The sequence below is a fragment of the Cloacibacterium sp. genome (assembly GCF_047601505.1).
In the GTDB taxonomy this organism is placed as follows: domain Bacteria; phylum Bacteroidota; class Bacteroidia; order Flavobacteriales; family Weeksellaceae; genus Cloacibacterium.
Map to the genome: position 1 here is coordinate 1,555,324 of NZ_JASGJD010000001.1, position 115,343 is coordinate 1,670,666.

Sequence of the window (115,343 nt, forward strand, 5' to 3'; positions counted from 1 at the left end):
TCCACCACTTAGATAAAAATTGTCCTGGCCTGGAGTCCCGAATACAAAATTAGATCCCACATCTCCGTTTGTAAGGTCGTTCATATCGCCTGAAACTAAAGTTTGTGCTTTGGATAAGAGAATACATAATCCAAGGGCAAAGAAAAGAATTTTTTTCATCGAATTATTATTTGTTAAGTTAGTATATGGTTTTTAGTTAGATATAAGTTTTATTGTTAGTTTCCTGCTCTTTGTTTCAAGTCTTCTGCACCGCCTGTTTTTCTAAGTTGAGCAGATTTTCCAGAACCAAATTTGTACGTGTAAGAAAGAGTAATTACTCTAGAATCTCTTCTCACTACAAAGTTTTCTGCATAATTAGAATAGATATTTTTTGCTTCTGGATTATTGGTAAAGAAAATATCATTGAAAGAAAGTTTCAGGGTGCTATCATTTTTAAATTTCTTTTGTGCACCTATGTTTACAGACCAGATTGGTTTTAGATGCATATATGCATAGACTTGTTTTGCCTGATAGTTGGCAGATAATTCTAAAGAGAAATTGTTTTTAAGTTTAAATGAATGGATACTGTTAATGTTAAAAGTAAAGTTTCCTTCGTTTTTGATGTAAGTATCAGAAATGTTTCCGGTAAAAGTGGCGTAATAAAAATTAGCATTGTTATTTATTTCCCACCATTTGGTTACCTTAGCTGGCGCAATAATATTTAATCCAAAATTAGAAGCCGAAGCCAGGTTTTCTACTGCTTGTACCACTACAATGTTCCCATTATCCACAACAGGTTTCAGCACATCTGTAATGTTGTCTTTGGTTTTGCTATAGCTTAAGGTTGCAAAATACTTGTTGCTTAGACTATAGGTAAGCTCATAATTCATTGTAGTTTGTGGGTTTAGATACGGATTTCCTGTTTGATAAGTGGTAGGGTCAAGATAAAACTTGAAAGGATTCAACTGTCTGTAAGTGGGTCTGGTAATCCTTCTACTGAAATTGATTTCTATCGTATTTTTTTCATTCAAATTGTATGAAAAAACAGCACTAGGAAATAATTGGGTGTAATTTTTCTTGTCTACTTGATTGGTAGTGAGTTGGTTGCCAGTAACGTTGGTGTTTTCTACTCTTAAGCCAAAATTTACTTTAAATTTTTCCCAATTTTTGATGATATTTCCATACGCAGCATTGATGTTTTCTTCATAAATAAAATGATTGGTTTTAGAATTGTCTATGACAGGAGTTCCCGAACTAGAATTGAAATATTGTAAGTCGTTATCTGCCTTTACAAAACTTGTTTTGAAACCTATTTCTAGTTTTAAATTATTTTTAAAAACTTTGGTAAAGTCTGATTTTAGGGAATAAATGTTGAGGTTTCCTGCCAAATCACCATTTAAAATATAAGGATTGGGATTATCTGAAGTTGATGGAGAAAGGTTTCCATTAACATCAAAATTTCTTGTATTAAAGTTTTGGACTGATGTATTAGAATAATTTATAAAGTCTAAGTCTGTGCTCAATTCTGTTCCCAAAGAATCAATTTGATACTTGTGATTGATATTTACCGATAGGTTTTTCCAATGATCACTATTGTTACCTTTTGTATTAAAACTACCATCGGCTTGATAATTTTGGTTGAAAACTTCGGTAGTGTTATTGCTATTTGGACCAAAATTGTTGTTTACAAAACCTACAGATACCCCAAAAATATTTTTATCATTGGCATAATAATCCATACCAACTTTTGCAATATGGTTCCTAAAATTCATTTTGGTAAAATTGTCTTGTTCGTATGCTTTTTGGAAAATTCCATCGTCATAGAATTTTCTATCCAAGACAAGTTTGTTGTATAATTCTCTGTAAGAAAAACTGTAGTTGGCAAAAAGATTCACTTTTTTATTTCTGCGATTGATGCTGAAACTGTTGTTGTTCTTCACATATTTTCCTGTTCCCAGAGAGGTAGAGATATTTCCGTTGGTGCCTTTTCTCTGGTCTTTTTTTAGTTTTACATTAATAATTGCCGTTCCTGCAGCATCGTATTTTGAAGACGGATTGGTTATGAATTCTATTTTTTCAACCGTCGAAGACGGGATTCCTCTAAGGTAATTGGCAAGGTCGCTCCCTGTCATCGGTGTGTTTTTTCCATCGATTTGAACGAGCAGATTGGTTTTGCCACGCATACTGATATTGTCGTTACTGTCGATATTTATGCCGGGTGCTTTTTCCAAAACTTCGAAGGCCGAATTGCCTGTTGCGGCAATGCTGTTTTCTACATTCATAATCATTTTCCCGTCTTGTCGCTCAATGTAAGGTTTTGTTTTGGTAATGGTTACCTCTTCTATTGCTTTTTCATTGAGTGAAATAGAGGGAAGTGCGATGTTTTCATTCACGGAAACTTGTGATTGATAAACTTCTGTTCCACTTTTGTTGATTTTGAGATGGTAATTCCCCGACATCAAATCATTGAAACTGAATTTTCCATCTTGGTCGGCAACTTCGGTTTTTACCAATTTGTTTTCAGAATTGAATAAATTGATTTCTAATTGATTTGATTGGCTAGATTCAACCATTCCAGATATTGAAAAATTTTTTGCTTCTTGTGCAAATATTGGCGTAGATGATGCGATTATCCAAAATAAACAGATTAAAATTATTTTCGTCATTGTGTGTGTGTGTTAATGCAGTTTTTTGATATTCTTATTAATGTAGAATTCATTATTTCAAGTTGTATTTCTGAAATGCCTTCTAAGGCAATCTTTCTATTGTTTTCGATAAGATTTTGTACTTTTTCAATAATTTCTTTTCCAGATTTTGTTACTTCCAGATTTGTTTTTCTCCTGTCATCTGAATTAATTTCACGGTTTATATATTTTGATTTCACCAACAAATCAATAATTCTTGTAATTGAGGCATTGTCTTTGAAGGCTAAATCACCAATCTCATTTTGCGTAATTCCTGGGTTTTCTAGAATGGCTTTAATGATGAGCCATTGATCAATTGTAATTTTATAGCCGTTTGCTTTTAGTTGTCTTTGAGCATAATTCCTATACGTTTTAATTGCTTTTTCTATGTTGTAAAAAACAATAGAATCTAGTTTTTCCATATTTTTTAATTTAAAATGACTTGTCAATAATTGATATATCAACTAATTTGTTGCTAATGTTTTCTTTTTGTTACAAGAGATGTTTTTTTTTTTTGATTAATTACTCTTTGTGAGATTAAGAATAATGTGTAATTTTTAAGTATATCAATATGTTGTAATTATTTAATTTTCTTCTGTACTGTCTTAATCTTTCTATACATTTCCTCTTATTTCCAATGTTTTATGTCAAAATAATTGATGAAGTTGCTAATTATATCATTTACATCATCTCTGAGTTCTAAGAAATCAAAGTTTGAGCGTATGTTAAAAAATCTAAAAAGAATCTATCTAAAAATAGAATCATTCTCACGGGTATCAATTTTTTTATAGTATGTTATAGTGGTGTTTTTTTTATTCAATATTTTTTATTCAGCCTAAAATGATTATAAAGTTTGTCTAAAAGTGTTAATTTCATTCAATATTCATTTTCATATTTTCAGCATCAATGTAGAGCTGTTTTTTTTCAAAAATCTTATTTCCCAGCATTCCAGACATTCCAGAAAATTCCATCAGATAATATTGAGTTTTAGAATAACCTTCCACATAAGTAATTTCGTGAAGCATAATTTTAGTGTTGTTGAATTCAATCTTTTTATTTGTCTTAGCGGTGTAAGTGGTGAGAATATTATCCCAAGATTTTCCTTTTTCTGTATTTATTTTTGAGTTTTTCAGCTTTAATTTTGTCCAAATTTCTTTATTGGTAAGAAGTTCAAAACCACTCGCTCCAGAATCATATAAAAATTTTTCTTCCTTTGAATCTAATTCAGCAGGTATAATAATTTTTCGTTTTTTAAATTTGAAATCGAATGTTTTCCCTTTTAAATTTTCAGGTTCAGAGTTTAAATTGAAAACAACATAGTTTTCCTTAAAATTGATAATCGTTTTTCGGCTTTCAATAATGTCTGTTCCTATGGTTCCAATAATTTTGAGATTGTCTTTCTCTAAATTCTTACCAAAATCAATAATTTTAAACTGATTAGATTTCACTTCGCAATTTCCAATTTTGAAACTCGTTTTTGCAATGTTTTTGTTTACAGAAATTTGCCCGATTTTAGAAATTGACTTCTTGTAAAAAATGGTACTTGGACTTCCTGTGTCAAACTGCAAATAATAGGTTATGGTATCCGAACCAAAATGAATAGGCAAAAGCAATGCTTCTTTTTCCTTAGTTTCCCATTTCATTAGGACTTTTCCACTTTCATTATTTACTACCAGATAATTTTTTTCTGGAGAAAACTTTTTATCGAAATAAAAGTAACCGAAAACAACAGATAGCAAAACGACAATTGATAGCGCAAGTAGAATGTCCTTAAATAATTTCATGAGATTTTTTTTGCAATGTTCTGCTAAAACCTCGAAATATTCAGAAAAAATGATGCGACATTTTTACGACATTTTTGTGTTGTTATTTATAAAAAGGTGGTTTTTAGGTATATTAATAATCTGCGAGATTTATTCAAACTTCTACCATTCATTACAACGATAAGGAGTTTTGTAATGAAAAATAAAACCAATCCGTAGATGAAAAGTGGTTTTCGGATGTTGAATTCTTTTTGGAAAAATGGACAAGAAATTAAAAAAACAGATTGCAAAACAGCTAGGATAATTTGAATTTCTAATATTTTTTTTTCGAGTTTTTTGTTGTGAAAATCTTTTGTTTTTGAAGTTAAAATAAAAGGAAATATAACTCCACCAAACGGAATAATTAAACCTAAAAGTGCAGAAAGATTAATCAATTTTGCTCTTTCAATGTTTTCGGTTTTTTTTGCAAGTAGATTTTCAGGATTTGTTTCTAAAGCTTTTGCAATAGAATGAAGTGTAAAACCTTTTAGAGAGCTTCCTGCTTCAATTCTTTGGATTGTTCTAAGAGAAATTCCCGATTTTTCAGCAAGTTCATTTTGAGTAAAATTATTTTTTTCTCTCCAATATTTTACATTATTCATTATTATTTTGAACTTTTTTAAAATTAACAGGAATTGTTTAAATTGTTAAGAAAATTTTTTATAAATGTACATTAAAATAAAGATTTATCAATATTTATTTTGCAATTCGAACACAATATTCATATAATTTAAAATCAATAGCCTTTAAAATAAAAAAATAAGAAGATTTTCCTAGTCTTTTTTACGCAAAATCATACTTTCCATGAGCACGAATCGTAAACCTTAACAATTATTGAGCGATAAGTAATCTGACTAGTATTAAAAGCTACAACATTTGCCGAAGAATAGAACCCTGAACGAAGTAGAAGGGTTATCTTGTGTACTTCGGACAATACGAAAACTGAGCTATTAGCTATAGTCGCTTTATTTTCACAGTTTTAAATTCTGTTCATTGTTTCATTTATTTGCTTTTCTTTATATTCAGAATTGGAAACTTTTCCGAAATTATATTTTACTCCTACAGAAAAAACGGGAGTATTACCATAAAAAGTTCCTTTTGTAATAATTTTTTCATAACTAAATTGCTGAATAAAAACATTTTGCTTGAAGACATCGTTATAACGCAAAGTGAAATCAAAATTTGATACTGATTTTGTCAATCCCAAATTTACAAGAAGCATTTCATTGTATTCATAAAGTCCTTGTGTTCTTTTTGTTAGCCAAGAAGCATCTAACAGAAAATTGAATCCTTTCCCTAATTTTATTGTATTGTTTGTGTATAAATAAATATAAGGAGTTGATTTGTGTACAATTGCAAGGCTGTCCTCTGTCTTAGAGTAATTTAAAGACAAACTATTTTGAGAGGTTAATATTTTATATTCAAAAGGCACATCAACACCTAAACTTGCACCAATTTCTTTATCAAAGTTTTGAGTGGTAAATTTTGAAATATTTTTTGTTTCATCATAAAAAAGACCAAAACCAATAGGATTTTTGCTTTCATAAACAGAAGCGTTTAAAGACCATTTTTTAAGATTTGCACTTGCAGATATTGTATTTGTATAAGATGGCAAAAGATTGGGATTTCCTTCGTATTCAACATAAGGACTGCTGTATAAACCTCCCGAAGCCAAATCACCATAACTTGGTCGTGAAATACTGCGATTGAAGTTTAAAGTATATTCATAATCCTTATTTTGTTTGAAAGATATTTCAGCACTCGGAAACCAATCCACAGAATTTCTTTTGATATTGGTTTGATTTAAAACCTGGTTGAAACCATTTGCAGAAGCTGTTTCCATACGAAGTCCTGCTTTATAACTGAATTTTTCTTTTTCTCCTGATAATTCTGCATACGAAGCCCAATTTTCTTCTTTAAAAAGATATTTAAAGTATTCTGATGGATTTATAGCTCTATAATCTATAAAATTATTTGTTCTAGCGTCTGCTTTTGTAAAACTTACACCAATTCCTAATTGATAGTTTTCTTTTATTTTTTTCTCTATATCAATTCTACCCGAAAAAGCATTCACAGAATATTTTTGTTTTCTGAATTGGTTGAAAATATAGCCTGCGTTATCAATATTATTATAAAAGTCATAATCTACATTATTGCTTTCGCGAGTGAACTGCAATCCTGTAAAAATATTTGCATCAATAGATTTCAATTGCTTATTATAATTGAAAATAGAATTTATCGTGGCTCTTTTCCTATCTTGATGATTGAGCGTTAATATTTGAGATTTTAGACCATTTTCTTGATAATTGGTTATTGTATTGTTATCTCCTTTGTCTGGTCTTAAATTAGCATTAATGGCAAAAGTTAAATAATCTCCATCATTTAAATCTTGATATAAATTGGCTCCCAAAATTACTTGTGGACGATTGGTGATAGATTTTATTATATAATCCGAATTGATATTTTTGCTTGGCACAGAATACTCAAATCCGTTACTTTCCCAATGCTGAATTTGGTTGTAAGCGGTGTTAAATTTCCATTCCGTTTTATTTTTCTTTTGTTGAAAGTTCACTGAAAAATTATTGCTGAAACGCTTGTTGAATGTAGCGGTTTCATTAAGTGTAATTTTATATCCTTCTTTCTTGCTGTTTTTTAATATTACTTTTACAACAGCTTTTCCTTCTGCTTCATATTTTGCGGAAGGATTTCGGATAATTTCTACAGATTTTATTTCATTCACAGAAATAGAAGAAAAAGTATTGAAATCAACTTTCTGATTGTCTATGTATAAAAGCGGAGTTCCTTTTCCTATCATAGATAGGCCTTCTCCGTTTGCGTCAATCGTTATAAATGGCAATTTTGCTAATAAATCAGTAGAAGTTGCCACTTTGTTTAATGGAGAATTTGCTATGTCTATATTGATATTTCCATTTTGTACCTGAAAAGGTTTTCTTTTACCAGAAATTTTGATCTCTTCAATGTAAGAAACCTTTTCGGAAAGAACAATTTTAAAAGTTTTGTTTTCAGAAAGTTCAAAAATCGGCTCTTTTTGAGTAATGTTTTCAGATGTTATTAGCAGATAATATTGAGCGGGTTTTAGTTGTGAAAACTCAAAACTGCCATCTTGAGAAATTGTGGTTTTTATAAGCTCGTTTTGAGGATTGAAAAGATAAACTTCAGCCGTAGAAATTTTTTGTTTGTTGCTGTCGCTAATGTTTCCATTAATTTTTAAATTTCCTTGTTGACCAAAAATATTAATGCTAGAAAACAAAATGAATAGAAAAATTAATTGAATGTGTTTTGAGCTTATCGAATTGTCCATAATTATTTAATCTTTTAAATAAGACAATTCAATTTGCAAAATTGTTACATTTGATGGGCAGTTTTTTTGCAATTGTTAATAACGACTTTGCATAATTTTCACAGGAAGCATTACTTCCGTGGGAAAATTTTGCAAAAATACTTTTAAGTTAGCTCAGCGTTCGTTTTTTTGTTTTGTAAAGTTAATGGGAAACCAATCTGTCTTCGCAAAAAACTCTTCTCTCAGGCTCTTCTCTTTTTCTAAAATATTTTGTTGAAAAAAAAGCTACTGAAGCAACCTCGCCTAAGTAGTGAACCCTGAGCGAAGTCGAAGGGCTATCTCATGTCCTGCGGACAAGACGAAACTCTGGTTATTAGCAGAAGTAATTTCTTAAAGAATTAATCATAGTGAAATCGACACTTTGCAATCAAAATTTGACCTTCTTCATATTTGTAAATTAATCTGTGTTCATCGTCAATTCGACGAGACCAAAATCCAGAATATTTATGTTTTAACGGTTCCGGCTTTCCAATTCCGTCAAATGGACTTCTTGAAATGTCCTTCAGCAATTCATTGATTCTTTTCAATTTCTTTTTATCATTTTTTTGCCAATACAAATAATCTTCCCAAGATTCATCCACGAAAATATATCTCATCTTGATCTTCGATTAATTGTTTCTCAAAAGAATTTTCACTTTTTAATTTTTCGATTGCAGAATCAAGTCGCATTTCATTTTTTCGTGAAGAAAGTTCGTAATTTGTTGCCATTAGAGAATTGTATTCGTCGAGTGACATTATAACAATTCCATTTTCTTTTCCACGATTTATAATTAGAGTTTCAAAATTTTTTGCGACTCTATCCAAATATGATTTTATATCTTTTCTGAAATCAGAAACACTTGCAATTAACATAATTTTGTATTTTATTCTGTACAAATGTATGTACAAATTTTATACCATACAAATTTAACATTGTGTTTGTGAATTATTTCTGCATCGGAAAAAGTATTTACGAAGTGCAGGCAAAAAGTGAACTGAAACCTAACGAAGTGGTTCGACGGAGTCAAAGTTCAATTTCGAGCCAAACGAAGCCGATGCTTTTTCAATGAAGTAAACTTACAAAAAAAAACTACGGAATTGAAAAGCAGCGGCGACGAAAAGATGCAGAGAAGTCCAATCTAGACTTTAACCCCGCATTTTGCAAATACACTGTGCTTGTTGCACAACTCAAATATAGTTAAAAACTGTTATTTATGATATAAAATTTTCGTAAATTTAAATATGCAAGGACGAAAACACTTTACACCACAACTATTCTACGAACTCAGTCTAGATATGCTAGTTCCGGAGGATAATTATTATAGAAAATTGTTAACGGAACTCGATTTACATTTCATTTATAAATCTACTCAAAAATATTACGGTAATGGAAGTGTAAAAATTGACTTTGTTTTTTTATTACCAAAAAACCAAGTATTTTAGCTCAAGTTATAATAATTTTTTGCTAATTTCTTATGAATATAATTAACCTTAGTATTGGTGTTTTCTCTTATTAAGATAATATCATTGATTTTTATTTTAAAACTTCAAAAGTAGGTTTTACTAAATTTTTATGGCATTAAATCTGCTAGAATGTTATTTGTAAATAATTAAAAAAGGATAGTTTTATTTAATAATGAAATGTTTTTAATTGTAATGTAATCGTTTGCATTAATGAAAAAAATAACTAAATTTGTTTCTTGTTATCTATTTAGCAATTAAGAACATTAAGATTTTTATTTTTTTAAATTTAGTTTATTTAATATTCAAAACATGTTACAATGAAAAATTTATTTCTTGGGCTTTTTATTTTTTGTGCGTCTTTTATTAATGCTCAAAAGCATGATATTAATTATCACATTAAAAATGCTCCATTTAATTTTGGACAAATAATTTTGCCTACAATACCAGAAAAAACTTATAATATTAAAGATTTTGGAGGGGTAGGAGATGGTAAATTTATCAATACTGTGGCTTTTGAAAAAGCAATTTCTTCAATAAGTGAAAAAGGAGGAGGGAAACTCATTGTACCAACAGGAATTTGGTTAACAGGACCAATACAACTGAGAAGCAATATTGATTTTCATGTAGAAGAAGGCGCAATAGTTCAATTTAGTAATGATATTAATTTATTTCCATTAAGGGAAAGTCCATCAGGTAAAATAGATGTAACGCCGCCAATTTGGGGAGATAATCTTCATGATGTTTCTTTTACTGGTAAAGGAATTTTTGATGGAGCTGGTGAAGCTTGGAGACCTGTTAAGAAATCCAAAGTAAGCGATTTTGAGTGGAAAAAATTAATTGCTAAAGAGGGGAGCGTTTTAAGTGATGATGGCAAAATTTGGTGGCCAAGCTATGAAGCCAAAAATGGGGAGAGACTTTCTAAAACAATTACCAAAAATAAGAATGCTACAATAAAAGACTATGAAAAACTTCATCATTTTCTTAGACCAATGATGTTCACCCTTTCTAAAGTTACAAATCTTTTGATTGATGGTCCTACTTTTAGAAATTCTCCTAAGTTTATTTTGAATCCAAGGCAAATAACAAATTTGGTAATTCAAAATACCAATGTATATAATCCTAGTTGGGCGCAGAATGGTGATGGAATTGATATAAGTGCTTCTAAAAACGTAATTATTTACAATACTTTTGTAAATGCAGGAGATGATGGGATTTGCATGAAATCTAGTGGAGATTCTAAAGACGGAGAAGCTAAACTGCAAAATGTAATTATTGCAGACTGTACAGTTAATGATGCTCATGGAGGTTTTGTAATCGGAAGTAATACTGATGGAGGAATGAAAAATATTTATGTTACCAATTGTACTTTTGATGGTTCTGATAATGGCATTCGTGTGAAAAGTAATTCGGGTAGAGGAGGAGAAGTGAGTGATATTTATATTGATAATATTATTTTAAAAAATATAAAAGATAATGCATTTATTTTTGATACTTCTTATGCAGATGCTCCTGTAGGCAGTACAAAAGAAAGTGAAGATGCTCAAAAAACTGGTGATAAAATTCCCTATTTTCATCATTTTTACATAAGTAATGTGAATTGTAATGAAGTGGATAATGCATTTTTGTTTGTAGGAATGAAAGAAAAACCAATTCAAAATTTATTCTTCAAAAATATAATTGTTGAAAAAAGCAATTCTGAAGTTTCAGGAGAGTTTGCTGAAAAAATAAGCTTTGAAAATGTGAAAGTTAATGATAAGAAGGATCTGAAAATATCGAATAAACTAACTGGTGCGATATCTGTAAAATAGACATTTAGTTTTTTTATAAACTTATTTTAGGACTAGACAACTTAACAAAAAAAGCAACTTTTCAAATTTGAAAAGTTGCTTTTTTTATAGATTACAATTACAATTAGCGGATTTATTTTTCTTTGATGAATTTTGCTAATGGTAAATTTTGTTTCTTTATCTCAGCGATAAATATTTTAGCAATTTCTGTTGCGCCAAGAACCGAAAGATGCGTATCGTCTTTTTTACCATCAGGATAATAATCAATTTCTTTTGGTTCGTAGTGAAGATGAAGTTTTTTGGAACCTTCTTTGCCATATTTCATTTCTAAATTTTCAGTAAGATATTGCATGTCAATAAAAGGAACTTTCAATTCTTGAGCTACAAGCCTTGCAATAAGTGTATAATTTCCATGTGCGTCTAGTAAAGTGCTTTGTTCGTTAAATTTTCGTCTGGCGATAGAAGAAAGAATAATCGGGATTGCGCCTTTAGAGCGTGCCTCTTCTACGTATTGTATTAAATTATATCGATATGCTGTTTGTGGGTTGGTGTATCTGCTTGAGTCTGTTTCTTTAGCATCATTATGCCCGAATTGAATGAGAAGATAATCGCCTTTTTTTAAAGAATCTAAAACAGGTTTCCAAAGTCCGGTTTCTTTAAAGCTTTTGGTACTTCTACCATTTACAGCGTGATTTTTTATAATTACATCATCTTTGAAAAATCGACTTAAAACTTGCCCCCAACCTCTTTCTGGGTTTTTGTCTGGCTCTGGTTTATTTGCCATGGTAGAATCTCCAATAGTGTAAATGGTGGCGTGGTGATTTTTTTTAGAAATTTCTATACTGTTGCAACTCAATAATGCTAAAATGATGATGAGTGATGCTATTTTGTAATGATTAAAAAATTTCATACCAATTTATTTTTTTGTAATCTTTTAAAATATTGTTTTTGTTGTATTTTTTTACTTCTTTATTTGATAATTGATAACTCCATTTTACTCTTTTTTGATTTGAAGAACCTTTACCATAGTTTTTGAATTCGGCAAAGTAAGAATGCTTTTCTGCTACCTGTTTATCCCAATTGTGCCAACCTTCGGGCAGAATATTAGCTTCAAAATTACAATTGATGAAAGCTGTTTTGGCAAAAATTCTCCACGGTCTTCCTAGATAAATTTTAGATAATTTTTTTTCGGCTGTTATTTTACAATCTTTAAAAACAAATCCAAATTCCGCATTTTCTGGTGTGGAAGCTGCTGTAATGTAAGAATCTTTTTTGCTATGGATTTTGCAGTTTTCAAAATAAGAAGTTGCATTGCCGAAAATAAAATCTGTTGTACCTTCAATATAGCAATTTTTTAGAAATTGTTTTCCTTCTCCACTTAAGTATAAAGTGTCTTGATTACCCAAAATTTTACAATTTATTACAGACACACGAGTAGCTGTAATGCTTAGCGCAATTGCTTGTCCTATGTCTCCCGAAACATTTTCTATGGTTAAATTTTTCAAAACGGTATCATTGGCTTCAATAGATAAAGTGGAAGTGGAAAAAGTACTATTTCTTCCTTTGTTTATCTTGTCGAAATAATCATCAAACGTGATGATGGTTTTATCTTTTTCTTCACCAATTATAGACAGATTGGTATTCCATTCGTTAATTTTTACTTTCTCGTTGTAAATTCCATTTTTTATAAAAATGACCAATCTTTTGTAAGGAAAAGCTTTGGATTGATTAATTGCTTCTTGGATGCTTGTGAAATCTCCTTTGTCATTTTTAGAAACAATAATAGTGTCTTTTTCTTGAGAGAAAAAGTTGGCACAAATTAATAAATAAAATAATATTAAAATTCTTGAAATCATTATTTATTGAGTTCTAAAGCTGCTAAAATAAAAGGACCTGTCGCTTTTGGGTCGTTGTCTTTTTTTCTTTCGTTTACATAATATTCAAAAGAGCCATCTCTGTAAGGATTTCCTCCCAAACCTGCTACAGCACACGCTTGTGTAATGGTTATATAGCCTTCTGGCGAAATTTTTACTAAGTTTTTTATCAAACCATCAAATGCTTTATTTGCCAAATTTTTATAATTTCTTGGTAAATATCCTTTGTTAGCTCCTTTGGCAAAGGTATAAGCAAACATTGCAGAGCCTGAGGCTTCTAAATAATTACCGCCACGGTTTCCTTGGTCTGTAACCTGATACCAAAGTCCTGTAGAATCTTGATAATGAGCTAAAGAATTGCACAAATTATTAAGATAACCTATTAATTCTTGTCTCTTTGGGTGATTATTAGGAAACTCATCTAGAACATCTACCAAAGCCATGGCGTACCAACCAAGAGAACGAGACCAGAAATTAGGAGAAGTTCCGGTTTCTTTGTTTGCCCAATCCATTTTTTTGCTTTCGTCCCAGCCGTGGTATAGAAGTCCTGTTTTTTTATCTAATAAATGTTTTTGAATGAGTTCGAATTGCAAAGCAATATCGTTAAAATTTTTACCATTTTCGAAAGTAGAAGTATATTTAGCATAGAATGTTTCGCCCATGTATAAACCATCTAACCACATTTGATAAGGATAAGTTTTCTTATGCCAAAAACCACCTTCAGAAGTTCTTGGATGTGTGTCCAATTGGCTTCTCAATTTTTGTAAAGCTGCTAAATACCTTTTGTCATTTGTTTTTTGATAAAGATAAAACAAATGATTGCCTGCAATAAGCATGTCAATGTTATAATTTTCAAATTTATAAGAAGGGATATTTCCTAATGAGTCTATTGTTGCATCCGAGTAACTTTTTAGGTAATTGTAATACTCTTTTTTGTTAGTTTTTTTATATAATTCTTCAAAACCTGTCATTACCAGACCGTGAACATAATCCCATTTTGGCTGTTTGGCATCGTCTAATTGGTAGGCTTCAGGATATTTTTTCATTAAAGTAAGCGCCATTCTTTCAGACCATTTTAAATGGCTAGGAATTTCTTTTTTTGAATTTTCTTTTACTGATGTACAACTTGTAATATTTAGAAGTATTAAAGAAAACGCAAGATTTAAAATATATTTGACAAAATTTTGCATAGAGATTTTATTTAAAAAGGTAATGAATTTTAAGTTTTACAACTTATTGTTGCTGTTGAAAATATTCAATTTTTCATTAAGATAATTTACAAATTCTTCCTGAGTTTTTATGCCATTTGGTTCGTTTACCCATGCTGCAAGAAAGTAATATTGAATAGGTTTAGTAGTAGGTTTGAAAACAATAAGATGATCAAAAGGTCCATCGGCTAGATTTTCTACGGAAGAAATTTCATAAAAAACTGCCATTCCTAAATTGTCTTGAAACATAGATTGATCTCCGTAAGTGGCGATGTATGCCCACTTTTTGTTAGTACTTGTATTTTTTAAAAGTTCTAAAGGCTTCACTTTTACAATTCCTGTGCAAATGCCAGAGATGGCTTTAGAAGGGGTAACGGTAGCTTTTGTAAATCTTTCGTTAGGGAAAATTTCTAATTTTGTAGTCAAATCTATTTTGTCATTCAAAGTTTCCCAGCCTTTGTAGCTAATGTTTACCGTAGATTTTTTATTAGAGTTTTCTACTTTTACAGATGTATTTTCAACTTTATTGAAATAATACATCTGGTTATTAGTGTATCTAAGGATGGAGCCAATTCCTTGCCCTTTTCCTACCTTTAAGACGTCTGAGCCCCAATCTTGTTTTAAATGATAAGAATCAAAACCGTCTAATCCTACCAAAGGCAAAACCATTTTATCTGTAGTTTTACCGAAGATATCTATTGCGTTTCTCCAATCTAGATAAAGTCTGTAAGCAATTTTATTGCTTTCCCAACCTGGTCCTTCAAATCTTATATCAAAAGAATGGTCGGTATGACGAGGGTTTAAAGTTAATGTTTGTATATTTTTGAAAGTGCCACCTTCATATTTTCTATTGTTCCATTTTCCACCTTCTTTTACTGAAATTTCAGCATTTGTTTTTGGTTCTGATGAAGAAGATATGCCGTTTTGTTGTGAATTACAATTGATAAGTCCTAAGAATAAACTTATTACTATTGAGTTTTTTAAAATTTTCATATTTAATTATTTTTGTTTAAAGTTTGGTTTAAAAAGTCTGTAGTGTATTTTATTGTTGGTTGAAACCAAGGCTCAAAAAGCCAAAAAGTATGTGGGCTATTTTCTATTTTTTTAATTTCAGAATAAATACCAAATGTATTAAGTTTTGCAATCATGTCGTCTCTACCTGCATGAAATCTATCAAACTGACTGTTGATAAATAAGATTGGGGGTGAGTTTTTAGAAATATGATAAAGAGGTGATGCATCGTTCCATATTTTCGGGTTTTGGCTATAGCTACCTCCTAACCAAAGTTCAGCATATTTGCCTTCTTGTGATTCTGGGTGATGGAATGCTAAAATTCCGTCAATATTAATGATAGCTTTAATTTTTTTTGGATGCTTTTCTCCTACTAGTGTTGCCATTTGTGCTCCAGAAGAACAACCTAAAATTGCAATTTTAGAAGGATTTACTTCAAATTTTGATGCGTTTTTGATGATGAATTTCAGTGCGCTTTCTAAATCATTAATTCCTGCAGGATATTTAGCTTCGTCGGACAATCTATATTCTATCGTAAAAACTTGATATCCAAGATTAGAAATTTCTAGAGCCATAGATTTTTGCATTTCTTTATTTCCAGATTTCCAGCCGCCTCCGTGTATTATTATTAAAGCTGGTTTTGTTTTTTTAGTTATATTGATATAAGCGTCTAATTTTAGCGTTCTATCCTTAATTTTTTTATAAGTAATATTTGAGGTTTGTTTTACACTTCCTGAGTTTATAATGTTAGGTACTTTTATGAAAGGGTATTTTTTAATGTTTTTTTTGTATTCTGAATTTATTGTAAATGTGGTATCCTTTTGAATTTGGGTGAAATTCTTAATGTAAGTGAAACTGAAAAATAATAATAAAATAATTCTGAACATCTTATATTGTATTTTTAGACTCAGTTTTTGGTTTTTGAAACCGATTACACAAATCTACAATTTTTATTAAATTTGACAAAATATTTGTCATTTCTCTTCAAATATTTGTTTTTTAATTGATTTTAATTTTCGTTAAATGATTAATAATCAATATTTTAAATATTATTACGATTTTATGTATAGTAATTATTTTGAAAATATTTGCGTGGTTGCGATATTTAATTAAATTTGTGTAATCCATTGCATTAAACGTTACTCACTTTAAAATCAAACATAAATATGAGAAAATTTACCCTATTATTTACCCTTTTAGTATCATTTATTTTTATAAATGCACAGGTGATAAATATAACAAAAGAAGCAGGTTGGATAGAATCTGCTTATTTAACATGGACTCCAGAAGTAGGAGTTGATAGTTATAATGTCTATTACACAGGAATGGGCATTACTGATAGAAAAATTGATACACAGCTTATTAGGAGTTATGGAAGTTATTTCCGGGCAGATATTTTAGGCTTGGCAGCTGGTACTTACACAGTGAAAGTTGTCCCTGTGATTTCTGGTGTTGAAGGGACTCCATCGGTTTCAAATACGGTTAATGTTTTATCTCACGATAGAATGGGTTTTGCTTTTTATGGAGGGCGAGTTCCTGGCGCATATAAAGCTGATGGAACTTTAAAAGATAATGCTGTTGTATTGTATATTACACAAGATAATAAAAATACGGTATCCTTAAATGTTACTGGTGCTACAACAAATCCTTGTGTAGGTTTGCAAACTATTTTAGATGGTTTTAAAAAAGGAAAAGATTCTAGACCTTTGGCGGTAAGATTAATTGGTAACATTACAGACTTAAGTTATATGCTTGGAGGAGATATAGTTATTGAAAATAATAATAATGCAGCCAGTTTTATAACTTTTGAAGGAGTTGGTTCTGATGCTTATGCTAATGGCTGGGGATTAAGGATAAAAAATGCTTCAAATATAGAAGTTAGAAATCTTGGTTTTATGCTTACAGACGCTTCTGAAGGTGATAATGTAGGACTTCAGCAAAGTAATGACTATGTTTGGGTTCATCATAATGATTTATTTTATGGTTCTGCTGGTGGAGATGCAGATCAAGCAAAAGGTGATGGAGCTATGGATGCTAAGAAATCTAATTATGTTACCATGTCTTATAATCACTTTTGGGATACTGGGAAATCTAATCTTCTTGGTTTGAGCGAAGGTCCAAATCCGGGTTTTATAACTTATCATCACAATTGGTACGATCACTCAGACTCTAGGCATCCTAGGATAAGATACTTTACTGTTCATGTTTATAATAATTACTATGATGGTAATTCTAAATACGGAGTAGGTTCTACTTTAGGTTCTTCGGTTTTTGTAGAAGGTAATTATTTTAGAGCTTGTAAATATCCAATTTTAACTTCAATGCAAGGAAGTGATGTTTGGGATGATATTAAAAAAGTAAATGATTATAAAAATATGCCAATTTTCTCTGGTGAAGATGGCGGTAGTGTAAAAGCTTATAATAATTTTATGACTGGCGAAAAAAGATTTATTTCTTATGGGCAAGCAACTACTGAAGCATTTAATTCTACAATAGATTTTGATGCTTATGTTGCTTCTAGTAGATCAGAGCAGGTTCCTTCTTCTGTTGTTTCTTATAAAGGTACAAATGCTTATAATAATTTTGATACAAATGCAGCCTATTATGTTAATTCTTTAATCATTCAATCGCCAGAAGATGCTAAAAATACAGTAATGCAATATTCAGGAAGACTAGAAGGAGGAGATTTGAAGTGGACTTTTGATAATGCAGTTGATGACGCTTCTTATTCTGTAAATACAGGTTTGAAAAATATGCTCATAAATTATACATCGCCTTTGGTTTTTGTGCAAGGAGAAAGTTCTTCTGCAGCAAGTTCTCAGACTTTAAATGTAGCCTCTAATAATGATCAAACAGTAATGACGGGTGCTGCTATAGCACCGATGGTATTTACTTGGGGAGGAACAGCTACGGATGTAACGGTTGCCGGATTGCCAGCGTCGGGCATTGATTTCGTAAAGGATACTACAGCTAAAACAATTACAATCTCTGGGACTCCTTTAGCAGATGTAAGTTTTACGGTTACAACAGTGGGCGCATCAGGAACTCCGGTTTCTGGAAGTGGAAATATCACGGTTTCTTCTGATCCTGTGACGCCTGCGGGAGATCAAATTCATAATTTTACACTTTCAGAAAAATCCAGTACTTTTTATAATATAACAGGCAATATGAATAGTACTAATGGTTCGGTAACCTATGATGGCTTGTCTTTAACAAGAAGATTGAAAATAGAAACAGCTACAAGAATTGTTTATACTACAACATCGGAGTCTTCGCTTACTTTGGTTTTTGATAGTACTTTTAATGGTAGAATTAAATTAACAACGGGTACAGATATTACAGTTACGGCAAATACTCAAACTTATACAGCAGTAAATGGCGTTGTAACAATTCCAAATTTACCAGCAGCTACTTATACAATTAATAAAGGCGATACTGCAAATTTATTTTATATTAAAACAGAATTCGGAAGTCTAAGTACTACTAATTTTTCAAAAGAAAACTTAGTAATCTATCCAAATCCGGTGGTTAATAAACTTAATATATCTGTTCCAGATAGTTTGGTAGAAAAAGTGACAATATTTAATGTTTCAGGGCAAGTAGTAAAAGCTGTTAGCGGAAATGTAGATTCTGTGGATTTAAGTAGCTTAAATAGCGGATTATATCTTGTTCAGGTTAAAACTAAAAATGGAACTCTTAATAAAAAAGTCATTAAAAAATAAAGTAGTTTTTCAGGTTCATTAAGTTAAGTATTATTTGATACTTAATTATTCAACAAGGAAGCTGTCTCAATTTAGAGGCAGCTTTTTATTATGCTAAGAAGTAAATGATTACTCTTGAAGTTGATTTTTTTGTTGTAGAGTTAGTATGATTTCTTAATGATATGATAATTGAATATTATCCTTAGAATGTAGATTCACTTTTTTTAATAGGGTAGTATTGAAGTTCTCTATTGTAACTTTATTCTAGAAATGAGCCTTATAATCAACTCTTATGATTGTTAAATAAAAAAAGATTGTCCCTTTCGAGACAATCTTTTCATGAGAGTATAAAAATTATGATTGTTATTTGATGTAAACTTAATGCTCAGTCTTAATTTTCACTTTAATTAAACTTTTCATACTAAAAATTGAATTTTTTAAAATAATTTTCATGTATATGGAACTTAAGTTGCTGATATTTTAAATTTTGCATTTGTTTGTCTAAAAATACAAGAAATTATTTAATTAAAACTTTTACAGATTTTTCACCTGCTTCAGATTTAAGATTTACAAAATAAAGTCCTTTTGTATTTAACTCGAAGTTTGTATCTGTAGAGGTTTTAAGAGATTTTACTAATGCACCTGTTGAAGAATATACTTTTACTTCTGTGCTTTTTCCTGAAAGATTAGTAAGGTAAACTTTGTTTCCTGTAGAGTAGGCTTTAGCTGATAGTTTTTGTGAAAAATCTGATGTAGCCAATGTATTGGTTGGTGTGGTGCTAACGTTAGCACCTGCTACTTGTATTTGGTAAATATTAACAGCAGCGTCTCCGTAAAGATAAAATGTACCAGCTTTGGTAATGTTGGCTTTAAGAATACCACCATCTGTAGGCATTCCTGCATCTGTGGCAGTTGGAGTTGTGGCAGTAGTATAGTTTGAACTTTTTCCATATACCGTTGTACCGTCACTTGCAATCATATTTCTTATTATACCTCCAGAACCAGATTTAAACCAAACTTCTACAGTACAAGCTTTATCTACTTGTATATAAAAATATCTTTGGGTAGGAACCGCTTCATTAGCTCCCCCCGCATATCCGCCTCCATTAGTCTGTACACGTACTGTTCCGGAATATGCGTCTGCAGGAGATTTCCAAGTTGAAGCAGATTGTGTGTTCCAACCGGCAAAATTAGAATTGTCAATAATGCCAAATAAGCCTAGTCCTTTAGAGTCTATATATTTTCCTGGCTCAGTAGGAGCTGTTTTTGTACCTGTGCCAATTCCAGAAGATGTCCAAGTAGGATTGTTAGCTGTAAAATCCCATGTTGTAGTCTGAGCTTTTGTAGTGTTAAAAAACAAAAGTAAAGATGTGGTAATAAAAAGTACTGTTTTTTTCATAATGTAGTGGTTTATTAAGTTATTGATTTGTATTTGTTTGTGATTAGTTCAATCGATTACACAAATTTAAGTTTTTTTTAGGTAAGTTGTTGCTTTTTTTGAAAAATGATTTGATGAATTTTATTCCTTTATAAATTTACCAGAAGTATTATATTCATTATTCTTTAAACTGTACAGATAAATTCCTTTTTTAAGATTTTCTACATTTATCTTTATTGGATTGATGAAGTTGGATATTTTATTATAAGCAATAATTTTTTGACCACTTATAGCATAAATTTCTATGGAAGTATTACCTTCTGTTTTATTGTTAAAATCAAAGTTGATGTAATTTTTTGCTACAGTAGGGTAAACTCTAATATTTTTGTTACCATCAATTTCACTTATTGCTAAGTTGGAACAAGTTCCTTGTGTAATAATTCCAGTATTGGTAACTTGTAAGGTTGCACCTGCTCCGCAAGAAAAATCAGAAACTCTACCTGCAACTTCGGTTACTGGCATTATTGATGCAGAATACGATGGAGCAGCAACGGTGCCAGCATTCGATGGGATATTTCCTAGACAGTTGTCAAAATTAATACCTACTGTTCCTCCATCTGTAGAAACATAACTTCTGTATATGTTGCTAATTTGAGCAAAATGAGTATTTTGTACATAGCAAATAGAGTTATTAGTTCCACCTCCAAGACCAATAGCTAAAGAGCTAGAAACAGAAGTTTTATAGTAACAGTTTAAGATGTGTAATTGAGCATTTCTGGCTCTAGGCATTCTTTCTTTGCATCCTTCAGCCCAATAACAGTTTTGAAATGTTATACTAAAATTTCCATCTGCGGGATAATCTGTTGAGCTAGAACCTAGTAAATCTGAAAATCTATGGTCATTACTTCCTCCAGAACCACCTGCTAATGGAGGTTTTAAATAAGTGAATTTACACCAAGATACAGTTACATTATCAGATTGTCCTTTTATATCAAAATTTCCGTCTTGTCCGTCTTGAAATTCGCAATGATCTACCCAAAGATTAGTGCATCCATCTGAAGTTAGATTATCTTGCCCATCTATATCGTAAGCTCCTGGACCAACAAAGATTAAATTTCTTATAATTACATTATTAGAACCAGATTTTAGATAAATTATTCCAGCACCAGGATTAGATTGGTTTTCATTAATGAGTTTTGCACCAGGTAATCCAATGATAGATTTATTTTTAATAACAGCACTTATTGGTTGCCCAAAAGGAATTGTTATTTGTCCTGATACTAATATTACTCTGGCATCAGCCGCCGTAATGTTGTTTTTTAATTCTGTATAAGTAGATACAATAACAGGGCTTGCGTTGCTTCCTCCTGTAGTTGCTGCACCAAAGCCTTCGGGAGAGTTAAAAAAATAACTCTGCCCAAAGGTGGAGATGTTAAATAAAATTAAAAAAACTATATAAAAAAAATTTTTCATGAAATGTTATTTAATTAATATTTTAGAAGAAAATATACCTTCTGAAGATTGAGTATTTACAATCCAAACGCCCTTCGGTAAGTTGGTGCTAAATTCTTTATTAGTACTTACTGTTTTTAGTAAATTTCCTGCCATTGAGTAAATACTAACTTTTGTTTTGCTTTTTATATTAGAAATATAAATTTCATTACCAATTGCGTAAATTTTTACAGATGATTTCTGATTATTATTTTGAGTGCTCAATGTATCATTGTTGGCAAGTGCTGATATTGGGTCCCATCCATCATTTCCTTTTGTAAAATTGTAAGTTGTAATAGGTGTGCCATCATTTAAAATAGGATTAGTAAGGATAGTAGCCCAAGAAGCTCTGCTAGAAGAATTATTAATTCCAGAAATTTCCATAGTTCCAAATTCATACATTCCAGGAGAGGTGCCTCCAAGAGAGTTATTCCACCCTAAAGTTGTTATTAGAGACAAACCGCTATTTGACGGATTATTAGATGTTTCTATAGTTGTATTATAAAATACCACTTCGCTGGTATTAGCTTGCCAAGGTCTTCCGAAATATCCAGGGTTTGCTCTATAATTCGAATTGGTGCTGATACCAGAATTAGTAGAGGTAATGGTACATTCATACATAAGGAATCCTCGTCCTGAACTTTGTTGTGCAGCTGTGATATATGCCAAATCATTAGTAGCGTCTGAAACATTCATTACTAAATTTGTTTTGTAGAAAACAGCAGTCATGGCACCAAAAATGTAATCTACAGCTCCAAGTATATCTCCTTTGTAAATCACAACTCTGGAGTTAGTACCTCCGTAAAAAGTGTCTTGTCTGCCAATAACTTTGCATTTATTTAGAATAGCTTTATCTGTATTATTGGCAAATGCAATAGCAGCAGCTCTTTCTACAAGATTTCTTTGTTGCACGGTTACATCTCCAATTGCTGTAGGTCTTGCTCCTGGGCTTCCAGATGACCAAGGAACTACCACATCTTGAGATTCTTTAAGAGAAATATATTGATTAAATGAGTTTTCAAAAATAATGTTTTCTGCTTCAAAACCGTTTGCATTCACTACTACAGTTGCATTCCAGTAAGAGGCATTGGTAGTTCCTGCGCCAGTATTAACGTAAGAGTAATTTCCGTTTTGTTTGTTTACCTCTAATACTTCCTTATTCCATTTTTGGTTATTTGCCATGCTGTAATAATTGTAACCATGTCCGTAATATGAGGTAATTCTTACCGCATTTGGGTCTATATTTACTCCTTTGTTCGCTAAATTAGTATTAGGTGTAGATGAAGAATTTTTTAAAGTAACATTTGTTTGAGAGACTACTAACATTTCTTCATAATTGCCAGGGTCTATTTCTATAGTAACTCTTTCATTGTTAGGTCTTACCATGTTTGTAATTGCATCTAATGCAGCATTAATACTTTGGTGTTGTTTGTTATTACCTACAGTTATAGTAGGGGAGTAGGTTGCATTAGGAACCACCTTTATTTCGGTGAAATAACTGGTTCCTGAGCCACCTACAGTAATTGTTGCAAAACCATCTGTAGAACCATTGTAGATATATTGTGTACTTTCAATATTAGAAGTACTGCCAGAAGTTGTACTAATGGTAGCGCCTCCGTCAATTGAAAAATTTGCAGCGTAATAATAGTAAACTAACACTTTTTGCCCCACTGTAACAGGAACTAAAATTTTAGCTCCAGAATTTGCAGTTAAATCTCCTTGAGCTTGTCTCCCGGTAACAGTTCCATTTAACTGCATACCTTTGTAATAAGCTGTAGAAGTACTGCTAAATGCTTTATCATCAAAAGACCATTTGGTAACTGGTTGAAAAACAATTGTTTTAGAGGTTGATGAGCTGTTTATTATAAGATTAGAGGTAAGAGCCTGTTCTACAGAAAAATTATCTAACCCAAGAGCTTCTATTTTATAAGTGCCGCTTCTTAAATTGATATTGCTTACATCCGTAAAAGTATAACTGTAGCCAGTTTCATTAATATTGGTAAATTTTAACTGAAGACAGGCAAGCTGAGTGCTTGTTAAACCAGAGGTATTAATAGAAACTGGGTAAACAGGTTTTGCTATAAAAGATAAATCAGAAATTGTATTAGCAGATATATTTACAGTTGACGGCGAAATTTGATAATCATTAACACCACTTGCTGTGATGGTATATAGAACATTCTGGTCTAAATCTACAGAATATGTACTATTAGCTGTATTTATAACCGGAGTAGGAATATACACGCTACCACTTGCAGCATCTGGAGTAAACGTTAATCCTAGATTAGAAATAGAGGTTCCTAAATTTGAAATATTACCAGATAAATTTTGTAGAGTAACTTTTGTTATTGTAATGTCGTTCACAGATGTATTGCTTGCTCCAGTTGTATTTATAGAGCTTCCAGATGTTATAATATAGCCATTAGCATCTACTAAACTTAGATTGTAAGTGTAACCAATGGGAAGATTAATATTATAAGCGCCTGAATTTATGGGAGCAGACCAAGTTTTTCCTGCACTATTAGTAAAAACAATGGAGTAATTACTAGGTAAACCTATAGCATTTGTAGTATTAATATTACCAGAAAGTGAAGTGTAAACTGCGTGTTTTCTGTATATTCTGAAAAAACTAACTTTGGCAACACCATCATAAATCTTATAAGTTCCTGTTGTTTTAGCTACGAATTTTGCTGTAGTTACGGCTCCGGAAATTGATGTTGTAGTTATTGCATCTGATTGTAATGCGGGATTGCTTTCATTTATAAATTTCAAAGAACCATCTAAATCTCCTCTTGCAATTATGGTAACTTCATCATCTTCTTGCAATGTCATCTTCATATACCTAGAAGAACCATCACTTACAATGCCGTTTCCGTAAACCCTTCCTGTGTATGCGATTACACTGGCAATATTGTTGTCGTATCTTGTTAAATTAGTGTTAGTTGTTCTTAATCTGTCATTTGTAGTTCCAACCCAAGATAAAATACCAGACGTAAAATTAGGTAGTGTTTTACCTGTTGTTCCAGGTGTTACACCACTATACCAAGCATTAATAGCAGCTTCGTCCAGCATATTATTATAAGTGCTATTATCCAGTTGAGTTGCCCCAAAATCCCAGACATCAATTAACTGAGCTTGTTGTAAATTAAAAACTAAAAAGGAAAAAAGTAAAATTATTTTTTTCATAGTATCTAATATTTTGTGTTATTTTTTGGTGATGTTTTCTTACAGCTACTATATTTTTAAGCTGATTTCTTGAATTTTTCGGAAAAGAGATAAGGATTTCTATGGTTGTTCGAATCTTATCCAATCTATATTTGTATAGCCAGCATCATTTATAAAACCTTCTCTAAGTGCTAGAAATCCTATTTTTGCACCAATCCATTTTCCTTCTTTTATAGAGAATATTTCTCCTATTTTTCTATAGTTTTTTTGATCTTCACTATAAGAAAATATTGCACTTCCGTCTTCAGATATTTTTATTCTTAGGAAGAGGTCTTTATTTTTTATTTTGGTTCTGCTTAGTTCTTCTTCGTTAGTTTTTTTGTCTGCATTTAAGCAAACTATTTGAGATATATAAAATTTACCATCAATTCTTTTTATTCTGAGATAAGAATAATCTAATCCCATTATTACAAATCCAAATTCTTCGTTATTGTTTTTTAGAAAATTAGATGCCTTTACCGTAGCGGTAAAATTAGGAGCAGAGATTTTCTGTAAAAGTAGATTAGGAACATCAAAAAGGTTTTTGTAATTCTCTGGTTTGGGGATGCAGTTTAAAGTGAAGAATCCTAAGCTGCTAGGAAATCCCCATTGGATTTGAGGATTAGCATGCCACTGCCATTGTAAGCCAAGTTTTGGATTATTGAATTCATCAGAATCATTTGGAGATATTACAGGAAAGTCTTTGCCTACATCTGGTTTTTTATAAGTGGTTACAGGTTCTCCAATTCCATCATTGTCATCATCTACTCCTATTACAGGCCAATCGTTTTTCCATGTCATAGGTTGAAGATGTAGAATTCTACCAAAAGAGCCTTTGTCTTGAAAGTGAATGAACCAGTCTTCGCCATTTTTCGTGTTAATCCAAGCACCTTGATGAGGTCCGTTTATATTTGTTTTTCCTTGATGAAGAACTTTTTTCTTTTCGTAAGGTCCAAAAATGTTTTTAGAACGAAGAACGGTTTGCCATCCTGTAGAAACGCCACCAGCTGGAGCGAAAATATAATAATAGTCGTTTTTTTTATAGATTTTAGGCCCTTCAATTGTGGGTTCTTCTTGGTGTCCGTCTATAATTAATACATCATCATTATTTGCTTTGGTTCCCTCATTATTCATTGTGCAAGCTGCTAGAATACTTTTTATGCCAGCTCTGCTTCCCGCGAAAGCATAGAAGAGATAAGTCTTACCATCATCATCCCAAAGTGGGGTAGGGTCTATTAATCCTTTGCCTGATTTTATTAGAATTGGTTCGCTCCATAATCCTTTAGGATCGTTGGTTTTTATCATATAAATTCCATAATCTGGATCTGGATAAAAAATGTAGAAGGTATTGTTATGAAATCTTATGCAAGGTGCCCAAACACCGTTTCCATGTTGAGGGAGGTTGTATTTTTCTTCGGGAATATTTTTTGTTAATGCGTAGGATACGAGTTTCCAATTTACTAAATCGTAAGATTCTAAAATGGGTAATCCTGGGATGCAATTAAACGAAGATGCCGTCATGTAAAATTTATCATCAATTCTTATTACATCTGGATCTGAGTAATCGCTGTATAAAATTGGGTTAGTATAAGTGCCGTTTCTATTGTCTGCACTATATAGAAATTTGTTTTGTAATTTTATATTTTGACTTTTTAGAATTACAAAAAAAATTGTAAGCAGAAATAGTAGGTACTTTTTCATCTTATTAATTGAATTTGAGTAAAAAAACTTGCCAATTAATTTAAAAAGTATTGACTCAAAAAATTAATGGCAAGTTTAGTTTATAAATAATTAATCCTAGTATCCGTAATCGTTTACAAGTTGTCCGTTGCTAGCATCTATAATTGCTTGCCAAATTGGCCAGAATTGTCTGGTATCTGGGTCTCTTTTATAGAGTGCATTTATTTTAGAATCAGTAAGAGAAGTCCAAGAAACTGAAGTATATGGATTTGTTTGGGTAGAAGGGTCGTTAAATTCACCTCTATTCAAACCATAGATGATAAGTGATATGTTATCAGTATTGTATTTGTAATAAAGCGTAGAAGGTACATCAGCGTATAAACCAGAACGATTTTTCAGGTCTGTCATTCTTTGTTTTGCTTCTGCAAGTTTAGCCCCGAGTAAGTTCCATCTAATTAAGGCTTGTTTACGTTCCATTTCTCCGGTAAATTCAAATTTCTGTTCATCTACAATTGCATTAAACATGGCTTGTTTAGAAGTGAGAGCATTTACATAATTTTCTACTTTTACAGGTCTGTCTGCAGGTGCAAAAGCTCTGTTTCTTAGTTGTTTTAAATAAGGCGCCGCCGCAGCAGGACCTTCTAATTCGTTAGCCGTTTCAGCAGCCATCAATAAAATTTCTGCATATCTCATGTAGATTTTGTTTACACCATCATCATTTTTGGATGTTACTAATCTTTTCATCCATTCGAATCTGTATTTTCCGAAATACCATTTGTTTTGTGTGCCAAGTTGTTGTTTTGCAATACCATTTACTGCAGTTCCCCATAAATAAGGTACACAGGTTACATCTCTTCTGGTATCTTTGGTGTCATAATCGTAATAAATATAAGGTAATGGGCCCGCTTGTCCCCCTTTTTTATCCCCCATTTGTTGATATTGGTCTGCTGAGGTATGGTATACTCCAAAAGTAAACATAACACGTCCTCTGCCTTCTCCGAATGGGATTTCCCAAAGAGATTCGCTACCAGCAGTAGTAATTTCATTATTATAATTTCTCCATAATCCTTCAAAAGTAGCTTCTAATTTTGCACTTCCACTATTGATGACGTCTCTGCATTCTTTTAGAGCTAGTGCATACATTTTATCTACAGATAAATCTGGGTCCGTGCTTCTTCTTACAGCATCTGGGTATTGTTGGAAGCCACTGGCTGCAAGTGCTAATCTTGCTCTAAGTCCTTTTACAAAAGCTTTGTTCACGGTTTCTACAGAAGTGTTGTAAGATTGTCCGGGCCAAGGTACCAATTCTTCAGCTTCTCCTAAATCTGCAATAATTTGTTTGTAGATAATATCTCTGCTAGATTTTGGAATGTATGCAGTTTCGTTGGTTATTGGTTCGAAACGAGCTGGAACATCTCCCCAACCTTTAAGTAAATCTGCATAGTAAATAGCTCTATAAGTAAGTGCTTCGCCAAGATAGTATCCTAATTCTGAACCCGGGGTAGGATTTCCGTATTTTTTTATACCTCTTATGGCCATATTTGCTCTTTCAATACCTTGATACATCATTGCAAAGGCATTTGGTGGTGTGGTGGAATTCATCTGAGAATTGGTGGGTTTTGCATCGTACACACACAAGTCTGCATTATCACTAGAAGTAGATTCTGAAGAGTTATACCATTCTACATCTGTATTCATTCCGTACCAAGGAGTCCATCTTCCTCTGTAAGAGTTTGTTTCAAACATCGGGAGTAGTATGCCGTCTATAGCTCCTTTTGCTAAACCCGGAGTAGAGAATATTGTTTCTTCGTCTGCAGAAGAGCCCGCATCTGGAGATAGAACATCATCTGCTATCATATTACAGGAAATGGTAGTGACCAAAAGCATTAATAGTCCTGAAATTTTTATGAATATTTTCATTTTTTTTATTTTTAAATTTTAATTAAATAATAATTCTAACGTCTGTTTTCTAATTAAAAGTTTAAGTTAAATCCGAAAACAATTTGTCTGCTTCTAGGGTAAGGAGAGCTATCTACACCTGGTGTAAGAGGTGTTTTTCTTCGGGTAGAAACTTCTGGGTCTGAACCAGAATAGTTGGTAAGTACAAATAAATTGTACCCAGTCGCAAATAATCTGATTTTGGATAATTTTAATTTTTTAACCAAAGAATCTGGAAGGGAGTATCCTAATGTTAATGTATTAAGTCTAAGGAATGAGCCATCTTCTATTGCCCAGCTGCTTACAACATATCTTGACATATACGGAGACCACATGGTGGTATTAGCATTAAGAGCTGCTAAAGCAGTAGGGTCTGTAACCAATGCACCAGAATTAGGATCTATATTTGTCCATCTGGAACCGTCTGCCATTACAGCACTTAAATTTCTGTATTGCCCATCCGGAGAAGTAGTAGCAGAGGTAAATTCTATTTTGTCTGCATTATACACATCATTACCAATACTCCAGTTGAATGCTGCTGAGATGTCAAAATTTTTAACTACACCGTTTATGGTAAATCCTCCTGTACTTTTTGGGTTGGTGTTTCCAATAACTGTTCTGTCTTTGTCATTCACTACGCCATCTCCGTTTAGGTCTTTTAGTTTCATACTTCCAGGTGCTAAGTAGCCTACTGTTGGATTAGAATTTGCAATACCTGCTTTTAAAGTGTATTTATCATTGTTATAATCAAAGTCAGATACTTCATATCTTCCATCGCTTACGTATCCATAGATAAGACCTAGAGGATTTCCTACTGAAATTAGATAATCATTACCAATAGCAGGAGAAGAGGTCCATGTACTAGATGTGGTAAAGTCATTCATTATACCAAGAGAAAGGATTTTATTTTTGTTCCAAGCAGAGTTGATGGCAAAGCTCAATTTGTAATCTTGTTTTTTAATGGCATCATAGTTTAAAGTTATTTCTAAACCTTTGTTCTGGTTGTCTCCCATGTTTCTGTATTGGGCATCGTACCCTGTACCAATGGTAGGGAAGAGAAGAAGTAAATCTGAGGTTTTGTTTTTGTACAAATCTATAGTACCAGAAAGTTTACCTTTGAATAATTCAAAATCTAATCCTACGTTCTGTGTGGTAGTGGTTTCCCATTTCAAATCTGGGTTTGCCATTATTTTGTAAGGCGCCCAATAGTTAGCTACATTATTAATCCAAGCACTTAAAGTGTTTTGATAAGTTTGTACCAATTGCCCAACAGGAATGTTGTTATTACCTGCTTTACCATAACTTGCTCTAAGTTTTAAGAATTTAATCCAATCTACATTTTCTAAAAAGCTTTCTGAACTTAGTTTCCAGCCAAGGGCTGCAGAAGGGAAGTATCCCCATTTGTTATTGTCTAAAAATTTACTAGAACCATCAGCACGCATTGTAGCTGTTAAGAGGTACTTGTCTTTATAATCGTAATTTACGCGTCCGAAGAATGAGAATAATCGATCATCTTGATAATTGAAATTGTCTGCGTTAGCATATTGAGCAGAGCTAGAGAAATTAACGGCATCTTCGAACGTAAATGTTTTAAAATAACCTTGCATAGTATTGGTAAGTACATTAGAGGTGTAATTAATATACTCTTGTCCTAATAATAATTTTACAGAATGATCTTCTCCGAGATAACTTTTAAAATCGTAATTTAAGGTATTTGCAATACGGAATCTGTTGTTTTCTTCGTCAATCATTATTAATGCTGGCTTATTCTGGTTGGTGCCTAGTGGCATTGTTCTGGCGTAATAAGTAGAAACACCATAGAAACGATTGTCTTTGTTTCTGTAGAAGTCTGTACCTATTTCACTGTGAAATTCTAAGTTTTTAATAATTTTCCAGTTGATGCTTCCTTGCATGCTATAGTTTCTCTTATCTTGGCTTCTGGCATTATCTCTATTGGCGACATAAGGATTAATTAAGTAATCGTCTTCGGTAGAGCTGCCTATATCCTCTGAGACTAATCCTGGGATGTTGATAGGAGAGTAGCCTACCATATTTCTTAATCTGGAGTCTGCCGAAGAAGCTTCTTTTTGTTCGTTGGTGCCACTACCGTCTATGGTGGTTTTAGAATATCTAAATTTTAATCCTATTTCTAGGTTTTTACTGGCTTTGTTTTTCAAACCTAAAGTAATATTATCTCTTTTGAAACCTGAACCCATCAATATGCCGTCTTCTTTGTAATGAGTAAGACCAAGGTTATAGCTTATTTTATCGCTACCGCCTCTTACGCCTAAATCAGTATTTTGAAAAGTACCTGTATTTCCCATTAACTTATCTTGCCAATCTAGTGCTTCGTAGTCTTTGAATTTGTTCATTTCATTAAATTGACCAAAATATTTTTCGTATGTGGTAGCATTTGCATTGCTAGGAGTAGGAGAGCTGGAGTCTAGCATCGCATATTCGTATTGCCATTTAGCATAATCGTAAGGTGATAATACTTTTATTTTTTTAGCTAAAAATTTATATCCCATAAAACTATTGAGAGATACACTTAGTTTGCCTTCTCTACCGCTTTTGGTAGTTATCAATACTACACCGTTTGCTCCTCTTGAACCATAAATTGCTGTTGAAGAAGCGTCTTTTAGTACGGAGATGTTTTCAATATCTGATGAAGAAATATCATTTAAACTGTTTACCGGGAAGCCATCTACAATAATAAGTGGAGAAGAATCTTGGCTAATAGAAGTTCCGCCACGTACTTTTAGATTGATGGTAGCATCTGGAGAACCTTCGGTACTTGTTACTGATAAGCCGGCAACTCTTCCAGTTAGTGCTTCTGCTACACTTGCTACAGGGACATTTTTTAAGTCTGCACCTTTTATTACAGCTACAGAACCTGTAAGATCACTTTTTTTAGCAGTACCATAACCAATCATTACTACTTCTTGAATAGTTTTTTCTTTTACAGTATCTCTTTTGGGTTTAGACTGAGCATCTAAATCTGGAAATGCAAATAGCGCAAGAACAGCAACACTATATTTTAGATTTGGAGTAATCAAATTTTTGTATTTCATGATTTACAAATTTTAATTTTGTGGTGTTATAATTTTTTTGTCTTTAATATAAGACTCAGTGATTTTTAAATTTTTGATATTATTTATTTTAAATTCATCTTTCACTTTATCTATCTTTATGTTTTTAAGAGTAATATTTTCAATTTTTGAATTTTCTAATCCATCTGCGAATATTACATACTTGCCAGCGTCTTTTACGGTAATATTTTCCATATAGATGTTTTTAATTTTAGGAATGAAATCTCCAGTTTGATTGCCATAAACGCTATATTTCATTGTAATATGTAGAAGAGCTTCCTTTACTTGTCCTACGATGATGTTTTTTACATAAAGTCCATCTACAAAACCACCTCTTTTGGTGTTTGTTTTAAGTCTTATGGCACGGTCTAGATTAGGGCTGTCCATATAACAATTGTAGGCAAATACGTTTTTAACACCTGCAGACATTTCGCTACCGATTACCACACCTCCGTGTCCGTCTATCATTTTACAATCTCTTACAATAATATTTTCTGTGGTGATTCCTATTCTTCTTCCTTCTGAATCTCTTCCTGCTTTTATTGCAATACAATCGTCGCCAGTATTGAAAATAGAATTTTTTATCAAAACGTTTTTAGAATATTCGGGATCACATCCATCATTATTTGGACCATGACTAGCGATATGTACTCCATCCACAATTACATTTTTACTTTTCATAGGATGAATAATCCAAAATGGTGCGTTAATGATTTTTATATCTTTTATCAAAACATTCTCACATTCGAAAGGTTCTATAAAGTTTGGTCTTAGATAATGTCCATCTCCAAAAATTCTTTTTTCTACAGGAACATTTTTTTCGGACATATCCATTAGTCTAGGTAGATTTTCTAAATCTTGTTGAGAAGGATTTCCTTTAGTATAGCCATATTCGTTACCTTCTGAAGTACTTCCTTTCCATGGCCACCAATTTTCATTATTACCTTGTCCATTCAGAATTCCTTTTCCTGTGATAGCAATGTTTTTTTTGTGATATGCATAGATTAATGGTGAGTAATTCATAAGTTCTATTCCTTCAAAAGAAGTGTGTACGATTGGGTAATCTTTAGGATTTGTACTGAAAATTATTTCTGCACCATCTTCTAAATGCAAGTTTACGTTGTCTTCTAAATGAATAGCACCTGTTAAATATTTACCAAAAGGTACAATTACTTTTCCTCCTCCGTTTTTGTTGCATTCTTCAATTGCTTTTTTAAAACTATCTGTGCATAATGTTATTCCATCTGGTTTTGCACCATAGTTTACAATGTTGTAAGTAGCATTTTTAAATTTTGGCTCTTGTATAGTTTTTTCTATCTTCATCATTTCACTGAGAGGAAAACTACCATCAGTATTCTTGCTAGCTGTACAAGAAAATGTTACATAAGTCACTAGTGTACTTATAGCCAATTTTAAAGTGTTATTTAAAGTTAAATTTTTAAGCATTATTTTAAGTAATTTGTTGTTCTTAATGCAATCGATTACAAATATAAACATTTCGTTGACATGTCCAAATAATTTTAATTAATAAGTCTTATTTATTTTTAATGCATTGTTTTTCAGTATTTTAATTTATTGTTTATGTCGCCGCTGATTTAAAACTAGTTTAATTTTTTTAAATTTCTTGAAGTTATTTTTAACTGTTTTTTATAGTTAGCTGTTAACTTTCTGTTAATATTGAATTAATTAGGCTTTTTTTTGATATTTAGAGTTATCTATTTCGTCTAATATTTTGCTTGTATTTTGAATGTTGCAAATTTCGTACAGTTGTTTAATATTTTCAAATTTCATTAAGTATTTGAAAGTTAGATGTTTAAAAATAATATCAAGCATTGTATTTTGAGTGTTTGAAATAAAACTTAATTATTAGTATTATTATTTATTTTAATTAGTAGATTTGCAACTTGTTACATAACTGAATTTTAAAGATTATTAAAAATAATCAAATGGCAAAAAAAGTTACCATATATGACATTGCAGAAAAACTTAATATTGCTGCTGCAACTGTTTCAAGAGCATTAAATGATAACCCTAAAATTAGTGATGCTACTAAAAAGCTAGTGATGGAAACTGCTGAAAAGATGAATTATAGGCAGAATAGATTAGCTATTGCATTGAAAAGCGGCAAAACAAATAATGTTGGTGTTATTGTACCCAGAGTGAATACTAATTTTTTTGGTTCGGTAATTAGAGGAATTGAAGATGAGTTGAATGCTAGTGGTTATCAGGTAATTATATGCCAAACACATAATGATGAAGAAAAAGAAGCAGACAATGTTGAGTCTCTTTTAAATTCTCAAGTTGATGCAATTTTTATGTCAACATCAAGTAGAAATACAGATACATTTGATAAAATATTGAAGAAAAAAATTCCCTTAATATTTTTTGATAGAAAGAAAACAATGGATAATGTAAGCTCAGTAACGATTGATGATTTTGCAGGGGGCTACATTGCTACAAAACACCTAATAGACCAAGGTTGTAAAAAAATTGCACATGTTTCTACGGGCGATTTGAATATTGAAATATTTAGAGAAAGGTTTGCAGGATATAAACAAGCGTTATATGATAACAATATACCATATAGTGAAGACTATGTTTTAACTACAAAAAGTAATATAGAAGATGGAAGAGAGGCTGTGAAAAAGCTTTTTAGTTTAAAAAATAAACCAGATGCTATATTTTCAGCTAGTGATTTTGTTGCACTTGGTGCAATAAAAGAATTGCAAGAAATGAAGATTAAAGTTCCTAAAGATGTTGCTATTGTGGGCTTTAGTAATGAACCATTTACTAATTTTCTTGAATTGTCTATTAGTACTGTAGATCAATTTCCATTAGAAATGGGAAGAATGACAGCAAGGGTATTTCTTGCTCAAACCGATATGACAGATTTGGATAAAATTCAGAAAAAAGTGGTAATTGAACCGAAACTTATTGTTAGAAAATCTTCTGATAGAAGAAGTTAATTTTTTGTTTTATCATATATTAAAAAAGCATTGATGTGAAGTTTTTGGCATCAATGCTTTTTTATTTTGATCTGAAAATGCTATTATTTTACTCTTTTTTTTCTTTAATATTTTAGAATTCATAACTAATAATATAAATGATTTATTGTTTCAATTCGTTGTTTTTTAATTCTTTATGTTTTTTAATTGCTAATTTTTTCTTTAAATTTTAATAGAATTATAAAAAAAATGTAATTTTTATTTCGGATTAAAAAAATTGTGTTACTTTTGTGTAATCGATTACAATATTTTTAATCATGACAAATTATTCATTTAGATATGCATCTCATCCTAATGATGCTAAAAATTATACTACAGAAAGAATTAGAGAAGAATTTCTTCTAGAAAATTTATTTACTAAAGATGAAGTTAATCTAGTGTACTCTATGTATGATAGATTAATAGTGGGAGGAGCAATGCCCATAAATAAATCTTTAAAATTAGAAACCATTCCTTATCTGAAATCTGAAAATTTCTTAGATAGAAGAGAGTTAGGAATTGTGAATGTTGGTGGCAAAGGAAGTGTATCTGTAGATGGAGAAATTTTCGAACTCAACAAAAAAGAAGCTCTTTATTTAGGTAAAGACACTAAAGAAGTGGTGTTTGCAAGTTTGGAAGAAACTCCAGCTTTGTTTTATTTTAATTCTGCACCTGCTCACAAGAAATTTCCAAACAAAAAAATAACAAAAGAAAATGCTATAGTTATTGAATTAGGCGAAGAAAAATATGCCAACAAAAGAATTCTCAATAAACTCATCGTTAACGAATTGGTTGAAACTTGCCAATTGCAGATGGGTCTTACAGAACTTCTCCCAGGAAATGTCTGGAATACCATGCCGGCTCATACCCACGAAAGAAGAATGGAAGCTTATTTCTATTTCGATTTGGAAGAAGGGCAAGTCATTTCTCATTTTATGGGGCAACCACAAGAAACAAGACATTTATTTTTACAAAATAATCAAGCGATTTTGTCGCCAGAATGGTCAATCCATTCAGGAGCTGGAACTTCTAACTATTCCTTTATTTGGGGAATGGGAGGCGAAAATTTAGATTATGGCGATATGGACGTTTGTTCACCTAAAGATTTAAAATAATGATGGAATTATTCAACCTAACAGGAAAAAATGCAATGATAACCGGAGGAACTCACGGTTTAGGGATGGCAATGGCAGATGCTTTAGCTCAGGCTGGTGCTCAACTTATTATCACAGGAACTACACCTTCTAAAATGGAGGATGCTTTAGCGTATTATCATGCTAAAGGTTATCAAGCAAAAGGTTATCTTTTTGATGTAACCAATGAAACAGATGCTGCAAAATATGTAGAATTGATAACAAAAGAAGTAGGCGGTATTCATATTTTGGTAAACAATGCCGGAATTATTAAAAGAGTTCCCGCAATTTCTATGCAAGTTTTAGAATTCCGTCAAGTGATAGATGTGGATTTGGTAGGGCCTTTTATAATGTCTCAACTCGTTGCAAAACAAATGATTGAATGTAAAGAAGGTAAAATAATAAACATTTGTTCTATGATGAGCGAGCTTGGCAGAAATACTGTTTCGGCTTATGCTGCGGCAAAAGGCGGATTGAAAATGCTGACTCGAAATTTAGCAACAGAATGGGCAAAATATAATATTCAGGTAAACGGAATTGGACCAGGATATTTTGCTACTTCTCAAACAGCGCCAATCAGAGTAGATGGGCATCCTTTCAATGATTTTATTATCAGCAGAACACCTGCAGCAAGATGGGGAAATCCTGAAGATTTGGCAGGAGCTACCATATTTTTGGCATCTAAAGCCAGTGATTTTGTAAACGGGCAAATAATATATGTAGATGGCGGAATTTTAGCTACCATCGGTAAACCTAATAATGAAGAATAGAATATAATATGACAACAAAATTTATCCACGAGAATTTTCTATTAGAAAATAAATATTCAGAAGAATTATATCATAATTACTCAAAGAATCAACCGATTATCGATTATCATAATCACTTATCGCCACAATTAATTTGTGAAGATTATGTATTTAATAATATATCAGAGGTTTGGATAAAGGGCGATCATTACAAATGGCGCGCGATGCGAACATTAGGAGTAAGCGAAAAATTTATTACGGGAGTAGCATCGGATAAGGAAAAATTTTTGCAATGGGGCAAAACGGTACCATACACATTACGAAATCCACTATACCATTGGACGCACTTAGAATTGGCGAGGTATTTTGATATTTACGAATTGTTAAACGAAAAAACAGCAGAAGGGATTTATGAAGAAACGTCAGCTAGATTAAATTCATCAGAATATTCATGTCAGAATTTGTTGAGAAAAGTAAATGTAAAAGTAGTTTGTACGACAGAAGATCCTACAGATACATTAGAATATCATCAGAAAATGAGAGCTAATGGCTTAGATATAAAGGTAAGTACATCATTTCGACCAGATAAATCAATATTAATAGGATTAGAAGGTTATAACGAATACATAGATGCATTAGGACAGTCAGCAGGAATAGAAATTCAGAGTTATGACGACTTATGCAATGCATTGCAGAAAAGAATCTCTTATTTTAACGATAATGGTTGTAAAGTTTCAGACCATGGTTTAGAACAAATCTATTTTGAAGAATTTACAGCATCAGAAATTCAAAATATCTTTATAAAGAAAAGATCAAATCAAGAACTTTCACAAGAAGAAATTTTAAAATTCCAAAGTTCAGTATTGCTTTTCTTATCCGAAACATATCACCAGTTTGGTTGGGTACAGCAGTTTCACTTAGGAGCTCTCAGAAATAACAATGCACGCATGCACCGCATTTTAGGACCAGACACTGGTTGGGATTCCATTGGCGATTTTTCTCAAGCCAGAAAACTTTCACAGTTTTTAAATGCGCTAGATACAAAAGATAAATTAACGAAAACCATTCTATATAATTTGAATCCCGCAGACAACGAGGTATTGGCAACAATGATAGGTAACTTTAATGATGGTAGTGTAAAAGGCAAAGTACAGTTTGGTTCTGGATGGTGGTTTTTAGACCAAAAAGATGGGATGACCAAACAGATGAATGCGTTATCTAATATGGGATTATTAAGTTGTTTTATAGGCATGTTAACAGATTCGAGAAGCTTTTTATCGTTTCCACGTCACGAATATTTTCGAAGAGTCCTATGTAATTTATTAGGCAAAGAAATAGAAAGCGGAGAATTGCCAAACGATATGGAATTGATAGGCAAAATGGTTTCAGACATCAGCTATCATAATGCTGAAGAATATTTTAATTTTTAGTATTGAATTATGTTTTTAGAAAGCACAGATTTTGTTTGGGAAAAAATTGATGAAAACTTAGAAAGAGCACTGATAGGTTTTGATGATTCGCTGATGCAGACCATCGTTCGATTCAAAAAAGGAGGAATCGGTTATTTGCACCATCATTTTCATTCTCAATGTGCCTTTATAGCAAAAGGTTCATTTGAAGTACAAATAGAAAACGAGAAAAAAATCTTATCAGCAGGAGATTCTTTTTTTGTTCCTTCGGAATTAGTGCACGGTGTTGTTTGCCTAGAAGATGGGATTTTAGTAGAAAGTTTTAGCCCAGCACGAAAAGATTTTTTAAGTTAAATATATGAGTAGAATAGCAACATTTGGAGAGATTTTATTGCGATTATCGCCACCAAGTCATCTTAGGCTCACGCAAGCCACATCATTTGATTTGTACTACGGTTGCGCAGAGGCTAATGTTGCTGCATCATTGGCAAAATTTGGTTTTCCAGTAAAATTTATTACCGCAGTTCCTCCCAACGAATTAGGAGAGTCTTCACTTAGTATGTTGCGTTCATTTGGGGTAGAGCCTATCGCCAAAATACAAGGAAAGCGTTTAGGAATTTATTATTTTGAACAAGGAGCATCAGAAAGACCTGGGAAAGTAGTTTACGACAGAGAAGATTCATCTTTTTCGATGCTTAGAAAAGGAATGATAGATTGGGAAACAATATTTGAGGATGTAGATTGGTTTCATTGGTCTGGTATTACACCTTCTCTTTCTTTAGAATTGGCAGAATTATGTGAAGAAGCATTAGAAGTAGCTTCCAGAAAAGGATTAACCATATCAGCAGATATGAACTATCGCCCAACTCTTTGGAATTATGGGAAAAAAGCCAACGAAATAATGCCAAATTTAATACAGTATTGCGATTTACTTTTAGGAGGAATCCATGAATCAGAAATTGTCTTAGGAATTGAGGTAAACCATCAAGATACCGAAGAAGAAATATTTCAAAAATGGATGAAAGCATTTCCAAAACTCAAAACTATTGTTACCACCAAAAGATTGCACGCCAATGCATCGTCTAACGGAGTAAGTGCAGAATTTTATAATGGTAAAGATTTATTAAAATCAAAAGAATACAACGTCTCTCACATTATAGACAGGATAGGAGCAGGTGATGCATTTATGGCAGGAATTATTTATGGAATGATTACTTGGCCAGAAAATCATCAAAAAGCTTTAGAATTTGCCGTAGCTGCAACTTGTCTTAAACATTCAATCTCTGGAGATATTAACTTATCAAGTGCAGAAGAAATTAAAGCTCTGATGTCTGGCAAAGGAGGAGGAAGAGTCTCACGTTAATTGAGAAAGAAGAGTCAAAAATGGATTTATAAAGATATTTTGCTTAAAGCATTTTTTCTAAAGCAAAATAAAAATAATTAAAACAATAGCCTAAAGCCTAAAGCAAAATAAAAAAAGCAAAAAAGATATGAAAAAACGAGTAGTAACGTTTGGCGAGATAATGCTGAGATTAGCACCGCAGGGATTTTTAAGATTTTCGCAAGCAGATAATTTTGATGTAGTTTACGGAGGCGGAGAATCCAATGTAGCCGTATCATTAGCCAATTTTGGTATTTCTGTAGATTTTGTAACACGATTACCAAAAAATGATATCGGACAATGTGCGATGATGGAAATGCGCAAAAGAGGCGTAGGAGTAGAAAATATCGTTTGGGGAGGCGATCGTTTAGGGATTTATTTTTTAGAAACCGGAGCCGTGAGCAGAGGCAGTAAAGTAGTTTACGATAGAGCACATTCATCAATGTCAGAAATCCAACCAGGAATGGTAGATTGGGAAACAGTTTTCGAAGGCGTAGAATGGTTCCATTGGACAGGTATAACTCCTGCCATTTCACAAAGTTCAGCAGATGTGTGTTTAGAAGCCGTAAAAGTAGCGAGTAAATTAGGAATTACCATTTCTACAGATTTAAATTATCGAGCAAAACTTTGGAAATACGGAGGCGACAGAGAAGCCATCATGACAGAACTTACCTCATATTGTGATATTATTTTAGGAAACGAAGAAGATGCCGAAATGCACTTTGGGATAAAACCAGAAGGAGCCGCTGTTCAAACTCATGGACATGATGTAAAAGCAGAAGCATTCCTATCTGTTTGCCAACAAATGATGGCTAAATTTCCAAGAGCAAAAAAAGTAATTACCACACTTAGAGGTTCTATCTCAGCATCTCATAATACATGGGCAGGCGTTTTGTATGATGGAAAAGAAATGCTTCAAACTCGCCAATATCAAATCACCGATATTGTAGATAGAGTAGGAGGAGGCGATTCTTTTATGGGAGGACTTATCTACGGATTGTTAACCTATCCAGATGATAATCAAAGAGCTTTAGACTTTGCAGTAGCCGCTTCATGTTTAAAACATACGATAAAAGGCGATGCTAACTTGGTAACCGTGGACGAAGTAACCAAATTAATGGGTGGTGATGCTTCTGGTAGAGTAGTGAGATAGACACAGGTAAAGTATAAGGTACAAACTACAAAGTACAAAACTACAAAGTACAATATAGATATAAAATCACATGTTTTCAACAATCTACAAATAAATTCTGATTTACATTATTGACCTATTCTTTTTAAATAATAGTTATTGGAATTAAATTTTAGAAATAAGAAAGCTACGAAGTAGCACCATCAATAGCATTGGGTAAAACTCAATGAAAATTAAAATTAACAAAGGTAATAGCCCTGCAAGGGCAAAATCAATTGAAATAAATAACGGATTAAAATTATTGTTAATCAATATTTTATAGTTTTCAATAAGAAACATAAGTCAAAAAAAATAAAATCATTATGATTGTAGATACTATAAATAATGCTTCACTTTACACTGGTTTGCATCCGCTTTTTGCTAAAGCATTTGAATATCTAAAAGACAACGATTTAAGTAAATTAGAAGATGGGACAACAGAAATAGAACCTGGTCTCAAAGCAATTGTAAGTACTAAAAAGGGGAAAACACCAGAAGAAAGTTTGACAAAATTCGAATGTCATGATAAAAATATAGACATCCAAGTTTGCATCAAAGGAGTAGAAAATATAGGATGGAAGCCCAGAGAAAAGTGTAAAACCATAAACGGAGATTACAATGCAGAGAAAGATGTTCAATTTTATCATGAAATACCAGATATGTATTTTCAGTTAACAGACCATCAGTTTGTAATTTTTTATCCTACAGATGTTCACGCACCAATGATAGGAAATGATGTGATAAAAAAAATAGTGTTTAAAGTGAAAATTTAATTGAAAAGTCGGAAGCTGAAGGTCAGAGGTCAGAAGATTTAAAATCAGTATTCTGGGCTCTCGGTTCTTGAATCTCGACTCTTATAAAAAAAAAAAATGAACAATTCACAAAAAGTTTCAGAAGCAATAGTAAAGCAAGGGATTTTGCCTTTGTATTTCAATGCAGACGAAATAGTAACCATAGACATCTTAAGAAGCATCTATAAAGCTGGTATTAGAGCTGTAGAATATACCAACCGAGGCGAAGCAGCGTTAAAAAATTTTTCCAAAATGGTAGAAATTCGTAATGCCGAGATGCCAGATTTACTTTTGGGAGTAGGTACTATTAAAAACCTTCAAAGTGCAAAAGATTTTGAATCTGCAGGAGCCGATTTTTATATCAGTCCGGGATTTGTACCAGAAGTAGCATCCTATTTAATTGCAAAAGATTTGTTTTATAGCCCAGGATGTATGACACCTACAGAAATTATAACCGCCGAAAATGCAGGAGTTATATTTATCAAACTTTTCCCAGGAAATATGCTAAAGCCCGATTTTTTAAGTGGTATAAAAGATATTTTTCCAAATTTAAGATTTATGCCCACAGGAGGAGTAGATACCACTAAAGAAAGTATAGAAAGTTGGTATAATGCAGGCGTTTCCGCAGTAGGAATGGGAAGCAAACTCATCAGCAAAAAACTAATGGCAGATAAAGATTATGCTACCATAGAATTAGAAACTAAAAAAGTATTAGATGTAATAGCAACGATAAAGAAATAATAACCACTAAAATTACCCACCAATAATGTCACCAACACCAAATCACAAACCCACAAATTTTAGATGGACAATAGTAGGATTGCTATTTTTCGCTACCACAGTTAATTATTTAGACAGGCAAGTGCTGTCTCTTACGTGGAAAGATTTTATAAGCCCCGAATTTCATTGGACGAATAATGACTATGGAAATATCACCGCCTTATTTTCGATATTTTATGCAATAAGTATGTTATTTGCGGGTAAATTCGTAGATTGGATGGATACCAAAAAAGGATTTTTATGGGCAATAGGAATATGGTCTTTAGGAGCAGTTTTACATGCCTTTTGCGGAATTGTAACCTCAGGAATTCTTACAGGAAACTGGTTTGTAGGATTTGAATTAGCAAAAGAGAATATAGCCAAGGTTCAAGATATTTCAAAAATCATTAATGTAAGCGTTACATTATTTGTATTTGCCCGATTGGTTTTGGCTATTGGAGAAGCAGGCAACTTTCCTGCAGCCATAAAAACTACAGCCGAATATTTTCCTAAGAAAGATAGGGCTTTGGCTACAAGTATTTTCAATGCAGGGGCAACAGTAGGCGCATTAGTAGCACCACTTAGTATTCCGTTTATAGCCAAAGCGATGGGCTGGGAAATGGCATTTATCATTATTGGAGCATTAGGTTTTGTATGGATGGGACTTTGGGTATTTTATTACAAGAAGCCACAATTGCATCCAAAAGTTAATCAACTAGAGTTAGATTATATTCATCAAGATGCAGAAGATTGTCCAAGAGAAACATCTCCAGATTTAGCAAAGAAATTTACATTAAAAGAATGTTTTGGATACAAGCAAACTTTGGCATTTGCATTTGGGAAATTTATGACCGATGGCGTTTGGTGGTTTTATCTTTTTTGGACACCAGCCTATTTAAGTTCTGTTTATAAAATGGATAGTACCCAAAGTGCTTTACCGCTGTTTGTGCTATACATTATTACCTTATTGTCAATTATTGGTGGTTGGTTACCTTCATTTTTTGTAGATAAAAAAGGCATGAACCCTTATTCGGGACGCATGCGAGCGATGCTTATTTTTGCATTTTTCCCACTATTAGCATTACTAGCACAGCCAGGAGGAAAAATTAGCTATTGGATTCCGGTAATTATCATAGGTATTGCAGGAGCAGCACATCAGGCTTGGTCTGCCAATATTTTTTCAACCGTAGGAGATATGTTCCCGAAAAGAGCCATCGCCACCATTACAGGAATTGGAGGTTTGGCAGGAGGTATAGGCTCTACTTTGATCAATAAAAGTTCTGGAGTGCTTTTTGATTATGCTCATAAAAATTGGACTACAGTAGATGGAATTCCTTTGTTAGAGAAATTTCCAAAATATACAACAGAACGTATCCCAGATGATTTTTTCAAGCAGTTAGAAACGTCAGGAGCACTAATTTCAGATGGGATAGAAAAAGGATATTTAATTGTTTTTTCGGTTTGTGCTGTAGCTTATCTCATTGCTTGGTTTGTGATGAAAGCTTTGGTGCCAAACTACAAAATCATAAAATAAAAAATTATAGAAATGGAAACAGATACAAAACAACTATTAAATAGAAAATTAGTTGGAAAAGAAATTAAAAAACCTATCAAAGTTCTTCAGTTTGGAGAAGGCAATTTCCTTAGAGCATTTGTTGATTATGCTTTTTACAGGCTCAATAAAGAATTAGATTTTAATGCAGGAGTTGCCATAGTACAGCCATTAGAAGGTGGTATGGTAGATATGATTGAAAAGCAAGACGGTCTCTACACTCTTTTTCTTAACGGAATTAAAAATGGAGAACCAGCACAAGATATTTATCTAATTGATGACATTGTAAAAACCGTAAATCCTTACAAAGATTTTCAGGATTATCTCGATATTGCCAAAGTAGATACCTTGGAATTTGTAATCTCTAATACCACAGAAGCTGGTATTGAATTTATTGATTCTGACACTCCAGAGATGAAGCCTCCAAAATCGTATCCAGCAAAATTAGCAGTTTTCTTGCTCGAAAGATACAAATATTTCAAAGGAGATAATTCTAAAGGATTAACGATAATCCCTTGCGAATTAATTAATTATAATGCAGATACTCTAAAAAAAGTATTATTGCAATATGCAGACTTTTGGAATATAGAAACAGGTTTTGTCAATTGGTTAAATGAAGCTTGTTCTTTTCATAATACTCTGGTTGATAGAATTGTACCAGGGTATCCTAGAAACGAAATAGAACAATACAACAGCAAAATAGACTATCAAGACAATATTTTGGTAACCGCAGAACCTTTCTTCCTCTGGGTAATTGAAGGCGATGAAAAACTGAAAGCTAAACTTCCTTTTGGTAAAATAGACCTCGATGTAAAGATTGTAAAAGATATGCAACCGTATAGATCCAGAAAGGTAAGAATCCTAAACGGAGCGCACACAGCTATGGTTCCAATGTCTATAATGTTCGGAAACGAAACTGTAAGAGAAACTTTAGAAAACAATTTTACCAAAGATTTTGTAACCAATGTAATTTTTGACGAAATTAATCCAGTTTTAGAATTGAATGAAGAAGAGAAAAAACATTTTGCTGATGCTGTTTTAGACCGTTTCAGAAATCCTTTTATTAGACACTTGCTTTCGGATATAGCCCTTAATTCTATCTCTAAATTTAAAGTAAGAGTGCTTCCAACAATGCTAGAATATGTGAAGATAAATCATAAATTACCACAGAATATTACTTTTTCTTTGGCTTGTCTTATTCGTTTTTATGGTAAAGAATGGAACGGAAAACAACTTCCAGTAAAAGATTCTCAAGATGTTACCGATTTCTTTGCAGACGTTTGGAAATCTAATGATACAGATGTTGTTGTGAACAAAGTTTTGTCTCATGTTGAGTTCTGGGGAGAAGATTTAACTAAAATAGAAGGATTAAATTCAGCAGTTACTAAAGCCATCATTGCAGTTGATTCCAAAGGAATTGAAGAAGGCTATAAAATTTTGTAAATCAATGATTTATAAGATGATAAGTGGCGAAATAATATAAAATCGGATAAAATTCGACGAATAAAAATGAATTTCATATAATTTTTGAGATTATGCAAAAAAAAGTATTAAAAGTAAACCCAAAAGATAACATTATTGTTGCATTGATGGATTTACATGCTGGAGAAATAGTGCATCTTGACGGTGCAGACTATACGGTTCTGAAAGATACGAAAGCAAAACATAAATTCGCGGCAGAAGATTTTGCGGTTGGCGACCATATCATTATGTATGGCGTAATCGTTGGAAAAGCGAATCACCCTATCCAAAAAGGCGAAGTTATCACGACTGAAAACGTAAAACACGAGAGCGAAGAAGTTTTCAAAAAAACAGGAAATCTTGGTTGGACGCCGCCAAATGTAGATAAATGGAAAGATAAAACCTTCAACGGTTATCATCGTGCAGACGGGCAAGTAGGTACTAAAAACGTCTGGTTATTTTTTCCTTTGGTATTTTGTGAAAATAAGAATATAGAGAAACTAAAAGATATTTTCGAAAACGAATTGTTACCGAAAAAAGAAGTTTCTTATAAGAATTTCCTTCGCTCTTTGATTGAAGAAAAAAGCGTGGAAGAAGTTGAAGATAAATCCAGAAACGAAAATCTTTTGGATAATATTGAGGTCAAATTTATCAATCATCAAGGTGGTTGTGGCGGTATTAGACAAGATTCGGAACTATTGGCAAAATTACTTGCGGGCTATGTTAACAATCCTAATGTGGCAGGTGCTACAGTTTTGAGCCTTGGATGTCAGAATCTTCAAGTGGATATTTTTCAAAATGCTTTGAAGGAAATTAATCCGAATAGCGATAAAGAAATTTTAATATTTGAACAGCAAAAAATTGGTACTACAGACCAGATGTTCCAGATGGTTATCAAAGATTCTTTTGAAGCGATAAAGAGAGCCAACAAAATAGAACGAAAACCGGCTCCTATTTCTAAACTTAGCATTGGTTTAGAATGTGGTGGTTCAGATGGTTTTTCGGGTATTTCTGCCAATCCAGCTTTAGGAGTGGTTTCAGATATTTTTGCGGCGTTGGGAGGAAAAACAATTTTAGCAGAATTTCCTGAATTGTGCGGTGTAGAGCAAGAATTAATGAACCGATGCGTGGATGATGAAAAAGCAGATAAGTTTTTATCCTTGATGAGAGCTTTTGAAAAATCGGTGGTAGATGCAGGCTCTGGATTTGATATGAATCCTTCTCCAGGAAACATCAAAGACGGCTTGATTACCGATGCAATGAAATCTGCTGGAGCGTCTAAAAAAGGAGGAACTGCTCCAATTGTAGATGTATTGGATTACGGCGAATATATTTCGAAACCAGGTTTGAATTTATTGAACACACCCGGAAACGACGCCGAATGTACAACTGGATTAGTTGGGGCTGGTGCAACTGTAGTTTTGTTTACAACAGGTTTAGGAAATCCTATGGGAAATCCAATTGCTCCAGTGGTGAAAATCTCTTCCAATACCACTACCAAAGAAAGAATGTCAGACATTATTGATGTGAATGCAGGAACCGTAATTACTGGTGAGAGGAGCATCCAAGAAGTGGGCGAAGAAATCGTGGATTATATTATTGAATTGGCAAGCGGAAACGTAGAAACAAAAGCAGATCAACTGAAACAGGATGTTTTTATCCCTTGGAAACGTGGAGTTTCTTTATAAATAGTTTGAAATAGCTTATAAAAAGTATTTGAATTTTAGTTTTGATTAAAATTTCTTTTTGGGATTATAAATTGTAGTAGTCATATTTTTTGTTTTTATTGATACGTTTATAAAACCGTATAATTTGGAATTTAAGAAGAGGCTGTTCTCAAAAGGGCAGTCTTTTTTATCTTATGTTTCAAGTGGAGAGTTAAAAATTATTTAAAAAAATAGAAATACTTTGTAATGAAAGAATGTTTTTTTATAATTTTTCCCCAACTTTTGAGTATGATCCGTAAAACATTGTTGCAGTACAAATAATTATACCAAGTACTGCGTCAATTTGTGCAATATTTATTCCCCATTTTTTTTCAAACCATAAGCCATAAGATACCATACCTTTTAAAATAAATAACAAGATTATAGAAATTCCTGCAATAGACTTAGGGTTTGTAGTGCTTATTCCATAAATAGATAAATCAATATTATCTGAAAAAGGAGCGAAAAGAAGTAGCAAAATTCCTATTCCGCCAAAGATAAAGAAAATCCAAATAAATACTTTAATCCAAATCGGTAATAGTTTTCTTCTTTGGTTTTTGGTGTTTACATAATCAAATTCTTCAAATTGTGATACTTCTTCCATGGTTATTATTTTTAATTTAAAATTTTACTTTAAAAATCTTTTTTTCTCCGTTTCTAATTATGGTAACGTCTCTTTCGTCTCCAGCATTTAGTTTTGCAAGGCATTCCATATAAGAGTAAACTTCTGTAATTTTACAATCTCCTATTTGAGTTAAAATGTCGCCAGATTCAATTCCTGCAATGGCAGCTGGTCTTCCTTCTGTAACACCATCAATGTGGAGTCCGTCTTTTGTATCGGCATAACTTGGCATAATTCCTAGTGTTACTTTGTATTTTGGAGCAGATTTAGTAGCTGTAGTTTTTGTTTTGGTGAAAGGAATTTCAGGTTTTAAGCTCAGTTCATTTGCAATTCCGAAAACATAATTGGTAATTGTTTTTACGCCTTCAAAATTTATTTTTTCGGTATCATCACTTGGTTTGTGGTAATCTTCGTGAGTTCCTGTAAAGAAAAATAGTACAGGGATGTCTTTTAGGTAAAAGCTGGTATGGTCGCTTGGTCCAGTTCCAGATTCATCTAAAGCGAGGTTGTAACCTGCTGGTTTGTACTTTTCTATAATTTCTTTAAAAATGGGGCTACTTCCTATTCCGCCAACATTCAAAACTTTATCATGATTTAGCCTTCCTATCATGTCCATGTTTATCATTGCTACTACATTTGGGAATTTGTTTTTAACATCTTCAGCAAATTTTTTAGAACCAATAAGTCCGTCTTCTTCTGCTGAGAAAAGCGCAAAAACATAGTTTACGGTTTCTTTGGTTTTATTTTGAGAAAAAATTCTCGCCAATTCCATTACGGCAGCAACTCCAGATGCATTATCATCTGCACCATTGTGAATTTGACCATCCGAATTCATCAAAGTAGAGTGGTGGTGTTCATTTAACCCTAAATGGTCGTAATGCGCTCCAATAATGATGGTTTTAGAGGCTTTGTTGTCCAAAAATCCAATAACATTTGTTCCTTTGCATGGTGTAGAAGAATTATCATCATGAGGATTTAATTTCACAGAATAATCAAATGGTTGAAGTTCTGTTTTTAAACCTAATTTATTGAAATTTTTCACAATGTAACCTGAGGCTTTTTTTTCTCCATCACTACCCGCTAATCTTCCTTTTAAATCATCTGAAGCTAAAAAAGAAAGGTTAGATTTTAAATTTTCTTCGTTTATATTTTCAGAGGGTTCATCATCTACCCAATCTGCGATAAAAACGTTGGTTTCTCTTGGCTTAGATTGATTTCTATTGCTGCTGAAAACTAATTTTTTGCCATCTTTAGAAAACATTGGGAAAGCATTGAATTCGCTAGCATAAGTAATTTGTTTTAAATTTTTACCATCTAAATCAATTGTATATAGTTGAAAATCATAACCTCTAGTTGAATGGTGATTGCTAGAAAAAATAATTTTCTTGTCATTTGGAGTAAAATATGGAGCCCAATTGGCCTTGCCAAGATGTGTAATTTGTTTTAAATCTGTTCCATCAGCATTGATGGTGTAGATTTCCATATTGGTAGGTGCTACAAGATTTTGAGCGAGATAATCTTTGTATTCTTTTATTTCTTCATCGGTTTTTGGTCTGGATGCTCGAAATACAATTTTCTTAGAATCGTGAGAGAAAAATGCACCGCCGTCATAACCTAAACCTGAGGTTAGTTGCTTCAAATTTTCACCATTAATATCCATTGTCCAAAGCTCTAAATCTCCACTTCTTGTAGATGTGAATACTATCTTTTTGCCATCTGGCGAAACTACAGCTTCAGCATCATATCCTGGAGAATTGGTAAGTTTTTTGGTAATTTTACCATTCAAATCTGCTACATAGATATCAAAATCCGAATAAATAGCCCAAAGATATTTTCCACTTTTCGAAATTGGAGGAGGAGGACAAGCCGATGAGCCTTCGTGTGTAGAAGCATATAAAACATGTTTGTTATCTGACATGAAGAAAGAGCAAGTGGTTTTTCCTTTTCCTGTGGAAATCATCTTTAGATTTGCAGATTTTTTATAAATATCTTTAGATAAATCATATAAAAAAATTTGGTCACATTCTGTTCCCAAATCTTTATTTGTAACCTGCATGGTTAAGAATTTGCCATCTGGCGAAAAATATGCTTCAGCATTATCTCCGCCATCTGTAAGCATGGTTATGTTTTTAAGATTTTTTTCTTGTGAAAATAATATTGCACTACTTAATATTGTGAAAATGATATATTTATTCTTCATAAAGTAAAATATTTAGAAAGGATAACCTATAGAGAAATTGACTGCTGGTTTGAAGAGTTGAATCTTATCAGCAACCCATCTTTCGCCTTGTATGTTGTTTGGATCGTAGATTTTATAAGCTAAATCTAATCTTACGGTAATATAAGCAACATGGATTCTTAGCCCGAAACCACTACCTAATCCCATTTGAGAAATAAATTTTTTAAATTTGAATTCGTCTCCAATTCCAGTGTCTTTTAAGCTCCAAATATTTCCGGCATCTGTAAATAATGCACCTTCAAACATATCGTTTATTGGGAATCTGTACTCAATATTAGTAGTTAATTTCACATTTCCCATCATGTAAGCTCTTACTTTTTTATCAACTTGTGTATCTGCTGGTCCTAATCCTCCGAAGGCAATCCATGCTCTTACATCGTTGCTTCCACCACTAAAGTAAGACCTTACAAATGGCATGCTAGAAGAATTTCCGTAAGGAATTCCTAATCCGAAAACTTGTCTTACAATGAACTGACTTTTGTTGTTGAATGTAAAATATTTCCTAACATCTACGTCAAATTTTACAAATTGAGAAATAGGGATTCCGAAAATCTGTCGGCTATTTACACTAATGTTATTAGAGGTTTCGTATTTTTTACTTAATAAACCTAAAGCATTACCCGCAAGTTCTACTTTTCCATCGAAATAGAATGGGTTTTTAAAGCCTTTTTTTCCTATTTCGTTATAAGTGAAATTATAAATTAATGAGTTGATAATTACATTCTGTGTAATTCTTTCTTTTTTGTAGAGAACTTGTAAGAAGTTGATGTATAATTGAGAGTCTTGTCCTGTGCTAATGGTATTTATGAAGTCTGTGTCTGCGGTAATTAAGTTAGATACATCATCTTTAGTAAGAGTGCCGTTTCCGTTATCGTACATTGAACCAACTGCAGGGTTGTAAACAAAATATTTTTGAAAAATTTCGTCTCTTAAATTATCATCCGCAGGGAAATAATCGTAGTAAGCACTTTTGTTTTTGGTAATACTTAATTGGGTATTGAATACAGATAATTTGTGAGTAACTCTATCATTTACATTTACATAGTAATTTAATCCGGCATTAAAAAGCCTTCTGTCCATGCCAATGTTATTTTGTGCCGAAACACCTAGATTTATAGAAGAAACTGGCGAATATTTATTTGGAATAAATTTTTCTGTTTTGAAAGGGAGTAATAATCTTGGGAAATTTAAACCTAATTGCGCCGAAAATTCCGAAGCATTAAGAAAAGCATCAGGATTTTTTTGGGTATAAACAGTTCCGAAAGTTCCCGAAACGCTTGCAGTAAGGTTTTCTGCTCCTCTAAAAATATTTCTGGCAGTTAATTCTGCAGATGGAGAAAAACCAAAGTTTAAAATTTGAGAATAATGTAAATCTAAAGCACCTTTTATGCTATATGTAGGCAAAGGAATTAGTCTATATTTTACATTAATAACAGTGTCATTAGGATTTACAACTTCTCTGTAATCTGCAATAGAAAAGTTGTTGGTAGCAATAATGTTTCTCTTGGTAAGGTCTAGATTTTTTTGATTGTATATTTCTCCTTTTTTTATGGTAATAGGTCTCCAAAGAGTTTTTACTTTGAATTGTTTGTCTATTCTTTTAATGTTGATGCCTCTGTATTCTCTTTCTAGCGTAGTTTTATCTGTAATTTTGTTTACATATTCCACATCAATATCACCAATTGTATATTTTTTGTAAGGCGTGTTAGCAGAATCTTTTAGAATTTGCATGGTAAGCGGAACTTGCTTTCTACTGGTTAAAGTATCAGCAGTAAAATAAATTTCTCCACCATCTCTGTTGAAGGTGTAGAAACCGTTCTCTTGCATAAGGTCTGTAATTCTTTTTACTTCGTTTTCTAGATATACCTGATTTAGGATTTCTCCAGATTTTATATTACTTTCCTTTAAATTTCCTTCGTAGATACTCTTTATGTTTTCATAAGGAATTTTATAGGTGAAATCTTTAATAAAAGTAGGGTCTTTATAAGTGATTTTATAGTTTGCCTGAGCTTTTTTTGTGGCAGAATCTTTCTTGGTAGAATAATCTACATTAGAATCCCAATATCCTCTGTAAACCAAAAATTGTCTTATTTTTTCGGCGCTGTTGGCAGTTTTTCCTTCGTCTAAAATTACAGGAGGTTTTCCTAAAGTGTGATACAATCTGCTCCAGAAAATACTTTCGCCCACCAATTCAGGATGGTTATATTTTCTAAAAAGAGAATCCCTAAGTTTCTGAGTTCTCATATTGCTAGGAAACGTCATATATTCCGATACAATAGTGTCGTATTTCGGGTTTGCAAGATTGTACATCCAAAGACCTGTTGGGAAAAAAAATAGGTTTTTCTTATTAGGTTTTTGGTTTACATAATTAGGAATTTCGTCTTTATATTTATTATTGTCTAAATAATCAAAATGATTTTTTGTAAGCAAATACTTGCCTTCTGGTACCTTTTTGGTAGAATTGCAGGCATACAAAGCTAATAGCAAAATTGCGAAAGAAAAAAATATGTGGTATTTTTGAAAATATTTCAGAAAATGCTTACTGCTCATAAAATAAAAGTTTTTCAATCTTTAGATAAAAAGAAGTTCAGACAAAAATACAATTTGTTTTTGGTTGAAGGTAATAAAATCATCTCAGAACTCAAAAATTCTCCGTATAAAATTAAAGAAATTTTCAGTGTTGAACCTTCAGAATTGTCTTTTCTAAAATCTGAAACTCATCTTATTACAGAACGAGATTTAAAGAAAATTAGTTTTTTGCAAACTCCAAAAGATTCTGTAGCGGTGGTAGAAATACCAGAAACTAAGTTTTTACAGCATCCAAAAATTCAAATTATCTTAGACGGAATACAAGATCCAGGTAATCTGGGCACTATTATTAGGCTTTGCGATTGGTTTGGAATAGAGCAAATTATTTGCAGCCAAGATACTGTAGATTTGTACAATCCGAAAGTAATACAATCTACCAAAGGCTCTTTTACCAGAGTAAATGTTTTTTATACAGATTTAGAAGAATTTTTGCAGAAATCTGATGTTCCTAACATCGGTACAGATATGACGGGAGAAAATCTTTATCAATACCATTTTCCAGAGAAATTTAATCTTATTTTAGGAAACGAAGGAAAAGGAATGCGCCCAAATGTAGAAAAATTGGTTTCTCAAAACATTACCATTCCTCGTTTTGGAAATAATAAATCTACAGAAAGCCTCAATGTTTCTATGGCTACAGGAATTATTTTGGGGCAGATTTTTTCTAAATTTTAAATCGAATGATTTCAGAATAAGAAAATTATTATCTTTAGAGGCTTATCTAAATTTGTAACCTCCAAAAATAGTTTTCGATGCAGGAAATTGCTTTTTTTATCAATCCAAAAATCCGAAATTTTAGAAAAATTGAAATAGAATTGCAACATCATTTCATAGATTTTGATTATAAATTTTTTATTTCAGAATACCATGGTCATCTGCTTTCTCTTCCTCAAAAAGCCATTTCAGAAGGTTATAATTGTATGATTGCTGTTGGCGGAGATGGTACACTAAACGAAGTAGTTAACGGTGCAATTAATGCTTTTAATAATTTTGGAATTATAGATTGGGAAAAAATTTCAGACATTAAAATAGGCGTTTTTCCAGCTGGTAGTGGTAATGATTTTGTAAGAAATATTTATGATTCTAAAATTACAACACTCAAAAATCTTATTCAAAATAATAAATCTGAACCAATTGATGTAGGTTTTGCCAAATTTTCTGATGAAAAAGGAATTATTACCGAAAGATTTTTTATGAATATTGCAGATGTAGGAATTGGTGGTGAAGTAGTTATAAATAAAGAAAAATTGCCTGATTTTTTCTCGGCTAGATTTAATTATCTGGCGTCTATTCTTTATGTGATGGTTACTTATAGAAAAAAATTAGTGAAAGTAAAAACAGATACGTTTTCGTATAAAGGAAAAATTTTAAATTTTGTAATTGCCAACGGAAAATATTTTGGCAATGCCATAGGAATTGCACCACATGCTGAGATAAATGATGGTAAATTTTCTATTACCAACATAGGAAATGTAAGTTTACTAGATTATTTCTTAAACATAAGAGCTGCTAAAAAATGTGAAAAAATTAGTCATCCGCAAGTTACATATTCAGACGCGAATGAAGTTTATATTGAAAGTGTAGACCATAGAAAAATAACTATTGATATGGACGGAGAATTTGTAGGTTTTGCTCCGATTAAACTTATCTGCGAAAAAAACAGAATTAATTTTATTAAATAATTTATACAGTTGCGGGAGGAATTTGGATATTGCTAGATTTAATATAAGCCAGAACTTTTCTCAGTATTTCGGATCTTAAACTACCTCCAGGTGCTGTAACATCTGTGGTTTTGAACCAATAAGAGCATTTAATTTTTACCTTATCATTCTCAAAATCGGAAATAGAAACTGAGGCTTTAGGATTTTTTTCTACTTCTTCAAATCTATTAATAAGTTGTAGAATATCACTCATTATTTTTTCTACATTGTCTTCAATATTCAGCATCAAGATAAAATCACTTCTCAAAAGTTGATGATAAGTATAGTTTTCTAAAGGATTTTTGAGAATGATAGAATTCGGGATAAAAACATCTTTTCCGTCTAAAGTTTGGATGTTGGTTTCTCTTAAAGATAAATCTTTTACTTTGCCTCTAATTTTTTGAACCTCAATTAAATCTCCAATTTTGAAAGGTCTTCTGAATGCCATTAAAATACCAGCAAGAAAATTTTCGCCAATATCTTTTAGTGCAAAACCTACGATAAAAGTTGTGATGGCTGTACCTGCCAAAATTTTATCTGTAATATTGCCAAATCCTAAAATTCCTAAACTTATTGACGCCAAAAAAAGTGTAAGAATAATAGAGATAATATTAACTAAAAATGTAGTAACAATAGAGTCTTTGGCTTTTTCGTGGATGGTTTTTCTGGCATATTTTGAAGTAAGTTTTATTACAAAACCTCCAATTGCTAAAACTAAAAGTGCAAGAATAATTGCTGGGATTTTATGCAAAAAAAGAATCCAAGTGTTTTCTAATTGTTCTACAAATATCTTAATTTCTTCCTCCATTTTTTAGATCACTTTGTTCAGACTTTTAAGGGTTTCTTGTTTTTGATAATCGTCTAATTTTTCTCTTACAAATTTTAAAGCATGTGGTGCCAAATAAATTAAGGCAATGCCAAGAGCTTTTTTCTTCCAATCTGTATGGTTGAGATTTTTCTTAGCATAATTAGTAACAACAGCTGCTGCTCCTAGTTTTAGAGCATTTTCTGCAACGCTCACAAATAAATTTTGAGTATTGATTCCTAGTTTCTCTTCTCCCAATTCGTTAATTTCAGATTTTACAAAATTATCAGAAACTCCACCTGTTACAAAACTAAGAATTTCACCAGCTTTTAAAGAGATTTGATGATTGCCTTCTTGGTCTATTTTATCTGTCAGAAATTGGTCTGTAAGTCCGTTTGTAATTGCACTAAGGCTTTCTTTTGGGTTTTCAAAAGATAATTTTTCTTCAATATCGGCGATGTTTTGCTTTAGCAATTCTTTTCTTTTTTTTAAATCGGATAAATTTTTCATAGTATTCGTTTTTAGTCGTTAAAAAAAGCTTCAATTGCTTTGTTTGTAATGGCATCTTTAATTTGATGTCTGAATAAATACGCCAATATTATCATCAATAAATAGAATCCCGAAAGAATGAAAAATCCAAGAGCATAGCTTTCTATCCATTTTCCAATCATTAGTGCTAAACCAATATTGAGCAAAATAATGAAAAAACTTCCCATTACTGTCATTATCAAAAGCGGAACTGAGACTCCGATAATTTTGAGGGTTTTCTCTGTAGCATCTAGTCTTAGCAGTTCTACGTGATTTTCTATGTAATCTTTCAGTATTTTAATCATGGCTTTCTTAAAATTTGATTTAAAATTACAAAAAAAGGAACTTATACGCTAAGTTCCTTTGTAGGATTTTGTAAAAACTTTATTTATTTTAAAGCATCTAGTTCTGTTTCTACTTCGTGTGCAACTTCAGAAGCTTTGCTAGCCGCTGTAGTTTTGTACTTTTCGAAATTTTCTTTTACGCTAGAAACTACTTTGTCTATATTTTCTTTTGCTTTTTCCGAAAGGCTTCCGTATTCGGTTTTTACTTTTTCTGAAACTTTTTCGTATTCGTCTAAAGCTTGGTCTTTCAAATCTGTTGCTTTAGCTTTCAATTTTTTTCTGGTTTCTTTGCCTTCTTCTGGAGCGAAAAGCACTCCTAATACTAAACCTGCAGCTGCTCCAGCCAAAATTCCTGCTAATACGGCTGCTGTATTTTTTCCTTTTGCCATTTTTATATGATTTTAGTGTTAATATGAACGATTAGTTATGACACCACAACTGTCGCAAGTTCTGTACCAAATATAAGGAAAAAATCACAAATTTTTGTTAAATAATAATGAAATTAATGGTTTTTATTGAGCAAGGTAAGATAAGATAAGTTCTATTGTTTCTTGTTTGTTTAGATTGGTGTTGTCTATTAAAATAGCATCATCAGCTTGTTTTAGCGGTGCTACATCTCTTTCGCTGTCTATTTTATCTCTGGAAACAAGATTTTGATACACTTCTTCATAAGATGCTTCTATACCAAGATGTTGTAGCTCTAGAAACCTTCTTTTAGCTCTTTCTTCTGGGCTTGCGGTAACAAAAAATTTGAAATCTGCGTTGGGCAATATTACGGTTCCTATATCTCTTCCGTCCATTATTACACCACCTTTAGCAGCAAGATTTCTTTGGAAATCTAGCAAAAAATCTCTTACTTCTGGTTGTTTTGCAATAATGCTAACATTGTTAGAAACTCTAGGATCTCTAATTTCTTGGTTGATATTTTTACCGTTGAGAAATAATTCTAAAACGTTATTATTTGGGACAAATTCTAGGTTTATTTCATTTAATTTAGAAAAAAGTGACTTTATGTCAATTTCCTGTTGGTCATTTAGACAGTTTTCTAGCGCGAAGAAAGTTATTCCTCGGTATAAAGCACCGGTATCTATGTGAATTAATTCTAATTCTTTGGCAATTTCTTTAGAAATAGAACTTTTTCCGGTGGATGAGTATCCGTCAATCGCAATTACAGGTTTCTTTTTCATAAGGGCAAATTTCGCCAAATTATTTTGATTTTGAAAATTATTGGAAAAAGAAGTGAGAAGTTCAAAAAAAATCAGCAACAATCAAAAATCAATCAAAATTATCTTCTATATCCCGAAAGTTCTACCAAATCTAGTGTTAATCCTATTTGATTTACATTGGCAGCGTTGTGATACCTTACGTGCGAATAATCAAACCTGAAGGAAGATATTTTGATGCCCACGCCAAAACTTAAACCTGCAAAACTTCTTTGGTCTAACACTGCAAGTTCGTTGCCACGTTTTACATTGTAGCCCATTCTTAGATTAAATGCTTGCTCTGGGAAAAGCTCTACACCGCCAGAAAAATGGTCTAGAAGTTTTCTTCCCAAGCCTACTTCTTGTCCGTTTATATCATACGTTTGGGAAATATTAAATTGCTGCAAATCGTGATAAGTAATGGTGAAAGCTAATGGAAATTCGGATAAAATTTTTGTGTAACCAATGTCTGCTCTGAAAGGTAAATTTTCTTTCACACCATTATACGTTTGAAACTGATAACCAAAATTTCTAAAAACTAAAGCTAAAGTTTCTTTGGTTCTTTCGTTGTGATAGGTAACTCCGGCACTTGCAGAAATGGCTGCAGAATTATAAGTGTCAATTTTTGAAGTTACATAATTTACATTGCCACCAATGGTAAAATTTTCTTCAAATTGATAAGCGTATCCCAATCCTACAGAAGCATCCATTGCTGAGAATTCTCCGTTGGTTTGTCCGCTTTCGTCAGTTCTTGGGATTTTTCCAAAATCCATTACTCTTGCATTTACAGATAAAAAATGCCCTCTCGATAAATCTTTTACATAATTAATACTTCCAATATTAGAACCAGCAAGATATGAAGCGTAATTTAGCGCAATTCTGTTGTCCATATCAAGATTCATTAATGCGGGATTAATGGCTGCAAAATTAAGGTCGTAGTCTCTTACAGAAACTGCATCTCCGCCTAGAGCTGCTTGTCTGGCAGAAATAGGAATGTTAAGAAACGGATAAACATTAGTTCCTGTTTGGGCATTTGCCAAAAGCGACAACGAACATAAAATGGTGATTGCGAGTTTCTTCAAATTTTCTAAATTTCTATGCAAAAATAGAGATTTTAATCTTTTATAAAAATTAAATACTCTTGGTTAATTCTTTTAACGTAATTCTTCGCGATTCATTATATTTGCAAAAACAAAAATTTGAATAAATTTAAATATTCAAATTTTAAAGAAACCGAAATAATTTTTAATAATGAAATACAAAAGAGTTCTTCTTAAACTAAGCGGTGAAGCTTTGATGGGAAATAGACAGTATGGTATTGATAATGACAGACTTGTAGAGTATGCCAAAGAAGTGAAAAAAGTAGTAGATAGCGGTTGCGAATTGGCAATTGTAATAGGCGGAGGAAACATTTTTAGAGGTGTAGCAGGTGCGGCAAAAGGAATGGATAGAGTGCAAGGAGATTACATGGGAATGCTAGCAACTGTAATAAACGGTATGGCACTACAAGGAGCATTAGAAGACCAAGGTATAAAAACCAGACTTCAATCTGCACTTGAAATGGACAAAGTAGCAGAGCCATTTATTAAAAGAAGAGCTGTAAGACATCTTGAAAAAGGTAGAGTTGTAATTTTTGGAGCTGGCACTGGTAACCCTTATTTTACTACAGATACCGCAGCTACTCTTAGAGCTATAGAAATAGGTGCTGATGTAATTTTGAAAGGAACTAGAGTAGACGGAATCTACGATAGCGACCCAGAAAAAAATTCAGGTGCCGTGAAATTTAATTCGCTTTCTTACGATGAAATTTTCGAAAAAAATCTTAAAGTAATGGATATGACCGCTTTTACTTTGAGTAAAGAAAATAATTTGCCAATTATTGTGTTTGATATGAACAAAGAAGGCAATTTATTAAAAGTAGTAATGGGAGAGCAAGTAGGAACTCTTGTAAAAATTTAGAAATAAAGAAATTTCATAAGTTTAAGCTACATTGTTTTTACTTTTTGAATTTCAATTTTTTACTTATAAATGTGTAATTTATCAAATTTTCAATATACAATGGAAGAAATCAGTATGATTTTGGATATGGTGAAACAAGAGATGGATGCTGCCTTAAAACATCTTGATCACGCGTTCCAAAAAATTAGAGCAGGTAGAGCGTCTACTTCTATGGTGCAGGATGTAATGGTAGAATATTACGGAGCTATGACTCCAATTAATCAGGTTGCGAATGTTTCCATTCCTGATGCAATGACCATTTCTATACAGCCTTGGGATAGAACCGCCATCAATGCTATTGAAAAAGCTATTATTAATTCTAACTTAGGTTTTGCGCCTTCTAACAATGGTGAATATATTATCCTAAATGTACCACCTCTTACAGAAGAAAGACGTAGAGATTTAGCTAAACAAGCAAAAGGTGAATCTGAACAAACTAAAGTTACCGTTAGAAATGCAAGACAAGAAGGAATGAAAGAACTCAAAAAATTAGACGGAGTTTCGGAAGACCTTATTAAAGATGCAGAAGCAAAAATTCAGGATTTAACTGATAAATATGTGAAACTTTCTGATGAGCAACTTAAACTAAAAGAAGCAGACATCTTAAAAGTTTAAAAAAAAAAAGAATTGACAAAAACAAAAAACTTCAGAGCAATCTGAAGTTTTTTTCGTTTATGAATGTTTACGAATTTTAGGATTAAATAAAGTGTAAAGATAATTCTTCAATCAACCATCGACCATCAACCATCAACCATCAACCATCAACCATCTTACTGATACCTTTCGTGTTCGTTTTGTCTAATAAATTTACTCCAAATAGGTTTTGTAAGTGCTTTGTATTTTTCTACATCAAATACTTGTGAATCTGTAAGCGCTTTGTAAGTGAGCCAAGCTCCAAACGGGAATAATATCATATTTGGAAGCCAAGCCGCGATATAAGGGTCCATTTTGCCTTTCCAAGCTACGTTTTCTACAGAAAGATTCATTACATAGAAAATAATGAAAATAATAATAGCAATTACAACAGGTAATCCAACGCCTCCTTTTCTGATAATTGAGCCTAAACTTGCGCCAATTAAAAAGAAAATAATACAGGTAACAGAATATGCAATTATTCTTTGTTGGTACATAATTATTTTGTTGTGATATTTTATGATGTCATAAAGCTGAGTGTCTCTATTTTTCTTCTCATTTTCTACCATTTCAATTTTGTGGTAAGCGTCATTCAGAATTTTTAATCTTTTATCTTCTTTAATTTTATTCAGATTAAAAGGTTCTTCTATTTTGAGGTTTTTTGGTGCTTTTACCCTATCAATATATGTAACGTAATTGTTGGTTTGTCCTACCATTTCGGAGTTTAAAGTATTGATGGTAATCTCGTTATCTTTCTTTACTCGGTCTATGGTTTTATTAATCTGTCTATACGTTTGAAATTGATAATCGTCTGTAATTTTTTCGTCTTCAATTGCTTTGTTTATCACATCACTCACATCAAAATGAAGTACTAAAGTATCGTATTTTATAGATTGTCCTGGCTGGCGAAGCCTTTCCATGTAATTTTTATCTTGGATGTTGTCTTCGAAAATATAACCGCTATAAAGTACCAATTTTAAATAATTTTTGTTTTCTGCGGGTACAAATTTTCCTTTTTTTGCAATAATTGTTCTTTGGTCTTCATAAGAATTGGCAACTTTATGCACGAAAACACCTTCAAGATTTTCTCCATTTTTTCCATAAATTTTGTCAAATTTTACAGAAGCACCAGGAAGAGTGTTGATAAATTGCCCTGGTGTGAAATTGATGGCAGGTTTGGTTGCTGCAATATTGAACATCATGTTTTTTGCCTTTCTCTGGAAATCTGGAATAACATTATTTGAGAAAAAATACAACATAATAGAAAGTAAACTCACTACCGTAAAAAGTGGAAGCATTACTCTGGTAAGAGAAATTCCGGCAGATTTCATGGCGGCAAGTTCGTAGCGTTCTCCGAAATCTCCAAACGTCATGATAGAAGCCAAAAGTATGGTAAGCGGTAGTACCATTTTTACCACATTTACACTCATGTAAAAGAGAAATTTCATAATTTCAAAAGTGGTAAGACCTTTACCAGTGAATTGTGCCAATTGTATCCAAATGATGTTTACCATAAAGATGAAAAACAACACACTGAAGATAAAAAAGAATGGCCCAAAAAAGGTTTTTATAATATATTGATCTAGTTTCTTTAGCATTTGCCAAAATTATGAAAAAGTCACAAAAGGTTTAGCTTTCGTGACTTTAATTTTAACTTATTTTGTAAATATTTATTCAGATGGTGTGAAATTACAATTCTGTAATCAAATAGTTTTTGTATTTATTTTTATCAAAACTAAATGTAGAATTGCTAATTTTCTGGTTTTCTTTGTATTGAACTACTGTAATTACGGCTACATCATTGCCAGCAGAATTCTGTACAATTTTTGCAACTTGTTTCTTTGGAGAGTTAATGTATAGCAAAATATTTTTAATTCCGTTATCTTTTACAGGAACCATTTTTATGATGTCTAAAGCGCCGTTTTTGCCAGCGTATGTAACTGTATAACCACTTTTGTATTCGTCTATGTAATTAGTTGGCGAAAGTGCTTTTTCGCTTCCATTTGGTTTTGCAATAGTAACTTCTTGGTCTTCTTTAGAAATGTTATACACTTTTTTACCATCAAAAATTTGCTCATTTCCCATAATATTGAGCTTGTATTGAGAGGGAGTAGCATAAAAAATGCCAGTTTCAGTTTTCGTAACACTGCCTTTTCCTGTGCTGTAAGAAAATTTATAGTATGTGTTTTTTTTGGCTTTATAATTTGCAGAGACAGCATCTAAAATGGTTTTTGCCTTAGCATCTATTTTCTGGGCATAGCTGAATACAAAAGTTCCAACAACTAAAGTTCCTAAAAGTATTTTGTTAAAAAATTTCATTTCTATATTTTTTTGATTCTGATTATTCTTTTTCAAAAAGTGAGCCAAGTAATCTTAAAACTGTGTTAAACAATTTTTAAACTTCCTGCTTCTAGCTTCACACTTCCATCAAAATTACTTCCTTAATTCCTCCAAGAAATTTTCCAAAGCATTTAAATCTGAAATTTGAACTTCTCTGGCTTTTGCACCGTTGAAACCACCAACAATTCCTGCAGCTTCTAATTGATCCATAATTCTACCAGCTCTATTATAACCGAGTTTTAATTGTCTTTGCAACATAGAAGTAGAACCTTGCTGAGTTGAAACAATAATTCTGGCAGCTTCTTCAAAAAGTTGGTCTTTTTCATTCGGGTCAAAAGCTGCAACCGTAGAAGTAGCATCTTCACCAGAATATTCTGGCAACATAAATGCGGTAGAATAACCTTTTTGTTCACCAATAAATTCTGCAATTTTCTCCACTTCTGGCGTATCTACAAAGGCACATTGTAATCTCAAAATTTCATTACCGTTAAAATAGAGCATATCACCTTTTCCAATTAATTGGTCTGCACCAGGAGAATCTAAAATTGTTCTAGAATCTACACTAGAAATTACTCTAAAAGCAGCTCTCGCAGGGAAATTCGCTTTAATCATCCCTGTAATTACGTTTACAGAAGGTCTTTGTGTTGCTACAATTAAGTGAATCCCTACAGCTCTGGCTAATTGAGCTAATCTCGCAATTGGAAGTTCTACTTCTTTACCTGCCGTCATGATGAGGTCTGCAAATTCGTCCACAACTAGCACAATATAAGGCATGTATCGGTGTCCGTTTTCAGGATTGAGTTTTCTTTCTGTGAATTTTTTATTATATTCTTTAAGGTTTTTACAAAAAGCATTTTTAAGCAAATCATAACGCGTATCCATCTCAATACAAAGAGAATTCAGCGTGTTGATTACTTTGTGAGTATCAGTAATAATAGCGTCTTCGCCATCAGGAAGTTTTGCCAAATAATGTCTTTCAATTTTTGAGTAAAGAGAAAGTTCTACTTTTTTAGGATCAACCATCACAAATTTCAATTCTGAAGGATGTTTTTTGTAAAGTAAAGAGGTTAAAATTGCATTAATTCCTACAGATTTTCCTTGTCCGGTAGCTCCAGCCATCAATAAGTGAGGCATTTTGGCTAAATCGGCAACAAAAACTTCGTTTGAAATGGTTTTCCCAAAAACAACAGGCAAATCCATGTCAGAATTTTGAAATTTAGGAGAAGCAATTACACTTCTCATAGAAACCATAGAAGGATTTTTGCGTGGAACTTCAATTCCAATTGTTCCTTTTCCTGGCATTGGCGCAATAATTCTAATTCCAAGAGCAGATAAATTCAAAGCAATATCGTCTTGCAATTTTTTGATGGCAGCAACTCTAATTCCTGCTTCTGGAACAATTTCGTAGAGTGTAACTGTTGGTCCAATGGTTGCCTTAATTTCTGCAATTCCTACGTTGAAATTTTTGAGCAAACCAACTATTTTATTTTTATTTTCTTCTAATTCATCTTTGTTAATGGCAATTTCTTCGTTTCCATATTCTTTTAGTAAATCAATTTTTGGCATTTGAAAGTTTGCCAAATCTAATTTGTGGTCGTAAACACCGTGTTTATCAACTAATTCTTTCGCTTTTTTATCAAAATCGTCTAAATCTTCCTTTTGTTCTTCTATGCTAAATGCAATGTCTTCTTTTGGCTTTGACGGAATTTCTTCTTTTTGAAAGCTAAAGCCAACTTGTTCTAAATCTTTTTCTACAGGAATATTTACTGGAGTAGAAACTACGGGTTGAAGCGTTTCTACAACGGGTTTCGTATTGTCAAAACTTGTTTGATTGGGTGTTTTGATGGTTTCGAAAGTATCGTTTTTAGGAATTTCAACTTCCGAAGTTACTTGTAGGTTTTCAAAATCTACTTTTTCATTATTATTAAGATTTTGTAATTCTTTGTCTGCTTCAAAATCTTCATCAGCATCGTACTCTTCGGTAGAAAATTTGTCTTTTATGGCGTCGTATTTTGCTTGTATCGAACTTGGTCTTAGATTAAATTCAAGAATAAAATACAAAGCAATTGCAACGATTAGCGTAACCCAAAGCCCAAAATTTCCAATAATAGAAGCAAGATAATCTTGAATTTCGTTACCGAAAACTCCGCTCAGCGTTCCGTCTCCTTTAATAATTGCTCCCATAAAAATAGGTAACCAACAGATAAAGAAAAGAGAGTGAGAAAGGGTTTTCCACAGTTTGAAATATGGTTTTTTGAGAATTTGAAATCCTAAAACCAAAAATAAAAAAGCAACAATAAAAGCAGCGATACCAATACTATCAAAAATGAAAATTTTTCCTAGCCAATCTCCAAGTTTTCCAAAGAGATTAGAAGATTTTATTTCTTGGTCTAGCATTGCGCCAGCTTGGCTTTGGTTAGCTTTCCAATTCATTAGATATGAAGCAAATGAAATGGTGAGCAATGCCGAAAGGAATATAAATAATAATCCGAAAAAAATTCTTGGTTTAGAAAGCGTTTTGCTTTTTTCTACCTCTTGTCTATTGTTAGATGCTAGTTTTGCCATAATTGTGATAAACGCAAAGGTAATATTTTATATGAAAAATTGAAAATGAAAAGGCATTTTTTAAAATTGAAGATTAATGGCTTCAATAGATAAAATTAACGAATATTATGATGAAATTTAATTTCTAGAACTTATTTTTGCAAATCAAATTTTAAAATAAAAAAGAAGCATTTGCTTCAAAATCAACGAAAAATCTATGAACAAACTTCTAAATTTCTTGGTTTCTACCAGAACAATGGCTGTTTTACTTTTAGTGTATGCTTTTGCGATGGCTTATGCCACTTTTATAGAAAATGATTACGGTACTCCTACTGCTAAAGCTCTAATATATGAAGCTTTATGGTTTGAAACTGTAATGGTTCTTTTAATTATTAATTTTATTGGAAATATCAACAGATATAGACTTTGGAAAAGAGAAAAATGGCCTCTTTTGGTGTTTCACTTGGCGTTTGTTTTTATTTTTATTGGTGGCGCTATTACAAGATATATCAGTTATGAAGGGCAAATGCACATTAGAGAAGGGCAAACTTCTAACCAAGTAGTAACCGACAAAAATTTCTTCAAAATTCAGATTGAACAAGGTGGTGATAGATTGAGTTATAAAGAAATTCCTTATATGATGGCTTCGCAAAAACCATTAATTGCCAAATTGATGAATCATAATTTTGAAGCGAAATACGATTTTCGTGGGCAAATGGTTCAGGTAAAACAATTAGATTATATTCAAAGGAAAAAAGATAGTTTGCAAGCAGATAATGCAGGCAAAAATTATTTGCATTTGGTTTCAACTAATGATGCTGGTAGAGAAGATATTTACCTAGCTTCTGGAGATGTGAAAAATATCAACGGATTTTTAATTTCTTTTGATAGACCAATTGACGGAGCAGTAGAATTTAAAAACGAAAATGGTAATATCCTCATTAAAACTCCTGAAGATGCTAATTATATGACAATGGCAACTCAGGCAACAGGTGTTACCAAAAAAGATGAGTATCAACCTTTGGTTTACAGAAGTCTTTATACCATTAAAGATTTGAAAATTGTAGTTCCGGAAATGATGAAAAAGGGTAAGCTAATTTCTTATACTGGAGATAAAAAAAGAGACCAAAATGTTCCAGATATGCTTTTGGTAGAACTAAAAGGTCCAAAAACTTCTCAAAACGTAGAACTTTCTGTAGAAAAAGGAAATCCTGATGCGTACAAGCAAGTTACTATTGATGGTTTGAATATTATTTTAGGATTCGGGCCGAAAGTTTATCAGACACCTTTTGCATTAAAATTAGACGATTTCGTGATGGAAACTTACCCAGGAAGTACTTCTCCATCAGCTTATGAATCTCATGTTCAGATAATTGACGAAGGCAAGCAAACGCCGTACAAAATATTTATGAATCACGTATTGAATCACAAAGGATATAGATTTTTCCAAGCAAGTTTTGATCCTGATAGACAAGGCACAGTTTTATCTGTAAACCACGATTATTGGGGTACTCTTATCACTTATATTGGTTATGTTTTATTGTTTTTAGGATTATTTGTCACTTTATTTTGGAAGGGAACAAGATTCTGGAGTTTGCGTAATTCTCTAAAAGATATTGCGGCTAAGAAAATGCTTGTTTTATTATTGTTGATTTCATTTTTAGGCTTTAAAGCTCAAGAACATAATCATCAAACCGAAGAAGCTGTTAATAATGCTGCTTCTGCACAAATTCCTGCTCAACCAGCTGCTCATTTAGAAATTAGCAAAGAACACGCAGATAAATTTGCATATCTTTTGGTGCAAGGTTTTGATGGGAGAATTGAGCCAATAAATAGTCAAGCTTTAGACGTTTTGAGAAAAATGGCTAAAAAAGAAAGATGGGGAGATTTAGATGCAAACCAATGGTTTCTGTCTATCAACCTTAATCCTATGGCTTGGATGAATGATAAAATTATTAAAATTGGTTCTAGTGGCGGACAAGAATTGTTAACCAAAGCCAAAGCCGATGAAAATGGTTATACATCTATGATGAATCTTTTTGTTTCTGATGGACAAGGAATGCCTCGTTTTATTTTGGAAGACGATTTTAATACTGCTTTTAGAAAAAAACCAGCAGAACAAAGCAAATATGATTTAGAAGTAATTGCTGTGAACGAAAGGGTACAAATTTTCTACGGAATTCTTTCGGGGCAATATTTCAGAATTATTCCTATTCAAAACGACCCTAATCATACATGGAATTCTTGGTTAGACCAAGACCAAAAAGCAGACCCACAAGCTCAAAATGTTATTGCGCCGTATTTTCTTAGTGTGATAGATGCTTCTAAAAATAACAATTGGGCAAAAGCAGATGCGGAATTGACAAAAGTACAAGAATACCAAAAAATTTGGGGAAAAAGTGTTATTCCAGATGAATCAAAAATAAATGTTGAAGTTTTATTAAATACTTTAAATATAAATTTCTTTTTATTGATTTTTTATACTTTAGTAGGTGGTTTATTGATGGTTTTAGGCTTTGTAGAATTGTTTAAACCAAACAAAATTCTTCATAAAATTATTAAAACAATTATTTATATAGGAGTAATTGGTTATGTATTTCATTTCTTAGGATTAATTGCAAGATGGTACATTTCTGGACACGCACCTTGGAGTAATGGTTACGAAGCCATTGTATTTATCTCTTGGGTAGGAATTTCGGCAGGGCTTATGTTCTATTTCGGAATAGGAAAACCCAATTTATCTCAGAAATCAAAAGAAGAAAAATCTGTTTCAAAAGCAGAATCTAACGCTTTAATTCCTGCTGCAGGTTATATGGTAGCGGTAATTATGATGGGATTTGCGCACGGTACATCACAGCTAGACCCACAAATTACACCACTTGTTCCTGTGCTGAAATCGTATTGGTTAATTGTACACGTAGCGATTATTGTGAGCAGTTATGGTTTCTTTGCATTATCAATGATTATTGCTGTAATTTGTCTTTTATTTTACATTGTTGCTGATAAAAAATATCACGAAGAGCATAAAGATGTTTCGTTAAAAGAATTAACTATTGTTTCTGAAATGTCTTTAGCAATTGGGCTTTTTGCGCTTGTTGTAGGTGTTTTCTTAGGCGGAGTTTGGGCAAATGAATCTTGGGGAAGATATTGGAGCTGGGACCCGAAAGAAACTTGGGCATTTATTGCTACCATTATTTATGCATTTGTATTGCACATGAGATTGGTGCCAGGTTTACGTGGTAGATGGGCATTTCACGTGGCAGCAATGTTTGCATTTTGTAGTATGGTAATGACGTATTTTGGTGTAAATTACTATCTTTCTGGCTTGCATTCTTATGCGGCAGGAGATCCAGTACCAGTGCCAGCTTGGGTTTATATAAGTTTAGCAACAATGCTTATACTTTCTGTAGCTTCTTATTTTAAATTCAAAGTATTAACTAAGAAATAAATAATAAATTTAGATAAACAAAAAGCCTTTCAGTGAATCCTGAAAGGCTTTTTTATGTGATGGAATTGAGTTTTAGTTGGTTTTAAAATTCCAAATTTGTCCTATGGTTTCGCCACCTTTATTGTCTTTTACTACAACTTTCCAGTAATAAGTAGTTCCACTTTGTAAACCAGTTAATTGTGCAGTTTTTGTAGTTAAATTAGTCTTAGAACTGGTTAAACTAGAAGCGCTTGTTCCCCAATAAATATCGTAAGTTAATACATCAGAAGTATCAACATCCGAAGCACTCCATTCCAAATCTACAGTTGTAGCAACGCTAGCTTCTAAACTTGGTTTTACCAATTGAGGCATAAAAGGCAAGTGATTGCTTGTAGCTGTAGCTTCAGTATATAAACTGTTAACTGAAGAAAATTCACTTGAAGCATTTTTGCTATCAGTAGCTTTTACTCTCCAATAATAAGCTTTTCCTTTGTCTAAAGTAATGGTGAAAGAAGTATTTGAGGTATTGCTGGTGTTAACCATTTGTGTAAATTGGTTATCTGTTGCAATTTGAATTTGATAAGTAATAGCATCACTTTGCGAGTCTGTAGATTTATTCCAAGTGAATGTTAAAGCATTGCTAATGCACAAACTTTGATTGGTAGGAGATACCAATGAAGGTATAGTAGGAGCTGCATTGGGAGTAGAATCTCCGCTGTCTCCACCGCCGCAAGAAATGATAATGAGACTAGGTATGATAAGTTTTAAAATATTTTTCATCTTTTATTAATGTTTTTTGATGATTTTGATGTTAGTAGGATTTTTAGAAGATACTTTTGCAAAATATACTCCATCTTGAAGTTTAGATAAATCTACTTTTGCTTCTCCATTTACAATAGTATAGAATTGTTTTGAAACCAATTTTCCGTCTGCTGAGTAAATTTCAATTTCCACTTCTTTTTCGGCTGTAGGAATTGTAATTTTTACAAAATCTTTTGCTGGATTAGGATAAGCTGTTACAGTATTGTTAAGTGAAGCAATCTTTTGAGAAACCGTTCCTTCGCAAGCTACAGAAGTCTTTAATTCTATTAAATCTCCTTTTTTAGCTTCCAGAGAAATTGTAGTATCATTGGTTTCTAATTTTTGAATTCCGTTTACATAAACTTTGTATGGTGCTGTACCTTGTTCTACATTAATTTCGAAATTATTAGTAGCACTATTTGTAGACATTCTAGCAGCTGCAGTAACTCCTTTAGAAATGGTTACGTTAAAGCATTGTTCAAAATTTAAACTTGCCACGGTTACGCAAACATTATATGTTCCTGGAGCTAAGTCTGTAATATTTAATTTATTGTTAGTAAAAGTGTACGTATTTCCACCGTTTACTTTTGCAGTGTAATTAAATGTTTGATTTGCAGAAATGTTTATTTCTCCATTGTTTTTGCCAGAGCAAGTTTCAGATTTACTTTCAATATTGAAATTATTATAATCAATTTTAGGCTCAAGACCAGTTGTGATAAGAGCAAAATCTTGAGGAGCTGCCACTTTACTGTCATTAACCAAATTTCCTTTGTTAGAAACTTCTATTCTGTATTTTCTTCCAGCAACGGGATTATCAATAAGTACTTGTTCTACATTATCTACAAGATTATCACCTTTTGTAGCTGCAGCCATAGGATTGCTAATGTCTAATTTCCAAGGGTAATAGATGGTATTATTAGTAGTGTCTATTATTCTTAAATCAAGATCATTTACTAGCATTGAAGAATGATTGTTTTGTAAATCACTATCACTTGTAAATGGAGTTCCAGCAGGATCTACCCAAGAAATAGTAGCTTTTATTGGTTCGTTTGCTACGGCTGTAATTTCTTTTGTGAATTTTACTCCAGAAGTTAAAGAATTTCTCTCAAAAATTGCTTTACCATTATTTTTATCGATTACCAATTGAGCTGCTTTTTTTGCGTCTGCAAACCCCCATCCGTACCAAACATCTGGTCCAGGATTGCTTCCTGCTTCATTTGCGGTGTGAATAAGCAATGCTTTCATTTCATCTGCTTTATAGGTAAAAGTGGAATTACCAGTGATGGTTCTGTTAACCTGAGTTACAGCTCCTGCAATCCCAGAAATTACTGGTGCTGAGTAAGATGTTCCATCTCCTACGTAATAAGCATCATATGTTGTGTCATTACTATATCCCGGAATCACCATATTGCTTCCAACTGCTGAAATGTCGGGTTTTATAGCTCCATCTTTTCTTGGCCCTGCACTACTATAATCAGATTTTATAACATCTGATGAAGTGCTATAAAGATTATCTGTGGTAGTTAATTGATCCGTTGCTCCTACAATTATAACATTTTTAGCCAAAGAACCCCATCCAATACAATTATATCCTTGACTACAATTTGCAGGTGGAAGTTCATCAGTATCAGCAAAGGCTACATATTTATCAGTAGCATTATCGTATTTAAATTTTGGTTTTGTAGGGTCTTCACTAGGGTGAGTCCCATAATAGTTACCCGCAGATTTTATTACAATTTGATTTGGATTTTTATAAACAATTTTATCAAAATTTGCATCTTGGGTGTAGTAACTTCCAGAATAGGTATCTTGATGATTCAATTCGTAGTCTCCAATCCAATAATAACCAACTTGTGGATATGTTGTGCTTGTTTCAGAAACATAAGTCCATCCCAAATTAATACCATAAGAGTGATTGGAAATATTTGCACCAGAAGCTTCAAGTTTTTGATAATTTGTTCCAAGTGTTGTAGAGGCAAAAGCATAGCTATCAATTTTAACATCTGGCAGAACGCCTTTTGCGGCTGCAGTTCCGTATGGTGCTACAAGTTTTCCAACTCCCATTGCACCAATAATTCCGGACACATTGGTTGCGTGGTTTGAATAAGAAGTAGTGCCATTTTCTTTGTCAAAAATTCTTTGTACAGTAACTGTACCAGTTTCACTTGCTCCAAACTCTTTATGTTTTTCGAAAACTCTTCCACCATCCATTACCATGATATTGAGACCAGAGCCCGTTATAGCTTTTCCAGATAAAAGAGTGCCATCTTGAAGCGAAATAATATTGGCACTTTTATTCGCTCTATTATCATCACTTTCTAGAAATACAGGTATTTCACCGGCAAATCCGGCTAATTTACTTTTCATTTCAGAAACTTGTTTTTCTGATAAGCGAGAGTTTAAATTTTTAATATAAAGATCAAATTTCTTTTGGTTTTTCAGACTCTCATCACTGAAAGTTTTTTGAAGTTTTTCATTACTTTGCGCAAAGCTACAAAGCGAGGATAATCCCAAAACAAATATTAAAGTTTTTTTCATTTGTTAACAATTTATGCAAATATATTAATAACCTCGTAGAAAAAATAGATTTTAAGCGGGAATTTGAAAATGTAATTGTATTTTTATTTTAATTTTTTTCATTTAAATTTGAGGAAAATTTCTAGAGAATGTACTTGATTTTTGATACAGAAACCACGGGTTTACCACAAAATTTTAACGCACCTATTTCAGATTCAGATAATTGGCCCAGAATGGTTCAAATTGCTTGGCAATTGCATGATGATGAAGGCAAGTTAATCGAGAATCAGGATTATATCATAAAGCCAGAAGGTTATGATATCCCTTTTAACGCCACAAGAATTCACGGTATTTCAACAAAAATGGCGATTGAAGAAGGTAAAGATTTGACTTGGGTTTTAGAAGAATTTAAAAAAGTTCTGGAAAAAACAAAAGTTGGCGTTGGTCATAATATAGATTTTGACTATAAAATTGTTGGTGCGGAGTTCTTTAGAAAACAAATCGAGAATACACTCCAAGAAACTCCAAAAGCTGATACCATGGAACTTGGGACAGAATTTTGTGCCTTGCCTGGTGGTAGAGGAGGTAGATTCAAATCGCCAAAATTGGGAGAACTTTTCGAGAAATTATACGGTTACCAATTTGATGAAGCGCACAATGCAGCAGCAGACGTTAATGCAACTGCTCAAATTTTCTTCGAAATGGCAAGAAAAAACATTATTCCTGCCGAAAAAATGCTTTGGAGTGATGAGCAATTTCAAAATTTTCAAAAAGTCTGGAGCGAACCAATAAAACCTTTTGATATTGTTATCAGAAGACAGGTTGCAGATTCTAAAAAAAAGAAATCTAACGTAGATTTTGGAGATACTACCGAAATAGAAATTGGAGATTATTTTAATTTTCATAATCACACCATTTATTCTACACTTTCTGCAACTTCTCATTTCAGTGAGTTGATAAAAGTAGCTGCCGAAAACGATTATAAAGCTGTCGGAATGGTAGATTTAGGGAATTTAATGGGTGCTTTTAAATTTGTTTCTGAAGTTGAAAAATACAATGGTGATCTCAAGAAGAAAAAAGCTGAAGCCGAAGAAAAAGGTGAAGAATTTACCAAATCGCCGTTAATTCCGGTTCTCGGTTGTGAATTTTATATCTCCGAAAGACCAGAGCAAAAGCAATTTACCAAAGACGACCCAGATAGAAGAACAAATATGGTTCTTATCGCCAAAAATTTCAGAGGATATAAAAATCTGGCAAAACTTTCTAGCCTTGGATTTACCAACGGATATTACGCAGGTGTTCCGAGGATTTCTAAAAAGCAAATTGTTGAATTTAAAGAAGATTTAATAGCTGTAACTTCTGGTATTTATGGAGATATTCCTAATGCGATTCTTAATTTTGGTGAACAAAAAGGGGAAGAACTTTTCCTTTGGTGGAAAGAGCAATTTGGAGAAGATTTCTATGTTCAAATTCAAAACCATGATTTGCCAGACGAAGAACATTTGAATGAAGTTTTACTCGATTTGGCAGATAAACACGATGTAAAAATTCTAGCTCAAAATGAAACTTTTTATACCCAAAAAGACGATTCTAAAATTCAAGATATTATCACTTGTATCAAAGACGGAGAAAGAGTTTCTACGCCAATTGGTAAAGGTTTTGGGAAGAGAAAAGGTCTTGCAAATGACCATTATTATGTTCAAAATCCTGAAGAATTAAAAAGAACTTTCAGACAATATCCTGATGCTTTTGAAGCTTACTCAGAATTTGTACAAAAATTTGAACCTTACACGTTAAAAAGAGATGTTTTGCTTCCTGAATTTGATATTCCCGAGCAGTTTCAGCATGAAGAAGATTTAAAAGATGGAGGAAAACGTGGAGAAAATGCTTATTTGAGACATCTTACTTACGAAGGAGCAGCAAATAAATATGAAGAAATTACAGAAGATATTAGAGAGCGTTTAGATTTCGAACTCGAAGTTATTGCCAATACAGGTTATCCTGGTTACTTTTTAATTGTTCAGGATTTTTGTAACGAAGCCCGAAAAATGGGAGTTTCTGTTGGTCCTGGTCGTGGTTCTGCGGCAGGTTCTGCTGTTGCTTATTGTATTGGAATTACGAATGTTGACCCAATTAAATATGATTTGCTTTTTGAAAGATTTTTAAATCCAGAACGTATTTCGATGCCCGATATTGACATCGATTTTGATGATGAAGGTAGAGATGCGATTATAAAATGGGTAATTGGGAAATATGGGCAAATGAATGTGGCTCAGATTATTACATACTCTGTTCTCGGTGGGAAATCTGCCATTAAAGATGCAGGAAGAGTTTTGGATGTTTCGATTCCGGAAACTATTGCGATTGCGAAATTAATTCCGGAAACACCAGGAATGAACATTGCGAAAGTTCTTAATAAACCTGAAAAATTAAAACCAGAAGATAAACCTTTAGCTGAAGAAATGAAAGCTATTTTGGCAAATCCAAATGATTCTCGCCATCAAGTTTTGGCTTCGGCGCAAAAAATGGAAGGTTGCATTAGAAACACAGGGATTCACGCTTGTGGAGTGATTATTACGCCAGAAGATATTTCGAATTTAGTACCAATTACTATCGCTGCAAAAGATGCAGGAATTTTGGTCTCTCAGTTTGATAACTCCGTTGCGGAAAGTGCTGGTTTGCTGAAAATGGACTTTTTGGGTCTAAGAACTTTAACCATTATTAAAGATGCGGTAAAACTGATAAAACAACGTCATGGAATTTTAATTAATACCGATGAAATTCCGTTGGATGATAAAAAAACATACGAACTTTTTAAGGAAGGAAGAACTATTGGGGTTTTCCAATATGAAAGTGCGGGAATGCAAAAATATATGCGAGAACTAAAACCAACGGTTTTTGCAGATTTAATTGCAATGAATGCATTGTACAGACCAGGTCCAATAAAATACATCCCGAATTTCATTAATAGAAAACACGGTTTGGAAGAAATTGTTTACGATTTGCCAGAAACCGAAGAATATTTGAAGGAAACTTACGGTATTACCGTTTATCAGGAGCAGGTAATGTTGCTTTCTCAGAAATTAGCGAATTTTACCAAAGGTGAAGCTGATACGCTGAGAAAAGCAATGGGGAAAAAGCAGATTGATGTCCTTAATAAAATGTATCCTAAATTTATAGAAGGGGGTAAAAAGAACAACCTAAACGAAGAACGTTTAGAAAAAATCTGGAACGACTGGAAAGCCTTTGCGGAATATGCTTTCAACAAATCTCACTCTACTTGTTATGCTTTAATTGCGTATCACACAGCTTATCTTAAAGCCAATTTTCCGGCAGAATATATGGCAAGTGTAATGAGTAATAACATTAACAATACCAAGCAAATTACTCTTTTTATGGAAGATTGTAAAGCAATGGGAGTTGATGTTTTGGGACCAGATGTTAATGAATCTCAATATGAATTTGCGGTAAATGAAAAAGGACAAATTAGATTTGGGTTAGGAGCGATAAAAGGAATGGGAGAAGCACCTTCTGAAGCTATTTCTTTGGAAAGACAAAACGGAAGATTTAAAAATATTTATGATTTTTTCGAAAGAATGCCTTCGTCTCAAGTGAATAAAAGAGTAGTGGAAAGTTTGGTAATTGCTGGTGCTTTTGACGAATTAGATTCTTATCACAGAGCGCAATATTTTGATGTGGACAACGCAGGAAGAACCAATATTGAAAAACTTTTGCGTTACGGACAATCATTCCAAGATAATAAAAATTCTGTAGAAAATTCGCTTTTTGCAGATTTTGCAGATGAGGTTCAAATAGAAAGACCAAAACTTCTGCCATGTGCAGAATGGCAGAATATGCACAAATTGAATCGTGAGAAAGAAATTATTGGTTTCTATCTTTCGGCGCATCCTTTGGATGAGTACAAATTTCAGTATCAGTTTGTAAATGGAGAACTTTCTAGAGCTTATGTTTTGGACGACAGAAAAAAAGAAGATTTAACACAAAATAATGATTTGGCTTCAAAAATTTTAGATGAAGAACCAGATGAAGAAGAAAGTTTAGATATTTCTTTAGAAGCTGGCGAAGAAGAAGAATTAGTAGAAGAAACTTCTAAAAAAGCTGAGCCAAAAGGGAATTTTAATTTCTTAAATTTAGACGAAGTAGATGCTTTTAAAGAACAATTGTTTCCTGCGGGAAGTCTTTTCGAGCCTGCAAAAGATTGGAAAGAAAGACAAAAACAATTTGAAAACGCTAGAGAATATACCGTTTCGGGATTAATTTCTGATATGATTTTGAGAGATGGTAAAAATTCTGGAGAGAAAATTTGCTTCATTACTTTAGAAGATTATACAGGCAGTTATAGCTTTAGATTGGGAGATAGAGATTACATGAAACTGAGAGATAAAATAGCGAAAGACCGTTTTGTGATTATCAAAATGAAATTTACACAAGGTAGCGAAGGTAGAGTTTTTACTAACGTTACAGACATTTTAGAATTGAATGATGCTTTTGAAAAATTTGCAAAATCTCTTTCTTTAGTAATTCCTGTTAACGAAATAAATAAAACGGATTTAGAGTTTTTTAAGACTCAATTGTTGGCAGAAAAAGGCGAACATAAGTTGAATGTTTATCTTAGAAATCCTTTGGATAACAGTTTTATTGAGGCTAGAGCAATGCAACAAAGTATTAATATCAATTATCAACTCATCGAAAAAATACATGAATTTGGAAAATTTGAAATTTATTTGAACTAAATACAAACCGAGATTTTTCTCGGTTTTTTTGTTTCTAAACTGAAGTGATTTTTAGATATTTAAAATAAATAAACTAAAAAACTTGGAAACTTTTTTTGTTTTAAAGTTTTCTTTTGTATATTTGCACCCAATTATGGATGATAAAAAATGTTTTTTAGAAAAGTTGTTTGAGTTGTTTCATGTTTATGGAGCTAAAACTTTAACGATGGACGATATTGCAAAAGAGTTTTCTATCTCTAAGAAAACTTTGTATCAGAAATATAAACACAAAGAAGATTTAATTTGTGATGTTTTGGATTTTATATCAGATGAAGGGTTAGATGAGATAGAGAAAGTGAGAGAAGAGTACGATTGCCCTATAGAATCTCTTCTTGTTTCTGGTGCTAGAATGGACGAAATTACTTGTAAACAGAAAAATATTTTTGTAATACAATTATTAAAGTATTATCCAGATATTTTTCATTCTCATCAAGTTTCTGTTTCTGTTAGAATTATAAAAATTTTGAGAGAAGATTTTGAAAAAGGTATTAAGCTTGGGTATTTCAGAGAAGATATTCCGATAGATTTATATATTAAATTTTTAATCACATTATTTTTCTCCACAGATATTTCTCCAATTTTTACAGAAGAAACAGATAAGAAAAGTCTTTCTGTGGCTATGAAATTATTATACTTAGATGCAATAGTTACGGATGAAGGCAAACAAAGACTAAATGAATTAAAAGAAAAATATCAATACAATAATATTTAAATAATGAAGCAAGAGATTTATTAAGGAAGATTTTCGGAATCTTAAAAAAAATAGAAAAAAAATAAAGTAAAAATTGTAAACAAACGTCTAAAAAGTTAAAAATAAATTATGATATTTAAAATGATAAAGTGGAAAAAATTAGCTTTAGGTATTTTGACTGTTACGGGAACATTGGTTTATTCTCAGCAGACAGTAACCTTGAAACAAGCTATAGAATTTGCTTTGCAAAATAAAGCAGATGCCCTAAAAGCTAAGCTAGATATTACCAATGCAGATGCGAAAATTCTAGAAGCAAAAGCTGGCGCATTACCAAAAGTAACTGGGAATGCTAATATTACATATAATCCGATTATTCAGGAGGTTTCTCTTGCTGGGCAAACTTTCAAAATGGGACAGCCTTGGGTTGCTGTTGCGGGAGTTCAGTTACAACAAGCGCTTTTTAATCAACAGGTTTTTATTGGTTTAAAAGCTGCGAAATCTACCAAAGAATTTTATCAATTGAATGCAAATCTTACCGAAGAGCAAATTATTGAGAGGGTTTCTAATGCATATTTTCAGGTTTTTACAGCTCAAGAGCAAAAAAATACTTTAGAAAGCAGCTATAGCAGTACAGAGAAAGTAAGAAATGTAATTAAGAGTTTGTATGATAATGGTTTGTCAAAAAAAATAGATTTAGATAGAACTAATGTTAACCTTACCAATATAGAAACTAACATAAAACAAAGTAATAATGGAATTACGCAAGCCGAAAATGCTTTGAAATTCTACATGGGAATGCCTATTGAAACCAAAATACAATTGGTGCAAGAAGATATGGCAGTAACTCCACATCTTTTAGACGAAACTGTAAATACTGACGAAAGAACAGAAGTAAAGGTTTTGCTAAAAAATAAAGAACTTCTTGAATATCAGAAAAAAGCAACTATCGCAAATTATTATCCTACAGTTAATCTAACGGCTAACTATAATTGGCAAGGATTAGGAGAGAAGTTTCCTCTAACGAATGGCAGTTCAAAAGGAGTAATGTGGTCAGATTATTCTGCAATAGGATTGGGTATTAATATTCCTATTTTTAATGGATTTGCTACAAAAGCTAAAGTTCAGCAAAATCAAATTGATATTGATAAACTCGAAATAGATATTAAAGATACCAAACTTGGGCTAGACCAAGCTTATCAAAACGCAAAAGCTCAAATTGAAAATAGCCTTGCAACTTTAGAAAGCCAAAAAGCGAATGTGAAATTGGCAGAAGATGTTTTAGCGGATACAAAAAGTAATTATCAATACGGTTTGGCAACGCTTACAGATTTATTAGATGCCGAAAATTCTTTGGTACAAGCTAAAAATAATTATACCACTGCAATTCTAGATTATAAAATTGCCGAAGTACAATACTACAAATCAAAAGGAGAACTTAAAAATTATTTAAAATAAACTATAATGAAAAAAACTTTAATATATATTGTTATTGCAGCGGTTTTAGTAGGATTGGCTGCTTATAAAATCTCAAGTAATAAGAGTAAACAAGAGGCGGAAGTAGCGGAAGTAGCAAAAGAAGTTGATAAAATTAACGTAAATGTTGTTACCGTTCAATACGAAAGTATTAATACAGATTATACTGCAAACGGAACTTTTCTACCGAAGCAAGAAATGAATCAATCTTCTGAAATTTCTGGTAGAATTGTAAATGTTTTGGTAAAAGAAGGTTCTAGAGTAGGTGCTGGTCAAACTTTGGCAACCATCAAAAGAGATGCTATAGATGTAGATGTTTCTCAGGCTCAGAACAACTTGCAAAACGCTATTATAGACAATCAACGTTACGAAAATGCGTATAAAACTGGTGGTGTTACTAAGCAGCAATTAGATAATTCAAGATTGCAACTTAAAAATGCTCAGGCTGCTCTAAGAGCTCAAAGCGTTAGAATTAGCGATACCAGCATCAGAGCAGGAATTAGCGGAACTATTAATAAAAAAATGGTAGAACCTGGAACAGTGGTTTCTCCGGGAACTCCAATGTTTGAGATTGTAAATATCAACAGTTTGAAACTTTCTGTTTTAGTAGATGAAAGTCAGGTTGGGAAAATTCAATTAGGACAACAAGTTGCTATTAATGTAAATGTTTTGCCAGAAGATTCTTTCAGTGGTAGAATTACATTTATTGCACCAAAAAGTGATGCTTCGCTTAATTTCCCTGTAGAAATTGAAGTTCAAAACAGAGGAAACTTAAAAGCTGGGATGTATGCTACTGCAATTTTCCAAACGAATAATGGTGCCGAAACTCAAAATATGTTAACTGTACCAGCTACTGCATTCGTAAACGGAGTAAGTTCTGGGCAAATTTTTGTAGCTCAAAACGGAGTTGCTAAATTGATTAAAGTAACACCTGGAAAAGTGTATGGCGATAAAGTTCAAATCTTAAATGGTCTTAAAAATGGAGACCAAGTGATTACCAGTGGACAAATTAACCTAGATAATGGTTCTAAAATTAATATCATAAAGTAGTATGAAGTTAGCAGAAATATCGATTAAAAGACCATCGTTGGTTATTGTATTATTTACATTGCTAACGTTAGGAGGACTTTTGAGCTATTCTATGATGGGATACGAGCTCATTCCAAAATTTGAAACCAATATAGTAACTATTTCTACCGTTTATCCAGGAGCTTCTCCTAGTGAAGTAGAAACATCTGTTACCCGAAAAATTGAAGATGCGGTAGGTTCTTTAGAAAACGTAAAAAAAGTAGAATCTTCTTCGTACGAAAGTTTGTCTGTTATTATGGTTCAGCTTAATAATGGAGCAGATGTAGATTATGCGCTTAATGATGCTCAGCGTAAGGTAAATGCTATTTTGGCAGACCTTCCAGATGATGTTGATGCGCCTTCTCTTAATAAATTCTCTTTGGATGATATGCCTATTATCACCATGAGTATTTCGTCTGATAAGTTAAATAATAAAGAACTTTATGACCTTTTAGACAAAAAAATAGAACCTATTTTTTCTCGTGTAAATGGTGTGGCACAAGTTGACCTTGTTGGTGGACAAGAGAGAGAAATTCAGGTAAATATTGATGATAAAAAATTACAAGGTTACGGACTTTCTATTGGCGAAGTGCAACAAGCAATTCTTACTTCAAACTTAGATTTCCCTACTGGTAGTTTAAAAACTAGAGTTAATAAATCTACCATTAGATTATCTGGTAAATATAAATCTGTAGCAGAAATGAGTAATCTTGTGGTTTCTAACAAAGATGGAGCCCAAGTTCGTCTTTCTGATGTAGCAACCGTTTTTGATGCTCAAAAAGATGTTGAAAAATTAGCGAGATTCAACCAGTTTCCTACTATTTTAATGCAGGTTAAAAAACAATCTGATGCTAATGCTGTAGCGGTTTCAGAAAGCATTCAAGAAACAATAAAAACAGTAGAAGACGGATATAAACTGCAAGGTGTAAAATTAAAAGTAGTAAACGATACTACAGATTTTACATTAGAATCTGCAGACCACGTTATTTTCGATTTATTTTTAGCTATTGTTTTGGTGGCTATTGTAATGTTATTGTTCTTGCATAGTGTTAGGAATGCATTTATTGTAATGGTTTCTATTCCGGCTTCATTAATTGCAGCTTTTATTGGGATGTATCTCATGGGATATACCCTAAACTTGATGAGTTTATTAGGACTTTCTTTAGTTGTGGGGATTCTGGTAGATGACGCGATTGTGGTTCTGGAGAATATCTATCGTCACATGGAAATGGGAAAAAGCAAAATTAGAGCAGCGTATGATGGTGCTGCGGAAATTGGCTTTACCGTTGCTGCTATTACTTTGGTAATTGTGGTAGTATTTTTGCCAATTGCGATGAGTACAGGTCTTGTAGCTAATATCTTGGCACAATTCTGTGTAACCGTGGTTATTGCAACATTATTATCATTGTTGGCTTCTTTCACTATTATCCCTTGGTTGTCATCAAGATTTGGAAAATTACAACATCTTACTGGTAAAAATGCTTTTGAAAAATTCATTCTTTGGTTCGAAAAACAATTAGATAACTTTACACATTGGATTACAGGCTTGTTAGAATGGTCGCTTAGAACTACTTCTAGAAGAATATTTACCGTAGTAATTACTTTTGTTGTTTTGATTATGTCTTTCATGTTAGTGAAATTCGGTTATATTGGTGGAGAATTCTTCCCGAAAACAGACCGTGGACAGTTCTTGGTTCAAATGGAATTGCCAAAAGATGCAACCATCGAAAAAACAAACCAAATTACTTTAGAAGTTGAAAAATTCTTAAGAAAAGATAAAGATGTGGTAGATTTAATTACCACTGTTGGTCAACAATCTACTGGTTTTGGAGGTATACAAGCAACTACTTATCAATCTGAAGTTCAGGTAAATTTAACAGATAAATCTGAACGTTCTGAAAGCACAGATATTAAATCTGCAAAAGTAAAAAGAGCTTTAGAAGAAAAATTTACAGGAGTTGAATTTAAAACCGCTCCAATTGGTATAATGGGTGCGGAGAATGCTCCTATAGAAATGGTAGTTACAGCTCCAGATAATGCTTCGGCAGTAAAAGAAGCTACAAGAATTTTAGATTTATTGAAAAAAGTTCCTGGTGCGGTAGATGCGGAATTATCTACGGATACTGGTAATCCAGAAGTTCAGGTAAATTTAGATAGAGATAAAATGGCGTCTTTAGGCTTAAATCTTTCGAGTGTAGGACAAGCAATGCAAACAGCATTCAATGGTAATACAGACGGGAAATTTAAAGCTGGAGAATATGAATATGACATTAACATTCGTTTTGCTGATAATAGCAGAAAATCTATTGATGATGTTAAAAATTTAATTTTTACTAATTCTCAAGGTGAGCAAGTTCGTTTAAGTCAGTTTGCAGATGTTAAAATGGGTTCAGGACCAAGTTTACTAGAACGTAGAGACAAATCTCCGTCTGTAAAAGTGAAAGCTAAAGCGGTAGGAAGACCTGTAGGAGATGTTGCAAACGAATGGGCAAACCAATTTATGGATGGTAAAGATAAGCCTGCAGGAGTAGATTATATCTGGAGTGGTGATATGGAAAACCAACAAGAAGGTTTCGGTACATTAGGTATTGCTTTGTTAGCAGCTATTATCTTAGTTTATTTGGTAATGGTATCGTTGTACGACTCTTTTGTATATCCTTTTGTAGTATTGTTTTCAATTCCGTTGGCGATGATTGGAGTAATGCTAATTTTGGCACTTACAGGTAATTCATTGAATATTTTCACCATGTTGGGGATGATTATGTTAATTGGTTTGGTAGCGAAAAATGCAATTTTGATTGTTGACTTTACCAATGCAAGAAAAGCAGCAGGAGTTAGTACTCACGACGCTTTAATACAAGCAAATCACGCTCGTCTTCGTCCTATTTTGATGACTACAATTGCAATGATTTTCGGGATGTTACCAATTGCTTTAGCAAACGGAGCAGGAGCTGAGATGAACAAAGGTCTTGCTTGGGTAATTATTGGTGGTTTAACGTCATCATTATTCCTTACATTAATTATTGTACCAATTGTTTATTCATTGTTTGACTCTGTTTTAGTAAAAATGGGCAAAGATGAAAAAATAGATTATGAAGCTGAAATGAAAGCAGATTATGTACACAAAGAACTAAGTGAAGACGGTTATACTCCGAAACACTTAGATTAAAAAAAATCAAATTTTTGGAAATCAGAATCTAGCAATTATTGCGAAATTCTCTATTTCATAGTTTTGTTTTAATAGTTTATTTTGAAAATTCTCACTCTATTTTTTTAGAGTGGGATTTTTTTTGAAAAATTTTCACGAAATTTACCTACTTTTTACAGCTGTTTTTATGAAAAAACTTCAGTTTGTTTTTCTTTTTTGCGTACAATTCTTTTTTTCACAGATTAATATTGGTGTAAAGAATGATGGTTTTGTATATACCAATGCTTTGGTGAGCAATCCTTCTGCGTTTTTACAAAATTCTAATCCTTGGGAAGTAAATTTGGTTTCGGCTGATGTTTTTGTTAACAATAATTACAGTTTTATTTCTCAACAAAGTCTTTTAGGGCTTTCTGGCGCAGATAATTTAGTGGTAAATAATGGCAGTAATCAATCAGATTTACCTAAGAACACAATTGGATTTAGTGATTATAAAAAATTTAACGGATATTTTCAGGCAGATGTTTTAGGACCTGCTGTTGCGGTTAAATTCAAAATAAAAGAACATGAATTTGCAGCGGGTTTTTATACCAGATTAAGAACGTTTGGTAGCTTATTCAATCTTGATAATCAATATAAATACGAAAATTTTATAAATCAAACGGCTTTTAGTAGAGTTTTTCAGCCTTTTTCTGCAAGTGTGGCTACGCTTCAAGAAAATAATTTTTTTATTTCTAAATCTTTTCTTCAAAACAAAACTTCAGAACTCAATATTGGCGTTACTTTTAAGCAATCTAAAGTTTGGGACGCTGCAATTGTGAGAGAAAATAATGTCTATAATATTGATTATAACAAAATTACCAATACTTTATATTATGAAAATTATAGCGCAGAGGCAATGGTTACAAGCTCTTATAATTTTGATAAAAAGAAATACGAGCCAAAAAATAACGGAAGTTCTATTGGCGCAGATTTTGGCTTAACTTATGTAGATTACGGAAATTATGATAAAGAAAATGGAGAGTATTTTCAAAAATTAGCATTTTCTGTTACAGATATTGGTTTTATAAAAGTAAATGGAGAGAAGCATCTTTACGAAGGTTCACCTTTTGTGATTAATCAAAATATTGATTTTCAAAATGTGAATAATTATTCGGATTTTTTTAAAGAATTGAGTACTCATGTTTATGGTAATCCTGATGTTTCTTTGCAATCTACTACTTTTAAAGTAGCTTTGCCTACTGCAATTCATCTCTCATATAGTGGTAATTTATTGAAAAACAGATATGTTACTTTTGGGTTGACACAAAGAGTACCTTTAACTAAAAATTCATTCAAATCTCCTAATTTGTTTTATGTGAATTTGGCTAAAACAAATAGATATTTAACTTACGCAGCGCAATTTTCGATGTTCGAATACAAAAAATTACAGTTTGGAGGTTATCTAAGATTTGGGCCAATTTTTATAGGAAGTGATAATATTTTACCTGTATTTTTTAAACAAAAAAAGCTTGAAGCAGCAGATATTTATTTCGGAATAAAAATTTATCCATTTTGGGATAATGCCCTTTCTAGAAGGTCTAGACAGAAATGTGACTGTGAGAAATAAGGCTTTAATGGTCTAGTAAATTCGTTTTTTTTGAAAAATACGTAATTTGCATTATTGTCTTGATATTGTTGTGTTTGTACATTTGCCTCAAAACACAACGTTATGATGACTAAACTTTACACCCTATTAGTGGGGTTATTCTCTATTATTGGCATGAGCCAAGTAGGGATAAACACTTCAACCCCAGATGAATCTTCAGTATTGCATTTAAACTCTGATCATAAAGGTTTTCTTTTGCCATACTTTAATATTGCCGATTTAAATACTAAAGCGCCTGTAACTGCAACTACCGCAGCCGAAGGATTATTGGTTTATAATACAAATACAACCACAGGTAAAGGAATTTACTATTGGGATGGTACAAAATGGACTGGTTTAGGACAAGTTAATTTTACCAATATTTATAATAGTGTTATTAAACCAATGAATGCGCTTTTAAATGATGTAAATACTTACGTTTACAATTCGTCACCATTCAGTGCGCCAGGTTCTCCAAAATTGAAATTATTTGATTGTGACTATGGTAGTGGTGATGATATAATTGTCAATAATCCTCTATCTGCAGCACCTAATAATTTTGTAATCTGGGATAATGTTAACAAGAAAATTAATGTTCCTCAGCAATTATTAGGACAAACAATGACAATCAATATTTCTTTGAAATATCAAGAAACAACTTCTAATTCTGATGCTTCTCGTTTTGTTGCTTATACGGGTAATGCAGTATATAGTGCAAGTGCTGGAACTGTAACTGGAGGTACTAAAATAAAAGACTTAATGTTTAAAAAGACTAAAACAAGCGGTTTTACAACCGTAAGAGACGAATTGGTTTTATCACCAATTATCATTACTCAAGAAATAATAAATAATGGTATAAAACTATATTTAGGAAGTGGAGATACTTCTGCAATTAGTTTTTATGAACCAATTTTAACCATAGATTATGGAGTGGTTAATGTTACACTTTAATTTTAAAAATTTTAAAATCTTAGAATAGTTTTTTTAATCTTTGTGTTTACCGCCGTCAGTTTGAATACTTTCTTGATGAAAAAAGAGAAAAATATAAATGCCTACTATAGTTTTATTTGTTTATAGAAAATATTTTGAATTGACGGCAACTTTTTTTCATATTCTGGTATGATTTATAATAGCATAATTTATAATGCTTTAAATAGAGGATTTTGTAAATTTGCAACTGAAATTTTTAACCTATGAATATGGAATTGGATGATAAACCACTGATTGAAAAGTACAATGAACTTCTTTTAGACATAGGATCTACTCTAATGATTTCTGGTGCCAATTGTGGCAGGATTGATAGAAATATAACGCGTATTGCGGATGTTTTTGGAGTAGATATAGAGTCGTTTTTTTCATTTAACGGAATTATTTTAACCACTAAAATGAAAAATAATCCTTCGGAAAAAGCTACTCATTACAAAAGATTACCTTCTCATGGTGTTCATTTTGGTATTTTAACAGAAACCAGTCTGCTTTCTTGGAGAGCTGTAAGTGATGGGCTGAGTTATCAAGAAATTTTTGATGAATTCGAACAAATCAAAAAAATTAAACATCACAATAGATATCAAACACTTTTTTTAGTAGCTCTTGCTTGCTCTTGTCTTTGTCTTATTGCAGGTGGCAACTATGTTGATGCGTCTTTTTCTTTTGTAGCATCTTTCTTAGGTTTGTTTACCAGGCAAGAAATGATGAAAAGAAAGTTTAATCTGATGATTGCAATGAGCTTAGCTTCTTTTGTTACTTGTTTAATCTGTTCTATTAACGTTTTTACCTTTATGGGAGAGATGCCAGAAAAAGCTCTTGCAACTGGTGTTTTATATCTTATACCAGGAGTTCCTTTGGTAAATGGAGTGATAGATTTTATAGAAGGTTATGTTACAACTGGTATTGCCAGAGGTTTTCAAGCTGGTTTTGTGTTGTTATGTATTGCTGTAGGAATGGCAATTAGTATTTTAATTTTCGGAATTAATAATTTTTAATAAATAATGGAATTACTACTTCACTTTTTTAAGGATTTTTTCTTGGCTTTTTTCGTGGCAATAGGTTTTGCTAGTTTGTTTAATACTCCCAATAGAGTTTTGCTTATTGCAGGATTGCTAGGAAGTTTGGGACATTCTCTTAAATTTTTATTACACGATGGCTTTGGTTTAGGATTAATTACCTCTACACTTTCTGGTACAGTGCTTATTGGTTTGTTAGGAATTGTTTTGGCTCACCGAGTTCACACGCCGCCAGTAGTTTTTACAATGCCAGCTTGTATTACCATGATTCCTGGTTTGTATGCTTATAAAACAATGCTTGGTTTTATAAAATTGACCGATGAAACAGGTTTGTCTAGAACTCCTCAAGATTTAGAAAATACATTTCATTATTTTGTACTTACAGCATCATTGCTCTTTACTTTGGCAATAGGAATTTCTATTGGAGTTTTGCTTTTCCGTCAAGATAGTGTTAAAATGCTCAAATTTGCGAGTAGAAAAAACAAATCTTAAGATTTTTATAAAGTATAATTAGAAAAGGCTTCTTCTAAGTTTTGGAATTTGCCTTTGAAATTGGCAATATCTGTGTCTTGCACAATATTTCCGTTGTGAATAAGAATTACACGCGAGCAAAGTGCTTCTACTTCTTGCATAATGTGGGTAGAAAGAATTACCGTTTTTTCTTTTCCAATTTCTTTAATCACATTTCTAATTTCTACAATTTGATTAGGGTCTAAACCATTGGTTGGCTCATCCAAAATTAATAAGTTGGGTTCGTGCAAAATTGCTTGTGCTAATCCAACTCTTTGTTTATAGCCTTTAGAAAGTTGAGAAATTTTCTTATTTTTTTCGGGTGTTATTCCTACTAAATTTATAATTTCTTCTACTTTTTCGTTGGAAATACAATGAATATCTGCTACAAATTGCAAATATTCTTTCACATACATTTCTTGGTAAAGTGGGTTGTTTTCTGGCAAAAAACCAATATTTTTTTTAGAAAAAACTTCGTTTTCTGTAATATCTTTACCATCAAAGATAATTTTTCCTTCATCTATTTTTATTACTCCAACTACAGATTTCATTAGAGTAGATTTTCCTGCGCCGTTAGGACCAAGTAATCCTATAATTTCGTTTTTCTTAATTTCAATATTGATATTGTTAAGTGCAGTTTGTTCGCCAAATTTTTTGGTAAGATTGCTAATTTCTAAAGACATTTTTCTAAAGATAAAAGATGAATGTAAAGTGAAATAATTATTTTAACGCAAAAATAGAGATTATATTTCAAAAACAATCTTCGCCGAAGGATTAAAGGTAAAGCTAAATCTAAATTTTTTGCAATAAAAAATCCTAAAAAATTAATTTCTCAGGATTTTTGTGACCTCGACAGGATTCAAACCTGTAACCTTCTGAGCCGTAATCAGATGCGCTATTCAGTTGCGCCACGAGGCCGTTTTTAATTGGTTTGCAAATATAATACTTTTTTACTTTCTTTGAAGTATGAAAAAGCTTTTTTTTATTATTTTGAGTTTCTTTTTTGTATTTTCTTGTAAGAAAGAAACTTACCAACTAAAAACGGATGAAATCTCTATCTCAAAAAACGTTTACTTTAAAGAAAATGGAGATTTTTTAACACTTACCTCTGGGAAATTTTCATACAAAATCCCACATTCTAAATTACCTTTCAAGAAAATAATGTTACTAAATTCTAGTTTGGTAGGCTATATTGCAGAATTGGGTGCGGAAGAAAAAATTATTGGCGTTTCGAGCCCGGAATATATTTATTCGGATAAAATTCATCAACTCATCAAAGAAAATAAAATTCAAAATATTGGCAACGAGCAAAAGTACGATATAGAAAAAATTATTGCGTATAAACCAGATGTTATTTTTACCAATTATGTTGCAAGTTTCGAGAATACTTATGATGTTTTGAAAAAAAATGGTATTGAAATTATTTTTTTAGATGAATATTTAGAAGAGAATCCTTTAGAAAAAGCAGCTTACATTAAAGTTTTTGGTAAATTATTGGGAATGGATAAACCAGCAGCTTTAATTTATAGTGAAATTGAAAGTAATTATCATAAATTTAAAAATTTAGCTCTTAAATCACCTGTAAAACCAAAAGTTTTAACTAACGAAATGTATGGAAGTCAATGGTTTGTGGCTGGAGGAAGAACTCAAATTGCTCATTTTATACAAGATGCTAATGCTGAGTATATTTTTGGTGATAATAAAGAGACAATTTCTACTCCCAAAAGTTTTGAAGAGGTTTTTGTAAAAGCAAAAAATGCAAATTTTTGGGTAAATGTTGGCAATCATAAAGACAAAAAAGAATTATTGGCAATTAATCCTAATTATGCTAAGATGAATGTTTATAATTCTGGAGGAATTTATACTATTGCAGGCAAAGAAAAGGAACATGCTAATGATTATTTTGAAAGTGGAGTAGTGCGTGCAGATTTGGTTTTGAAAGATTATATTAAGATTTTTCATCCCGAAATTTTCACAAAAGATAGCTTAGTTTATATGAAAAGAATAAAATAGTTTTATTTTTGTACCTTTATTCATCAATAATTACTCATCATTTATTACTTATAGAAATATGTGGAAGTTCATCAAACGTGTTATTTATATTATAGTTATCATCAGTGTACTTTCTATCATTTGGGGAAGATTTTTTAATCCTATAATCACCATTATTCAGATTGAAGGTCTTGTAAAGTACCAAAAATTAGACAGAGATTACATTAGTTTTGATGAGATGGGGAAAAATATAAAACGTGCAGTAATTGCTAGTGAAGACCAAAATTTTTACAAACACAATGGTTTTGATTTTACTGCAATTCAGCAAGCTTACGCAGACAATCAGAAAAAGAAAAAAATAAGAGGAGGAAGTACTATTTCTCAGCAAACCGCCAAAAATTTATTCCTTTGGAACGGTGGCGGTTATTTCAGAAAAGGTTTAGAAGCAGTTTTTACGTTTACAATAGAAAAAGTTTGGAATAAAAATATTATTCTAGAAAGATACCTCAATTCTATAGAAATGGGACAAGGCGTTTTCGGGATAGAAGCCGCTTCGAAATATTATTTTGGCAAAAGTTCTAAAGACCTTACCAAATCTGAAGCTGCTTGGATTGCTGTGGTATTGCCAAGTCCGAAAAAATACGACCCAAAAAATCCTACCAGAGCAATGCTTAGGAAACATGCTAGGGTTTTGAAACAAATGAATTATATGACTTTAGAAGATTAATTGTTGGTGAATTTTAGAAAATTTTTAGATAAAGAAAGTACAATGGAGTTGCTTGATAGATATTTTTCTATCAAGAACGAAACGCGTGATTTGCAACCGCTTACTCATGTTTTCCAAACGCTTCAAAAAGAAAATGTAAAAGATTTTTTAGAGTTTTTAAAACAAAATCCAGAAATAAAAGAAAACTTTGTTTATTATTTACGAAATGTTTTCGCTGGTAGAGCCTTCAATTTGTCTCTTACAGAAGCCAATATTTTGTCGGAGAATGCCTTTTTCCCGGAATTAAGAAAGAGAGTTTTAGCTAAATTTTTACCACCTGTAGAAGAAGAAAATACCGTTTCTGAAGTGATTTCGGAGGTTTTCTTTCGAGATAAAGCAGATTTTAAATACATAAAAAATATTTCTAAAGAACTTTCTGATGAATTGTTCAAATTATTAGAAATAGACCAATTAATTGCAATTCCCAAGGTAAAAAAAGAACTTATCTTTTCTATGAATATTCTTGGTTGGAGAGTTGCAGGAAATGCATTAGAAGTAGATGTTTTGAAAATGGCGCCAGAATATAAAGATTTTGACAATCCATTTTTGGCACTTCAAAAAGAGTTAGAACTGTTTTTTCAAGATTTTAAAAAGGATAATAGCATTGTTCTCAATTCTAAAAATGTTCATTATAAGCAGATTAAAATTTATTTAGAACAAGGTTTCACTTTTGTGAATACGGCTTTTAAAAATTCTTCAAAATACGGAATTTCTAGTAAAATTAATCTCGCTTTGCTCAAAATAAGACAGCAATTACAGAGAATTTTAGAAATTTTAGATTTATTGGTCATTAATAAAGAATCTGATGTTATTATAAAGTCTAAAAAATTAGTTACCAGTATTTTAGAGTATAAATCTCACCGAAACAATATTAGAGATTTGGTGTATGATAGCACTACTTTAATGTCTCATCTTATTACTTCTCACACTGCAGAAACAGGTACAAATTATATTACTACTTCGCCAAAAGAATATATCATCATGTTGAAAAAAGCGAGTGGTGGCGGTATAATTGTTGGGGCTTTGTGTGTTATGAAAATGCTCTATGCATCTTTTCCTGGTAGTGAATTTTATCACGCGTTTTTGTATTCTTTCAATTATGCTTTGGGTTTTATTATGATATATTTAATGCACTTTACATTGGCTACAAAACAGCCAGCAATGACGGCTGCTACCATGGCAAAAGTGCTTTCGGATACTAGAAATACTCGAAAAAATTATACAGAATTTTCGCATTTGGTATCTAAATTGTTTAGAAGCCAGTTTATTGCTTTTATAGGAAATGTTTTCTGGAGTTTTCCTATAGCTTTGGCAATAATATATGGTTTGGATGTACTTTTCGGACAAAACTTTGCTGCAGGCGATAAAGCTACAAAACTCATTCACGATTTAGACCCTTTTCATTCTAAAGCATTGTTACATGCATCTTTAGCAGGTTTTTATTTGTTTATTTCGGGTGTTATAGCAGGAAATGTGGGCAACCGTTCGGTTTTTTATAAAATTCCTGAAAGAATTGAGAAAAATCCATATATCAAAAATATTTTTGGACAAAGTTTTGCTGAAGGTTTGTCTAAATATTATTCAAAAAATTGGAGCGGAATTTTATCTAATTTTTGGCTAGGTATTTTCTTAGGTTCTACGGCAACTATTGCGCATTTTTTCAATTTAGATTTTGATATTAGACACATTACTTTTGCAGGGGGAAACTTTGCATTAGGGCTTTATGGAAAAGATTTTTCTATTGACCAGTACACTTTTTGGGTTTCTTTTGTAACGGTATTTTTGATAGGATTTTGTAATTTTTTGGTGAGTTTTGGCTTGTCTATGTTTTTAGCTTTTAGGTCTAGAAAGTTGAAATTTGGAGAGGTTAGAACGCTCAATAAGCATATTTTTACCTATTTCTTAAAACATCCTTTAATTTTCTTTTTGCCAATTCGTTCCACTTTAGACGAAAGTTCTAAAAAACTAATGGAAGATTCTACAAAACATACAAATCATTAAAATTTTCTGCCCCAAATTCATCTTGAAATTTTTTAAGGAAGAAAGATTTTCTCATTCGGAAATCATTTCTAAGAAGTGCAGATTTTATTTTAATTTCGAGAATTTTTTCTTTTAAATTTACGCTCTCTATTTCTTTGAAAAGAGCATTGTCAAGATAATCTTCCAGAAAATCTTTTACTTGAATTGCCATTAATTTATCTTCAAAACCATAGATTTTGGCAAAACTTTTCACCAATTCAGAACTTTGATATTCTCTTTTCTTTTTCATGTCATTGCGAGCGCAGCGAAGCAATCTGTTGATTTATTGTCCTATAGATTTAGCAGGTTTTTATCAGCAAAATTTGCTCAATCAGCGAGAGTTTTATTTCTTAATTAGTTTTTCTATTTCTGATAAAACAAAATCAACTGCTTCTTTTTCAGTTCTAAAATATTTTAAATTTTCTCGATTGTTTCTTTCATAATAGAACCAAACAAATAAACTTCCAAATTTTTCTAAACCAAAACCGTCATTTCCATATTTTCCATAATTGCCAATTACAAAATAGTTTAATTCAGGATAGTTTTCTTCTAAAAATTTTTCTAATTCATTAATTGTCTTCATTTTAAATTTTTCAAACTTCAAAAATTCTACTTTCTTCATTAATTCTTTTTACCACATTTTCTGTTCGTTCTTTGTGTGTATCTGTGATAAAAATCTGCCCGAAATCTTGTTCATTTACCAATTCTATCAATTGTGAAACTCGGTTATCATCTAATTTATCAAAAATATCATCCAAAAGCAGAATCGGATTTTTGTTGGTAATTTCTTTAATTCTCTTTATTTGAGCCAATTTCAAAGCAATAAGAAAAGATTTTTGTTGCCCTTGACTGCCAAATTTTTTAATCAAATTACCATTCATTTCAAATCGCAAATCGTCTTTGTGAATTCCTTTGGAAGTATAAGTTAGAAGTCTGTCTTTTTCTAAATTTTCTTTTAATAAAATTTCAAAACTTCTATCATTTTTTGCGGAGTCGAAAACATTCAAATCACTTTCATAAGTTACAATAACGGTTTCGTTTCCTTTAGAAATAATTTTATAAAAATGCTGAATGGTTGGCAAAATGGATGCTACAAATCGTTGTCTTTTTTCAAAAATTTGAGTTCCAAATTTATTCAAAGGTTCGTTGTAAATTTCCAAAGAATCTAAATCGAAGGTTCTGTTTTTTTGAAAATATTTTAGCAACGCATTTCTCTGTTGAAGCGTTTTTTGATATTGTATAAGGCTAAAAAGATACTCAGAATCTGTTTGAGAAATCATAGAATCTAGAAATTTTCTTCTGCTTTCGCCACCATCCGAAATAAGGTTTGCATCGTAAGGCGAAATAATTACGCTGGGCAAAAAACCAATGTGATCTGCCATTCTATCGTAAGTTTTTTCGTTCTTTTTGATGAGTTTTTTAGATTCTTTTTGAAGTAAAATTTTGATAATATCGTTTTTTTCTTCGCCTACAATTTCACTTTCTATTGAAAAAAAATCTTTACTTTTATTTTCGGTTTCAGAAGTTCTTATATTTTGAAAATCAGAAACTGCCAAGAAACTTTTTCCCATAGAAATATAATGCAGTGCATCTAAAATATTGGTTTTTCCGGCGCCATTATTTCCTACAAAACAATTAATATCCGAAGAAAAATCGAAAGTTTTTTCGGGATGATTTTTAAAATTGATGATTTTTAAATTTTTAACGAACATTTTAAACTCAGCATCTAGTTTGTCTTGCTAAGAAGCATTTATACCAAAAATGGGTATTTAGATTCCTTCGGAAGGACAAAGTTGTGGATAATTTTAATTTTTCAAATTTAAAATAAAATAAATTAAAAATGGCAAAGCGCTCAAACTTTCCAAGAAAAAAGAATAATACAAATCGTCTCTTTTTTTACCAGAAAAAATTGCTAAAATTATGCTTATAACTATTGTTATTCCTAAAGAAATGGCAAAATTTCTTTTTAAATAAATGAAAGCTAAAACTCCACTAAACAGAAGAAAAGTCACACTCAGTATTTTAGTATTTTTAATTCCTATTGCTTTTGGTAAAGTGGGAAATGGGTCTCTTCCTAAATCTCTAATTTCAAACGGAAAAGTAATGGCAGAGGTAAATAAAAAAATAATGAGAAACCATGCTAAATGAAAATTTTCTAACGGTAGCCAAACCAAACTCATTGCCCAAACCAAACCTACATAAAAGGTTTTTACCAACCAAAATTCTCTGATATTAATGTTGAAAATATTAGAATTGTAAAGTGTTCCTAATATTAATATAATCAGCCATTTAATGAAGAATTCTAGGTTTAAAAATTTTAAAATTAAAAAAATAATGAGAACAAATCCAACCAAATTGATGAAAATTGCATCTTTCTTTTTATGAAATACTGTGAAAATATAGCCGTTCCAAAAAGTAAGGAAAAGTATTTTTGCTACCATTTTTTGGTAAGATTCTTGCTCATATAGAACAAAAATTCCTAATAAAGTGGCACAAAAAGAAACATAGAATTGCGACTTTATGACTAGTTTTTTTAGTACATTTATAAAATTCATTTTCCAAAAATAAAGTTTATGAAAAACTTAACCAAAATCTTATTCATTTTTACACTAATTTGTTTTTTCTTGCCCATGAAAGCTCAAACTTATTATGACACGCAATGGAAAAAAATTGCCGAAAATTATTCCAAAGGTACTTATAAAAGCAATTTACCATTGATTTTGGAGATTCAAAATCGTGCAATTAAAGAAGACAATGCTATACAACTCATTAAATCTTTAAAGGCAGAATTTAGCATTGCAAATCTTACGAATGATGACACTAAAAACGATGTGGCTTCTCAATTTTTTAAAAAATTACAATCTTTTGACCAAAAGTTGAAAGGAGAAAATAAATTGGTTTATCAAGTTTTGTTAGGAGATTTTTTTAAAGATTATTATGAGCAAAATGATTGGGAAATTAACCAAAGAACCAATATTAACACTTCTTCTACAAGTACAGGACAAGATTTTTCTCAAATAGAAACTTGGAGTAAACTCGATTTTAAAAATTTCTTTAATCAGCATTTTTCTCAGTTGGAGAAACAAAATGCTGCACTTCAAAATATAAAAACTTCAAAATACGCCGAAATTTTCAATCAGACAGAAAATATCAATTATTTTCCCACTTTTTATGACTATAATGCTTTACAATTTATTCAATTTTTAAGCAACGAAAATTATTTCACCAAAAATGAATTGAAAGAAAATCAAGCAAAAGTTTTATCTGTTTTTGATGATGTAATTTCTAAAAATTCAGGCAATTCAAAGCTTTATTTTCAGCATCAAAAAATTACCGACGAATGTTCTTTTACCCATTGTAAAGACAAACAGTCGCAATTAATTGCGCTTTACAACTCTTCTACAGAAGGAAATTATAAGGTTATAATTGCTCAAGAAATTATTCAAAATTTACAAGCTCAACAAAAATTTGTAGAAGCTCTTTCTTGGATTGAAAAAGTGAAAAAATCTTACCCTAAATCTCCTTTTTTAGAGAATATTAAAAACCAAGAAAACCAGATTTTACAACCAACTTTAATGGTTCAATTTGAGCAAAATACAGTTTCTAACAAACCGATTCATTTGGTAGCAAGTCACAAAAATGCTTCAGAATTTTCGTTAAATATTTATGAAGTGAAAAGTGATTACCAAGGTTTTATGAAATATATTTCTAATTCTTGGCAAAAAGAAAATTTTGTAAATCTTAAGAAAACTTTGGTAAGAAAAGAAAGCTACAATTTACCAGCGACTAAAGATTATAAAATGCACAAAACTTCGGTAGAATTGAAACCACTTCCGTCTGGAATTTATGTTGGAGAATATTTGGTTGAAGGAAAAGTACAAGGAAATTTCTATTTTATCGCTAGTCAAAGTAGAATTATTTATCAAAACAAAAATGATAATCAGACTGTAAAAAATGAATTGAAATTGGTGAATAGAGATAACGGAAAAATTCTACCAAAAGAAGATTTAGAATTTTATGAATTTGTAAATGGTAAGATTTCACCAAAAATTTCTCTTACAACTAATGAAACAGCGGTTTTCAAAATTTCTGAAAGTTTAGATAAAGAATATTACCGTTCAATTTTGGTTCATCAGCCAAAAACCAATGATTTTAACATCATTAATGTTTACGGAAACAGATATTACAACGAGCGTACAAATGATTTTAAAAAGCAAGCTCAGATATTTTTAGACCGAGCGATTTATAGACCTGGACAAACGGTTTATTACAAAGTAATTGCAACCAATTTAGTAGAGCAAAAAGAAAAAGTTTTGCCTAATGAAACGATTGAAATTAAACTTTTTGATGTGAATGGCGAAGAAATTTATAAACAGGAAAAAACAACTAACGAATTTGGTTCTTTCAACGGAAGTTTCACTTTGCCTCAAGGTAAATTAAATGGTCAGTTTTCTTTAAGAATTGATGAATTTGATATAGATTCTTACAAGGATTTCCGTGTGGAAGAATACAAACGTCCGAAATTTGAAGTAGAATTTGAGACATTAAAAGAAGAATACAAATACGGACAAACCATAGAATTGAAAGGAAAAGCGACGATGTTTTCGAGAGTTCCATTGGGTAATTCTACGGTAAAATATGAAATAAAAAAGCAAAACATCCGATGGAAATATTTTTGGTGGTATCCTCGTGGAAACGACAACGAAAATTCTATTTTGGGTGAAGTAAAAACCAATGAAAAAGGTGAATTTACCATAAAACTAGACCTTAAAAAAGATGAAACTTTAGAAGGGATTCAGGTTGATAATTACTCCATCAATGCTTCGGTTACCGATATTAATGGCGAAACGCAATCTGCTGAAACCAATCTGAAAGTAGCTTCTGTGTCGCATTATATTGAAATTTCTGACACTTCGACTTCAGACAATACACGCATGCTGAGCGGAGTCGAAGTAAGTGATTATTTCACAGACCAAAATGTTAAATTTAAAGTAGAAACTAAAAATTATAACGACCAAGTTTTTAAGAAATCTTACACTGCAAAACTTTCAAAATTAGAAGAACCAAAACGCATTTTTAGAAATAGTTTTGAGAACGAAATTCAAGACCTTCCTGTTTTGAGCAAAGAAAATTTTGTTCAAAAATTCCCGAATGATTTTTTCGATAAATCTGAGAAAGAACAGAAAGTTGAAAAAGTTGTTTTTGAAAAGATACAAGAACCAAGAACCGAGAACCAAGAATCGAGTCTTGAATCTAGCATCTTGAATCTTGGCTCTTTACTAGCAGGAAAATACAAACTTGAACTCTTCAACATCGAAGGAAAAGATACCATTAAAACAGAGAAATTTTTTGAAATTTTTGATAAAACTAAACTTTCGGAAAACCAAAAACCGTTCTTAAAAGTTCTTGCTGAAAAAACTGAATATAACCGAACTGAAAAAGCAAAATTCTTCGTTTATTCTGCCATTTCAGATGCTTTGGTGAATATTTATGTTCAAAACGGTGATGGAAAAACGCAATTTGAGCAAATGCCAATTAAAAACGGAATTTTGGTTTACGAAACTTCACTTCCAAAAGATGAAAGCATTAATCAAGTGAATGTTCAGTTTCAGTTGGTGGCGTATAATGATGTACAAACAATTTCCAAAAATGTAACGATTTTATCAGACAAAAAACCTTTGAAAATAGAATTGGTAACGTTTAGAGATAAACTTCAACCGAATTCTAAAGAAAAATGGACGATTAAGTTATCTGGCGGTTCGACTTCGCTCACCAACCAAATAAATGCCGAAGTTCTTGCGAATATGTATGATAAATCTTTAGACCAATTTGAGGCAAATTCTTATTCTTGGCAAAAGATTTACAACAGACCTTTTTATGTTTCTCAATATTTTGTGAATGATGGTTTACAACAAATCAATTACAATAAAAGATTGAAATATTATGGATACAAAGGTGTAGAAATCCCTGAATTTAATTGGTTTGATGGTGGGATTTATGGCAAAAATATAGACGAAGTAGTCGTTGTAGGATATGGTAAACAAAAAAAATCTTATGAAGTTGCATCAGCTACAATGAAGTCGATGGATAGAGGTAAAATTGAAATTGTTCAAAACGTTGTTCCGGAACCTGTAAAAGCTCCAAAAATTGAAACACCACCACCACCAAATATTGATTTAAAAGAAGTTCAAGATGGACCTTTTGAAAGCGATAATTTAGACAAAATCCCAGTTCGCCAAAACCTTAACGAAACCGCATTTTTCTATCCAAATTTAATGACAGACAAAGACGGAAATGTATCGTTTGAATTTACTTCTCCGGAAGCATTAACACAATGGAAAATGATGTTTTTGGCGCATACCAAAGATGCACAATCTGCAACTTTAGAAAAAACGGTAGTTACTCAAAAAGAATTTTCGGTAACGCCTAATTATCCAAGATTTTTGAGAGAAGGTGATGAAATGATTTTCAAATCTAAATTGAGCAATTTAACAAATCAACAACTCAACGGTTTTGCGCAATTGCAAATTTTAGACGCTTTTACCAACGAAGATATTACCAAAAAATTTGGAATTAACCAGTTGAGTGCAGCTTCTGGTTACAATGTGGAACAAGCGTTTACACTCAATGCCAATGGAAGCACAACAGTTCAATGGAATATAAAAGTTCCGAACGGAGTTTCTTCAATTATCATTAAAAACGTAGCCACTTCACAGTCATTAAGTTATCAGAATCAAAAATTTTCTGATGGCGAACAAAAAGCAATAGCGGTTCTTCCAAATAGAATGTTAGTAACAGATGCTGTTCCTGTTTTTGTGAAAGAAGGTCAAACCAAAACTTTTGTTTTAGAAAATCTAAAAAATAATACTTCTAAAACGGCAACCAATGTTTCAAACACTTTAGAATTGACGACCAATCCGATTTGGGAAGTGATTTTTGCGTTGCCCAGTCTTAAAAATGATAACAATCTTTCTGCGGATGTGGTTTTCAATAAATGGTTTGCCGATGTTTTGGCGTCTGAAATTTTCAAAGCCAATCCGAAAATGAAAGCTGTTTTTGATGAATATCAATCTAAAGGTTTATTGAATTCAAATCTCGAAAAAAATCAAGAACTGAAACAATTATTGTTGGAAGAAACACCTTGGGTTTTAAATTCTAAAAACGAAACCGAACAAATGCAGAAACTTTCACGTTTATTTGATGCGAATACCATGCGTAATTCTGTCAACGACGATTGGAGCGAACTGAAAAAACTGCAAAATCCTGATGGCGGTTTCTCTTGGTATGCTGGTTATCCAAGTTCTTATTTTACTTCGCTGTATATTTTGAAAAATTTAGGCAGAATTAATGAATGGTTGAAAGGAAATTTGGCAGATTATCAATCTACCGAACAAAAAGAAATGGTTTCTCAATTGGTGAAATTTGTGGATAATGAAGTAAGCAGATATTTCGATATAAATGCGGTTGCAGAGCGTAGTCGAAGCAATGTTTGGAATAATTATGTGTTAGATTATTTGGATACTCGTCATTATTGGGAAAAAGAATTTCCATTGAAAGGTGATGGCAAAAAGATGAAAGATTTAGTAATTTCAAAAGCGAAAACTGCAAAAATTACCGATTTTACGTTCTTCGGTTTACACAGAGCTGCGTTACTTTTTGATGCGTATAATTTGAAAGACGTTTCTAAAAAATTAATGATTTATCTTAAAGAAACTTCCGTACAAAGCGAAACGCAAGGTGTGTATTGGAAACAAAATCTTAACGATTGGGGTTGGTATTCTTCTAAAACGGTGAATCAGGCTGGTGCTTTGGAAGCCTTTAATAAATTGACCTCTGATGTAAATTTTGTGGAAGAAATGAAAATTTGGCTCATCACTCAAAAAGAAGTTTCTAATTGGGACACTTCTAGAAGTACTGCCGAAGTGATTTACACGATTCTGAATTCTGGTAAATCTTGGACGTCCGCTGAATCTGATAAAGCCACCATAATTTGGGGCGGAAAAGAACTCGTAAATCCTGATACAAAAGCGACTGGTTATGTGAAATCTGTGGTGAATTCAGAAAAAATAGATAAAGATTTAGCAAGCGTAACCATTACAAAACCTGGTGCAGGAATTGTACAAGGTGGTTTATTTTGGCAATATTATGAAGATTTGGACAAAATTAAATCTTCTGAAACTTATATTTCCATCACCAAAGAATTGTACAAGAAAGTAAAAACAGTAAATGGCGAAGAATTGCAGAAAATTACAGAAAATTCACCTTTAAAAATTGGAGATAAAGTAACGGTAAGAATGATTTTAAACACCGATAGAAATATGGAATTCATTCATTTAAAAGATATGAGAGCTGCAGGTTTTGAACCAGTTGATGTTCTTTCTGGCTATCAGTGGAAGAATAATTTAGGATATTACCAAGTAACCAAAGATGCTTCCACCAATTTCTATATTGAATATATGCCGAAAGGAAAATACGTTTTCGAATACGATTATATTTGCAATGCTGCAGGAACTTTCAGCAACGGAATTACCACTTTGCAGAATTATTACGCTCCTCAAATGAATGCACACACACAAGGAACGAAAGTTTCAATAACTGAATAATTTGTAATTCTAAAAATATCAATAGAGTCGGGCTTTTTGCTCGACTTTTTTTTGAATAAAAATTAACTTTTTGACAAATGTCAAAGGAATTGATGTTGAATTGTTGGACATTTGTATCAACAAAACAGAACATCAAAAATGAAAACATTAAAAAAAATTGCAATCTCCGCAATTGTTGGTTTTCCTTTGGTTTTTCACGCACAATCTGCTCCTACGCTTAAGGAATTGATAGATGCAGCAATGACCAAAGATGCTACAATTGAACAACAAAATTTGGAGTCCAAATCCAATTTGTTAGACCAGCAAAAGTTGAAAGACATCTTTCTCCCAACTGTTGAAATTTCGGGAAAAGGTGGTTATCTTAATGCAACAGCAAGATTTATTTCTCCAGAAATTGCAATTCCAGCAATTCAACCCATTTTTCCGGGAGCTGTATTTCCCGAAGGAACTTTCAATAATAATTTTACTTTGTCTAGCTTCGAAGCTGCTGGTAAAGCAGAAGCTAAAATGTTGATTTATTCTGGTGGAAAAGTAAAATATTTAAAACAAGCTTTACAAGAAAAAGACAATGCTAACCAAGCTTTACAAGCGAAAAATCAAGACGATGTAGTAACACAGATTTCTAAAGCTTACGACCAGTTTGCTCTCGTTATAGAATCTAAAAAAGTGTTAGACGAAAGCAAAAAACGTCTCGATGCCAACAAAAAAACTGCCGAAAAAGCGCTTGGTTATGGATTAATTACACCTTACGATTACAAAAAAATAGAATTAGCACAGGCAACTTTAGATTCTAAAATGGTAGAATATGAAGGCAAAAAAGAACTTCTAATTACACAACTCAATATTTTAACAGGAATTGATAAAAACAGAATTGCGCTTATCGACCCAAAATTAGAAAAAATAGAGTATCTGGTTACCGATAAAAATATAGAAAATAGAGCAGAACTGAAAGCTTTAGATTATGGTTTAAAAGCAATTGATGCTAAAATTAAAGCCGAAAAAACATGGTGGATTCCCAAAGTGCAAGCTTCTACTTCGCTTTCTTACATGGGTTTTTATAACTCTCATCTTTCTTCTTCTAAAGAATTAATGCCCGGAACTGGTACTAAATTAGATTACGACCTTACCAATTTGAATCTTTTCCCAATTTTTCAGGCGGGAGTTGGTTTTAAATGGGACGTTTTTGATGGAAATGAAGGAAAACATCAAATAGAAAAAGCAAAAATTGATAGAGAAATTCTTGAAAGTAAAAAATCTGATGCCGAAAGAAAATTACAGTTGAATCTTTCTAACAATCAAACCAATTATGATATTGCCGATTCTCAAATCATGATGAAAGCAAAAGCAAGACAAATTGCCAGAAATGCTTTAACTCAAGCTGAAAAAGAATTTAGATATGGTTTGATAAAATCTACACAACTCATAGAAGCCGAAAATGACTTAGAAAATGCAGAATTAGAATATCAAACTGCTGTTTTTAATCAAAGAAGAGCTGCCGTAGAATTGATGAAATCTACTCAAAATTTATCCATCGAAAAACTTTAATTCTAACAAACAAAACATTGAAATAAAATGAAAACTTATATCGTAAAATCTTTATTTATTGCAAGTGCACTTTCTTTAGTTGCTTGTAAAAGTGATAACCCAGACCAATTAACCGAAGGAAAAACCAAGAAAGAAATTGTTTCTTTCGCCCCGAAAGTTACAGGTAGAATTTTGAAAATTTTTGTTCAAGAAGGTCAAACCGTAAAAGCTGGTGACACACTTGCCATGTTAGATGTACCAGAAGTTTCTGCAAAAATTGCTCAGGCAAAAGGCGCAACTGCTGCTGCAACTGCTCAGGCTCAAATGGCAAAAAATGGCGCTACTGCAGACCAACTTCGTCAGTTGAAAGCGAAACAAAAAGGTCTTGCAGAACAATTTGAATTTGCTCAAAAATCTTATAAAAGAGCAAGTAATATGTTTAAAGATAGCTTGATGTCTCCACAAAATTATGATGAAATTTTTGCAAAATATCAAGGTGCAAAAGCTCAATTAGACGCTGTGAATGCAGAATTGCACGATGTGGAAATTGGGACAAGAATTGAGAAAATAGAAATGGCTTTAGGACAAGAAGACCAAGCGAGAGGAGCTTTACAAGAAGCAAATGTTGCCTATTCTGAAAGATATATTATTGCAACCAACGATATGGAAATTGAAACCATTTCTCTAAATGTGGGCGAATTGGCTACTGCTGGTTATGCACTTTTCAACGGATATATCCCGAATACAACTTATTTTAGATTTACCATTCCGGAAAGTAAAATTTCTAAATACCAAAAAGGAATGACGGTAAATATGAAATCAACTTATGGAAATCAGGAGTTTTCTGGTAAAATAATTTCGATTAAACAACTGACAAAATATGCAGATATTACCACAGCTTTTCCAGATTATCAACCAGAAGATGCGGTTTATGAAATAAAAGTAATCCCCACAGATAGAGCTAAAGTGAATGGTTTATTGGTGAATTCTAGCGTTACTTTGAAATAATCTTGACTAAAATTTAATAAAATGAAACAGTTAAGATACCTTTTGAAACGAGAGTTTAAGTTGTTTTTTACCAATAAAACAATGCTTTCTGTATTTTTTATAGCACCGATATTTTATGCTCTTTTGATGGGATTTACCTACAAAAGTGGAAAGGTTACAGATATTCCTGTAATTGTGGTAAATCATGATAAAACGCCACTTTCTAACCAAGTGGTTGATATGTTAGAAGACAACAAAGCCATAAAAGTGCTTAATTATGTTGAGGAACCTGCAGTTGTAAAAGATGAGGTGATAAAAACTGAAGCTGGAGCAGTTGTGATAATTCCTGAGAGATTTGAGGCGAATATGTTGCAAAAAAAATATCCTGAAATTAATGTTTACGTTAATACTTCTAATGTTTTAACAGCCAATTTTGCCTCAAAAGCAATTCAGTTGACTTTAGGAACTTTTTCCGCAGGCGCAGAAATGAAGGCTTTACAAAAAAAAGGAATGAATTCTGAACAAGCAAAAACCAATATAGAGCCTTTTAAAGCAAATTATATTACACTTTTTAACACAACCAGTAATTATTTAATTTTTATGTGGCCGGCTTTGATGGCGGTGGTTTTGCAACAAGTGATTTTGTTGGCAATGGCGGTTACTTTTTCCGAAGAGTTTAAAAGAGATTCTTTTGTGAAAGATTTTGCAGGAAAACACAAATATGCCATTTTGGTAATGGCAATCAAATGTTTACCAGTTTGGATTTTCTCCAATTTTAATATCTTATTTTTCTATTTGTGCAGCATTTATTTTAAAATTCCTGCTCCAGAAAATGTGATGAATTTCTTCTTAATTACAGCCATTTTTGTGGTTGCAGCTACTAATTTGGGCGTTTTGGTAAGTATTTTGGTTCCAGATGCTTTAAAAGCTACTCAAATATTGATGGTAATTGCTTCTCCGGCATTTATTATCAGTGGTTTTACGTGGCCTACTTATGCAATGCCAGAGTTTATTTCAAATTTTACAAAAATTATCCCTTTAACACCGTATTTAGAAGCTCTTAAAATTATGGTGGTAGAAAAAGGTTCAGATTTTCTTACGTACAAATATTTTTGGTATTTATTCATTTTAGGATGGGTTTATTTTATCTTAGGATGGATTGCTTTGAAGATAAAAATCAAAATGTTATTCAAAGAGTATCATTTACAAGAAAATTATGATGACCAAGAAATTGGTGTGTCATAAAGTTTTCAATTTTTTGATGTTTGTTGTGAGCGTTTCAAAAAGGGTTTTTGGAGCGCTCATTTTTTGTATTTTTGTAAAAAATCAATAATATGAAAATTCTTCAAGAAGTAGAAAAACACGTGAAAATAGATGCCGAGATAGAAAAGTTTTTTTACGAAGAATGCAATACTTATACTTTTGAAAAAGGAAAACTAATAAGTGAGCAAAACCATTACAACAGGAATATATATTTTGTAGAAAAAGGTATGCTGAGAACTTTTTATTACGAAAACGGAAAAGACATTACCAGTAATTTTTATTCTGAAGGAAAAGTTACGGCAAATATAGATACACTTTTTAAAAACGAACCTTCCAAAAATAATATAGAAGCGATAGAAAAATCTGTAATTACGGTTTGTAACTATAATAAATTAGAAGAATTGTGTTCCGTTTCTCTTACGGCAGCTAATTTTAGCAGATATATTTTGGGAAATCTAATGCTCCAAATGTCTAGCAGGATTATATCGTTGCAACACATGTCTGCTAAAGAAAAATACATTCATTTATTGGAAGAAAATCCTAATATTATTCTTCGAGCTCCGTTAGGAATGATAGCTTCTTATCTCGGTATTTCTCAGGAAACATTGAGTAGAATTAGAAGTGAATTGTAAGCCTTGGTTTTCATCAAGGTTATTTTTTTAACGAAGTTTTAAGAAAGAATTCGATAAAGTATTGAAAAATAAATTTAAATTTATAATCTGTTAAAAACAAAGAAATGCAAAATATTTTTGACGCAAAAGATGTGCAGCAGTACATAGATAGAATAAATTTACTAACTCCCGAAGCACAACAAAAATGGGGAAAAATGAATGCAGAGCAAGTTTTGGCGCATTTAAATGTAGCTTATTCTATGGTTTTTGAACCAGAAAAACACAAGAAACCGAGTTTTATAGCTAAATTTCTCTTGTCAAATTTTGTAAAACCAAAATTAACCAACGAACTTCCTTACAAACAAAATTTGCCTACAAGTCCGGCTTTTATTATTTCTGATGAAAGAAATTTCGAGGAAGAAAAGAAAAAATTAATTGGCAATATCCAAAGAGTTCAGCAATTAGGTAGAATAGCTTTTGAAGGCAAAGAACATCTTAATTTTGGGAAAATTAATGCCCAAGGTTGGAACAATATGTTTGCAAAACATCTCAATCATCATTTGGAACAATTTGGCGTTTAGAAAACAACAACATCAAATCATAAAATTATGGCAACAGTAAACATTTACCTCACATTTGATGGAGAATGTGAAGCAGCTTTCAAATTCTACGAATCTGTTTTCGGTACAGAAATTCCCATGTGGAATAAATTTGGAGATATGCCTCCACAAGAGGGTATGCCACCATTTTCGGAAGAACATAAGAACAGAATAATGCACGTTACACTTCCTATTTCTAACGAAACTATGCTAATGGGAAGCGATACAATGCCTGGAATGAATGTTTGTACCAAAGGAAATAATTTTTCTATTTCTATCAATGCAAATTCTAGAGAAGAAGCAACAAAATTTTTTGACGGACTTTCGGAAGGCGGAAATGTTACCATGGAATTACAAGATACATTCTGGGGAGCTTTTTTCGGAATGTGGACGGATAAATTCGGGATTAATTGGATGGTGAATTATGATGACCCTGATAAAACTCAGCAACATTGATGTATTGATTTTTTGTAAATTTGATATTAACTAATTGTTAAACCTCTAAAAAATATAACACCATGCACGAAAATGTTAAAATCAGCGTAAAAGTAAATGCGCCAGTACACAAAGTTTGGAATGCATTAACTAACAAAGAGCAAATGAAAAATTGGTATTTTGATATACCAGATTTCGAACTAAAAGAAGGTAATGCATTCAATTTTTTTGAGTCGGGTGAAGAGAGAAAATTTCATCATCATTGTGAAATTGCAGAGGTAGTACCAAACGAAAAACTTAAACATTCTTGGACGTATCCAGATATAACCAAAGAAAAAACTTTAGTAAAATGGGAACTGAAACCAGAACAAGAAGGTACCATAGTTACATTAACACATAAGGGACTAGAGAATTTCCATCACTTAGGAGAAGATTTCTATCCTGAAAGTTTCAGAAAAGGTTGGGAAGATATTATAGGAAAATCCTTAAAAGAATTTGTAGAAAATTAATTTTTTTTAAAATATTGAAAAATAAGAGCATCATTTTTAGTAAATGGTGCTTTTTTTGTAGTTTTGGAGTAAATTTTTTAATTAGATGAAAAAATCAATATTTATAAGCTTTTTTGCACTTTTTATTTTAGCTTCTTGTAATAAAGATGAGAAAATTTTAGACTCACTTAATAATTACAATACTTCTATGGAAACCAAAGGTTACCATTTTGGCGATAAAATAGAATTTCCGAAAGAAGTTACAGAAAATGCAGAAAGCATCAGTATAAGTTTTGGTGATAAAGAAACTAGTGATTTGGTAATAGACCCTAAATTTTTTACGCTTGGCGATAATGCTGTAACCATCAATATTACCAGAGATGGCAAAGTATTGTCTCAAGATGCAACGATTAATGTTTTTGCAAAAAATCCTGAAAAAAATCTTATCTACGAAATTGTAGCAGAATATCCTCACAATACCGAAAATTTCACCGAAGGTTTCTATTTAGATGGCAATACCGTTTACGAAAGTGTTGGTTTGGATGGTAAATCTAAATTAATGAAATATACCTTAGGAAGTTCTACAAATTCTAAAGAAGTAAACCAGCCTCAAGATATTTTTTCTGAAGGAATTTCTTCTGTAGGTAATAAAATTTATCAATTGACTTATAAAGCAAAGAAAGGTTTTATCTACGATAAAAACACTTTTGAACAAATAGGAGAGTTCCCTTATCCGAACGTAATTGGCGAAGGCTGGGGAATGACTACAGATGGAAAAACCTTGATGGTTTCGGATGGTACTAAAAATATATATTTCCTTAGTCCTTCAGATCCTTCTAAAATGATAAAATATATTTCTGTAGCAGGTAATAAAGAGGTTTATGACCAAATAAATGAGTTAGAATATCACAACGGATTTATTTATTCAAATGTTTGGCAGAAACCTATAATTCTGAAAATTAATCCCAAAACTGGTGAAGTAGTTGGTAAGTTTGATTTTTCTGCCATTGCAAAAAAACATATTACTAATGAAGACAATGTACTAAACGGAATTGCCTTTAAAGGAGAAAATATGTTGATTACTGGTAAAAACTGGGATAAAATCTACGAAGTGAAGATTAAATAATTTTTGCTGAATTATAAAACAAAGCATCCAAATTTTGGGTGCTTTTATTTTTTACGAAAAATCAAAATCATTTCATTATTTTTACTGAAGTAAATTTCAAAAAAGATGTCTCAAGTTTTTCAATTCTTTTTTCTGTTTTTTTTCTCTGTGGTTTCGGCGCAGAGCAATTTAGAATTGAAAAATGTTAAAGATTTCTTAGCAGACGATTATGGCAATATCTACGCTTACCAAAATCAGGATTTTAGTTTTGTAAAATACGATTCTTTGGGCAAGCAAATAGGGAAGATGATGCTGGTTACGCCTTATAAAATTCAAAGTGTGCAGAATCCGCTCAATATTGTTCTTTTTTCGGAAAATGCACAAGAAATTAAGTTTATAGACCAAAATCTTAACGAAATTCAAACCTTAGATTTAAAAGAAAAATTTGGTTTTGTAAGAATGGCTTTTGCCGAAGATTTGCAAAAAGTCTGGTTATTAGACGAATCTAAAAATCAATTGATATATTATAATTTTAGAGAAGACAGATTGATGAATTCTTTCCCGATAAGGTTTAATCTTAATAATGTAATTGATATTTTAGTTTTTGAGTCAAAATTGTATTTATTGAGAGAAAATTCATTAGAAATTTATAATTTTAACTCAGAAAAGTTAGCCGAATTTAAGACCAATGACGCAAAAAGATTGAGTAGAGAAGGAGATGATATTTTTGTAATTTCGAAGCAAGAAATTTTTAAATTTTCTTTTTCAAATGGTTTTAAATCAGTCTTTAGCAATAAAGAAGCAAAAATTGTGGATAAAAACCATCTTCAATTTTTGGCTTTGATAGGAGACAAATTTTATCTTTACAAAATAAAATAAGAACTGAGAAACGAAATGTGAGAGCATTATCTTATCATTTTTCGACTTAGATTTATAAAATTAAATTTTGAAATTTTTATGCATATTGCAGTAACCGGAAACATAGGCGCAGGAAAAACAACGCTAACTACCATGTTAGCAAAACATTATAATTGGGACGCTCAGTTTGAAGACGTAGATCATAATCCTTATTTGGAAGATTTTTATGCTGATATGAACAAATGGAGTTTTGCACTTCAGATTTATTTCTTAGGCAGCAGATTCCGTCAGGTAAAAGAAATAAGAGAAAGTGGGAAAAATATTATTCAAGACAGAACAATATATGAAGACGCCTATATTTTTGCAGAAAATTTGTATGATATGAGCCTCTTGACAGAAAGAGATTTTAACAATTATACTTCTGTTTTTCATTTGATGAAATCTTTTGTTTCGGCTCCAGATTTGTTAATTTATTTAAAATCTGATGTGCCAAATTTGGTTAAAAAAATCTATAAAAGAGGTAGAGATTACGAAGCGAGCATTAGCATAGAATATCTTTCTAAATTGAATGAAAAATACGAAAAATGGATTTCTAATTATAACGAAGGCAAACTTTTGGTAATTGAAGTTGATGATTTGGATTTTGTAGAAAGACCAGAAGATTTTGGATTTATTCTGGAGAAAATAGAAGCAGAATTGCACGGACTTTTCTAAGTTTTTAAAGAATCTTGAAATCTAAATTTTTATAATTTTAATATGAAAATCGTCATTTTACACAACAACAGATGCGGAAAATCTAGAGCAGCATTGCAGCTTTTAGAAAGCAAAGGTTTGGATTATGAGACAAGATTATATTTAGAGAATCCTTTGTCTGAGACCGAAATTAAAGAACTTCTTGAGAAGTTAGATGTTTCGGTGAATGATATCATTAGAAAAAATGAAGAAATTTGGAAAGAAAATTTTTCTTCTACCACTTATTCGGAGCAAGGGTTAATTTCGATACTATCAAATTATCCTAAATTATTGCAAAGACCAATTGTAATAAAAGGAAACAAGGCAATTGTAGCAAGAGATTTAGAAAAGCTAGAGCAATTTCTTTCAGCATAAAAAAATCGGAACTTTTTATAAAGTTCCGATTTTTGTTTTATAATAAATTTTCGAATGTTTCGCTTAGCATAGGATGTTTAAATTCAAATCCTAGCGATTTTATTTTTTGATTGCTGGCTCTACTGCCTTCTAAAATAATGGTTGACATTTCTCCTAAAATTAATTGAATTAAATGCCTAGGAACAGGAATTGGAATAAATAATTTTTTCATTTTTTTTGCCAATTCTTTCATGAAATTTTTATTAGAAGGAATTTCGTCTGCTACAGCGTTGAAAGCGCCTTCCATTTCAGTATTTTCTATTGCAAAAACATACATTTCTACCAAATCATCAATATGTATCCAATTCATCCATTGGTCTCCGCTGCCAAGTGGCGAAGCTAAATTAAGATTGGTAACTTTCTTCAAAAGTTCTAAAGTGCCACCTTTCTGAGATAAAACAGGCGATGTTCTGAGGCAAACAACGCGCTCTGAAATTTCTGAAAATTGTAGCGCAGCTTCTTCCCAGTTTTTACACAAATTTGCTAAAAAATCTAGCTTTTTAATAGGTATTTCTTCTGTTAAAATTTCATTGCTTGTAAAAGTTCCGTAATAATTAATTCCCGAAGCAGAAATGAAGCTTTTTAGCTTTAATTCGTGTTTTTTTGCATAACTAAAGAGTAAATTTGCGGTTTCTACTCTAGAATCGTGAAGTTCTTTTTTATAATTTTTCGTCCATCTTTTGCCTATAGAAGCTCCAGAAAGATGGATAATGCTTTCTACATTTGTAAAAGCTTCATCTTCGATGAAATTTTCGGTTGTTTTCCACAAAAATTCATTAGGATTTTCTGTTTTATTTCTTACCAAAATATTTACAGAGTGTCCTTTTTCTTTCAGTCTGTTTACTAATCTTTTCCCGATTAAACCTGTAGCGCCTGTTATTAGAATTTTCATTTTTCTTTAATTTAACAATTAAAACAGTTTGAAACGGTTTTTACTTTCATCAAGAATGGCTTAAAGCATTATTACGCCTTCAATTTTTGCAACTTCTTTGTAGAGTCTAATTACTTGCTCGGCGTCTAAAACGAAGCATTGTATAGAGCAACTAATGTATTTTCCGTTGCTGCTTTCTCTTGTTGAAAAGGTATTTTTAGTGCCGTCAAAAACTTTATAAATTTCTGTTAATTTCTCTTTGTCGTTTAAAATGATGAATTTATAAAGATAATCTTCTGGAAAATTATGATTGTTTTCTAAATTTATCTTTAACGAAGCATAGAATTCTTCTTGTTCATCAAATTGTTTGTTGCCTGTAACTTCTATCATTACTTAATTTTTTACAAATTTAAATTCTTTATTTTCGATCTTTTTATAAAATAATGTTTTTACTTTATAAAATTCAATGGATTTTCTGGACTTGTGTTTTCGTGATTTTCGATGATGTTGAAAAGCCCATTTACCAATTGTTCTGAGGCTAATTTACTAAGACTGCTAGAAGCTGTAGTAGTTTGATTGCCTGTTAAAGCGCCTAAAAAGCTGTTTCCTTGTAAAGCAGTGTTAATGGTTTTTACAATGCCATATTCATTTAATTTAGCATCTACTTTAGGAGCAATAGCAGACATTAACTGAGTTGCTGCTTTTTCTCTAAGGTAAGCTGTAGCTGCGCCTTTTCCGCCGTTTGCAATTTTTTGAGCATCTTCCGAAGTCATATTTTGTACGGTATTCACCAATATTGGTTCTGCAATTGGAGCAATAAATGCAGCTGCATCTGCAATGTAGGATTTTTCTTTGGTTACCAAATTGTTTAATCCTATTTTTTCTAGTGTAGAATTAATGCTTTTTAATTGTTCTGGTAAAGCTTTATCTATTAAACCGTTTGCTAAGAAACTTTCTTTATTTTTGAATATTCCTAATCCTTTTGTAATTCCGCCAATAAGTATTTTTTTGATGATTGGTAATCCTACGGTTGTAGCTACAGCTACACAAGATTGAGTAGAGGTTACAATAAATCCTGTAGCTCCTAATGCTAAACCAGCCATCATTATGTATTTTTTCATAAAATTCTAATTTCTATTCTATTTTTCAAATATTGAGCCAAAGTTATTAAATTAATTTTTTATAAATTATTGATTTGTTTAATAGCTTGTAAATAAAAACCGCCCATCAATAAATTTGATGAGCGGTTCTTTTGATATGTTAATTTTAATTAAGCCTCTTCTGTTTTAGCTGCTTCAGCTACAGGAGCATCAGAAACTACATCAAATTCATATTCGAATTCTACGTTTCTGTGTGGTCTTACTTTAGCAGAGAATTTACCAGTTCTCTTAATAGTATTACCAAGAATTTTGATGTATTTTTTATCAACTTCTACACCAGCTTTAGCAAGAGCTTCAGCTAAGTTAGCGTTATTGATAGACCCGAAAAGTTTATCACCAGTACCTACTTTTGCTAAGATAGTAACAGGTGTAGCTTTTAGTTTTTCAATAATTGCAGTAGCAGCAGCTATTAATTTAGCTTCTTCTTCTTTTCTAGCTTCCAAAGTAGCTTCTAAAGTAGCTTTATTCTTAGGAGTAGCTAATAATGCAAAACCTTGAGGAATTAAGAAATTTCTTGCATAACCAGGTTTTACGTTTACTGTATCAAACTCAAGACCTAAGTTTTCTACATCTTTTTTTAGGATAATTTCCATTGTTGTTGTCCTTTTTTAATTTAAAAAGTTAGGTTTAGAATTCACTAAAACCAACAATTTATTTTGTTAAATAATTATTTTAATAAATCTGCTACGTAAGGCATTAAAGCTAAGTGTCTAGCTCTTTTGATAGCTGCAGAAACTTTTCTTTGATATTTAAGAGAAGTACCTGTATATCTTCTTGGTAAGATTTTACCTTGTTCGTTTACGAACTGTAATAAGAAGTCAGCATCTTTATAATCTACGTGCTTAATTCCGAATTTTTTGAATCTACAATATTTTTTTTCAGATTTTGTAGTAATATCTAGTGGAGTAAGAAATTTTACTTCAGATTCGCCACCTGCTGCGGCTTGTTGTGCCATTTCGTCGATTGCCATTTTTTTAAATTTTTAAGGGTTAGAAAATTAAGCTTTAGTAGCTTTTAACTTAGCTCTTCTAGTAACAGCGTAATCTACAGCGTGTTTGTCTAGCTTAGTTGTTAAATAACGGATCACTCTTTCGTCACGTTTGAAAGCAGTTTCAAGACCTGCAACTACAGTACCTTCACCTTTGAATTCGATCAAAGTGTAGAATCCATTCTTTTTTAATTGAATAGGATAAGCTAATTTTTTAAGACCCCAGTTTTCTCTGGTAACGATTTCGCAATTGTGCTCTTTCAAAAAGTCTTCGAATTTTTTTACTGCTTCCTCCACCTGTGCGTCAGATAGAACGGGAGTTAAAATGAAAACAGTTTCGTAATTGTTCATAATGTTAAAAATATTTGTTAATTATTTCGAGGTGCAAAAGTAATGAATCTTTTTAAAATACACAATATTAATATGATAATTTGTTGGATGTTAGATGCAGGAAGATGGAAGCATCTCATAATCCAAAAAAAAATTACTTTGCTAGATTTTCTATTCCTTGTCTATCTAAACGAAAGACTGTCCATTCGTCCATAGTTTTTGCACCGAGAGATTTGTAAAACTCTATAGAAGGTGTATTCCAATCTAGGACGCTCCATTCTAATCTGCCACAATTTCTTTCTTTGGCAATTTTGGCTAACTCTACCAAAAGTGCTTTTCCGTATCCTTTCCCACGATGTTCTATTTCTACAAAAAGGTCTTCGAGATAAATGCCAGGTTTACCAACAAACGTAGAAAAATTATGAAAATAAAGTGCAAAACCAATTGGTTTATCGTTTTCTTCGGCGATGAGAACTTCGGCGTAATTTTTCTCAAAAATATTGGTTTTGAGTTCTTCTACTGTTGTGATAACTTCGTTTTCTAACTTTTCATAAATAGCTAATTGAGTTATTAAATGTAAAATAGTTGGAGTGTCTTCTGGTGTTGCTTTTCTAATGTGGAAGTTGGGCATTGCTAGTTTAATTTATTAGGTCTTCTCTTTGTCATTCCGAAGGAATCTTAACAAAAATTATTCATTATGAAATTTAGATTCCTGCGGAATGACAAACTTTGTGGGAAAATTGTTATGAATATTTTTTTGTCAAAATTAGCAATTTTTGACGAAAATGTAACTAGCCCCGATTGAACGGCATGTTTGAGCTTTTTTTAAAATTTTTTGCGTTGAAAACCCTTTCAGAGTTTCAAACTCTGAAAGGGTTGAGCGTTGGCGAAAATTTAAAAAAAGCGAGTAGTGAAAGCGGGAAATAGCTACAAAAAACCTCCGAAAAATTTTTCGAAGGTTAAGTTTTATAAATGGATTGCTTCGTTCCTCGCAATGACGACGTAAAATTAAATTTCGGTGTCTAAGTCCCAATTTTCGAGATAATCGTGAACGTGTTTTAGGAACATTCCGCCCAAACTTCCATCTACAACTCTATGGTCGTAAGAATGGCTCATGAACATTTTTTGACGAACAGCTATTACATCTCCGTCTTTGGTTTCTAAAACCGCAGGTTTCTTTACAATGGCGCCAATTGCCAAAATAGCAACTTGTGGCTGTGGAATAATTGGTGTTCCCATTAAATTTCCGAAGCTGCCAATGTTAGAAATAGTGTAAGTAGCACCTTGTGTATCTTCTGGTTTCAGTTTTTTGTTTCTTGCTCTGTAAGCTAAATCGTTAATGGCTTTTGCTAAACCTGAAAGCGAAAGTTGGTCTGCATTTTTAATGACAGGAACGATAAGGTTTCCGTCTGGTAAAGCGGTAGCCATACCAATATTGATGTTTTTCTTTTTGATGATTTTGTCACCATCTACAGAAATATTAATTAAAGGAAAATCTTGAATCGCTTTTACGACAGCTTTTACGAAAATTGGCATAAAAGTAAGTTTTTGACCTTCTCTTTTTTCGAAAGCGTCTTTGTGTTTTGTTCTCCATTTTACAACGTTTGTTACGTCTGATTCTATGAAAGAAGTAACGTGTGGCGCTGTTTTTTTAGAGTTAATCATTGCATCAGCAATTAATTTTCTCACTCTATCCATTTGGATAATTTCGTCGCCGGTTGAGAGTGGTAGAGTAGGAGAATTAGAGATTTTTTGGACTGGAGTGGTTTCCTTTACCTTTTCCTCTGTTTTAATCTCATGGTTTCTTCTATTTGCTACAAAAGCTAAAATATCTTCTTTGGTAATTCTGCCTTCAAGACCAGTTCCTGAGATAGATTTTAATTCGTTTTCAGAAATGTTTTCTTGTTGAGCGATAGATTTTACTAATGGAGAAAGATAAATTTCACCAGAAAAATCTTGCGGAGTAGAAGAGGTTACTTGTAGAGGTTTTTCTAATTCTGCTACAATTTCTACTTCTGGAGTTGCTGCGATTTCTGTTTTTGGCTCTTCTGAAGTGATGTTTTCAGAGGTGTTTTCGCTAGCAATTTCTAGAATAGCAATAGGTTCACCTACTTTTGCTATCTCGTCTTTTTGAATTAAGATTTTAACAATTTTACCAGAAACAGGCGTTGGAACATCAGAATCTACTTTGTCTGTGGCAATTTCTACTACAGAATCATCTTCTTGTACGGTATCTCCTTCGTTGTATAACCAGTTGATAACAGTAGCTTCCATTACGCCTTCTCCCATAGATGGAAGTAATAATTTATATTCTGCCATTTTGTTTTTTTGAATTTTCACAAAGATATGAATTTTTTATAATTAAGAATTCATAAAAAACAGATACTTTTTTTATGAATTATCTAACATAGAATTTTTATACATTTGCATTAAATAGTAATTATAATCATGAATTTACACATAGTAGCATTATTTAGATTTAAAGAAAATCACCTTTTTGATGCGATAGAATTAATGAAAAAATTGGTGGTGGAAACCAGAAAAGAAGAAGGTTGCCTTCAATATGATTTGATAGAAGACCGAGAAAATATGGGAACTTTTTTCTTAATAGAACTTTGGGAAACCGAAGAACATCATCATTTGCATTCGGTAACAGAGCTCCTTTTGACTTTTAGACAAAACGCTGCACCAATGATGGAGTCACAAACCGAAGTGTACAAAGGCAAAAAGATTTTTTAAAAATAAAAAAAGCGAAACCTAAAAAGTTTCGCTTTTTTTGTGGAATTTATTAATGTAATTCCGCTTCAAAAACATCTTGAAAATGTTTCTTTATTTTTTCTTTTACTTCTTCTACATTTACTTCTCTTTCTAGTTCTCGTTTCAGAGAAGTTACGGCTTTGTCTTTAATTCCGCATGGGATAATGTATTCAAAATATCTTAAATCTGTATTTGCATTTAGCGCGAAACCATGCATGGTAACCCAACGAGAGGTTTTAACGCCCAAAGCACAAATTTTTCTGGCATACGGTTTACCTACATCTAGCCAAACTCCCGTTTCGCCAACACTTCTTTCCCCTTTTAAACCATATTCCGCAATTACTCTTATGATTACTTCTTCCAGATTTCTCATGTAAAGATGTATATCACTTTTGAAATTATCTAAATCTAAGATTGGGTAACCCACAATTTGTCCAAATCCATGGTAAGTAATATCTCCGCCTCGGTTGGTTTTTACAAATGTTGCGTCTATTTCCTTCAATTTATCTTCGTTAG

93 protein-coding genes and 1 tRNA gene (2 of these 94 only partly in view) are annotated in these 115,343 nt (G+C 32.0%); 45 read left to right on the forward strand and 49 right to left on the reverse strand.

The genetic code is table 11. From position 1 onward, the window contains the following. From QM746_RS07385 to QM746_RS07420, 8 genes are all read right to left on the reverse strand, one after another. A protein-coding gene (locus tag QM746_RS07385; RefSeq protein ID WP_414983623.1) for a T9SS type A sorting domain-containing protein crosses the window boundary here: on the reverse strand, positions 1-159 show its beginning. The gene continues 852 nt to the left of window position 1, outside the view; the window shows 159 of its 1,011 coding nt (coding positions 1-159); it begins with the start codon at positions 157-159; its stop codon lies beyond the left edge, outside the window. A 56-nt stretch (positions 160-215) separates the two neighbouring features. Beyond that, positions 216-2,645 (reverse strand): TonB-dependent receptor domain-containing protein, encoded by a 2,430-nt coding sequence (locus tag QM746_RS07390; RefSeq protein WP_414983624.1) that lies wholly within the window; start codon positions 2,643-2,645, stop codon positions 216-218. Continuing rightward, positions 2,642-3,085 carry a MarR family winged helix-turn-helix transcriptional regulator gene (locus QM746_RS07395; RefSeq protein WP_414983625.1) on the reverse strand — a complete coding sequence of 148 codons (444 nt, stop codon included), beginning with the start codon at positions 3,083-3,085 and terminating at the stop codon, positions 2,642-2,644. The genes QM746_RS07390 and QM746_RS07395 overlap by 4 nt, the downstream gene beginning before the upstream one ends. A gap of 450 nt (positions 3,086-3,535) precedes the next feature. Continuing rightward, positions 3,536-4,447, reverse strand: a complete 912-nt coding sequence (locus QM746_RS07400; protein WP_414983626.1) for a hypothetical protein — start codon at positions 4,445-4,447, stop codon at positions 3,536-3,538. Positions 4,448-4,533: 86 nt separating this feature from the next. Continuing rightward, entirely contained in the window at positions 4,534-5,067 is a 534-nt protein-coding gene (locus QM746_RS07405) for a helix-turn-helix domain-containing protein (RefSeq protein ID WP_414983627.1), read from the reverse strand. Between the two features lie 377 nt (positions 5,068-5,444). After that, positions 5,445-7,787, reverse strand: coding sequence for a TonB-dependent receptor domain-containing protein (locus QM746_RS07410; protein ID WP_414983628.1), 2,343 nt, complete (start codon positions 7,785-7,787; stop codon positions 5,445-5,447). 377 nt (positions 7,788-8,164) lie between these two features. Further along, positions 8,165-8,422 carry a Txe/YoeB family addiction module toxin gene (locus QM746_RS07415; protein WP_414983629.1) on the reverse strand — a complete coding sequence of 86 codons (258 nt, stop codon included), beginning with the start codon at positions 8,420-8,422 and terminating at the stop codon, positions 8,165-8,167. Continuing rightward, the gene (locus tag QM746_RS07420; protein WP_414983630.1) at positions 8,400-8,678 is read right to left on the reverse strand and encodes a type II toxin-antitoxin system Phd/YefM family antitoxin; all 279 of its coding nucleotides are present in this window, start codon (positions 8,676-8,678) and stop codon (positions 8,400-8,402) included. The genes QM746_RS07415 and QM746_RS07420 overlap by 23 nt, the downstream gene beginning before the upstream one ends. Before the next feature lie 369 nt (positions 8,679-9,047). Here QM746_RS07420 and QM746_RS07425 point away from each other — a divergent pair, with 369 nt between their 5' ends. Beyond that, positions 9,048-9,248 carry a hypothetical protein gene (locus QM746_RS07425; RefSeq protein ID WP_414983631.1) on the forward strand — a complete coding sequence of 67 codons (201 nt, stop codon included), beginning with the start codon at positions 9,048-9,050 and terminating at the stop codon, positions 9,246-9,248. A gap of 338 nt (positions 9,249-9,586) precedes the next feature. Continuing rightward, the gene (locus QM746_RS07430; RefSeq protein ID WP_414983632.1) at positions 9,587-11,077 is read left to right on the forward strand and encodes a glycoside hydrolase family 28 protein; all 1,491 of its coding nucleotides are present in this window, start codon (positions 9,587-9,589) and stop codon (positions 11,075-11,077) included. 112 nt (positions 11,078-11,189) lie between these two features. On the opposite strand, the gene QM746_RS07435 is transcribed toward QM746_RS07430, so the two are convergent. The 5 genes from QM746_RS07435 to QM746_RS07455 are packed head-to-tail and all read right to left on the reverse strand — an operon-like array spanning position 11,190 to position 16,036. After that, positions 11,190-11,966, reverse strand: a complete 777-nt coding sequence (locus tag QM746_RS07435; RefSeq protein WP_414983633.1) for a rhamnogalacturonan acetylesterase — start codon at positions 11,964-11,966, stop codon at positions 11,190-11,192. Beyond that, positions 11,953-12,912 carry a pectinesterase family protein gene (locus tag QM746_RS07440; protein WP_414983634.1) on the reverse strand — a complete coding sequence of 320 codons (960 nt, stop codon included), beginning with the start codon at positions 12,910-12,912 and terminating at the stop codon, positions 11,953-11,955. Before QM746_RS07440 ends, QM746_RS07435 begins: the two co-directional genes overlap by 14 nt. Continuing rightward, entirely contained in the window at positions 12,912-14,120 is a 1,209-nt protein-coding gene (locus QM746_RS07445; RefSeq protein ID WP_414983635.1) for a glycoside hydrolase family 88/105 protein, read from the reverse strand. The genes QM746_RS07440 and QM746_RS07445 overlap by 1 nt, the downstream gene beginning before the upstream one ends. A 36-nt stretch (positions 14,121-14,156) precedes the next feature. Then, positions 14,157-15,131 (reverse strand): DUF4861 family protein, encoded by a 975-nt coding sequence (locus tag QM746_RS07450; protein WP_414983636.1) that lies wholly within the window; start codon positions 15,129-15,131, stop codon positions 14,157-14,159. 2 nt (positions 15,132-15,133) lie between these two features. Next, the gene (locus QM746_RS07455) at positions 15,134-16,036 is read right to left on the reverse strand and encodes an alpha/beta fold hydrolase (protein WP_414983637.1); all 903 of its coding nucleotides are present in this window, start codon (positions 16,034-16,036) and stop codon (positions 15,134-15,136) included. Between the two features lie 279 nt (positions 16,037-16,315). Here QM746_RS07455 and QM746_RS07460 point away from each other — a divergent pair, with 279 nt between their 5' ends. Continuing rightward, a complete protein-coding gene (locus tag QM746_RS07460; RefSeq protein WP_414983638.1) occupies positions 16,316-18,871 on the forward strand; it encodes a T9SS type A sorting domain-containing protein in 2,556 nt (851 codons plus the stop codon). Positions 18,872-19,367: 496 nt separating this feature from the next. Here the strand turns inward: QM746_RS07460 and QM746_RS07465 are convergent, their stop codons facing one another. The 7 genes from QM746_RS07465 to QM746_RS07495 form a co-directional block, all read right to left on the reverse strand. Then, complete coding sequence (locus QM746_RS07465) at positions 19,368-20,249, reverse strand: T9SS type A sorting domain-containing protein (RefSeq protein WP_414983639.1); 882 nt, start codon at positions 20,247-20,249, stop codon at positions 19,368-19,370. A gap of 120 nt (positions 20,250-20,369) precedes the next feature. Next, the gene (locus tag QM746_RS07470) at positions 20,370-21,701 is read right to left on the reverse strand and encodes a T9SS type A sorting domain-containing protein (protein WP_414983640.1); all 1,332 of its coding nucleotides are present in this window, start codon (positions 21,699-21,701) and stop codon (positions 20,370-20,372) included. 6 nt (positions 21,702-21,707) lie between these two features. After that, on the reverse strand, positions 21,708-24,905 hold the full coding sequence (locus tag QM746_RS07475; RefSeq protein ID WP_414983641.1) for a pectinesterase family protein: 3,198 nt from the start codon (positions 24,903-24,905) through the stop codon (positions 21,708-21,710). A gap of 99 nt (positions 24,906-25,004) precedes the next feature. Next, positions 25,005-26,624, reverse strand: coding sequence for a glycoside hydrolase 43 family protein (locus tag QM746_RS07480; RefSeq protein ID WP_414983642.1), 1,620 nt, complete (start codon positions 26,622-26,624; stop codon positions 25,005-25,007). Between the two features lie 96 nt (positions 26,625-26,720). Further along, on the reverse strand, positions 26,721-28,523 hold the full coding sequence (locus tag QM746_RS07485) for a RagB/SusD family nutrient uptake outer membrane protein (RefSeq protein ID WP_414983643.1): 1,803 nt from the start codon (positions 28,521-28,523) through the stop codon (positions 26,721-26,723). 53 nt (positions 28,524-28,576) lie between these two features. Next, on the reverse strand, positions 28,577-31,612 hold the full coding sequence (locus tag QM746_RS07490) for a SusC/RagA family TonB-linked outer membrane protein (RefSeq protein WP_414983644.1): 3,036 nt from the start codon (positions 31,610-31,612) through the stop codon (positions 28,577-28,579). 12 nt (positions 31,613-31,624) lie between these two features. Next, on the reverse strand, positions 31,625-33,076 hold the full coding sequence (locus QM746_RS07495; protein ID WP_414983645.1) for a glycoside hydrolase family 28 protein: 1,452 nt from the start codon (positions 33,074-33,076) through the stop codon (positions 31,625-31,627). Positions 33,077-33,576: 500 nt separating this feature from the next. Here QM746_RS07495 and QM746_RS07500 point away from each other — a divergent pair, with 500 nt between their 5' ends. From QM746_RS07500 to QM746_RS07555, 12 genes are all read left to right on the forward strand, one after another. After that, positions 33,577-34,596: a LacI family DNA-binding transcriptional regulator gene (locus tag QM746_RS07500; RefSeq protein ID WP_414983646.1), complete on the forward strand. Its 1,020-nt coding sequence runs from the start codon at positions 33,577-33,579 to the stop codon at positions 34,594-34,596. A gap of 296 nt (positions 34,597-34,892) precedes the next feature. Further along, the gene (gene kduI / locus QM746_RS07505) at positions 34,893-35,729 is read left to right on the forward strand and encodes a 5-dehydro-4-deoxy-D-glucuronate isomerase (RefSeq protein ID WP_414983647.1); all 837 of its coding nucleotides are present in this window, start codon (positions 34,893-34,895) and stop codon (positions 35,727-35,729) included. Between the two features lie 2 nt (positions 35,730-35,731). After that, positions 35,732-36,517, forward strand: a complete 786-nt coding sequence (locus QM746_RS07510) for a gluconate 5-dehydrogenase (RefSeq protein ID WP_414985131.1) — start codon at positions 35,732-35,734, stop codon at positions 36,515-36,517. 8 nt (positions 36,518-36,525) lie between these two features. Further along, complete coding sequence (uxaC, locus tag QM746_RS07515) at positions 36,526-37,926, forward strand: glucuronate isomerase (protein ID WP_414983648.1); 1,401 nt, start codon at positions 36,526-36,528, stop codon at positions 37,924-37,926. A gap of 9 nt (positions 37,927-37,935) precedes the next feature. After that, complete coding sequence (locus tag QM746_RS07520) at positions 37,936-38,259, forward strand: cupin domain-containing protein (RefSeq protein ID WP_414983649.1); 324 nt, start codon at positions 37,936-37,938, stop codon at positions 38,257-38,259. A gap of 4 nt (positions 38,260-38,263) precedes the next feature. Further along, on the forward strand, positions 38,264-39,268 hold the full coding sequence (locus tag QM746_RS07525; protein ID WP_414983650.1) for a PfkB family carbohydrate kinase: 1,005 nt from the start codon (positions 38,264-38,266) through the stop codon (positions 39,266-39,268). Between the two features lie 127 nt (positions 39,269-39,395). Next, on the forward strand, positions 39,396-40,439 hold the full coding sequence (locus QM746_RS07530) for a PfkB family carbohydrate kinase (protein ID WP_414983651.1): 1,044 nt from the start codon (positions 39,396-39,398) through the stop codon (positions 40,437-40,439). A gap of 341 nt (positions 40,440-40,780) precedes the next feature. After that, positions 40,781-41,230: a YhcH/YjgK/YiaL family protein gene (locus QM746_RS07535; RefSeq protein ID WP_414983652.1), complete on the forward strand. Its 450-nt coding sequence runs from the start codon at positions 40,781-40,783 to the stop codon at positions 41,228-41,230. A 96-nt stretch (positions 41,231-41,326) separates the two neighbouring features. Next, a complete protein-coding gene (locus QM746_RS07540; protein ID WP_414983653.1) occupies positions 41,327-41,989 on the forward strand; it encodes a bifunctional 4-hydroxy-2-oxoglutarate aldolase/2-dehydro-3-deoxy-phosphogluconate aldolase in 663 nt (220 codons plus the stop codon). 25 nt (positions 41,990-42,014) lie between these two features. Continuing rightward, positions 42,015-43,541 (forward strand): MFS transporter, encoded by a 1,527-nt coding sequence (locus QM746_RS07545; RefSeq protein WP_414983654.1) that lies wholly within the window; start codon positions 42,015-42,017, stop codon positions 43,539-43,541. Positions 43,542-43,553: 12 nt separating this feature from the next. After that, complete coding sequence (locus QM746_RS07550) at positions 43,554-45,002, forward strand: tagaturonate reductase (protein WP_414983655.1); 1,449 nt, start codon at positions 43,554-43,556, stop codon at positions 45,000-45,002. Between the two features lie 92 nt (positions 45,003-45,094). Further along, positions 45,095-46,708 carry a UxaA family hydrolase gene (locus QM746_RS07555; RefSeq protein ID WP_414983656.1) on the forward strand — a complete coding sequence of 538 codons (1,614 nt, stop codon included), beginning with the start codon at positions 45,095-45,097 and terminating at the stop codon, positions 46,706-46,708. 241 nt (positions 46,709-46,949) lie between these two features. Here the strand turns inward: QM746_RS07555 and QM746_RS07560 are convergent, their stop codons facing one another. Genes QM746_RS07560 through QM746_RS07570 form a run of 3 tightly spaced genes read right to left on the reverse strand, consistent with a single transcriptional unit; the run spans position 46,950 to position 52,137 of the window. Continuing rightward, positions 46,950-47,330 carry a hypothetical protein gene (locus QM746_RS07560; protein WP_414983657.1) on the reverse strand — a complete coding sequence of 127 codons (381 nt, stop codon included), beginning with the start codon at positions 47,328-47,330 and terminating at the stop codon, positions 46,950-46,952. A 16-nt stretch (positions 47,331-47,346) separates the two neighbouring features. After that, positions 47,347-49,548: a M20/M25/M40 family metallo-hydrolase gene (locus tag QM746_RS07565; RefSeq protein WP_414983658.1), complete on the reverse strand. Its 2,202-nt coding sequence runs from the start codon at positions 49,546-49,548 to the stop codon at positions 47,347-47,349. 12 nt (positions 49,549-49,560) lie between these two features. After that, a complete protein-coding gene (locus QM746_RS07570) occupies positions 49,561-52,137 on the reverse strand; it encodes a BamA/TamA family outer membrane protein (RefSeq protein ID WP_414983659.1) in 2,577 nt (858 codons plus the stop codon). Between QM746_RS07570 and QM746_RS07575 the strand changes: the two genes are divergently transcribed. Both QM746_RS07575 and QM746_RS07580 read left to right on the forward strand, forming a co-directional pair. Beyond that, positions 52,123-52,851, forward strand: a complete 729-nt coding sequence (locus tag QM746_RS07575) for an RNA methyltransferase (protein ID WP_414983660.1) — start codon at positions 52,123-52,125, stop codon at positions 52,849-52,851. The two genes, QM746_RS07570 and QM746_RS07575, sit on opposite strands and share 15 nt — an antisense overlap. Positions 52,852-52,928: 77 nt before the next feature. Next, a complete protein-coding gene (locus QM746_RS07580; protein ID WP_414983661.1) occupies positions 52,929-53,858 on the forward strand; it encodes a diacylglycerol/lipid kinase family protein in 930 nt (309 codons plus the stop codon). 1 nt (position 53,859) lies between these two features. On the opposite strand, the gene QM746_RS07585 is transcribed toward QM746_RS07580, so the two are convergent. The 6 genes from QM746_RS07585 to porQ all read right to left on the reverse strand — a co-directional run bounded on the left by QM746_RS07585 (position 53,860) and on the right by porQ (position 57,837). Then, positions 53,860-54,684 carry a mechanosensitive ion channel family protein gene (locus QM746_RS07585; protein ID WP_414983662.1) on the reverse strand — a complete coding sequence of 275 codons (825 nt, stop codon included), beginning with the start codon at positions 54,682-54,684 and terminating at the stop codon, positions 53,860-53,862. 3 nt (positions 54,685-54,687) lie between these two features. After that, a complete protein-coding gene (locus QM746_RS07590; protein ID WP_374360228.1) occupies positions 54,688-55,191 on the reverse strand; it encodes a phosphoribosyl-ATP pyrophosphatase in 504 nt (167 codons plus the stop codon). 11 nt (positions 55,192-55,202) lie between these two features. Further along, complete coding sequence (locus tag QM746_RS07595; RefSeq protein ID WP_374360226.1) at positions 55,203-55,514, reverse strand: phage holin family protein; 312 nt, start codon at positions 55,512-55,514, stop codon at positions 55,203-55,205. An 83-nt stretch (positions 55,515-55,597) separates the two neighbouring features. After that, positions 55,598-55,942 carry a YtxH domain-containing protein gene (locus tag QM746_RS07600; RefSeq protein ID WP_374360224.1) on the reverse strand — a complete coding sequence of 115 codons (345 nt, stop codon included), beginning with the start codon at positions 55,940-55,942 and terminating at the stop codon, positions 55,598-55,600. A gap of 123 nt (positions 55,943-56,065) precedes the next feature. Next, positions 56,066-56,740, reverse strand: a complete 675-nt coding sequence (gene cmk, locus QM746_RS07605) for a (d)CMP kinase (protein ID WP_414983663.1) — start codon at positions 56,738-56,740, stop codon at positions 56,066-56,068. A gap of 98 nt (positions 56,741-56,838) precedes the next feature. After that, positions 56,839-57,837, reverse strand: a complete 999-nt coding sequence (gene porQ / locus QM746_RS07610; protein ID WP_414983664.1) for a type IX secretion system protein PorQ — start codon at positions 57,835-57,837, stop codon at positions 56,839-56,841. A 169-nt stretch (positions 57,838-58,006) separates the two neighbouring features. On the opposite strand from porQ, the gene pyrH reads away from it, so the two are divergent. Both pyrH and frr read left to right on the forward strand, forming a co-directional pair. After that, complete coding sequence (gene pyrH, locus QM746_RS07615) at positions 58,007-58,714, forward strand: UMP kinase (protein WP_374360218.1); 708 nt, start codon at positions 58,007-58,009, stop codon at positions 58,712-58,714. Positions 58,715-58,813: 99 nt separating this feature from the next. Continuing rightward, positions 58,814-59,368: a ribosome recycling factor gene (frr, locus tag QM746_RS07620; protein WP_414983665.1), complete on the forward strand. Its 555-nt coding sequence runs from the start codon at positions 58,814-58,816 to the stop codon at positions 59,366-59,368. A gap of 155 nt (positions 59,369-59,523) precedes the next feature. On the opposite strand, the gene QM746_RS07625 is transcribed toward frr, so the two are convergent. The 3 genes from QM746_RS07625 to QM746_RS07635 all read right to left on the reverse strand — a co-directional run bounded on the left by QM746_RS07625 (position 59,524) and on the right by QM746_RS07635 (position 64,291). After that, positions 59,524-60,984: an LptF/LptG family permease gene (locus tag QM746_RS07625; protein WP_414983666.1), complete on the reverse strand. Its 1,461-nt coding sequence runs from the start codon at positions 60,982-60,984 to the stop codon at positions 59,524-59,526. Between the two features lie 91 nt (positions 60,985-61,075). Further along, entirely contained in the window at positions 61,076-61,705 is a 630-nt protein-coding gene (locus tag QM746_RS07630; RefSeq protein ID WP_414983667.1) for a LolA family protein, read from the reverse strand. A gap of 114 nt (positions 61,706-61,819) precedes the next feature. Continuing rightward, positions 61,820-64,291 carry a DNA translocase FtsK 4TM domain-containing protein gene (locus QM746_RS07635; protein ID WP_414983668.1) on the reverse strand — a complete coding sequence of 824 codons (2,472 nt, stop codon included), beginning with the start codon at positions 64,289-64,291 and terminating at the stop codon, positions 61,820-61,822. Between the two features lie 196 nt (positions 64,292-64,487). On the opposite strand from QM746_RS07635, the gene ccsA reads away from it, so the two are divergent. After that, positions 64,488-67,718 carry a cytochrome c biogenesis protein CcsA gene (ccsA, locus tag QM746_RS07640; RefSeq protein WP_414983669.1) on the forward strand — a complete coding sequence of 1,077 codons (3,231 nt, stop codon included), beginning with the start codon at positions 64,488-64,490 and terminating at the stop codon, positions 67,716-67,718. Positions 67,719-67,790: 72 nt separating this feature from the next. Here ccsA and QM746_RS07645 read toward each other — a convergent pair whose 3' ends face one another. Next, the gene (locus tag QM746_RS07645) at positions 67,791-68,477 is read right to left on the reverse strand and encodes a fibronectin type III domain-containing protein (protein WP_414983670.1); all 687 of its coding nucleotides are present in this window, start codon (positions 68,475-68,477) and stop codon (positions 67,791-67,793) included. A gap of 6 nt (positions 68,478-68,483) precedes the next feature. Then, the gene (locus QM746_RS07650) at positions 68,484-71,036 is read right to left on the reverse strand and encodes a S8/S53 family peptidase (RefSeq protein ID WP_414983671.1); all 2,553 of its coding nucleotides are present in this window, start codon (positions 71,034-71,036) and stop codon (positions 68,484-68,486) included. A 128-nt stretch (positions 71,037-71,164) separates the two neighbouring features. Here QM746_RS07650 and dnaE point away from each other — a divergent pair, with 128 nt between their 5' ends. From dnaE to QM746_RS07695, 9 genes are all read left to right on the forward strand, one after another. Continuing rightward, on the forward strand, positions 71,165-75,769 hold the full coding sequence (gene dnaE, locus QM746_RS07655; protein ID WP_414983672.1) for a DNA polymerase III subunit alpha: 4,605 nt from the start codon (positions 71,165-71,167) through the stop codon (positions 75,767-75,769). A 133-nt stretch (positions 75,770-75,902) separates the two neighbouring features. Next, positions 75,903-76,520, forward strand: coding sequence for a TetR/AcrR family transcriptional regulator (locus tag QM746_RS07660; RefSeq protein ID WP_414983673.1), 618 nt, complete (start codon positions 75,903-75,905; stop codon positions 76,518-76,520). A 120-nt stretch (positions 76,521-76,640) separates the two neighbouring features. Beyond that, positions 76,641-77,954 (forward strand): TolC family protein, encoded by a 1,314-nt coding sequence (locus tag QM746_RS07665; RefSeq protein WP_414983674.1) that lies wholly within the window; start codon positions 76,641-76,643, stop codon positions 77,952-77,954. 6 nt (positions 77,955-77,960) lie between these two features. Continuing rightward, positions 77,961-79,022 (forward strand): efflux RND transporter periplasmic adaptor subunit, encoded by a 1,062-nt coding sequence (locus tag QM746_RS07670; protein WP_414983675.1) that lies wholly within the window; start codon positions 77,961-77,963, stop codon positions 79,020-79,022. A 1-nt stretch (position 79,023) separates the two neighbouring features. After that, complete coding sequence (locus QM746_RS07675) at positions 79,024-82,209, forward strand: efflux RND transporter permease subunit (RefSeq protein ID WP_414983676.1); 3,186 nt, start codon at positions 79,024-79,026, stop codon at positions 82,207-82,209. A gap of 166 nt (positions 82,210-82,375) precedes the next feature. After that, a complete protein-coding gene (locus tag QM746_RS07680; RefSeq protein ID WP_414983677.1) occupies positions 82,376-83,794 on the forward strand; it encodes a hypothetical protein in 1,419 nt (472 codons plus the stop codon). A gap of 102 nt (positions 83,795-83,896) precedes the next feature. After that, on the forward strand, positions 83,897-84,763 hold the full coding sequence (locus QM746_RS07685) for a hypothetical protein (protein WP_414983678.1): 867 nt from the start codon (positions 83,897-83,899) through the stop codon (positions 84,761-84,763). A 242-nt stretch (positions 84,764-85,005) separates the two neighbouring features. Continuing rightward, positions 85,006-85,794 (forward strand): threonine/serine ThrE exporter family protein, encoded by a 789-nt coding sequence (locus QM746_RS07690; protein WP_414983679.1) that lies wholly within the window; start codon positions 85,006-85,008, stop codon positions 85,792-85,794. Between the two features lie 6 nt (positions 85,795-85,800). Beyond that, the gene (locus tag QM746_RS07695; protein ID WP_374360727.1) at positions 85,801-86,307 is read left to right on the forward strand and encodes a threonine/serine exporter family protein; all 507 of its coding nucleotides are present in this window, start codon (positions 85,801-85,803) and stop codon (positions 86,305-86,307) included. Between the two features lie 5 nt (positions 86,308-86,312). Here QM746_RS07695 and QM746_RS07700 read toward each other — a convergent pair whose 3' ends face one another. Beyond that, on the reverse strand, positions 86,313-87,008 hold the full coding sequence (locus QM746_RS07700; protein ID WP_414983680.1) for an ABC transporter ATP-binding protein: 696 nt from the start codon (positions 87,006-87,008) through the stop codon (positions 86,313-86,315). Positions 87,009-87,169: 161 nt separating this feature from the next. Further along, a tRNA-Arg gene (locus QM746_RS07705) sits at positions 87,170-87,243 on the reverse strand. Positions 87,244-87,291: 48 nt separating this feature from the next. On the opposite strand from QM746_RS07705, the gene QM746_RS07710 reads away from it, so the two are divergent. From QM746_RS07710 to QM746_RS07720, 3 genes are read left to right on the forward strand one after another with little or no spacing between them, the layout of a single operon-like run. After that, on the forward strand, positions 87,292-88,338 hold the full coding sequence (locus QM746_RS07710; RefSeq protein WP_414983681.1) for an ABC transporter substrate-binding protein: 1,047 nt from the start codon (positions 87,292-87,294) through the stop codon (positions 88,336-88,338). A gap of 58 nt (positions 88,339-88,396) precedes the next feature. Continuing rightward, a complete protein-coding gene (gene mtgA, locus QM746_RS07715; RefSeq protein WP_414983682.1) occupies positions 88,397-89,044 on the forward strand; it encodes a monofunctional biosynthetic peptidoglycan transglycosylase in 648 nt (215 codons plus the stop codon). A 42-nt stretch (positions 89,045-89,086) separates the two neighbouring features. Then, positions 89,087-91,084 carry a recombinase gene (locus QM746_RS07720; RefSeq protein ID WP_414985132.1) on the forward strand — a complete coding sequence of 666 codons (1,998 nt, stop codon included), beginning with the start codon at positions 89,087-89,089 and terminating at the stop codon, positions 91,082-91,084. Here QM746_RS07720 and QM746_RS07725 read toward each other — a convergent pair. The 4 genes from QM746_RS07725 to QM746_RS07740 all read right to left on the reverse strand — a co-directional run bounded on the left by QM746_RS07725 (position 91,062) and on the right by QM746_RS07740 (position 93,543). Then, entirely contained in the window at positions 91,062-91,352 is a 291-nt protein-coding gene (locus tag QM746_RS07725) for a hypothetical protein (RefSeq protein WP_414983683.1), read from the reverse strand. The two genes, QM746_RS07720 and QM746_RS07725, sit on opposite strands and share 23 nt — an antisense overlap. Positions 91,353-91,445: 93 nt before the next feature. Continuing rightward, complete coding sequence (locus QM746_RS07730; RefSeq protein WP_414983684.1) at positions 91,446-91,685, reverse strand: hypothetical protein; 240 nt, start codon at positions 91,683-91,685, stop codon at positions 91,446-91,448. 10 nt (positions 91,686-91,695) lie between these two features. After that, positions 91,696-92,814 (reverse strand): DNA replication/repair protein RecF, encoded by a 1,119-nt coding sequence (gene recF / locus QM746_RS07735; RefSeq protein WP_414983685.1) that lies wholly within the window; start codon positions 92,812-92,814, stop codon positions 91,696-91,698. Between the two features lie 93 nt (positions 92,815-92,907). Next, the gene (locus QM746_RS07740) at positions 92,908-93,543 is read right to left on the reverse strand and encodes a hypothetical protein (RefSeq protein WP_414983686.1); all 636 of its coding nucleotides are present in this window, start codon (positions 93,541-93,543) and stop codon (positions 92,908-92,910) included. A 189-nt stretch (positions 93,544-93,732) separates the two neighbouring features. On the opposite strand from QM746_RS07740, the gene QM746_RS07745 reads away from it, so the two are divergent. From QM746_RS07745 to QM746_RS07800, 12 genes are all read left to right on the forward strand, one after another. Then, positions 93,733-99,705, forward strand: coding sequence for an alpha-2-macroglobulin family protein (locus QM746_RS07745; RefSeq protein ID WP_414983687.1), 5,973 nt, complete (start codon positions 93,733-93,735; stop codon positions 99,703-99,705). A gap of 138 nt (positions 99,706-99,843) precedes the next feature. Continuing rightward, positions 99,844-101,250 (forward strand): TolC family protein, encoded by a 1,407-nt coding sequence (locus QM746_RS07750; RefSeq protein ID WP_414983688.1) that lies wholly within the window; start codon positions 99,844-99,846, stop codon positions 101,248-101,250. 27 nt (positions 101,251-101,277) lie between these two features. Continuing rightward, the gene (locus QM746_RS07755) at positions 101,278-102,237 is read left to right on the forward strand and encodes an HlyD family secretion protein (protein WP_414983689.1); all 960 of its coding nucleotides are present in this window, start codon (positions 101,278-101,280) and stop codon (positions 102,235-102,237) included. 21 nt (positions 102,238-102,258) lie between these two features. Then, positions 102,259-103,461: an ABC transporter permease gene (locus tag QM746_RS07760; RefSeq protein ID WP_414983690.1), complete on the forward strand. Its 1,203-nt coding sequence runs from the start codon at positions 102,259-102,261 to the stop codon at positions 103,459-103,461. 89 nt (positions 103,462-103,550) lie between these two features. Beyond that, positions 103,551-104,111 carry a Crp/Fnr family transcriptional regulator gene (locus QM746_RS07765; RefSeq protein WP_414983691.1) on the forward strand — a complete coding sequence of 187 codons (561 nt, stop codon included), beginning with the start codon at positions 103,551-103,553 and terminating at the stop codon, positions 104,109-104,111. A gap of 104 nt (positions 104,112-104,215) precedes the next feature. Continuing rightward, a complete protein-coding gene (locus QM746_RS07770) occupies positions 104,216-104,671 on the forward strand; it encodes a DUF1569 domain-containing protein (protein ID WP_374361776.1) in 456 nt (151 codons plus the stop codon). A 27-nt stretch (positions 104,672-104,698) separates the two neighbouring features. After that, positions 104,699-105,145, forward strand: a complete 447-nt coding sequence (locus QM746_RS07775) for a VOC family protein (protein ID WP_414983692.1) — start codon at positions 104,699-104,701, stop codon at positions 105,143-105,145. Between the two features lie 62 nt (positions 105,146-105,207). Then, a complete protein-coding gene (locus QM746_RS07780) occupies positions 105,208-105,633 on the forward strand; it encodes an SRPBCC family protein (protein WP_374361772.1) in 426 nt (141 codons plus the stop codon). An 85-nt stretch (positions 105,634-105,718) separates the two neighbouring features. Beyond that, positions 105,719-106,738 carry a glutaminyl-peptide cyclotransferase gene (locus QM746_RS07785; protein ID WP_414983693.1) on the forward strand — a complete coding sequence of 340 codons (1,020 nt, stop codon included), beginning with the start codon at positions 105,719-105,721 and terminating at the stop codon, positions 106,736-106,738. Between the two features lie 105 nt (positions 106,739-106,843). Then, the gene (locus QM746_RS07790) at positions 106,844-107,596 is read left to right on the forward strand and encodes a hypothetical protein (RefSeq protein ID WP_414983694.1); all 753 of its coding nucleotides are present in this window, start codon (positions 106,844-106,846) and stop codon (positions 107,594-107,596) included. A 78-nt stretch (positions 107,597-107,674) separates the two neighbouring features. Beyond that, a complete protein-coding gene (locus QM746_RS07795; RefSeq protein WP_374361766.1) occupies positions 107,675-108,289 on the forward strand; it encodes a deoxynucleoside kinase in 615 nt (204 codons plus the stop codon). A 42-nt stretch (positions 108,290-108,331) separates the two neighbouring features. Continuing rightward, positions 108,332-108,682, forward strand: coding sequence for an ArsC/Spx/MgsR family protein (locus tag QM746_RS07800; protein WP_414983695.1), 351 nt, complete (start codon positions 108,332-108,334; stop codon positions 108,680-108,682). Between the two features lie 37 nt (positions 108,683-108,719). On the opposite strand, the gene QM746_RS07805 is transcribed toward QM746_RS07800, so the two are convergent. The 8 genes from QM746_RS07805 to QM746_RS07840 all read right to left on the reverse strand — a co-directional run bounded on the left by QM746_RS07805 (position 108,720) and on the right by QM746_RS07840 (position 114,389). Beyond that, a complete protein-coding gene (locus QM746_RS07805; RefSeq protein ID WP_414983696.1) occupies positions 108,720-109,613 on the reverse strand; it encodes a TIGR01777 family oxidoreductase in 894 nt (297 codons plus the stop codon). A 60-nt stretch (positions 109,614-109,673) separates the two neighbouring features. Continuing rightward, positions 109,674-109,982, reverse strand: coding sequence for a DUF493 family protein (locus QM746_RS07810; protein WP_374361761.1), 309 nt, complete (start codon positions 109,980-109,982; stop codon positions 109,674-109,676). Between the two features lie 59 nt (positions 109,983-110,041). After that, positions 110,042-110,713 carry a DUF4197 family protein gene (locus QM746_RS07815; RefSeq protein ID WP_414983697.1) on the reverse strand — a complete coding sequence of 224 codons (672 nt, stop codon included), beginning with the start codon at positions 110,711-110,713 and terminating at the stop codon, positions 110,042-110,044. 149 nt (positions 110,714-110,862) lie between these two features. After that, positions 110,863-111,345 carry a 50S ribosomal protein L9 gene (gene rplI, locus QM746_RS07820; RefSeq protein WP_414983698.1) on the reverse strand — a complete coding sequence of 161 codons (483 nt, stop codon included), beginning with the start codon at positions 111,343-111,345 and terminating at the stop codon, positions 110,863-110,865. Positions 111,346-111,419: 74 nt separating this feature from the next. Next, positions 111,420-111,722 (reverse strand): 30S ribosomal protein S18, encoded by a 303-nt coding sequence (gene rpsR, locus QM746_RS07825; protein ID WP_188616050.1) that lies wholly within the window; start codon positions 111,720-111,722, stop codon positions 111,420-111,422. A 27-nt stretch (positions 111,723-111,749) separates the two neighbouring features. Next, complete coding sequence (gene rpsF, locus QM746_RS07830; protein ID WP_414983699.1) at positions 111,750-112,091, reverse strand: 30S ribosomal protein S6; 342 nt, start codon at positions 112,089-112,091, stop codon at positions 111,750-111,752. Positions 112,092-112,224: 133 nt separating this feature from the next. After that, positions 112,225-112,701 (reverse strand): GNAT family N-acetyltransferase, encoded by a 477-nt coding sequence (locus tag QM746_RS07835; protein WP_414983700.1) that lies wholly within the window; start codon positions 112,699-112,701, stop codon positions 112,225-112,227. A 377-nt stretch (positions 112,702-113,078) separates the two neighbouring features. Continuing rightward, entirely contained in the window at positions 113,079-114,389 is a 1,311-nt protein-coding gene (locus tag QM746_RS07840) for a dihydrolipoamide acetyltransferase family protein (RefSeq protein ID WP_414983701.1), read from the reverse strand. Between the two features lie 129 nt (positions 114,390-114,518). Here QM746_RS07840 and QM746_RS07845 point away from each other — a divergent pair, with 129 nt between their 5' ends. Then, on the forward strand, positions 114,519-114,809 hold the full coding sequence (locus QM746_RS07845) for a putative quinol monooxygenase (protein ID WP_414983702.1): 291 nt from the start codon (positions 114,519-114,521) through the stop codon (positions 114,807-114,809). Positions 114,810-114,858: 49 nt separating this feature from the next. On the opposite strand, the gene lipB is transcribed toward QM746_RS07845, so the two are convergent. Further along, positions 114,859-115,343, reverse strand: partial view of a lipoyl(octanoyl) transferase LipB gene (gene lipB, locus QM746_RS07850; protein WP_414983703.1) — the 3' portion only. It continues 229 nt past the right edge of the window; the window shows 485 of its 714 coding nt (coding positions 230-714); the start codon falls outside the window, past its right edge; the stop codon is at positions 114,859-114,861.

Bases quoted from the DNA above. Each gene is read 5' to 3' on its own strand.
- QM746_RS07475 (WP_414983641.1), bottom strand. From the start codon at position 24,905: ATGAAAAAAATAATTTTACTTTTTTCCTTTTTAGTTTTTAATTTACAA.
- QM746_RS07700 (WP_414983680.1), bottom strand. From the start codon at position 87,008: ATGTCTTTAGAAATTAGCAATCTTACCAAAAAATTTGGCGAACAAACT.
- QM746_RS07545 (WP_414983654.1), top strand. From the start codon at position 42,015: ATGTCACCAACACCAAATCACAAACCCACAAATTTTAGATGGACAATA.
- QM746_RS07525 (WP_414983650.1), top strand. From the start codon at position 38,264: ATGAGTAGAATAGCAACATTTGGAGAGATTTTATTGCGATTATCGCCA.
- QM746_RS07815 (WP_414983697.1), bottom strand. From the start codon at position 110,713: ATGAAAAAATACATAATGATGGCTGGTTTAGCATTAGGAGCTACAGGA.
- QM746_RS07460 (WP_414983638.1), top strand. From the start codon at position 16,316: ATGAGAAAATTTACCCTATTATTTACCCTTTTAGTATCATTTATTTTT.
- QM746_RS07780 (WP_374361772.1), top strand. From the start codon at position 105,208: ATGCACGAAAATGTTAAAATCAGCGTAAAAGTAAATGCGCCAGTACAC.
- QM746_RS07410 (WP_414983628.1), bottom strand. From the start codon at position 7,787: ATGGACAATTCGATAAGCTCAAAACACATTCAATTAATTTTTCTATTC.
- QM746_RS07465 (WP_414983639.1), bottom strand. From the start codon at position 20,249: ATGAAAAAAACAGTACTTTTTATTACCACATCTTTACTTTTGTTTTTT.
- QM746_RS07490 (WP_414983644.1), bottom strand. From the start codon at position 31,612: ATGAAATACAAAAATTTGATTACTCCAAATCTAAAATATAGTGTTGCT.
- QM746_RS07680 (WP_414983677.1), top strand. From the start codon at position 82,376: ATGAAAAAACTTCAGTTTGTTTTTCTTTTTTGCGTACAATTCTTTTTT.
- QM746_RS07440 (WP_414983634.1), bottom strand. From the start codon at position 12,912: ATGATTTCAAGAATTTTAATATTATTTTATTTATTAATTTGTGCCAAC.
- QM746_RS07495 (WP_414983645.1), bottom strand. From the start codon at position 33,076: ATGCTTAAAAATTTAACTTTAAATAACACTTTAAAATTGGCTATAAGT.
- mtgA (WP_414983682.1), top strand. From the start codon at position 88,397: ATGTGGAAGTTCATCAAACGTGTTATTTATATTATAGTTATCATCAGT.
- QM746_RS07765 (WP_414983691.1), top strand. From the start codon at position 103,551: ATGAAAATTCTTCAAGAAGTAGAAAAACACGTGAAAATAGATGCCGAG.
- QM746_RS07760 (WP_414983690.1), top strand. From the start codon at position 102,259: ATGAAACAGTTAAGATACCTTTTGAAACGAGAGTTTAAGTTGTTTTTT.
- QM746_RS07755 (WP_414983689.1), top strand. From the start codon at position 101,278: ATGAAAACTTATATCGTAAAATCTTTATTTATTGCAAGTGCACTTTCT.
- QM746_RS07580 (WP_414983661.1), top strand. From the start codon at position 52,929: ATGCAGGAAATTGCTTTTTTTATCAATCCAAAAATCCGAAATTTTAGA.
- QM746_RS07450 (WP_414983636.1), bottom strand. From the start codon at position 15,131: ATGAAAATTTTAAAAAACTCAATAGTAATAAGTTTATTCTTAGGACTT.
- QM746_RS07405 (WP_414983627.1), bottom strand. From the start codon at position 5,067: ATGAATAATGTAAAATATTGGAGAGAAAAAAATAATTTTACTCAAAAT.
- QM746_RS07665 (WP_414983674.1), top strand. From the start codon at position 76,641: ATGATAAAGTGGAAAAAATTAGCTTTAGGTATTTTGACTGTTACGGGA.
- ccsA (WP_414983669.1), top strand. From the start codon at position 64,488: ATGAACAAACTTCTAAATTTCTTGGTTTCTACCAGAACAATGGCTGTT.
- QM746_RS07805 (WP_414983696.1), bottom strand. From the start codon at position 109,613: ATGAAAATTCTAATAACAGGCGCTACAGGTTTAATCGGGAAAAGATTA.
- QM746_RS07675 (WP_414983676.1), top strand. From the start codon at position 79,024: ATGAAGTTAGCAGAAATATCGATTAAAAGACCATCGTTGGTTATTGTA.
- QM746_RS07745 (WP_414983687.1), top strand. From the start codon at position 93,733: ATGAAAGCTCAAACTTATTATGACACGCAATGGAAAAAAATTGCCGAA.
- uxaC (WP_414983648.1), top strand. From the start codon at position 36,526: ATGACAACAAAATTTATCCACGAGAATTTTCTATTAGAAAATAAATAT.
- kduI (WP_414983647.1), top strand. From the start codon at position 34,893: ATGACAAATTATTCATTTAGATATGCATCTCATCCTAATGATGCTAAA.
- QM746_RS07470 (WP_414983640.1), bottom strand. From the start codon at position 21,701: ATGAAAAATTTTTTTTATATAGTTTTTTTAATTTTATTTAACATCTCC.
- pyrH (WP_374360218.1), top strand. From the start codon at position 58,007: ATGAAATACAAAAGAGTTCTTCTTAAACTAAGCGGTGAAGCTTTGATG.
- QM746_RS07550 (WP_414983655.1), top strand. From the start codon at position 43,554: ATGGAAACAGATACAAAACAACTATTAAATAGAAAATTAGTTGGAAAA.
- QM746_RS07395 (WP_414983625.1), bottom strand. From the start codon at position 3,085: ATGGAAAAACTAGATTCTATTGTTTTTTACAACATAGAAAAAGCAATT.
- QM746_RS07695 (WP_374360727.1), top strand. From the start codon at position 85,801: ATGGAATTACTACTTCACTTTTTTAAGGATTTTTTCTTGGCTTTTTTC.
- QM746_RS07390 (WP_414983624.1), bottom strand. From the start codon at position 2,645: ATGACGAAAATAATTTTAATCTGTTTATTTTGGATAATCGCATCATCT.
- QM746_RS07630 (WP_414983667.1), bottom strand. From the start codon at position 61,705: ATGAAATTTTTTAACAAAATACTTTTAGGAACTTTAGTTGTTGGAACT.
- QM746_RS07730 (WP_414983684.1), bottom strand. From the start codon at position 91,685: ATGAAGACAATTAATGAATTAGAAAAATTTTTAGAAGAAAACTATCCT.
- QM746_RS07445 (WP_414983635.1), bottom strand. From the start codon at position 14,120: ATGCAAAATTTTGTCAAATATATTTTAAATCTTGCGTTTTCTTTAATA.
- QM746_RS07835 (WP_414983700.1), bottom strand. From the start codon at position 112,701: ATGCCCAACTTCCACATTAGAAAAGCAACACCAGAAGACACTCCAACT.
- QM746_RS07660 (WP_414983673.1), top strand. From the start codon at position 75,903: ATGGATGATAAAAAATGTTTTTTAGAAAAGTTGTTTGAGTTGTTTCAT.
- QM746_RS07770 (WP_374361776.1), top strand. From the start codon at position 104,216: ATGCAAAATATTTTTGACGCAAAAGATGTGCAGCAGTACATAGATAGA.
- QM746_RS07795 (WP_374361766.1), top strand. From the start codon at position 107,675: ATGCATATTGCAGTAACCGGAAACATAGGCGCAGGAAAAACAACGCTA.
- QM746_RS07595 (WP_374360226.1), bottom strand. From the start codon at position 55,514: ATGATTAAAATACTGAAAGATTACATAGAAAATCACGTAGAACTGCTA.
- QM746_RS07455 (WP_414983637.1), bottom strand. From the start codon at position 16,036: ATGTTCAGAATTATTTTATTATTATTTTTCAGTTTCACTTACATTAAG.
- QM746_RS07520 (WP_414983649.1), top strand. From the start codon at position 37,936: ATGTTTTTAGAAAGCACAGATTTTGTTTGGGAAAAAATTGATGAAAAC.
- QM746_RS07570 (WP_414983659.1), bottom strand. From the start codon at position 52,137: ATGAGCAGTAAGCATTTTCTGAAATATTTTCAAAAATACCACATATTT.
- QM746_RS07485 (WP_414983643.1), bottom strand. From the start codon at position 28,523: ATGAAAATATTCATAAAAATTTCAGGACTATTAATGCTTTTGGTCACT.
- QM746_RS07425 (WP_414983631.1), top strand. From the start codon at position 9,048: ATGCAAGGACGAAAACACTTTACACCACAACTATTCTACGAACTCAGT.
- QM746_RS07690 (WP_414983679.1), top strand. From the start codon at position 85,006: ATGAATATGGAATTGGATGATAAACCACTGATTGAAAAGTACAATGAA.
- dnaE (WP_414983672.1), top strand. From the start codon at position 71,165: ATGTACTTGATTTTTGATACAGAAACCACGGGTTTACCACAAAATTTT.
- QM746_RS07800 (WP_414983695.1), top strand. From the start codon at position 108,332: ATGAAAATCGTCATTTTACACAACAACAGATGCGGAAAATCTAGAGCA.
- rplI (WP_414983698.1), bottom strand. From the start codon at position 111,345: ATGGAAATTATCCTAAAAAAAGATGTAGAAAACTTAGGTCTTGAGTTT.
- QM746_RS07540 (WP_414983653.1), top strand. From the start codon at position 41,327: ATGAACAATTCACAAAAAGTTTCAGAAGCAATAGTAAAGCAAGGGATT.
- QM746_RS07420 (WP_414983630.1), bottom strand. From the start codon at position 8,678: ATGTTAATTGCAAGTGTTTCTGATTTCAGAAAAGATATAAAATCATAT.
- QM746_RS07555 (WP_414983656.1), top strand. From the start codon at position 45,095: ATGCAAAAAAAAGTATTAAAAGTAAACCCAAAAGATAACATTATTGTT.
- QM746_RS07725 (WP_414983683.1), bottom strand. From the start codon at position 91,352: ATGAAAAAGAAAAGAGAATATCAAAGTTCTGAATTGGTGAAAAGTTTT.
- rpsR (WP_188616050.1), bottom strand. From the start codon at position 111,722: ATGGCAATCGACGAAATGGCACAACAAGCCGCAGCAGGTGGCGAATCT.
- QM746_RS07430 (WP_414983632.1), top strand. From the start codon at position 9,587: ATGAAAAATTTATTTCTTGGGCTTTTTATTTTTTGTGCGTCTTTTATT.
- QM746_RS07585 (WP_414983662.1), bottom strand. From the start codon at position 54,684: ATGGAGGAAGAAATTAAGATATTTGTAGAACAATTAGAAAACACTTGG.
- QM746_RS07790 (WP_414983694.1), top strand. From the start codon at position 106,844: ATGTCTCAAGTTTTTCAATTCTTTTTTCTGTTTTTTTTCTCTGTGGTT.
- QM746_RS07650 (WP_414983671.1), bottom strand. From the start codon at position 71,036: ATGAAAAAAACTTTAATATTTGTTTTGGGATTATCCTCGCTTTGTAGC.
- QM746_RS07435 (WP_414983633.1), bottom strand. From the start codon at position 11,966: ATGAAATTTTTTAATCATTACAAAATAGCATCACTCATCATCATTTTA.
- QM746_RS07645 (WP_414983670.1), bottom strand. From the start codon at position 68,477: ATGAAAAATATTTTAAAACTTATCATACCTAGTCTCATTATCATTTCT.
- QM746_RS07590 (WP_374360228.1), bottom strand. From the start codon at position 55,191: ATGAAAAATTTATCCGATTTAAAAAAAAGAAAAGAATTGCTAAAGCAA.
- QM746_RS07575 (WP_414983660.1), top strand. From the start codon at position 52,123: ATGCTTACTGCTCATAAAATAAAAGTTTTTCAATCTTTAGATAAAAAG.
- QM746_RS07500 (WP_414983646.1), top strand. From the start codon at position 33,577: ATGGCAAAAAAAGTTACCATATATGACATTGCAGAAAAACTTAATATT.
- QM746_RS07840 (WP_414983701.1), bottom strand. From the start codon at position 114,389: ATGGCAGAATATAAATTATTACTTCCATCTATGGGAGAAGGCGTAATG.
- QM746_RS07530 (WP_414983651.1), top strand. From the start codon at position 39,396: ATGAAAAAACGAGTAGTAACGTTTGGCGAGATAATGCTGAGATTAGCA.
- QM746_RS07785 (WP_414983693.1), top strand. From the start codon at position 105,719: ATGAAAAAATCAATATTTATAAGCTTTTTTGCACTTTTTATTTTAGCT.
- QM746_RS07710 (WP_414983681.1), top strand. From the start codon at position 87,292: ATGAAAAAGCTTTTTTTTATTATTTTGAGTTTCTTTTTTGTATTTTCT.
- QM746_RS07400 (WP_414983626.1), bottom strand. From the start codon at position 4,447: ATGAAATTATTTAAGGACATTCTACTTGCGCTATCAATTGTCGTTTTG.
- rpsF (WP_414983699.1), bottom strand. From the start codon at position 112,091: ATGAACAATTACGAAACTGTTTTCATTTTAACTCCCGTTCTATCTGAC.
- QM746_RS07565 (WP_414983658.1), bottom strand. From the start codon at position 49,548: ATGAAGAATAAATATATCATTTTCACAATATTAAGTAGTGCAATATTA.
- QM746_RS07535 (WP_414983652.1), top strand. From the start codon at position 40,781: ATGATTGTAGATACTATAAATAATGCTTCACTTTACACTGGTTTGCAT.
- QM746_RS07720 (WP_414985132.1), top strand. From the start codon at position 89,087: ATGGAGTTGCTTGATAGATATTTTTCTATCAAGAACGAAACGCGTGAT.
- QM746_RS07480 (WP_414983642.1), bottom strand. From the start codon at position 26,624: ATGAAAAAGTACCTACTATTTCTGCTTACAATTTTTTTTGTAATTCTA.
- cmk (WP_414983663.1), bottom strand. From the start codon at position 56,740: ATGAAAAAGAAACCTGTAATTGCGATTGACGGATACTCATCCACCGGA.
- recF (WP_414983685.1), bottom strand. From the start codon at position 92,814: ATGTTCGTTAAAAATTTAAAAATCATCAATTTTAAAAATCATCCCGAA.
- QM746_RS07635 (WP_414983668.1), bottom strand. From the start codon at position 64,291: ATGGCAAAACTAGCATCTAACAATAGACAAGAGGTAGAAAAAAGCAAA.
- QM746_RS07775 (WP_414983692.1), top strand. From the start codon at position 104,699: ATGGCAACAGTAAACATTTACCTCACATTTGATGGAGAATGTGAAGCA.
- QM746_RS07740 (WP_414983686.1), bottom strand. From the start codon at position 93,543: ATGGTAGCAAAAATACTTTTCCTTACTTTTTGGAACGGCTATATTTTC.
- frr (WP_414983665.1), top strand. From the start codon at position 58,814: ATGGAAGAAATCAGTATGATTTTGGATATGGTGAAACAAGAGATGGAT.
- QM746_RS07750 (WP_414983688.1), top strand. From the start codon at position 99,844: ATGAAAACATTAAAAAAAATTGCAATCTCCGCAATTGTTGGTTTTCCT.
- QM746_RS07670 (WP_414983675.1), top strand. From the start codon at position 77,961: ATGAAAAAAACTTTAATATATATTGTTATTGCAGCGGTTTTAGTAGGA.
- QM746_RS07510 (WP_414985131.1), top strand. From the start codon at position 35,732: ATGGAATTATTCAACCTAACAGGAAAAAATGCAATGATAACCGGAGGA.
- QM746_RS07810 (WP_374361761.1), bottom strand. From the start codon at position 109,982: ATGATAGAAGTTACAGGCAACAAACAATTTGATGAACAAGAAGAATTC.
- QM746_RS07415 (WP_414983629.1), bottom strand. From the start codon at position 8,422: ATGAGATATATTTTCGTGGATGAATCTTGGGAAGATTATTTGTATTGG.
- QM746_RS07685 (WP_414983678.1), top strand. From the start codon at position 83,897: ATGATGACTAAACTTTACACCCTATTAGTGGGGTTATTCTCTATTATT.
- QM746_RS07600 (WP_374360224.1), bottom strand. From the start codon at position 55,942: ATGGCAAAAGGAAAAAATACAGCAGCCGTATTAGCAGGAATTTTGGCT.
- QM746_RS07560 (WP_414983657.1), bottom strand. From the start codon at position 47,330: ATGGAAGAAGTATCACAATTTGAAGAATTTGATTATGTAAACACCAAA.
- QM746_RS07845 (WP_414983702.1), top strand. From the start codon at position 114,519: ATGAATTTACACATAGTAGCATTATTTAGATTTAAAGAAAATCACCTT.
- QM746_RS07625 (WP_414983666.1), bottom strand. From the start codon at position 60,984: ATGCTAAAGAAACTAGATCAATATATTATAAAAACCTTTTTTGGGCCA.